This window comes from Bradyrhizobium sp. UFLA05-153 (assembly GCF_054185185.1).
In genome coordinates this window covers 1-95,743 of record NZ_JBBIAM010000029.1, presented here as the reverse complement: position 1 = coordinate 95,743, position 95,743 = coordinate 1, and the positions used below count along the sequence as shown (strand labels likewise).

The 95,743-nt window shown below is 63.8% G+C and carries 96 protein-coding genes, 1 tRNA gene and 1 pseudogene; 54 read left to right on the top strand and 44 right to left on the bottom strand.

All coding sequences use genetic code 11. The features are described 5' to 3' along the window. The first annotated feature begins 793 nt into the window (after positions 1 to 793). The 4 genes from Q2941_RS19405 to Q2941_RS19390 all read left to right on the top strand — a co-directional run bounded on the left by Q2941_RS19405 (position 794) and on the right by Q2941_RS19390 (position 6,149). Positions 794 to 4,171 carry a helicase-related protein gene (locus Q2941_RS19405; RefSeq protein WP_458193453.1) on the top strand — a complete coding sequence of 1,126 codons (3,378 nt, stop codon included), beginning with the start codon at positions 794 to 796 and terminating at the stop codon, positions 4,169 to 4,171. 84 nt (positions 4,172 to 4,255) lie between these two features. Continuing rightward, complete coding sequence (locus Q2941_RS19400; RefSeq protein WP_458193455.1) at positions 4,256 to 4,510, top strand: RNA-binding S4 domain-containing protein; 255 nt, start codon at positions 4,256 to 4,258, stop codon at positions 4,508 to 4,510. Between the two features lie 135 nt (positions 4,511 to 4,645). Continuing rightward, complete coding sequence (gene fdxA, locus Q2941_RS19395; protein ID WP_027526516.1) at positions 4,646 to 4,984, top strand: ferredoxin FdxA; 339 nt, start codon at positions 4,646 to 4,648, stop codon at positions 4,982 to 4,984. A gap of 340 nt (positions 4,985 to 5,324) precedes the next feature. Beyond that, on the top strand, positions 5,325 to 6,149 hold the full coding sequence (locus Q2941_RS19390; RefSeq protein WP_458193452.1) for a CarD family transcriptional regulator: 825 nt from the start codon (positions 5,325 to 5,327) through the stop codon (positions 6,147 to 6,149). A gap of 114 nt (positions 6,150 to 6,263) precedes the next feature. On the opposite strand, the gene Q2941_RS19385 is transcribed toward Q2941_RS19390, so the two are convergent. Continuing rightward, a complete protein-coding gene (locus Q2941_RS19385; protein ID WP_458193451.1) occupies positions 6,264 to 6,467 on the bottom strand; it encodes a hypothetical protein in 204 nt (67 codons plus the stop codon). Next, positions 6,458 to 6,715 (bottom strand): hypothetical protein, encoded by a 258-nt coding sequence (locus tag Q2941_RS19380; RefSeq protein ID WP_458193450.1) that lies wholly within the window; start codon positions 6,713 to 6,715, stop codon positions 6,458 to 6,460. The genes Q2941_RS19385 and Q2941_RS19380 overlap by 10 nt, the downstream gene beginning before the upstream one ends. Positions 6,716 to 7,082: 367 nt before the next feature. On the opposite strand from Q2941_RS19380, the gene Q2941_RS19375 reads away from it, so the two are divergent. The 4 genes from Q2941_RS19375 to Q2941_RS19360 all read left to right on the top strand — a co-directional run bounded on the left by Q2941_RS19375 (position 7,083) and on the right by Q2941_RS19360 (position 10,954). Continuing rightward, on the top strand, positions 7,083 to 8,339 hold the full coding sequence (locus Q2941_RS19375; protein WP_458193449.1) for a GTP cyclohydrolase II: 1,257 nt from the start codon (positions 7,083 to 7,085) through the stop codon (positions 8,337 to 8,339). Positions 8,340 to 8,347: 8 nt separating this feature from the next. Continuing rightward, on the top strand, positions 8,348 to 9,586 hold the full coding sequence (locus Q2941_RS19370; RefSeq protein ID WP_458193448.1) for a URC4/urg3 family protein: 1,239 nt from the start codon (positions 8,348 to 8,350) through the stop codon (positions 9,584 to 9,586). A 128-nt stretch (positions 9,587 to 9,714) separates the two neighbouring features. After that, entirely contained in the window at positions 9,715 to 10,344 is a 630-nt protein-coding gene (gene upp / locus Q2941_RS19365) for a uracil phosphoribosyltransferase (protein WP_027526512.1), read from the top strand. 127 nt (positions 10,345 to 10,471) lie between these two features. After that, positions 10,472 to 10,954, top strand: a complete 483-nt coding sequence (locus Q2941_RS19360; RefSeq protein WP_458193447.1) for a c-type cytochrome — start codon at positions 10,472 to 10,474, stop codon at positions 10,952 to 10,954. A 42-nt stretch (positions 10,955 to 10,996) separates the two neighbouring features. On the opposite strand, the gene Q2941_RS19355 is transcribed toward Q2941_RS19360, so the two are convergent. Together Q2941_RS19355 and Q2941_RS19350 are read right to left on the bottom strand one after the other, a co-directional pair. Beyond that, positions 10,997 to 11,836 carry a DUF1194 domain-containing protein gene (locus Q2941_RS19355; RefSeq protein WP_027526510.1) on the bottom strand — a complete coding sequence of 280 codons (840 nt, stop codon included), beginning with the start codon at positions 11,834 to 11,836 and terminating at the stop codon, positions 10,997 to 10,999. Between the two features lie 234 nt (positions 11,837 to 12,070). After that, a complete protein-coding gene (locus tag Q2941_RS19350; RefSeq protein ID WP_035664194.1) occupies positions 12,071 to 12,358 on the bottom strand; it encodes a hypothetical protein in 288 nt (95 codons plus the stop codon). A 423-nt stretch (positions 12,359 to 12,781) separates the two neighbouring features. On the opposite strand from Q2941_RS19350, the gene Q2941_RS19345 reads away from it, so the two are divergent. Beyond that, entirely contained in the window at positions 12,782 to 13,744 is a 963-nt protein-coding gene (locus tag Q2941_RS19345; protein ID WP_027526508.1) for a helix-turn-helix transcriptional regulator, read from the top strand. A gap of 23 nt (positions 13,745 to 13,767) precedes the next feature. On the opposite strand, the gene Q2941_RS19340 is transcribed toward Q2941_RS19345, so the two are convergent. Next, a complete protein-coding gene (locus Q2941_RS19340) occupies positions 13,768 to 15,168 on the bottom strand; it encodes an adenylate/guanylate cyclase domain-containing protein (protein WP_458193446.1) in 1,401 nt (466 codons plus the stop codon). Between the two features lie 325 nt (positions 15,169 to 15,493). Here Q2941_RS19340 and Q2941_RS19335 point away from each other — a divergent pair, with 325 nt between their 5' ends. Beyond that, entirely contained in the window at positions 15,494 to 16,315 is an 822-nt protein-coding gene (locus Q2941_RS19335; protein WP_254109897.1) for an outer membrane protein, read from the top strand. A gap of 121 nt (positions 16,316 to 16,436) precedes the next feature. On the opposite strand, the gene Q2941_RS19330 is transcribed toward Q2941_RS19335, so the two are convergent. Genes Q2941_RS19330 through cyoA form a run of 7 tightly spaced genes read right to left on the bottom strand, consistent with a single transcriptional unit; the run spans position 16,437 to position 23,346 of the window. Beyond that, on the bottom strand, positions 16,437 to 16,970 hold the full coding sequence (locus tag Q2941_RS19330) for a response regulator transcription factor (protein WP_027526506.1): 534 nt from the start codon (positions 16,968 to 16,970) through the stop codon (positions 16,437 to 16,439). Then, positions 16,960 to 18,357 (bottom strand): ATP-binding protein, encoded by a 1,398-nt coding sequence (locus Q2941_RS19325; protein WP_458193445.1) that lies wholly within the window; start codon positions 18,355 to 18,357, stop codon positions 16,960 to 16,962. Before Q2941_RS19325 ends, Q2941_RS19330 begins: the two co-directional genes overlap by 11 nt. After that, positions 18,329 to 19,162, bottom strand: a complete 834-nt coding sequence (locus Q2941_RS19320; protein WP_458193444.1) for an SURF1 family protein — start codon at positions 19,160 to 19,162, stop codon at positions 18,329 to 18,331. The genes Q2941_RS19325 and Q2941_RS19320 overlap by 29 nt, the downstream gene beginning before the upstream one ends. Positions 19,163 to 19,170: 8 nt before the next feature. Next, a complete protein-coding gene (gene cyoD, locus Q2941_RS19315; protein WP_027526503.1) occupies positions 19,171 to 19,548 on the bottom strand; it encodes a cytochrome o ubiquinol oxidase subunit IV in 378 nt (125 codons plus the stop codon). Beyond that, a complete protein-coding gene (gene cyoC / locus Q2941_RS19310; protein ID WP_027526502.1) occupies positions 19,545 to 20,174 on the bottom strand; it encodes a cytochrome o ubiquinol oxidase subunit III in 630 nt (209 codons plus the stop codon). The genes cyoD and cyoC overlap by 4 nt, the downstream gene beginning before the upstream one ends. Continuing rightward, entirely contained in the window at positions 20,175 to 22,178 is a 2,004-nt protein-coding gene (cyoB, locus tag Q2941_RS19305) for a cytochrome o ubiquinol oxidase subunit I (RefSeq protein WP_027526501.1), read from the bottom strand. 7 nt (positions 22,179 to 22,185) lie between these two features. Continuing rightward, the gene (gene cyoA / locus Q2941_RS19300) at positions 22,186 to 23,346 is read right to left on the bottom strand and encodes a ubiquinol oxidase subunit II (RefSeq protein WP_458193443.1); all 1,161 of its coding nucleotides are present in this window, start codon (positions 23,344 to 23,346) and stop codon (positions 22,186 to 22,188) included. 179 nt (positions 23,347 to 23,525) lie between these two features. On the opposite strand from cyoA, the gene Q2941_RS19295 reads away from it, so the two are divergent. After that, positions 23,526 to 24,854, top strand: coding sequence for an MFS transporter (locus tag Q2941_RS19295; RefSeq protein WP_027526499.1), 1,329 nt, complete (start codon positions 23,526 to 23,528; stop codon positions 24,852 to 24,854). Positions 24,855 to 24,991: 137 nt separating this feature from the next. On the opposite strand, the gene Q2941_RS19290 is transcribed toward Q2941_RS19295, so the two are convergent. Next, positions 24,992 to 26,467, bottom strand: a complete 1,476-nt coding sequence (locus Q2941_RS19290) for a M48 family metalloprotease (protein ID WP_156944671.1) — start codon at positions 26,465 to 26,467, stop codon at positions 24,992 to 24,994. Between the two features lie 69 nt (positions 26,468 to 26,536). Beyond that, positions 26,537 to 27,346: a thermonuclease family protein gene (locus tag Q2941_RS19285; protein WP_027526497.1), complete on the bottom strand. Its 810-nt coding sequence runs from the start codon at positions 27,344 to 27,346 to the stop codon at positions 26,537 to 26,539. 296 nt (positions 27,347 to 27,642) lie between these two features. Here Q2941_RS19285 and Q2941_RS19280 point away from each other — a divergent pair, with 296 nt between their 5' ends. The 5 genes and pseudogenes from Q2941_RS19280 (at position 27,643) to Q2941_RS19260 (ending at position 32,895) form a co-directional block, all read left to right on the top strand. Further along, positions 27,643 to 28,842, top strand: coding sequence for an ABC transporter substrate-binding protein (locus Q2941_RS19280; RefSeq protein ID WP_027526496.1), 1,200 nt, complete (start codon positions 27,643 to 27,645; stop codon positions 28,840 to 28,842). Positions 28,843 to 29,016: 174 nt separating this feature from the next. After that, positions 29,017 to 29,808 carry an enoyl-CoA hydratase gene (locus Q2941_RS19275; protein ID WP_458193442.1) on the top strand — a complete coding sequence of 264 codons (792 nt, stop codon included), beginning with the start codon at positions 29,017 to 29,019 and terminating at the stop codon, positions 29,806 to 29,808. Between the two features lie 2 nt (positions 29,809 to 29,810). Then, positions 29,811 to 30,575: a VOC family protein gene (locus Q2941_RS19270; protein WP_458193441.1), complete on the top strand. Its 765-nt coding sequence runs from the start codon at positions 29,811 to 29,813 to the stop codon at positions 30,573 to 30,575. A gap of 210 nt (positions 30,576 to 30,785) precedes the next feature. Beyond that, positions 30,786 to 31,043: pseudogene (locus Q2941_RS19265) on the top strand (CoA-binding protein); the annotation flags it as partial. A 73-nt stretch (positions 31,044 to 31,116) separates the two neighbouring features. Further along, entirely contained in the window at positions 31,117 to 32,895 is a 1,779-nt protein-coding gene (locus Q2941_RS19260; RefSeq protein WP_458193440.1) for an acetate--CoA ligase family protein, read from the top strand. 222 nt (positions 32,896 to 33,117) lie between these two features. Here the strand turns inward: Q2941_RS19260 and Q2941_RS19255 are convergent, their stop codons facing one another. Genes Q2941_RS19255 through Q2941_RS19245 form a run of 3 tightly spaced genes read right to left on the bottom strand, consistent with a single transcriptional unit; the run spans position 33,118 to position 36,179 of the window. Next, positions 33,118 to 33,924, bottom strand: coding sequence for an enoyl-CoA hydratase/isomerase family protein (locus Q2941_RS19255; protein WP_458193439.1), 807 nt, complete (start codon positions 33,922 to 33,924; stop codon positions 33,118 to 33,120). Positions 33,925 to 33,935: 11 nt separating this feature from the next. After that, positions 33,936 to 35,096 carry an acyl-CoA dehydrogenase family protein gene (locus Q2941_RS19250; protein ID WP_027526491.1) on the bottom strand — a complete coding sequence of 387 codons (1,161 nt, stop codon included), beginning with the start codon at positions 35,094 to 35,096 and terminating at the stop codon, positions 33,936 to 33,938. An 18-nt stretch (positions 35,097 to 35,114) separates the two neighbouring features. Beyond that, the gene (locus tag Q2941_RS19245) at positions 35,115 to 36,179 is read right to left on the bottom strand and encodes an acyl-CoA dehydrogenase family protein (protein WP_458193438.1); all 1,065 of its coding nucleotides are present in this window, start codon (positions 36,177 to 36,179) and stop codon (positions 35,115 to 35,117) included. Between the two features lie 238 nt (positions 36,180 to 36,417). On the opposite strand from Q2941_RS19245, the gene Q2941_RS19240 reads away from it, so the two are divergent. Further along, positions 36,418 to 37,203 (top strand): SDR family NAD(P)-dependent oxidoreductase, encoded by a 786-nt coding sequence (locus Q2941_RS19240; protein WP_458193437.1) that lies wholly within the window; start codon positions 36,418 to 36,420, stop codon positions 37,201 to 37,203. A 96-nt stretch (positions 37,204 to 37,299) separates the two neighbouring features. On the opposite strand, the gene Q2941_RS19235 is transcribed toward Q2941_RS19240, so the two are convergent. Continuing rightward, on the bottom strand, positions 37,300 to 37,566 hold the full coding sequence (locus Q2941_RS19235; RefSeq protein WP_027526488.1) for a GlsB/YeaQ/YmgE family stress response membrane protein: 267 nt from the start codon (positions 37,564 to 37,566) through the stop codon (positions 37,300 to 37,302). Positions 37,567 to 37,614: 48 nt separating this feature from the next. After that, the gene (locus Q2941_RS19230) at positions 37,615 to 38,217 is read right to left on the bottom strand and encodes a YidB family protein (RefSeq protein ID WP_458193436.1); all 603 of its coding nucleotides are present in this window, start codon (positions 38,215 to 38,217) and stop codon (positions 37,615 to 37,617) included. A 188-nt stretch (positions 38,218 to 38,405) separates the two neighbouring features. Here Q2941_RS19230 and Q2941_RS19225 point away from each other — a divergent pair, with 188 nt between their 5' ends. Together Q2941_RS19225 and Q2941_RS19220 are read left to right on the top strand one after the other, a co-directional pair. Further along, positions 38,406 to 39,413: a 2-dehydropantoate 2-reductase gene (locus Q2941_RS19225; RefSeq protein ID WP_458193435.1), complete on the top strand. Its 1,008-nt coding sequence runs from the start codon at positions 38,406 to 38,408 to the stop codon at positions 39,411 to 39,413. A 26-nt stretch (positions 39,414 to 39,439) separates the two neighbouring features. Continuing rightward, entirely contained in the window at positions 39,440 to 39,652 is a 213-nt protein-coding gene (locus Q2941_RS19220) for a hypothetical protein (protein ID WP_458193434.1), read from the top strand. 221 nt (positions 39,653 to 39,873) lie between these two features. On the opposite strand, the gene Q2941_RS19215 is transcribed toward Q2941_RS19220, so the two are convergent. Further along, positions 39,874 to 40,470 (bottom strand): hypothetical protein, encoded by a 597-nt coding sequence (locus tag Q2941_RS19215; RefSeq protein WP_458193433.1) that lies wholly within the window; start codon positions 40,468 to 40,470, stop codon positions 39,874 to 39,876. Positions 40,471 to 40,701: 231 nt separating this feature from the next. Between Q2941_RS19215 and Q2941_RS19210 the strand changes: the two genes are divergently transcribed. Both Q2941_RS19210 and Q2941_RS19205 read left to right on the top strand, forming a co-directional pair. Beyond that, a complete protein-coding gene (locus Q2941_RS19210; protein WP_458193432.1) occupies positions 40,702 to 41,730 on the top strand; it encodes an alpha/beta hydrolase in 1,029 nt (342 codons plus the stop codon). A gap of 605 nt (positions 41,731 to 42,335) precedes the next feature. Next, a complete protein-coding gene (locus tag Q2941_RS19205) occupies positions 42,336 to 42,848 on the top strand; it encodes a hypothetical protein (protein WP_458193431.1) in 513 nt (170 codons plus the stop codon). A 120-nt stretch (positions 42,849 to 42,968) separates the two neighbouring features. Here the strand turns inward: Q2941_RS19205 and Q2941_RS19200 are convergent, their stop codons facing one another. Both Q2941_RS19200 and Q2941_RS19195 read right to left on the bottom strand, forming a co-directional pair. Continuing rightward, positions 42,969 to 43,262 carry a GYD domain-containing protein gene (locus Q2941_RS19200; RefSeq protein WP_027526481.1) on the bottom strand — a complete coding sequence of 98 codons (294 nt, stop codon included), beginning with the start codon at positions 43,260 to 43,262 and terminating at the stop codon, positions 42,969 to 42,971. Positions 43,263 to 43,384: 122 nt separating this feature from the next. Continuing rightward, positions 43,385 to 43,738 carry a VOC family protein gene (locus Q2941_RS19195; protein WP_027526480.1) on the bottom strand — a complete coding sequence of 118 codons (354 nt, stop codon included), beginning with the start codon at positions 43,736 to 43,738 and terminating at the stop codon, positions 43,385 to 43,387. Between the two features lie 111 nt (positions 43,739 to 43,849). On the opposite strand from Q2941_RS19195, the gene Q2941_RS19190 reads away from it, so the two are divergent. The 4 genes from Q2941_RS19190 to Q2941_RS19175 all read left to right on the top strand — a co-directional run bounded on the left by Q2941_RS19190 (position 43,850) and on the right by Q2941_RS19175 (position 47,697). Then, positions 43,850 to 44,044 (top strand): hypothetical protein, encoded by a 195-nt coding sequence (locus Q2941_RS19190; RefSeq protein ID WP_156944667.1) that lies wholly within the window; start codon positions 43,850 to 43,852, stop codon positions 44,042 to 44,044. Between the two features lie 101 nt (positions 44,045 to 44,145). Continuing rightward, positions 44,146 to 44,222 (top strand) — tRNA-Arg (locus Q2941_RS19185). Between the two features lie 200 nt (positions 44,223 to 44,422). Then, on the top strand, positions 44,423 to 46,429 hold the full coding sequence (locus Q2941_RS19180; RefSeq protein WP_458193430.1) for an SPFH domain-containing protein: 2,007 nt from the start codon (positions 44,423 to 44,425) through the stop codon (positions 46,427 to 46,429). Between the two features lie 128 nt (positions 46,430 to 46,557). Continuing rightward, a complete protein-coding gene (locus tag Q2941_RS19175; RefSeq protein WP_458193429.1) occupies positions 46,558 to 47,697 on the top strand; it encodes an amidohydrolase/deacetylase family metallohydrolase in 1,140 nt (379 codons plus the stop codon). A 237-nt stretch (positions 47,698 to 47,934) separates the two neighbouring features. On the opposite strand, the gene Q2941_RS19170 is transcribed toward Q2941_RS19175, so the two are convergent. Together Q2941_RS19170 and Q2941_RS19165 are read right to left on the bottom strand one after the other, a co-directional pair. Further along, positions 47,935 to 49,545, bottom strand: a complete 1,611-nt coding sequence (locus Q2941_RS19170; RefSeq protein ID WP_027526476.1) for an ABC transporter substrate-binding protein — start codon at positions 49,543 to 49,545, stop codon at positions 47,935 to 47,937. Positions 49,546 to 49,920: 375 nt separating this feature from the next. Continuing rightward, on the bottom strand, positions 49,921 to 50,646 hold the full coding sequence (locus tag Q2941_RS19165) for an alpha/beta hydrolase (RefSeq protein WP_458193428.1): 726 nt from the start codon (positions 50,644 to 50,646) through the stop codon (positions 49,921 to 49,923). Between the two features lie 161 nt (positions 50,647 to 50,807). On the opposite strand from Q2941_RS19165, the gene Q2941_RS19160 reads away from it, so the two are divergent. Next, positions 50,808 to 51,788, top strand: a complete 981-nt coding sequence (locus Q2941_RS19160; RefSeq protein ID WP_027526474.1) for a helix-turn-helix domain-containing protein — start codon at positions 50,808 to 50,810, stop codon at positions 51,786 to 51,788. Positions 51,789 to 51,884: 96 nt separating this feature from the next. Here Q2941_RS19160 and Q2941_RS19155 read toward each other — a convergent pair whose 3' ends face one another. From Q2941_RS19155 to Q2941_RS19140, 4 genes are all read right to left on the bottom strand, one after another. After that, entirely contained in the window at positions 51,885 to 52,412 is a 528-nt protein-coding gene (locus tag Q2941_RS19155; RefSeq protein ID WP_458193427.1) for a hypothetical protein, read from the bottom strand. 259 nt (positions 52,413 to 52,671) lie between these two features. Continuing rightward, on the bottom strand, positions 52,672 to 53,265 hold the full coding sequence (locus Q2941_RS19150) for a TlpA disulfide reductase family protein (RefSeq protein ID WP_027526472.1): 594 nt from the start codon (positions 53,263 to 53,265) through the stop codon (positions 52,672 to 52,674). A 13-nt stretch (positions 53,266 to 53,278) separates the two neighbouring features. Further along, positions 53,279 to 53,743 (bottom strand): DsrE family protein, encoded by a 465-nt coding sequence (locus Q2941_RS19145; protein ID WP_027526471.1) that lies wholly within the window; start codon positions 53,741 to 53,743, stop codon positions 53,279 to 53,281. A 22-nt stretch (positions 53,744 to 53,765) separates the two neighbouring features. Then, positions 53,766 to 54,194: a DoxX family protein gene (locus tag Q2941_RS19140; protein WP_458193426.1), complete on the bottom strand. Its 429-nt coding sequence runs from the start codon at positions 54,192 to 54,194 to the stop codon at positions 53,766 to 53,768. Between the two features lie 101 nt (positions 54,195 to 54,295). On the opposite strand from Q2941_RS19140, the gene Q2941_RS19135 reads away from it, so the two are divergent. Further along, a complete protein-coding gene (locus Q2941_RS19135; protein WP_458193425.1) occupies positions 54,296 to 55,180 on the top strand; it encodes a LysR family transcriptional regulator in 885 nt (294 codons plus the stop codon). 4 nt (positions 55,181 to 55,184) lie between these two features. Here the strand turns inward: Q2941_RS19135 and Q2941_RS19130 are convergent, their stop codons facing one another. Beyond that, entirely contained in the window at positions 55,185 to 56,330 is a 1,146-nt protein-coding gene (locus tag Q2941_RS19130) for an acyl-CoA dehydrogenase family protein (protein WP_458193424.1), read from the bottom strand. A 125-nt stretch (positions 56,331 to 56,455) separates the two neighbouring features. Between Q2941_RS19130 and Q2941_RS19125 the strand changes: the two genes are divergently transcribed. Further along, positions 56,456 to 57,133, top strand: coding sequence for an alpha/beta hydrolase family protein (locus Q2941_RS19125; RefSeq protein ID WP_254109924.1), 678 nt, complete (start codon positions 56,456 to 56,458; stop codon positions 57,131 to 57,133). A gap of 12 nt (positions 57,134 to 57,145) precedes the next feature. Here the strand turns inward: Q2941_RS19125 and Q2941_RS19120 are convergent, their stop codons facing one another. Then, positions 57,146 to 58,120 carry a ketopantoate reductase family protein gene (locus Q2941_RS19120; RefSeq protein WP_458193423.1) on the bottom strand — a complete coding sequence of 325 codons (975 nt, stop codon included), beginning with the start codon at positions 58,118 to 58,120 and terminating at the stop codon, positions 57,146 to 57,148. Between the two features lie 171 nt (positions 58,121 to 58,291). Between Q2941_RS19120 and Q2941_RS19115 the strand changes: the two genes are divergently transcribed. Further along, positions 58,292 to 59,092: an enoyl-CoA hydratase-related protein gene (locus tag Q2941_RS19115; protein ID WP_458193422.1), complete on the top strand. Its 801-nt coding sequence runs from the start codon at positions 58,292 to 58,294 to the stop codon at positions 59,090 to 59,092. Positions 59,093 to 59,108: 16 nt separating this feature from the next. Here Q2941_RS19115 and Q2941_RS19110 read toward each other — a convergent pair whose 3' ends face one another. Next, positions 59,109 to 59,369 carry a hypothetical protein gene (locus Q2941_RS19110; protein ID WP_035664182.1) on the bottom strand — a complete coding sequence of 87 codons (261 nt, stop codon included), beginning with the start codon at positions 59,367 to 59,369 and terminating at the stop codon, positions 59,109 to 59,111. A gap of 244 nt (positions 59,370 to 59,613) precedes the next feature. Between Q2941_RS19110 and Q2941_RS19105 the strand changes: the two genes are divergently transcribed. The 4 genes from Q2941_RS19105 to Q2941_RS19090 all read left to right on the top strand — a co-directional run bounded on the left by Q2941_RS19105 (position 59,614) and on the right by Q2941_RS19090 (position 63,710). Next, positions 59,614 to 60,978 carry an FAD-dependent oxidoreductase gene (locus tag Q2941_RS19105; RefSeq protein ID WP_458193421.1) on the top strand — a complete coding sequence of 455 codons (1,365 nt, stop codon included), beginning with the start codon at positions 59,614 to 59,616 and terminating at the stop codon, positions 60,976 to 60,978. Positions 60,979 to 60,999: 21 nt separating this feature from the next. Next, positions 61,000 to 62,004 (top strand): ABC transporter substrate-binding protein, encoded by a 1,005-nt coding sequence (locus tag Q2941_RS19100; RefSeq protein WP_458193420.1) that lies wholly within the window; start codon positions 61,000 to 61,002, stop codon positions 62,002 to 62,004. A gap of 112 nt (positions 62,005 to 62,116) precedes the next feature. Continuing rightward, positions 62,117 to 62,890, top strand: a complete 774-nt coding sequence (locus tag Q2941_RS19095; RefSeq protein ID WP_458193419.1) for an ABC transporter ATP-binding protein — start codon at positions 62,117 to 62,119, stop codon at positions 62,888 to 62,890. After that, positions 62,883 to 63,710 (top strand): ABC transporter permease, encoded by an 828-nt coding sequence (locus Q2941_RS19090; protein WP_458193418.1) that lies wholly within the window; start codon positions 62,883 to 62,885, stop codon positions 63,708 to 63,710. The genes Q2941_RS19095 and Q2941_RS19090 overlap by 8 nt, the downstream gene beginning before the upstream one ends. A gap of 280 nt (positions 63,711 to 63,990) precedes the next feature. Here the strand turns inward: Q2941_RS19090 and gtdA are convergent, their stop codons facing one another. Beyond that, complete coding sequence (gtdA, locus tag Q2941_RS19085; RefSeq protein ID WP_027520918.1) at positions 63,991 to 65,031, bottom strand: gentisate 1,2-dioxygenase; 1,041 nt, start codon at positions 65,029 to 65,031, stop codon at positions 63,991 to 63,993. 196 nt (positions 65,032 to 65,227) lie between these two features. Here gtdA and maiA point away from each other — a divergent pair, with 196 nt between their 5' ends. Together maiA and Q2941_RS19075 are read left to right on the top strand one after the other, a co-directional pair. Beyond that, on the top strand, positions 65,228 to 65,860 hold the full coding sequence (maiA, locus tag Q2941_RS19080) for a maleylacetoacetate isomerase (RefSeq protein WP_027520917.1): 633 nt from the start codon (positions 65,228 to 65,230) through the stop codon (positions 65,858 to 65,860). Beyond that, entirely contained in the window at positions 65,850 to 66,362 is a 513-nt protein-coding gene (locus Q2941_RS19075) for a MarR family winged helix-turn-helix transcriptional regulator (RefSeq protein WP_027520916.1), read from the top strand. Before maiA ends, Q2941_RS19075 begins: the two co-directional genes overlap by 11 nt. Before the next feature lie 33 nt (positions 66,363 to 66,395). Here the strand turns inward: Q2941_RS19075 and Q2941_RS19070 are convergent, their stop codons facing one another. From Q2941_RS19070 to Q2941_RS19055, 4 genes are all read right to left on the bottom strand, one after another. Then, positions 66,396 to 67,553 carry an FAD-dependent monooxygenase gene (locus Q2941_RS19070; RefSeq protein ID WP_027520915.1) on the bottom strand — a complete coding sequence of 386 codons (1,158 nt, stop codon included), beginning with the start codon at positions 67,551 to 67,553 and terminating at the stop codon, positions 66,396 to 66,398. Positions 67,554 to 67,644: 91 nt separating this feature from the next. After that, positions 67,645 to 67,860, bottom strand: a complete 216-nt coding sequence (locus Q2941_RS19065) for a hypothetical protein (RefSeq protein ID WP_458193417.1) — start codon at positions 67,858 to 67,860, stop codon at positions 67,645 to 67,647. 134 nt (positions 67,861 to 67,994) lie between these two features. Then, positions 67,995 to 68,816, bottom strand: a complete 822-nt coding sequence (locus tag Q2941_RS19060; protein WP_458193416.1) for a cysteine rich repeat-containing protein — start codon at positions 68,814 to 68,816, stop codon at positions 67,995 to 67,997. Positions 68,817 to 68,981: 165 nt separating this feature from the next. Then, a complete protein-coding gene (locus tag Q2941_RS19055; RefSeq protein WP_458193415.1) occupies positions 68,982 to 69,983 on the bottom strand; it encodes an NADP-dependent oxidoreductase in 1,002 nt (333 codons plus the stop codon). Between the two features lie 213 nt (positions 69,984 to 70,196). Between Q2941_RS19055 and Q2941_RS19050 the strand changes: the two genes are divergently transcribed. Both Q2941_RS19050 and Q2941_RS19045 read left to right on the top strand, forming a co-directional pair. After that, complete coding sequence (locus Q2941_RS19050; RefSeq protein WP_027520911.1) at positions 70,197 to 71,492, top strand: dicarboxylate/amino acid:cation symporter; 1,296 nt, start codon at positions 70,197 to 70,199, stop codon at positions 71,490 to 71,492. Between the two features lie 12 nt (positions 71,493 to 71,504). Then, the gene (locus tag Q2941_RS19045) at positions 71,505 to 72,422 is read left to right on the top strand and encodes an amino acid ABC transporter substrate-binding protein (RefSeq protein WP_027520910.1); all 918 of its coding nucleotides are present in this window, start codon (positions 71,505 to 71,507) and stop codon (positions 72,420 to 72,422) included. Between the two features lie 270 nt (positions 72,423 to 72,692). On the opposite strand, the gene Q2941_RS19040 is transcribed toward Q2941_RS19045, so the two are convergent. Beyond that, positions 72,693 to 72,962 carry a hypothetical protein gene (locus Q2941_RS19040; RefSeq protein ID WP_084801316.1) on the bottom strand — a complete coding sequence of 90 codons (270 nt, stop codon included), beginning with the start codon at positions 72,960 to 72,962 and terminating at the stop codon, positions 72,693 to 72,695. Positions 72,963 to 73,123: 161 nt separating this feature from the next. Beyond that, complete coding sequence (locus Q2941_RS19035; protein WP_027520909.1) at positions 73,124 to 74,041, bottom strand: ATP-grasp domain-containing protein; 918 nt, start codon at positions 74,039 to 74,041, stop codon at positions 73,124 to 73,126. 369 nt (positions 74,042 to 74,410) lie between these two features. Between Q2941_RS19035 and Q2941_RS19030 the strand changes: the two genes are divergently transcribed. The 4 genes from Q2941_RS19030 to Q2941_RS19015 all read left to right on the top strand — a co-directional run bounded on the left by Q2941_RS19030 (position 74,411) and on the right by Q2941_RS19015 (position 77,839). Next, positions 74,411 to 75,184, top strand: a complete 774-nt coding sequence (locus Q2941_RS19030; RefSeq protein WP_027520908.1) for a ferredoxin--NADP reductase — start codon at positions 74,411 to 74,413, stop codon at positions 75,182 to 75,184. A gap of 406 nt (positions 75,185 to 75,590) precedes the next feature. Continuing rightward, complete coding sequence (locus Q2941_RS19025) at positions 75,591 to 77,216, top strand: FMN-binding glutamate synthase family protein (protein ID WP_458193454.1); 1,626 nt, start codon at positions 75,591 to 75,593, stop codon at positions 77,214 to 77,216. Between the two features lie 16 nt (positions 77,217 to 77,232). Continuing rightward, the gene (locus Q2941_RS19020) at positions 77,233 to 77,472 is read left to right on the top strand and encodes a PilZ domain-containing protein (RefSeq protein WP_254109929.1); all 240 of its coding nucleotides are present in this window, start codon (positions 77,233 to 77,235) and stop codon (positions 77,470 to 77,472) included. A 94-nt stretch (positions 77,473 to 77,566) separates the two neighbouring features. Continuing rightward, positions 77,567 to 77,839, top strand: coding sequence for a hypothetical protein (locus Q2941_RS19015; protein WP_156944047.1), 273 nt, complete (start codon positions 77,567 to 77,569; stop codon positions 77,837 to 77,839). A 90-nt stretch (positions 77,840 to 77,929) separates the two neighbouring features. Here the strand turns inward: Q2941_RS19015 and Q2941_RS19010 are convergent, their stop codons facing one another. Then, positions 77,930 to 79,228 carry a hemolysin family protein gene (locus Q2941_RS19010; protein WP_254109930.1) on the bottom strand — a complete coding sequence of 433 codons (1,299 nt, stop codon included), beginning with the start codon at positions 79,226 to 79,228 and terminating at the stop codon, positions 77,930 to 77,932. 431 nt (positions 79,229 to 79,659) lie between these two features. On the opposite strand from Q2941_RS19010, the gene Q2941_RS19005 reads away from it, so the two are divergent. The 3 genes from Q2941_RS19005 to Q2941_RS18995 are packed head-to-tail and all read left to right on the top strand — an operon-like array spanning position 79,660 to position 82,330. Then, positions 79,660 to 81,093, top strand: coding sequence for a TadE/TadG family type IV pilus assembly protein (locus Q2941_RS19005; RefSeq protein WP_458193414.1), 1,434 nt, complete (start codon positions 79,660 to 79,662; stop codon positions 81,091 to 81,093). 10 nt (positions 81,094 to 81,103) lie between these two features. Then, positions 81,104 to 81,658: a TadE/TadG family type IV pilus assembly protein gene (locus Q2941_RS19000; RefSeq protein WP_027520901.1), complete on the top strand. Its 555-nt coding sequence runs from the start codon at positions 81,104 to 81,106 to the stop codon at positions 81,656 to 81,658. 9 nt (positions 81,659 to 81,667) lie between these two features. Continuing rightward, positions 81,668 to 82,330 carry a TadE/TadG family type IV pilus assembly protein gene (locus Q2941_RS18995; RefSeq protein WP_027520900.1) on the top strand — a complete coding sequence of 221 codons (663 nt, stop codon included), beginning with the start codon at positions 81,668 to 81,670 and terminating at the stop codon, positions 82,328 to 82,330. A gap of 64 nt (positions 82,331 to 82,394) precedes the next feature. Here the strand turns inward: Q2941_RS18995 and Q2941_RS18990 are convergent, their stop codons facing one another. The 3 genes from Q2941_RS18990 to Q2941_RS18980 all read right to left on the bottom strand — a co-directional run bounded on the left by Q2941_RS18990 (position 82,395) and on the right by Q2941_RS18980 (position 85,967). Then, entirely contained in the window at positions 82,395 to 84,329 is a 1,935-nt protein-coding gene (locus Q2941_RS18990; RefSeq protein ID WP_458193413.1) for a carbohydrate porin, read from the bottom strand. Positions 84,330 to 84,757: 428 nt separating this feature from the next. Continuing rightward, positions 84,758 to 85,021 carry a hypothetical protein gene (locus tag Q2941_RS18985; protein ID WP_027520898.1) on the bottom strand — a complete coding sequence of 88 codons (264 nt, stop codon included), beginning with the start codon at positions 85,019 to 85,021 and terminating at the stop codon, positions 84,758 to 84,760. A gap of 139 nt (positions 85,022 to 85,160) precedes the next feature. Beyond that, the gene (locus Q2941_RS18980) at positions 85,161 to 85,967 is read right to left on the bottom strand and encodes a creatininase family protein (protein ID WP_027520897.1); all 807 of its coding nucleotides are present in this window, start codon (positions 85,965 to 85,967) and stop codon (positions 85,161 to 85,163) included. A gap of 123 nt (positions 85,968 to 86,090) precedes the next feature. Here Q2941_RS18980 and Q2941_RS18975 point away from each other — a divergent pair, with 123 nt between their 5' ends. The 9 genes from Q2941_RS18975 (at position 86,091) to Q2941_RS18935 (ending at position 94,191) form a co-directional block, all read left to right on the top strand. Beyond that, a complete protein-coding gene (locus Q2941_RS18975; protein ID WP_027520896.1) occupies positions 86,091 to 87,113 on the top strand; it encodes an ABC transporter substrate-binding protein in 1,023 nt (340 codons plus the stop codon). 209 nt (positions 87,114 to 87,322) lie between these two features. After that, positions 87,323 to 88,138 carry an ABC transporter ATP-binding protein gene (locus tag Q2941_RS18970; RefSeq protein WP_027520895.1) on the top strand — a complete coding sequence of 272 codons (816 nt, stop codon included), beginning with the start codon at positions 87,323 to 87,325 and terminating at the stop codon, positions 88,136 to 88,138. Then, complete coding sequence (locus Q2941_RS18965) at positions 88,135 to 88,950, top strand: ABC transporter permease (protein WP_027520894.1); 816 nt, start codon at positions 88,135 to 88,137, stop codon at positions 88,948 to 88,950. Before Q2941_RS18970 ends, Q2941_RS18965 begins: the two co-directional genes overlap by 4 nt. Next, positions 88,950 to 89,942 (top strand): 2-hydroxyacid dehydrogenase, encoded by a 993-nt coding sequence (locus Q2941_RS18960; RefSeq protein WP_254109931.1) that lies wholly within the window; start codon positions 88,950 to 88,952, stop codon positions 89,940 to 89,942. The genes Q2941_RS18965 and Q2941_RS18960 overlap by 1 nt, the downstream gene beginning before the upstream one ends. Next, complete coding sequence (locus Q2941_RS18955; protein WP_254109932.1) at positions 89,939 to 90,634, top strand: AprI/Inh family metalloprotease inhibitor; 696 nt, start codon at positions 89,939 to 89,941, stop codon at positions 90,632 to 90,634. The genes Q2941_RS18960 and Q2941_RS18955 overlap by 4 nt, the downstream gene beginning before the upstream one ends. Positions 90,635 to 90,747: 113 nt before the next feature. After that, a complete protein-coding gene (locus tag Q2941_RS18950) occupies positions 90,748 to 91,146 on the top strand; it encodes a YciI family protein (protein WP_254109933.1) in 399 nt (132 codons plus the stop codon). 31 nt (positions 91,147 to 91,177) lie between these two features. Further along, a complete protein-coding gene (locus Q2941_RS18945; RefSeq protein WP_458193412.1) occupies positions 91,178 to 92,464 on the top strand; it encodes an RNA polymerase sigma factor in 1,287 nt (428 codons plus the stop codon). 121 nt (positions 92,465 to 92,585) lie between these two features. Beyond that, positions 92,586 to 92,960: a hypothetical protein gene (locus Q2941_RS18940; RefSeq protein WP_027520889.1), complete on the top strand. Its 375-nt coding sequence runs from the start codon at positions 92,586 to 92,588 to the stop codon at positions 92,958 to 92,960. Positions 92,961 to 93,228: 268 nt separating this feature from the next. Further along, entirely contained in the window at positions 93,229 to 94,191 is a 963-nt protein-coding gene (locus Q2941_RS18935; RefSeq protein ID WP_027520888.1) for a hypothetical protein, read from the top strand. A gap of 45 nt (positions 94,192 to 94,236) precedes the next feature. Here the strand turns inward: Q2941_RS18935 and Q2941_RS18930 are convergent, their stop codons facing one another. Then, a complete protein-coding gene (locus Q2941_RS18930) occupies positions 94,237 to 94,662 on the bottom strand; it encodes an SgcJ/EcaC family oxidoreductase (RefSeq protein WP_458193411.1) in 426 nt (141 codons plus the stop codon). A 215-nt stretch (positions 94,663 to 94,877) separates the two neighbouring features. On the opposite strand from Q2941_RS18930, the gene Q2941_RS18925 reads away from it, so the two are divergent. Then, entirely contained in the window at positions 94,878 to 95,183 is a 306-nt protein-coding gene (locus Q2941_RS18925) for a glycine zipper domain-containing protein (protein ID WP_027520886.1), read from the top strand. Positions 95,184 to 95,396: 213 nt separating this feature from the next. On the opposite strand, the gene Q2941_RS18920 is transcribed toward Q2941_RS18925, so the two are convergent. Further along, a complete protein-coding gene (locus Q2941_RS18920; protein ID WP_156944043.1) occupies positions 95,397 to 95,567 on the bottom strand; it encodes a hypothetical protein in 171 nt (56 codons plus the stop codon). Positions 95,568 to 95,743: the final 176 nt, after the last annotated feature.

Here is a 95,743-nt window from a genome sequence, read left to right as displayed (position 1 = left end):
GATCCCGTACAGAAGCAGGTTCCTGGCGAGTGGATGACGCAAAAAGGGATTGACTAACCAGGGCCCGTTACAGAAGCCCGGATGGAGCGAAGCGTAATCCGGGATTCGTGCCCGGGGCTCCCGTATTCCGCTTCGCTCCATACGGGCTACGCGTTGGTGGCCTACTACAAATGGTGGAGAGCGTGTCCCCGCTTGTCTATCCCTACTGTGCATGGGGTTGTTTTCGACAAAATGGGGCGAGGCGCGTGACGAGCCCCGTAGCCCGATGTAGCAAAGCGAAATCCGGGATGCGCGTACCGCAAGGCCCCCCGTATTCCGCTTCGCACGGCTGATGAATCCATTTGACTCTCAGTCGATTTTGATTCGACTCCGGCCCGTCCCCAACGTTAAGGAACCCGCCCCGAAAACGCCGCTTGTGCGAGAGGCCAAAACTCCATCTAGTGCGCCTGAAAACGACCTGGCACGAGATGCTGCGTGAACGAATCCGGAAGCAAGGGGAGTCAGCGATTCGGCCGCGATTCGTTCCGGAGTCGTTCTGAAGTTTAAGTGCGGGCGAGAAAGCGTTGCAAAATGAGACAGTTGCGGGGGAGGTGGGCGATGCACCCACATATTCTGCTGTCATGCCCCGGCTTGACCGGGGCATCCAGTACGCCGCGGCTTCTCGGCTCAAGCACCGCCTCTGGAATACTGGATCGCCCGGTCAAGCCGGGCGATGACAGCGGTGTGTGTGGCAAACCCTCCGCCCCCAAACGCCACTGACAAACGGCCCAATCACGACTAGCTAATCCCCAGAATGGCCTTTCCTCCCTCCTCCTTTGCCTCCGAGCGCGCGCCTGGCGCGGGCGTCACTGCGGTGCTCGGGCCGACCAATACCGGCAAGACGCATCTCGCCATCGAGCGGATGCTCTCGCATTCGTCCGGCATGATCGGACTGCCGCTGCGGCTGCTGGCGCGCGAGGTCTATAACAAGATCGCCGATCGCGCCGGCGCCGAGAGCGTCGCGCTGGTCACCGGCGAGGAGAAGATCAAGCCGAGGAATCCGCGCTACTGGGTCTCCACCGTCGAGGCCATGCCGCGCGATCTCGATGTCTCCTTCCTCGCCGTCGACGAAGTGCAGATCGCCGCCGATCTCGAGCGCGGCCATGTCTTCACAGATCGCATCCTCAACCGTCGCGGCCGCGACGAGACGCTGCTGCTCGGTGCGGCGACGATGCGCCCGATCATCGAGCGTCTGCTGCCCGGCGCTTCCATGATCACGCGTCCCAGGCTCTCGAGCCTCGAATTTGCCGGTGACCGCAAGATCACGCGGCAGCCGCGGCGCACCGCGATCGTCGCGTTTTCCGCCGATGAGGTCTACGCGATCGCCGAGTTGATCCGCCGCCAGCATGGCGGCGCCGCCGTCGTGCTCGGCTCGCTCTCGCCGCGCACGCGCAATGCTCAAGTTGCGATGTACCAGAACGGCGACGTCGATTATCTCGTCGCCACCGATGCGATCGGCATGGGCCTCAATCTCGATGTCGACCACGTCGCATTCGCCTCCGACCGCAAGTTCGACGGCTACCAGTTCCGCCGCCTGACACCTGCCGAGTTCGCGCAGATCGCAGGCCGCGCGGGACGGGCCACGCGCAACGGCACGTTCGGCACAACCGGCCGCTGCGCGCCGTTCGAGCCCGAACTCGTCAATGCGCTGCAGAACCACACCTTCGATGCGGTGAAGGTATTGCAGTGGCGCAATTCGAAGCTCGATTTCTCCTCGCTCGGCGCGCTCCAGGTCTCGCTGAACCTGCCGCCCGGCCATGAGGCGCTGACGCGCGCGCCGATCGCCGAGGACATGCGCGTGCTCGATCACGCCGCCCGCGACGGCGAGGTCCGCGACAAGGCGCACGGCAAGGCGGCGGTGGAACGGCTGTGGGAGGCCTGCCAGGTCCCCGATTACCGGAAACTCTCGCCGGCGGCCCATGCCGAGCTCGTCACCACGCTCTATGGCTTCCTGATCGACAAGGGCTGCATCCCGGATAACTGGTTCGCCGCCCAGGTCGACCAGGCCGACCGCATCGACGGCGACATCGACACGCTGTCGGGCCGGATCGCGCATATCCGCACCTGGACCTTCGTCGCCAACCGCCCGGACTGGCTGAAAGACCCCGAACGCTGGCAGGGGGTCACGCGGGAGGTCGAAAATAAATTGTCAGATGCGCTCCATGAACGGCTTACAGAGCGTTTCGTTGATCGTCGTACCAGTGTATTGATGCGCCGCCTGCGGGAGAACACGAGCTTGAATACTGAAATCGGCAAGACCGGCGAAGTCATCGTCGAAGGCCACGTCATCGGCCGTCTTGATGGGTTCACCTTTGCACCGGATGCTGCGGAAGCAGGCTCCGATGCGAAAGCCTTGCAGGCTGCTGCGCAGGCGGTGCTCGCCGGCGAGATCAATGCGCGTGCCGAGAAACTGGGCGCTGCGCCCGACGAGCAGTTCGTGCTGACCTCGGAAGGCACCATCCGCTGGACCGGCGATGCCGTGGCGCGTCTCGTTGCCGCAGAGGAAGCGCTGCATCCGCGCTTGCGCATCATCTCCGACGAGCGCCTGACCGGGGCCCCGCGTGAAAAGGTGCAGGCGCGGCTCGAGCTCTGGCTCAAGACGCATGTCGAAAAGCTGCTCGGGCCGCTGTTCGAGCTGTCGAAGGCCGAGGACGTCACCGGCATCGCCCGCGGCATCGCCTATCAGCTCGTCGAGGCGCTCGGCGTTCTGGAGCGGCCGAAGATCGCCAATGAGCTGAAGGATCTCGACCAGCCCTCGCGCGCGACGCTGCGCAAGTATGGCGTGCGGTTCGGCGCCTATCACCTCTATTTCCCGCAGCTGCTCAAGCCCGCCGGGCGTGCGCTGGCCGCGCTGCTCTGGGCGCTGAAGCACGACAATGTCGATCTGTCAGCACTGTCGGGCGCGCAGCATCTGGCGAGCTCGGGCCGCACCTCGTTCCCCGCCGACAAGGCGTTGCCGCGCGATGCCTATCGCGTGCTCGGCTACAAGCAGTGCGGCGAGCGCGCCGTGCGCGTCGACATCCTGGAGCGTCTGGCCGATCTGATCCGTCCCGCGCTGGCCTGGCGCGAGACCTCGCCCGGCGCGAAGCCGCTAGGGGCGTTCGACGGCCGCGGCTTTGTCGTGACGCAGGGGATGACCTCGCTGACCGGCTCGGCCGGCGAAGATTTTGCCTCGGTGCTGCGCGCGCTCGGCTATCGCATGGAGAAGCGCGCGCCGCTGCCGCCGAAACCCGTCGTGGCAGAGACGGTCGCGGTCGAGACGCCGCCCGCTGAAGGCACCGCGGAAACGTCGAGCGAGACGGTCGCTGAGGCCGTTGCCCAAGTGCCGGCGGATGACGCAGCGCCTGCCGTTGAGGGCGCAGTCGAGCCGGTTACCGTCGAGGATGCGCCGGGCATGGAGCAGCATGAGGAAGAGCCTCACGCCGAGCCCGCGCTCGAGGCCACGCCCGAGGCGCCGGTAACGCCCGAGGATGCGCCCGGCATCGCACCGCCAGCGGAAGAAGCTGCAACCGTTCAAGCCGTCACCGAGGCCGCGCCGGCTGACGCTGCTGCCGCCGTGGAAGCTGCCGCATCGACTGACGCCGCCGCGCCTGCGGAAGCTGCCCACGCCGAGCCGCAGCTCGTCGAGGTCTGGCGTCCCGGCGGCCGTCACGAGGACCGCAAGCCGCGCCACGAGCGGCACCGCCCCCGCCATCATCAGCCGCGTCCGCAGGAAGGCGCGCAGGCCGCGCCCGCAGAGGGCGAAGCTGCAGCCGATGATGCCGCAAAGCCCGGCGAACGCCATCGTCACGGTGGCGGTCGCAAGGATTTTCGCAAGGGACGCGAGCAGGGCGAGGGCGGCGAGCGCCGCGAGCCGCGTGACGACAAGGGCCGCCGCTTCGAGGGCCAGGAACGTAACAAGGACCGCGACAAGGATCGCGATCGGGGCAAGGGCAAGTTCGGCGATCGCGACGGCGGCCGTGGCCGCGACCGCGACAAGGGCCGCGATCGTCGCGACCGCGAATCCGGTCCGTCACATCGCCCCTATGCCTCCAGCGCTTCCCCGCGCGAACGCGATCGCCCGATCGATCCGAACTCGCCCTTCGCAAAGCTCGCCGCGCTGAAAGAGCAGCTTGCCGGCCGCAAGGAGTAGCGTAGCGTTTTCGAGCGAAGTGCGGAGCGGTTCGCGTGAAGAAAACGCGTCAAAGGGAATAACGCCACGACCGAGCGCCAGCGGATCGACAAATGGCTGTGGCACGCTCGCGTGGTGAAGGCGCGCACGTCCGCAGCCGAGCTCGTCGAAAGCGGCCATGTCCGCGTCAACGGCGTGCGCGAGACCTCGCCCGGGCATGCGATCAAGGTCGGCGACGTCCTGACGATCGCGCTCGATCGCACCGTACGGGTGATGAAGGTGGTCGCCTTCACCGAGCGGCGCGGCGACGCAAACTCGGCGCGCGTGCTGTATGAGGAGTTGAATGAGCGCAAAGCGTAATTAATTGCGCTTAGCGTTCACTTCTTGGCCGAAGACGTGCGAAAACCCGTCATGATCGGCCGTTCCCGATCTTGCGGCGTCGGTATTTACGCGCTACGCAAGCCGCGAATTTGAGAGAGCTTTTCGGAGCGTTGGATGACTTACGTCGTCACTGAAAACTGCATCAAGTGCAAGTACACCGACTGCGTCGAGGTGTGCCCGGTAGATTGCTTCTACGAGGGCGAGAACATGCTGGTCATCCACCCCGACGAATGCATCGATTGTGGCGTGTGCGAGCCGGAATGCCCGGCTGACGCCATCAAGCCGGACACGGAACCCGGCCTCGAAAAGTGGCTGGAAGTGAACGCCGAATACGCCAAGAGCTGGCCGAACATCACCCAGAAGAAAGATTCGCCGGAGGACGCGAAGGAATTCGACGGCAAGGAAGGCAAGTTTGAGAAATATTTTTCTCAAAACCCCGGTTCTGGAGACTAACTCGGGTCAAACTTAACCCTAATACCTTAGTCAGCGCCGTAAACAGGCCAAAAAACCCCTAAATCATTGATTTTTGCGGGAAATGTGCTATATTGGGCACATTGAGCCGAACCCCGTCAGCCCCGTTGGCCCCTCTGGGTTCCCGTGAAACCTCATGTCGAACAGGGGCGTGGCAGTTTTCCGCGCGCAGGCTGTGTCACAGAAAACGCGTAAAAAGAGTACTTCTGCTAAGGCGTCCCATAAGGATGCCAAAAAAGTCGCCGCGGCCAGCCGTAGCGCATCCAAGGGTCGTGCGGCGACTAAGCACACGGCTGCAAAGTCCTCGAAGAAAAGAAGCGCAATGCCTCACAAGACTGCCAAGCCGGCCGCGAAAGCGACCGTTTCCAAGCCCGCGGCTGCCAAGGCTGCGGTCAAGCCTGCCGTGAAAGCGCCTGTTGCCGCTGCGCCCAAGACGCCTGTCGCCGCCAAGGCTCCCGTCAAAGCCCCCGTCGCTGCTGCCAAGCCCGCCGTGAAGCCGGCTGCCGCTGCGCCGAAGGTCGAGGAAAAGAAGGTCGTGACCCAGCGTCAGGGCTTCAAGGCCAATGAATTCGTCGTTTATCCCGCTCACGGCGTCGGCCAGATCCTGGCCATCGAGGAGCAGGAGATCGCCGGGGCCAAGCTCGAGCTGTTCGTCATCAACTTCATCAAGGACAAGATGACGCTGCGCGTTCCGACCGCCAAGGTCGCCAATGTCGGCATGCGCAAGCTGTCCGAGCCGGCGCTGGTCAAGAAGGCGCTGGAGACCCTCAAGGGCCGCGCCCGCGTCAAGCGCACCATGTGGTCGCGCCGCGCCCAGGAATACGAAGCGAAGATCAATTCGGGCGACATCGTCGCGATCGCGGAAGTCGTGCGCGACCTCTACCGCTCCGAATCGCAGCCCGAGCAGTCCTACTCCGAACGCCAGCTCTATGAAGCGGCGCTCGATCGTCTCTCCCGCGAGATTGCGGTGGTGCAGCACTCGACCGAGACCGAAGCGGTCAAGGAGATCGAGGCGCAGCTCGCCAAGAGCCCGCGCCGCACCAATGCCAAGGCCGAAGCCGCCGAGGGCGAGGCCGATGCGGACACCGAGGGCGATATCGACGATTCCGATGGCGACGATACGGCGGTCGCCGACGAGGCGGCGTAAGCAGCTTCGGCTCACGCTAGCATTCAAAAGCCCGGCCGTTCGGCCGGGCTTTGTGTTTTGGCGGCGGACACCTGGTCCGGCAGCTGGTCCTCGAATTGTGTTTCGGGCGTTGCGTCAACGCCGATTGCTTGCTTCCGCAAGATGCGGGAGCCGACGTCGAAGCCGAGGCCAGCCCCGGATCAGCAATGCGGATTTCCGAACCGGCTTGACCGGCTTGCAGTCGGGAAAGCGCGCAAGCAGCTCGGCCTTCAGAAACTCGAGGTGGCCGATCTGGGCGACGAGCTCCTTCAGGTCGCGTTCGCCGTCGATCAGCTCCACCTCGAGGCTCCGCAGTCGCCGTTTGTCGCCATCGTCGCGATCGACGAATTCATCTGCGTCATTGCCGGCCGCCACGCAAGCACGTCCTCCATCCGCTCCTTCAGGTTGGCCCGTCGGGCTTTCGCGGCCTTCAGCGTCGCGTCAAGCGCCTGGACGATCGCGTCCATGCGCAGCGGATCGGTCTCGGTAGCAGGTGTCAGCTCAAGTGCAGCCCTGCCTAGGGCGACAGCGAAAAAGCGCGACTTCATCAGTAATGTCAACATCATGCGCGTTGGTCGCGTAGTTCGGCCGGCGGGTTCGATTCCTTCTGCGTGCCCTTGGCGACGGCGCTTGGCTCTCTGCGCCAAATCCGAACCGGTATCACGAAGCCCTTGAGATCAGGCGGGCATTACGCATCTCCCGTCCACGCAGGAACTGCGGATTCAGCTGTTCGACCTCCTTTCGGTCCGGCCCGCGCTGCCGCGCGCCCCGGAATGAGGGAACAACTGTTGGATACAACACTGGCGATTAAGAGATGAACTGCTATGTTATTGAGATCGGTCATGAATGGCTTTGCCCCGTGACCGCGCTAGGCCCGTCCGACAGGCGGGCCGTTGGCTTTATAGGAGCCTGGTTATGAGCCGCTCAAACCGTACCGAACATATTCGCCTCACCTCCCATCCGGAGCCGGGCGGAAAGGCGGCCTTTCCGATTCAATGGGGCGCCGCGGACGCGCGCGCGCGCGGGCCGATCGTCGGCACGGTGTCGCGCGCCCAGGACCGCAACGTCATCGGCAGCCATGGCGGTTCCTATGCCGTCTATCGTGCGCTCGCGGTCTCCGCCGGCGCGCTCGATCCGATCCGGCGTCCCGATCTGACCAACACGTTTCCGGCCGCGACCATCGGGCCGTTCCGGCAATGGAGCGATCCGGAAAAGATCGTCGCGCTCGACCCCTGGGGGCATCTCGTCGCCGAGAATTTCCGTAAAGAAATCGCCGAAGGCGCCGACATCCGGCCGAGCATCGCGGTGACGCGCGCGCGGCTGGACCTGCCGGAAATCCGCGGCGCGCTGGTCGCCAAGCGGCTGAAGCCGGACGGCGAGGTCGTGCACGCCAATGGCAGCGTGTCGGTGGTGAAGATCGCGATCGATCCGGTCTGGTATCTGCCCGGCCTTGCCAAGCGCTTCGGCGCCAGTGAGACCGAGCTGCGGCGCACCTTGTTCGAGCAGACCGCGGGAATGTTCCCCGAGCTCGTGACGCGGCCCGACATGAAGGTATTCCTGCCACCGATCGGCGGCACCACGGTCTATCTGTTCGGCGACGTGGCGAAGCTGCCCGATCATCGTACCAGGATCACCTGCCGCGTGCACGACGAATGCAACGGCTCGGACGTGTTCGGCTCCGACATCTGCACCTGCCGCCCCTACCTCATTCACGGCATCGAGGAATCCGCGCGCGGCGCGCAGGAGGGTGGGCTTGGGCTCGTCGTCTACAACCGCAAGGAAGGACGGGCGCTCGGCGAGGTCACGAAATTCCTGGTCTACAATGCCCGCAAGCGCCAGGAGGACGGCGACGCAGCCGCCGCCTATTTCGAGCGGACCGAATGCGTTGCCGGCGTGCAAGATGCACGCTTCCAGCAACTGATGCCGGACACGATCCACTGGCTCGGCCTGAAGCGCATCGATCGCTTCCTGTCGATGAGCGACATGAAATATGACGCGCTTACGGGGCAGGGCATCGATATCGTCGAGCGCGTGCCGATCCCGCTGGAGCTCATTCCGGCCGATGCGCATGTCGAGATCGCCGCCAAGAAGGCGGCCGGATACTACGCCGAAGAGATTCCGACAGCGAAGGACTTGACCGACACGGTCGGACGCTCGCTGGAGAAATATTGAGTCACGTGATGGCGGCGGCCACAGAACGAGAGGCCCGATCGCTGCTCTCGGCGGAAGCGGTCCGCGCGCGCGCCGCGCAGATGCTCGACATCGGCCTCGACGGCGGACTGACGCATTTCACGGTTCATCTCGATCGCATGGACGCTGTCGTGGATGCCGTGCTCGCGGTCACGCGGCGGTCCTATCCTGCGCTGGATATTCCCTTTCACGCACGTTGGCGGCACTTCGTCCTCGGCGGCGCCGACCGTTGGTCGCGCCTCGCGGACACCGTGTCCTGGCCGGATCGCGCCGCGCGGGCGCGCGCCGAGTTCGATCTCGCCATCGTCAGCGTGCTGCTGGATGCAGGCGCCGGCGCTGCCTGGCGCTACCGCGATGCCATGACGGGGCAGGACATCGGCCGCTCCGAGGGGCTTGCCCTGGCAAGCCTCGACATGTTCGCAAGGGGCGCGTTTTCCGGTGACCCGCGCTCTCCCTTCCGCGTCGATGCGGATGTGATCGCACAACTCCCGCTCGCGCGGCTCGAGTCCGGCCTTCAGGTCACGGACAGCAATCCGCTGCTGGGCCTTGAGGGACGCACGGATTTGTTGCGGCGCCTGGGGCAGCTGGTGGCGTCTCGTCTGCAGGTCTTCGGTACGCATGATCGGCCGCGTCCGGGTGGGTTGTTCGATCACCTCGCGGCAAGAGCCGTGAGCGGCGCGATCGCCGCACCAGTCATTCTCGCCGAAGTGCTGAGCCAGCTCGGACCGATCTGGCCGTCGCGACTCGAGCTTGCCGGCATTGCGCTCGGCGATTGCTGGCGCCACCCCGCGATCAAGACCGATGACGCGACCACAGGCCTCGTGCCCCTGCACAAGCTGTCGCAATGGCTGAGCTATTCGCTGATCGAGCCCTTGCAGCGCGCCGGCTTTGACGTGACCGACATCGACGGCCTCACCGGGCTCGCCGAATACCGCAACGGCGGCTTGTTCGTCGATCTCGATGTGCTTGTTCTGCGCGATGCTCTGGATTCGGAGCGCTCTCACGGAGTGGATTCCCTCCTCGTCGTGGAGTGGCGGGCACTGACGGTCGCCTTGTTGGACCGGCTCGCCGAGCATGTCCGCGCGCGGCTCGGTCGCGATCGCACCTCGTTGCCGCTTGCAAGCATTTTGGAAGGCGGCACCTGGGCTGCGGGCCGCGCCGCTGCCTTTGCGCGGCGCCCCGACGGCGCGCCGCCGATCAAGGTCATCAGCGATGGGACGGTTTTCTAAGCCATGAGATTTGGTTCGACCGATTGCGGACCCGCGTGCACGCTGTGCCCCTCTCCGACAAGGGGAGAAGGAAAAGATCTCGGCTGATCGCGATTCAATCAAAGCTCATTTTTTGGGAGCATCACGTCATGGAAGGCGTCACGATCGTCGATCATCCCCTGGTCCAGCACAAGCTGACGCTGGTGCGGGACAAGTCCATCTCGACAAAATCCTTCCGTGAGCTCGTCAAGGAGATCGGCATGCTCCTGTGCTACGAAGTCACGCGCGATCTTCCGCTCGCCGAGGTCGTCGTCGACACGCCGCTTGCGCGCATGCAGTCGGCCAAGATCGCCGGCAAGAAGCTGGTGTTCGTTCCGGTGCTGCGTGCCGGCACGACGTTCGTCGACGGCATGATGGATCTGGTCCCCACCGCGCGCGTCGCCCATATCGGGCTCTATCGCGAACCGCACAGCTTCGCGGCCGTCGAATATTTCTTCAAGTCGCCGTCCGACCTCGGCGAACGGCTCGCGATCGTGGTGACGCCGGTGCTTGCAACGGCCAACACGGCAGTGGCTGCGGTCGACCGGCTGAAGGAGCGCGGCGCGAAGGATATCCGGCTCGCCTGCCTGATCGCCGCGCCCGAAGGCCTCGAGCGGATCCGCGGCCTGCATCCGGACGTCCCGATCTGGACGGCAGCCATCGATGAAGGGCTCGACGAGCACGGCTACATCCTGCCGGGCCTCGGCGATGCCGGCGACCGCGCGTACGGAACGCGGTAGCGCAGCGCCCTGGCAGACAATTTCATTTGAATTCCAGCGCCGATCCGCCAATTGCAAGATGCTGGTGAGATACGGGACTTCGACACCGCCTTGAGTCGCATAGTCGCTGCGCCAGCGAGGTGATCAAATGAAGCAGCCGCAGTTCCTGGCGCGCCTTGCCTTGCCGAAGTTCGGCCGGTTGCGAGACGCGCATGTGCAGCACATCGGTTGGGTGAGCGCACTCGTGGCCCTCGGCGGGGTGGCGTGCATGCTGTATTCGCCTTCCCATGGACAGCAGCCGGGGCCACAAAGTCTCGATGCCGCCTCAGGACAACGAGCGTTCAACAATGCATGTCGGACCTGCCACACGATCAAGGACGGCGACAATCGCTTGGGCCCGCATCTGTACAGGATCGTCGGAAGGAAGGCCGGCTCGCTGCCGGATTATAACTACTCGAGCGCGATGAAGGGGGCGGACCTCGTCTGGGACGAAGATAAGCTCGAGCGCTTCATCGCCAATCCGGACGAGTTGATACCGGGCAACAGCATGAAACCATACAGCGGACTGGCATCTGCCGACGACAGAGCAAGAATAGTTTCCTTCCTGCGATCGGACGCGTCGAGCCAATAGCTCGCCTTTTCACTCGCCCGTTCGCCAGCCGCTTGCCGATGCTCACCACCGGCTTCGTCTCTCCCATATTTCCTCGCCGATGCCACAGGACACCCTCGGCCCGCTTTCGGCCGCCGGGACGATCCGGTACGCCGGTGTTCGGCCGGCGACCTCCAGCGTGAGCTTGGTCTTGATTGCCTCCTTGAACTTCTCGCGCTCCCTGATTGCCAGCATAAACGAGCCCGGGCCTCCGATCACGCAATCCTCGTAGTAAAAATCAAGGTCATCGATATCCATCATCGAAACGGTCGCGCCTTTCACCATGATCGGCAGGCCGTTAATCGTGATGCCCTTCTCCAGCGCCGCATTCCGCGCCTTGGTAACCGGGGGCCCTTCGTTGTTCGCACCATCGCCGGAAATATCGATCACGCGTCGCAGCCCGTGGTACGGGTTTTGGTCGAACAGCGGAATTGCAAAATGGATCGCGCCGGAAATCGACGTGCGGGAGCCCCGGCGAACCGGCGTTTTCATGATCTCGGCGGCCAGCGCATCTGCGGACTCCGGACCGTCGATGAGCCTCCAGGGCACGATGATCCTCTGATCATCCGATGCAGACCATTCGAAATAGGTCACGGCCAGCCTCTTGCTTGGCCCGGCCTTGAGCGCCTGGAGAAATTCATCGGAGATGACGGCCTGCGCGTAGCCTTCGCGCTGGACGACAAGCTCGTCCTCGTCCATCGAATAGGAGACATCGACGGCAATGACGAGTTCGGCATCGACGGAGGGCAGGGCGTCCTTGTCGACCAATTGATGCCCGAAATTGCCGACGGCGGTGCTGGCGAAGTTGCCTCCAGCGATAGTGCCCGCGATCAGCAATCTCAGGAGCCAGACATACTTGCGCATGCAGGTCCTCGTTCGGGTTGTACTCACATGCACGCGCTCAGACGACGTGCGCGTGTCCAACTTGATCGTGCAGACGGAGGTAACCAGTCACTGTGTGGCGAAACGGCGCACCGGACCCGGTTGCCGCCGCCCCGGATAAGGAATGTCCGAGGCGGCTCCTGAAATCATGCTTGCGTCAAAATGGCATCTGCAAAGCTGTTAGCGGGATGCATGGTAATATCACAGGCCGCTCTACTACCGCGAAGAGAACCCGACGGTCGTCAGTTTCGGCGCCTTCTGCTGCGCGATCATGCTCTGACGCGGAGTCAGGACGGCGATCTGGTGGGGAGAAGCAGGCATACCAGCAGCCTCCAGCATCGGGGTGGGCGACTGCTCCTGAACTCCGGATGCCCCCATCACCGCAACCTGGTGCCACGTGATCGGAAAGCCCGTCAGTTCAAAGCTTGGAAGTTCTGCTGCCCCTGCGGAGAAGCCGACTACCATCGCCGGCCCAATTACAACCATCAAGAACATCTTCTTCATGGCAATCTCCTTCCGTCGGATATGCGCGAAAAGTGAACCAGCTCACATCCCGCCACGACAAATTGAAATATGCTATTTTCCTGCGCACCTTAACTTGCCAGACTAGCAAACGAACGGCAGTTCTTCTTGGTCAATTGCGAACGGCAGCACCGAACCTGGGTACGCGAATTGTCAACACGCTCGGATTGTGGTTCGGCTGAATAAGTTGCCGGCAAGATGCTGATCGAAGGAGTCAACCACGTGACTCTGCGAATCGAGTCAAGCAGCAGATGCCCCCATGCTCCACCGGAGTGGTGTACCACCCGGTGCGCGCGACAACAGAGCATCTCACGCCTCGATTCCGCTCCTGCTTAGCGGGGTTTTGAGGCGCGTCTGAGGTCGAAGCTCATGAGTGAAACAGGAAAGCGCCAGACGTCGGAATGCTTGCCTGAACTCGCAACATTTCGACTTTCGACCGACAAGTTTCCCCAGCGAAAGCGCCTGTCCATGTGGCGCGAGGAATTCGGCGACAAGATCCTTCGCGTCGATATCGAGCCGTTGTCGGATATTCCATTCCACGCCAGGTCGACGTTGCGTATCCTGCCGGGGCTGAATGCGTTCTCTTCCACCTCATCGCCGCTTCGATTTCGCCGCACGAGCGATGGGCCCGATGCTGATGGATCAATTGCGCTCATCATCAACATGACGAAGGACTGTGTCGTATCTCAGCGGGGCCGGGAGGTGACGCTCCGCGCGGGCGATGCAGTCGCAGTGCATCACAGGAGCAGGGGGAGCGCGAGCTTTGCGGAAGGAAGCTACTTCGCTCTGGTGATCCCGCGCGCTGAGCTTGCGTCGCGCCTGAGCAATCTCGATGAGCCGACGATGCAGCCTATCCCGCGCGAGCAGACCACCCTGCGGCTCATTAGAAGCTATATGCGTCCGCTATGGGACGAGCTTCGCCTGGCCACGTCCGATCTACGTAGCCTGGTGGCGACGCACGTTCATGATCTTGCGGCAATGATGCTGAGCCGTGAGCATTTGTCAGGTGAGAGCAACGCCAGCGCGGTGGTGGCGACCCGATTGGCCGCCGTATTGGACTATATCGGTGCCCACTTCGACGATCCGGAACTCAATCTGGATACGGTCGCGCATAGCCAAGGCGTTTCTCCTCGCTACCTGCAGCGGCTGCTCGAAACCTCGGGATCATCCTTTACCGCCCAGGTGAACGAGCTGCGCCTGCAACGGGCGTTCGCGCTTCTGACGGAGCCGGCCGCGAGCCCGAGACTGATTTCCGACATTGCATTGGAGGTCGGCTTTTCCGACATCTCCTATTTCAATCGATCGTTTCACTCGCGCTTTGGCGAGTCGCCGAGTGGCATACGAACCCAGTCAAGAAGATCGCATTGACGACGCCGGCGGAGCTGTCCGATCTACGGCTCTCCAGCGCGCGCCTGCGTCCAGATCGCGATCGGCTGCTCGAGGCCGCGGACGACCTGCGGGGCCTGGGCCATCAGCGGACGAAACGCCGCGTCGGCCTCGCCGAGCTCGATCCTGGCGCGCCTGACGAGATCGTCGCTGGCCACCAGCGCACAGCCGAGCGTGCGCGTCAGGGATTCGAGCCGGCTTGCCGCGTTCACTGTCGAGCCGATCACCGCAAATTCGAGACAGGTCACCCCGATATCGCCGAGCACGACGGGTCCGTAATGCAGGCCAAAGCTGACGCGGATCGGAGACTCGCCGGCCGCTTTGCGCTGCTCGTTCCAGCGATCCGCGGCCGCCATCATCGCCTGGGCACAGCGTAACGCGTGGATGGCATCAAGCTTGCCGACGAAGGGCGTGCCGAAGGTCGCCATCAACCCGTCGCCGAGATATTTGTCGAGCGTCCCGCTGTGGCGGAACACCTCCTGTTCCATCAGCGCGTGGAATTCGCGCAATGTGCGCACGACGTCTTCCGGTGTTCGCGCGTCGGCAAAGGCCGTGAAGCCGACGATGTCGACGAACAGAACCGCGACGTTTTGCGTGCGTACCTGCTTCAGCGGCTCGTCATGCCGCGACAATTCCTCGACCACGTTCGGCGAGAAGTAGCGCGCGAGATTGCCGCGTTCGCGCTCCACTGCGGCATGGCGGATCAGGAGATCGTTGCTGCGGCGCACCGCCAGGGCGAGCGTCGCCGCGACGATCATGAACACGACGATTTCCTGGATGCGCGTGCCGAGCGCGATCGAACTTGGCGAGATCAACTGAAACAGCCTGTGATCGCTGCCGAGCGCTGCGGCGATGCGGGCGGTCAGTTCAGGGGCGCGATCCGGTTGCCACCACACCCAGGCAACGCCGATGCTCCAAAGAGCCGCAGTCCACGTTCCGACTGCGATGACGGTCCGCCAGGAGTAGGCCAGCGTCGCACCCGACAGCAGCACGAAGAAATAGATGAAGTTGCCGAAATGGAGTTGCATCGCCACGGGCAAGCGCGCGGAAACGAACGGATTCGGCATGACGAGGATCAAAGTCAGCAGTGCGAGGTCGCAGAACAACAGCGCCAGCTCCGGCCTCGACACGCCGACCCGCCCAACCCTGACCTGGGCCCAGCCAATCAGTGCGAACAGACCGAGCAACGCCACATAATAAAGCTGGTCCCATACCGGATTGATGTAGATGAGCAGGCAGGCGATCACCGTGAGCGCGACATAGCGCGCCCGCACCGCCAGCTGCAGGCCCTCCTGCTTGGCCGCTGCGAGCGCGGCCTGTGCAAACTCGACGGTTTCGGTCTCGCGCCGATCGCGCGCACGCGGCAATACGGCGGACAGGTCAAGACGCTCGACAAGCGTGGTCACGGGGCGGTCTCCTCGTGTGGGCTTTTGCAGCACATTGACGAACGTCAGCGTCCGCAACAAACGAATAGTGCGGAGAAGGTTGTCGCGCCAGCCTTGCGATGGCGCCACAGGCGAAGTTCCGGTCGCGCGGCCGACCGGTGTGTCGCGGCCGCGCAACACATGGTGACAGAACCGCTGTCGATTTCGTGCGAGTCCATATGGTAGTCGCCTCCGTCCAAGAAGGCGGGCGCGGTCGTTGCTAGCTTGCCGGTGACACTAAGGTGTGACCATCGAGGTCGGGCACCGCCACGGCGCGAGCCGATCTGACTGACTTGAGGTTCTCTAGATGAAGCGAGTTCTGTTCGCCGCGGCGTTTGCCGCCGTTGCCGGGATGGGCGCCGCCCACGCCGCCGACCTTGCCGCCCGTCCCTATACCAAGGCGCCCGCGGCGGCCGCAGTCGAGAGCTGGACCGGGTTTTATCTCGGCGCAGATGTGGGGGCCCGCTGGTCCGATACGACCTGGACCTCGACAGCCTTGGAGGATCCTGTCTGGGCAGGTGGGTCGTCCCTGCTTCTCCAGGGCAACCCCGCCAGCTTCAACAGCACGTCGTTTCGTGGCGGTGGCTATGCTGGCTACAACTGGCAGGTCGCGCCGTCCTGGGTGATCGGCATCGAGGGCGATGTTGCCTGGGCGGACAACAACAAGACGCTTGCCGGCGTCCCCGGCACCTGGGGGAGTAGCACCCCCGCCTCTCTCATTGCGATCGATAGCACCACCGTAAAGCTCGGTTGGGATGCGAGCATTCGCGGCCGCGTCGGCTGGCTGGTTGCTCCGAGCGTGATGCTGTTCGGCACCGGTGGTATTGCCTGGCAGGACGTCTCGCTGACTGCGAACTGCATGCGCACCGGGCCGTGGTGCATCCTCGATCGCACCGAAACGTTCCACAAGGTGGCAACCGGGTGGACCGTGGGCGGCGGCATCGAAGCCAAGGTTTGGAGCAACTGGCTTGCGCGGGCCGAATATCGCTACGCCGATTTCGGGCACGTCGACCACGAATTCTTCCCGCAGACAGTCGATTCCGTCTTCATGAACCAGAGCTTGAAGACCCATGCCGTGTCGGTCGGTTTGGCGTACCAGTTCGGCGGACCGGTGGTTGCGAAATATTGATCGCGCCGCGCCGAATTAGCCGCGGCGTTCATCGTTCCCGTAACTTAAGCCCGGCTTCAAGCCGGGCTTTTTTTTTGGTGCGGTGCGTAGGGTGACTAGATCACGGCCAGGCAAGGCCCGCTCACTTCACCGGCCGCTTCTCGAGCTTCCGGGCCAGCGTGCGGCGGTGCATGCCGAGGCGACGTGCGGCTTCCGAGATATTGAAATCCGTCTCGATCAGCGTCTGGTGGATGCGTTCCCATTCCAGCGTCTTGATCGAGGTGGGACGCGCGTCTAGCGCCACCTCGGCATTGCCTTCGGCCTTCTGGAACGCGGCTTCGATGTCGTCGGTGTTGGAGGGCTTTGCGAGATAGTGGCAGGCCCCGAGCTTGATTGCCTCCACTGCGGTGGCGATGCTGGCAAAGCCCGTGAGCACCACGATCAGCATGTCGGGATCATGGGTGTGCAGCAGCTCGACACAGGCAAGACCGGAGGCGCCGCCGAGCTTGAGGTCGACGACGGCGTGGCCGAACGATTTGTCCTCGAGCTCCTTGCGGACCTCCTCGATCGAGGCGGCGATCACGACGGAATAGCCGCGGCGCTCGAATGAGCGCTTCAGCGTGCGCGCAAAGCTCGCGTCGTCCTCGACGATGATCAGGGACTGCTCAGGCGTCAAAACCGCCTCCGATGGCAAGCGTGGAGAGAGGCAGCACGAGCCGCACGGTGGCGCCGCGCTTCCTGTGGTTCTCCGCGGTCACCATGCCCCCAAGCTTGCGCACGACGTTGACCACCAGGAACAGGCCGAGCCCGCCGCCGGCGCGGCCCTTGCTCGACTGGTAGGGTTTTCCGAGCTGCGCCAGCATCTCCCGCGCAAAGCCCGGGCCGCGGTCGCTGATCGACAGCACGAGCTTGTCGTCCTCGCGCTCGGCCAACAGCTCGACCCAGTCGCGCGAGACCTCGTAAGCGTTGTCGAGCACGTTGAAGATCACCTGCTTCAGCGCGATGTCGGAGACGATCGCGACGTCCTCGCCAAAAGTGTTGGTGAAGTAGAGCGTGCGCGCCGAGCGCGCGTTGCGCCATTCCTCGACCAGCGCGGTCAGGAAGGCGGCCACCGTCGTCGGCGCCGAGCCCTCGCCGCGGGCTTCGCCAGCGGAGACCAGGATGCCGGTCACGATCGATTTGCAGCGTTGCAGCGAGGTCTCCATCTCGGCGAGATCCTCGGCGAGCTCGTCGCGGCCGCCAAGCTCCGGCATGCGGCGCCAGTCGTTGAGGATGACCGAGAGCGAGGCGAGTGGCGTGCCGAGCTCATGCGCCGCGCCCGAGGCGAGCAGGCCCATGCGGACGATGTGATCCTCCTCGGCGGCATGCTGGCGCAGCGCCGCCAGATGCGCGTCGCGGTCGCGAAGGTTCCTGTTGATGCGGGTCACGAACACCACCAGCAGCACGGCGTTGAGCGCGAAGCCGAAGAGCATGCCGACGACGGTCAGGCTGTAGGTGTCGCTCAGGGGGTTATGCGGCAGGTCCAGCGGCCGGTAGGCGAGCGTCAGCCAGACGAAGGCGGCGCAGGTCAGTGCCACCAGCGACCAGGTCGAGCGGGCATCGAGCAGCACTGCACCCAGCGTCACCTGCAACAGGAACAGCGAGGTGAAGGGATTGGTGGCGCCACCGCTGAGGTAAAGCTGGGCGGTAAGCGCGGCGACATCGAGCATCAGCGCGACCAGCAGCTCGTTGTTGGTGATCGCGGCACGGTGGCGCACCCAGACCAGGCTCGAAATGTTGAGCAGCACCAGCGCCGAGATCACCGCGCCCATCCGCGCGAGCGGCAGCTCGATGCCGAGCCCGAAATGCGCCGCCCCGATCGTGATGATCTGGCCGACCACCGCGGTCCAGCGCAGCTGGATCAGCAGCGCCATGTTCTTGCGGTTGGTCTCGTCGTCGGTCGGCGAGAGCAGGGATGTCGCGGTCAGCTCGGTGCGGCCGTCCACCTGCGCAGGAAGCGCAGCCGCGTCATGTCCGAGAGAGCGCTTTCCCTTCTCAGGTCGGCTCGACGATCGTTCCAGCATCTGATCCCGTCCCGCGGGCGGCGGTCTTGCCGGCCCTTTCGTGGACAAAGCGCCCGCGGCGGAACAGCCCGCCGCCGAATGTGACGAATAGTTTGCCGGCCAGCATAAAGGCCAGCGCAAACCATGTCAGCGCGTAAATCAGGTGGTTATTGGGAAAGCGGATCACGGTCAATCCGCCGATCGGATAGACGCCGGCGTTGGGGGCTGCGTCGGCATCGATGAAGAAGGGCGCGACCTCATCATTAAGTCCGCGCGCGGCGGCGATCGCTGCGACATCGCGCGAGTACCAGCGATCATGCGCGGGATCGTTGTCGCGCAGGAAGCCGCCCTTCGGCTCGGTCATGCGCAGGAGACCGTTGATCACGATCGTGCCGGATGCGTCACCATCCGGCCGCGTCGCGGGATCGCGCTTGTCGGCCGGCACGAAGCCGCGATTGATCAGGACCATCGTGCCGTCGTCGCGCAGAAGCGGCGTCAGCACCCAGAAGCCGGCGCCTTCCTCCGTCACGGCTTTGACCAGCGTCTCCCGGTCATTCAGCAGGCGGCCGGCGACGCTGACGTGGCGGTATTCGTCGCTCGCGGCCGTGACCGCGGGCCAGGCCGCGGGCGGCGGCAGCGCGATTGTCGTGGCGTGAACGCGCGCCTCGACGCGATCGATCAGCACGAGCTTCCAGGCGCGCCGCTGGACCTGCCAGACGCCGAGGCCGATCAGGATAGCGATAGCAAGGAGAGAGAGCGTCGTGAGCCACAGGGAAGGGCGCGCAGCCTTGGCGAGGCTGCGCGTTGTCCGTCCGTCGTGTCTCACGGATGCGCTCACTTCATCCCGCTCATCTGGTGGACCGGCATCATGTTGCTGTTGAGGTGATTCATCACCCACAGCGAGCCGGACAGCGCGATCACGACCATGACGATGGTGAAGATCATCGCCATCATGCTCCAGCCGTCCTCGGCCTTGGTGTTCATGTGCAGGAAGTAGATCATGTGCACGACGATCTGGACCACCGCGAAGGCCATGATCACGAGCGCCGTGATGTTCTTGTTTGGAATCGCCCCGCCCATGACGAGCCAGAACGGAATCGCGGTCAGCACCACCGAGAGCACGAAGCCCAACAGATAGGTCGAGAGCGAGCCGTGCGCATGCGCATCGTGATGATGATCGGCCGCGTGGGCGGCGTGAGTGTCGGTGCTCATCGCAGAACTCCCAGGAGATAGACGAAGGTGAAAACGCCGATCCAGACCACGTCGAGGAAGTGCCAGAACATCGACAGGCACATCAGCCGGCGGCGGTTGGCCTCGATCAGGCCGAAGCGCCAGACTTGCGTCATCAGGGTCACCAGCCAGATCAGGCCGCAGCTGACATGCAGGCCGTGGGTGCCGACCAGGGTGAAGAACGACGACAGGAAGGCGCTGCGCTGCGGGGTTGCGCCCTCATGGATCATGTGGGCGAACTCGGAGAGCTCGATGCCGATGAAGGCGAGGCCGAACAGGCCGGTGATCGCGAGCCAGGCCTGCGTCGCGCCGACCCGGTTCTGCTGCATCGTCAGCATCGCAAAACCGTAAGTGATCGACGACAGCAGCAGCATCGAGGTGTTGACCGCGACCAGCGACAGGTCGAACAGATCCTTCGGCGCGGGGCCGGCGGCGTAGTTGCCGCCAAGTACGCCGAAGGCCGCAAACAGGATCGCAAAGATGAGACAGTCGCTCATCAGATAGATCCAGAAGCCGAGCGAGGTGCTGTATCCTTCCGGATGCGGGTGTTCGTCGGCGAGGTAGAACAGCGGCTCGCCAGACTGGTCGGGTTTGACAGCGATCGTCATTTACTTGGCTCCGGCGAGCAGTTGGGTGCGCGCTTCCTCGGTCCGGACGACCTCATCGGCCGGGATGTCGAAATCGCGGTGATAGTTGAAGGTGTGGCCGATCGCGACGACGAGCAGCGCGATGAAGCTGACGGCAGCAAGCCACCAGATGTACCAGATCAGACCGAACGCCATCGCCGTCGACAGACCGGCGAGGATGATGCCGGTGCCGGTGTTGCTCGGCATATGGATCGGCTTGAAGCCGGCGAGCGGACGCTTGTAGCCGCGGCGCTTCATGTCCCACCACGCGTCGTTGTCGTGAACGACGGGGGTGAAGGCGAAGTTGTAGTCCGGCGGCGGCGAGGAGGTCGCCCATTCCAGCGTGCGCGCGTCCCAGGGATCGCCAGTGACGTCCTTCAGCGCTTCGCGCCGGAGGATGCTGACGGCGAACTGCATGAGCATGCAGAGGATGCCGAGGAAGACGAGGCCAGCGCCGATCGCAGCGATGACGAACCAGATCTGCAGCGACGGATCGTCGAACACGCGCAGGCGGCGGGTTACGCCCATCAGGCCGAGCACGTAGAGCGGCATGAAGGCGAGGTAGAAGCCGGTGACCCAGAACCAGAACGACAGCTTGCCCCAGAACGGATCGAGCTTGAAGCCGAACGCCTTCGGGAACCAGTAGCCGATGCCGGCGAACACGCCGAACACCACGCCGCCGATGATCACGTTGTGGAAGTGGGCGATCAGGAACAGGCTGTTGTGCAGCACGAAGTCGGCTGGCGGGACAGCGAGCAGCACGCCGGTCATGCCGCCGATCACGAAGGTCAGCATGAAGGCGATCGTCCACATCATCGGCAGTTCGAAGCGGATGCGGCCGCGATACATCGTGAACAGCCAGTTGAACATCTTCGCGCCCGTCGGGATCGAGATGATCATCGTGGTGATGCCGAAGAAGGAGTTGACGCTGGCGCCCGATCCCATCGTGAAGAAGTGGTGCAGCCAGACCAGGTACGACAGGATGGTGATGACGACAGTGGCGTAAACCATCGAGGTGTAGCCGAACAGCCGCTTGCCCGAGAAGGTCGATGTCACCTCGGAGAAGATACCGAACGCCGGCAGAACCAGGATGTAGACCTCGGGGTGACCCCAGATCCAGATCAGGTTCACATACATCATCGGGCTGCCGCCGAAGTCGCTGGTGAAGAAGTTGGTGCCGACGTAGCGGTCGAGCGAGAGCAGCGCGAGCACGACGGTAAGGACCGGGAAGGAGGCGACGATCAGCACGTTGGTGCAGAGCGAGGTCCAGGTGAAGACGGGCATCTTCATCATGCCCATGCCCGGCGCGCGCAGCTTGACGATGGTGCAGATCAGGTTGATGCCCGATAAGGTCGTGCCGACGCCGGCGACCTGCAGCGCCCAAATGTAATAGTCGACGCCGACGTCAGGACTGTAGCCGATGTTCGACAGCGGCGGGTAAGCGAGCCAGCCGGTGCGGGCGAATTCGCCGATGAACAGCGACATCATCACCAGCACCGCGCCGCCGACCGTCATCCAGAAGCTGAAATTGTTCAGGAACGGGAACGACACGTCGCGGGCGCCGATCTGGAGCGGCACGACGTAGTTCATCAGGCCCGTGACGAACGGCATCGCCACGAAGAAGATCATGATCACGCCGTGGGCGGTGAAGACCTGGTCGTAGTGATGGGCGTTGAGATACCCGTCCGAGCCGCCGAAGGCAATTGCCTGCTGGAGGCGCATCATGAGGGCGTCGGCAAAGCCGCGCAGCAGCATGACGATGCCGAGGATCATGTACATGATGCCGATGCGCTTGTGGTCGACGGTGGTGAACCACTCGCGCCACAGATAGCCCCACAGGCGGAAATAGGTCAGGCCGGCGAGCAGCGTGAGGCCGCCGAGCGCGACCACGCCGAAAGTGCCGACGACGATCGGCTCGTGCAGCGGCAGCGATTCGAGACTGAGCCGCCCGAAGACGAGCTTGATGAGATCAGGATTGGTAGACATGCGTGCCTCAGGAGTCTGATTTCGGACGCTGGCCGAGGAAGAAGGACGTTGACTTGAGCGGCGTGAAGGTCGGCCGCTTCAACCCGGCGCCGAGCAGCGGCGTGGTGTCGGCGGGGGCCTTGACCGCGGCACTCGTCTGTCCCTGCGGTGCGTCAGGCGTGCAGGTGCTGGCCACGAAGCTCGGCTCGGGTCCGAGCGCGGTGCCGCGGCGGGCGTACTTGTCGTAGGTGAGCGGCAGGGTGTTGTTCAGCCCTTCATGGCCGGCGCCGCCCTTGGCGTCGATTGCCATCATCTCGCTCATGCACATCTTGCCGGGCTCGACGCACATGTTGAGGATGAGGCGGTAGAGATTGGCATCGACGCTGGCGTAGCGGCGCACCGGCTCGTTCTGGCTGGGCTTCTCGAGTTGCAGATATTCGCTGCGGCCGAGCGATCCGCCGGTGGCTTTGGCCTTCGCGATCCACTCGCCAAAGCCCTTGTCGTCGAGGCCGTGGAAGGCGAAGTGCATGCCTGAGAAGCCGGCGCCGGAGTAGTTCGCCGAAAAGCCCTTGTAGGTGCCGGGGTGGTTGACCACCGCGTGCAGCTTGGTCTCCATGCCCGGCATCGCATAGATCTGGCCAGCGAGCGCGGGGATGTAGAACGAGTTCATCACCGTCGAAGCGGTGATGCGGAAGTCGATCGGGCGATCGACGGGAGCGGCGAGCTCGTTGACGGTCGCGATCCCGTAGTCGCGATAGATGAAGAGCCACTTCCAGTCGAGGGCGACGACATCGACCTCGAGTGGCACCGTCGCCTCATCGACCCGCTGATTGGCGGCGATGCGGTCGAGCGAGCGGTAGGGATCGAGCAGATGCGTGCCCATCCAGGTCAGCGCGCCCAGGCAGATGATGATCAGCAGCGGCGCCGACCAGATCACGAGCTCGAGCTTGGTCGAGTGGTCCCATTCCGGCTCGTAGCGGGCTGACTTGTTGGACTGGCGGTAGCGCCAGGCGAACAGCGCCGTCAGCGCCATCACGGGCACGACGATCAGCAGCATGAGCACGGTGGAGATAATGACGAGGTCGCGCTGTTGCGCTGCGATATCACCGGCCGGCGCAAGCACGATGAAGTTGCAGCCGCTCAGAGCGACCGCCAAAGGTAGTAGCGCCAGGATCCGTAGACGGGACACAGGTAGGCCTTTTGGTTGGAAATTTCGTAGTCCAGCCAAGGCGTAGCTGCGGCGCACCAATTGTGACATTGGACAATTTGTCCAATGTTGCAGTGCGGGAGGTTGCGCCAGAGAGGGGCAGGCTGCCCTGCGACCGCCGGGTGGTCGGCTTTGGTTTTAAGGACGTTAAGAGCGCAGGAATGGCGACCGCACAGACCCCCGTAGTGGCAGGCATCCACCCCGGCGAGCATGGTCACGACCATGCCAATCCCGGCGAGATCGCCATCGGCGTCATCATCGGGCGCACGTCGGAGTTCTTCGACTTCTTCGTCTATGCGATCGCCTCGGTGATCGTATTTCCGCGCCTGGTCTTTCCGTTCGCCACCGAACTGACCGGCACGCTTTACTCCTTCGCCATCTTCGCGCTTGCCTTTATGACGCGGCCGCTCGGCACCGTCATCTTCATGACGATCGACCGCGAATACGGCAAGACCGCAAAGCTGGTCGCCGCGCTGTTCCTACTGGGCACCGCGACCGTGGCGATCGCGTTCCTGCCCGGCTACAGCGACATCGGCGCGGCCGCGATCTGGCTTCTGGCGCTCGCGCGAGCCGCCCAAGGTCTCGCCTGGGGCGGCGCGTGGGACGGGCTTGCCTCGCTGCTCGCGCTCAACGCGCCGCCGAACAAGCGCGGCTGGTACGCGATGGTGCCGCAGCTCGGCGCACCGCTCGGGCTGATCGTGGCGAGCGCGCTATTTGCGTATTTTGCCGGCAATCTCTCGGCCGACGATTTCTTCGACTGGGGCTGGCGCTATCCGTTCTTCGTCGCCTTCGCAATCAACGTCGTGGCGCTGTTCGCGCGCCTGCGCATGGTCGCGACGGAGGAATATGCCGCGCTGTTCGAGACCCGTGACCTGCAGCCCTCGCGCATCTCCGACACCGTCGCGCGCGAAGGCCACAACATCATGCTTGGCGCCTTCGCGCCGCTCGCGAGCTTCGCGCTGTTCCACATGGTCACGGTGTTTCCGCTGTCCTGGGTGTTTCTGTTCACCCATGAAAGCCCGGTAAGGTTCCTGATGATCGAGATCGTCGGCGCCGCCTTCGGTGTCGCGGCGATCGTGGCCTCAGGCATTATCGCCGACCGCGTCGGCCGCAAGTCGCTGCTGATGGGCTCGGCGATCGCGATCGCGGTTTATAGCGGCTTTGCCCCGCAGCTGCTCGATGCCGGCACGTTCGGCGAGACCATCTATATGGTGCTCGGTTTCATCCTGCTCGGGCTGTCCTTCGGCCAGTCCTCCGGCGCGATCGCCTCCAACTTCAAGCAGATGTACCGCTACACGGCCTCGGCGCTCACCTCCGACATGGCCTGGCTGTTCGGCGCCGGTTTTGCGCCACTCGCCGCGCTGCTGCTCGCCACCAATCTCGGCGTCATTGCCTCGGGTGCCTATCTGCTCTCGGGCGCATTGTGGACGCTGATGGCGCTCTGGCTGAGCGGCCAGCGCGAACGCGGCGATATGGATGCGGGTAACTAGCTAGGTACGTTGGCGGGCCCGCCAACTCGCGTGCGTAGTGCGTAGGGTGGGCAAAGGCGCTCTTGCGCCGTGCCCACCATCTATCCATGATCTGCGACAGAAGTGGTGGGCACGCTTCGCTTTGCCCACCCTACAACTCAATCCACCACGATTTTCACGCGGTCGCGCACTTTCACCTGCGCGTGGGCGTCGAGGCCGTTGAGCACGCGGAAGCGCTCGGCTGGGTGATCGACACCGGCCATGCGGTGGGCGAGCGATTCCACGGTGTCGCCGGGCTGCACGGTGATCACCTTGATGCGCAAGGGACGTGCGGCCTGGATCTCCTCGAGCGTCAGGCGGCGGAATGAGTTCACCGTCTCGCGCGCGTTGCGCTCGCTCTCGGTGGTCTTCTGCCGGCTCGCGAAGATGAAGCGGTAGACGTCGCTGCCGAAGCGCAGCGCGTAGACCTTGAACTGCCACTGATCGCCCTTGGCGGTCACGGCCGACGCCGGGAAGCCATTGATGGTGATGTCCTCGGTCGAGGATTTGTCGACGCCTTCCATCCAGCCGGAATTGAGATAGTCGCCGAGCGTCTGTTCGGCCGGCACCCGCACGACGTCGAAGCGCATCGCCTGCGAGCCGCCCTCGCGCACGCCGATCACCGCCTGCGCGGTGTTGTCGAGCGTGAAGTTGTCGGGCGCCTGGAAGGTGAAGCCGAGCTTGGGATGCAGGAAGCGGCGACCGCGGACAAAGCCTTCGCTGGGGTCCTCGCCATAGACGATGTTGTCGATCGCGCCGAGATAGGTCTCGCGGTCGCGCTCGGCGCCCTCCGGCGCTGCATATTGCCGCGCGATCGTCTGCGCGTTCTGCACGCGCTCGGGGGTAGCCGGATGCGAGGAGGTGAAGTCCTGCGCGCGCGGATCGAGCGCGTTCTTGCCGGCCTTCAGCTCGGCATTGCGCTCCATCGCGGAGAGGAAACGTGCGGCGCCATAGGGATCGAAATGCGCCCGCGCGGAGATGCCGACGCCGATGCCGTCGGCCTCGATCTCCTGGTTGCGCGAAAAGCTCGCCATGGTGAGCTTGGTCTTGGCGAGCGCGAGCGCGGTGAGCTCGGGATCGTTGCTCATGTCGGTGACGACGCGGGTGACGATCGCAGCCTGGCGCGCCTGGTCCTCGCGCATCGCGGCGTGCTTGGATAGTACATGCGCCATCTCGTGGCTGAGCACGGATGACAATTCGGAGGTATCGCTGGCGAGCGCGAGCAGGCCGCGCGTGACATAGAGCTGGCCGTTCGGCAGCGCGAAGGCATTCACCGCGCCGGAATTCAGGATCGTGACCTTGTAGCCCTGGTCGGGTCGATCGGAGGCCGCGACCAGCCGCTCGACCGTCTTGGTGACAAGCTGCTCGAGCCGGGGATCGTCATAGGCGCCGCCATAGCTGGTAAGGATGCGCTCGTGTTCCTTCTCCGTGGCCGGCGTCTGCGCGACCGCGGGCTTCGGCTTGGGTGGCGCGACGGCCGGCGGGGCTGCGGTCTGGAACCGACCCATGTCGCCGCAGCCCGAGAGCAGCGTCCCGAGGCCGAAAGATAGACCGAGGCAAAGCGCAACTGGCGCAGCCCGAAGGCGGCGGCTCACCTCTGTTCCGCGTCCCAAAACCCCATCCACGTCGCTTAACCCGTGCCTGGCCTTAAGGCCTTTCCGCGGCTAGTTCGCGCCCAGCAACTCGATCTGTCCCACCCGGAGCGCGTCAATCCGCGGCCCCACATTCCCCTCGACCCAACCCCGGACCCGAATCTTCCGATTCTCCAGGGACTTGAGAGCGATCCCGGCGCTCTCGAAGGCCGGAACCATGCGCCTTGAAATAGTCACAGCGAAGCCGCGTGTCCAGTTCCGGCCGAAGTTGAGGTAAGTCGTTGCCCCAGCTTGCCGGACGGACAGGACTTTACCCTCGACCACTACGAAGCGCCCGATCCCGGCCAAAATATCGTCCGGACTTTCCGCGTTTTTTATGGCCAACGGGTCAGCCCAGCTGCCCTTTTTTCCGCGCCGCGCCTCGGCTTCCGCCGCCATGAGGGCGGCTGCGCACTCCTTGTCCGCGATCTCGGCGGAGACAATTGCATCACCTTGGGACAGCAAGAGGGCCTGCACCGAGGCATCGCTCTCGCTGAGGAAAACCAGCGCGGGCTGGCGGCCGTAGCGGTCCGGCGTGTCGTCAGCGCCGCGCAGGCGAACGTCGCGGCCGCCGAGCATTGCGGCCAGCGCCTGCTTCGTCGTCGCAGTCGGCTCGATGCCGGAGAGGCGCACCTCACGGCCGTCGTCGAGACGCAAGCTCCGCGCATCGACGATTGTCGTGACGCGGCCTTCGCCTTGGGACTCGAACTGGCAACCGGTCGCACTTGCGGCGCCGTGCGACACGACGAGAAGTGAGACGACAGCAAGGAAGATGAGTGATTGGTTCACGCGGCCCGGCGAGGTTGTTGTGCGCTGTACTCTTAACTCAAACGTGGTTCCCATCGAAGGGGCTTTGGCCGGATTAGCGACGGGGCTGCCACATCCTCCGTCATTGCGAGTGCCGCGAAGCAATCCAGAGTCTTTCCGCGGCGGGATTCTGGATTGTTTCGCTGCGTTCGCAATGACGATGTGGAGGCAAATGCGGCTCAGGCGCCATTCCGCTTTGCGGAAAACAATCACGCGATTCTGCACGGCCGAACCGCGCTTGCTGCCCCCTTTCGCATGCGGCATGATCGCGGCAATACCAACAGCAATAAGCAAGCCGCCATCAGAGCACGGCGCGATAAGGGAGGTTTTCCATGAACAGGATATTGTCCGGCATTTTTGTTGCCGCGCTGGTTGCGAGCGCGGCGCAGGCTCAGGACAAGCCGCCGCTCAAGCTCGGCGGTATTCTCGACATGTCGAGCCTCTACGCCGACATCACCGGTCCGGGCAGCGAGACGGCGGCCAAGATGGCGGCGGAGGATTTTGGCGGCGAGGTGCTGGGCCGCAAGATCGAGATCCTCGCGGCCGATCATCTCAACAAGGCGGACCTTGCCGCCAACATCGCCCGCGACATGATCGACAATCAGGGCGTCGAGATGATCTACGACGTCGCGGCCTCCGCGACCGCGCTCGCCGCCGGAGAGATCGCGAAAGCGCGCAACAAGATCGTAATATTCAACGGCCCGGGCTCGATCCGGCTGACCAACGAGGCCTGCGGCCCCTATACCGTACACTACGTCTTCGACACCTTTGCGCAGGCCAACACGACCGGCCTTGCCGCGGTGAAGTCCGGTCTCGACACCTGGTTCTTCCTCACCGCCGACTACGCCTTCGGCCAGGACCTCGAGAAGGACACCAGCAATGTCGTGGTGAAGACCGGCGGCAAGGTCTTGGGCAATGTCCGCCATCCGCTCAACACCTCGGACTTTTCGTCCTTCCTGCTCCAGGCACAGGCCTCCAAGGCCAAAGTGATCGGACTTGCCAACGCCGGCGGCGATACCGTCAACGCCATCAAGCAGTCGGCCGAGTTTGGCATCATGAAGGGCGGCCAGAAGATCTCGCCGCTGCTCGCCTTCGTCACCGACATCGACTCGATCGGTCTGGAGACCGCGCAGGGCCTGTTGCTGGCGGAAGCCTTCTACTGGGACGCGAACGACGAAACGCGCGCCTTCGCAAAGCGCTTCATGGAGCGCGTGAAGCGGCCGCCGACCTCGGCGCAGGCCGGCGTCTATTCTTCCGTCACGCATTATCTGAAAGCCGTGAAGGCGGCCGGCACCACCGATGCCGCCGCCGTCATGAAGGTGATGAAGGAGACGCCGATCAACGACTTCTTCGCGCATAATGGCAATATCCGCGAGGACGGCCGCATGGTGCACGACATGTACCTGTTCGAGGTCAAGAAGCCGTCGGAGTCCAAGGGACGCTGGGACGACTACAAGCTGCTCGCCACCGTGCCCGGCAACGAGGCGTTCCAGTCGCTGGAACAGTCGCGCTGCCCGCTGGTGAAGAAGTGACGGCGTGAACCTTCGTGGCGAAGGGCGAGCCGAACAACAAGTCGTCATCCCGGGGCGCGACGAAGTCGCGAGCCCGGGATCCATAACCACCATCGTGAGTATGGATTCCGGGCTCGCGCCCAGGGGGGCGCGCCCCGGAATGACCAAGTGAGATGCAAAACAAAGGAAACACCCATGAGCAACGACATGGTCCTGCAAAAGCTCGAAGGCGGGCTGCTCACCATCACCATGAACCGCCCCGAGCGCAAGAATGCGCTGAACCCCGACATGGTGCGTGGGCTGGTCGAGGCGGCGCGCCGCGCTGCCGATGATCCCGAGGTCCGCGCGGTGTTGTTCAAGGGCGCCGGTGGCAGCTTCTGCGTCGGCGGCGACGTCAAGTCGATGGCCGAGGGACGCGCGCCGCTGCCGTTCGAGACCAAGCTCGCGAACCTGCGCCGTGGCATGGAGGTGTCGCGCATCCTGCACCAGATACCCAAACCCGTGGTGGCGCAGCTCGACGGCGCGGCCGCCGGCGCCGGCCTCTCAATGGCGCTGTCCTGCGACCTGCGCATCGCCTCCGAGTCCTGCAAGATCACGACGGCGTTTGCCAAGGTCGGCTTCTCCGGCGATTACGGCGGCACCTATTTCCTCACCCAGCTCATCGGCAGCGCGCGGGCACGCGAGCTTTATCTGATGACGCCGGTGCTGAGCGCGAAGGAGGCGCAGGCGATCGGAATGGTAACGAAAGTGGTGCCTGATGCCGAGATCGATGCCGCCGCGCACGAGCTTGCGCTGTCGCTGGCGCAGGGGCCGTCGATCGCGCTCGGCTACATCAAGCGCAACATCAACAATGCCGAGCACCTGCCGCTGGAAGATTGTTTTGACGGCGAAGCCATTCATCACACCCGCTGCGGCGACACCGAGGACCACAGGGAAGCCGCAAAGGCTTTTGTCGAGAAGCGGAAACCCACCTTCAAGGGCGCCTGACCATGGCCGGCTATATGCGCTTGCGGCAGATCTGCCTGGTCGCGCCGCAGCTCGAGCCCTTGATCTCCGATATCGCAGGCATCATGGGCCTTTCCGTCTGCTATCGCGACGGCAATGTCGCGAAATATGGGCTGGAGAACGCGCTGTTGCCGGTGGATACGATCCTGCTGGAGGTGGTGGCGCCGCTTAGGGACGGCACCGCGGCGGGTCGCTTCATCGCCAAGACGGGCGGCCGCGGCGGCTACATGGCGATCTTCTGCTGCGACGATCCGGACGCGCGCGCCCGCAATGCGAACGCAATGGGCGTGCGCACCGCGAACACGATTGACCACCCGCCCTACCACGGTGTGCAGCTCCATCCGCGCGACTGCCGCGCCGCCTTTATCGAGTTCAATCACACCAAGGGCAGCGATGACATCTTGGGCACCTATCCGCCGGCGGGGCCGAACTGGCAAGAATTCATCCGCAAGGACGTGACGCAGGTGCTGACGGCGGTCGAGATACAGAGCCCGGATCCGCAAGGCCTGGCCGAGCATTGGGGCAAGCTGATCGGCGTCGAGTCGGACAAGGCGGATAGCGGCGAGACTGAGCTGAAGCTGCCCAACGCCAGCTTCCGCTTCGTCAAGGGCGGAGCTGAGATCATGAGCGCGCTGGAGTTCCGCGTGGCGGATGTAGCGAGCGTGATTCATGCGGCAAGGGAGAAGGGGCTCGCGGTGGCGGGGAATGAGTTTTTGCTGGGCGGCGTGACGTTTCGACTCGCTGCGTGAGCTCTTGCATCCGCTTATTTCAAACTGTCATCCCCGCGCAACGGCGAAGCCGTTGTCGTTGGGGGTGCGAGTCGCGCGGCGCAGCGCGCCGTGCGGCGAGCCTCGAAGGATGAACGGCAGGGATGCAGCTGGGCCGTCGCCCTTCGAGGCCTCCGCTACGCTCCGGCGCCTCAGGGTGACGGATTGTTATGAGAACAAGGAACCCGCCACATGCCGCATCCGCTCGACAGCTTCTTCGCGCCGGCAAGCATCGCGCTAATCGGCGCCTCGCGCGATCATGAGAAGATCCCGGGGCGGCTGCTGTCGATGCTGCGTAGGAACGAGTATCCCGGCAAGATCTATCCGGTGAACCCGAACTACACCGGGATCGACGGGCTTCCCTGCCACAAGTCGATCGCGGACATCGGCGCGCCGATCGATCTTGCCGTCATCATCATCCCGGCGCGTGCGGTGCTGCCGGCGCTCGAGCAATGCGCCGCCGCCGGGGTGAAGAATGCCGTCATCATCTCGTCCGGTTTTGCCGAGGAGCGACAGCACCGCGATGCAGGAGGCAATCGCCGATCTGGCACGGCGCACGGGCATGCGCATCTCCGGCCCGAATGCCGAAGGCTTTCTCAGCCAGGTGCAGCGCGTAGCGGCGACCTTCAGCCCGGCGGTCGACGTCAAGCCGGGCCAGGCGCCGCTGGTTGCGACCGCGCGGCGGATCGGCATCGTCGCGCAGAGTGGCGGCATCGGCTTTGCCTATTATAACCGTGCGAAGGCGCTCGGGGTTGCCGTGAGCTACGTCGTCTCTACCGGCAACGAGTCCGATCTCGGCGCCGGCGAGTTTCTGGACTACCTGGTGCAGGACGCCTCGACCGACGTGATCCTGCTGTTCATCGAGGGCATCCGGGACGTCGAGAAATTCCTGGTGGCCGCCCAGCGTGCCGCCGAAATCAAGAAGCCAGTCATCGTCACCAAGGTTGGTCGCTCCGGTGCCGGCGAACGCGCGGCCGCTTCGCACACTGCCAGCATGGCCGGCTGGTCAGCAGCTTATGACGCAGTGTTTGCAAAGTACGGCTTCATCGTCTCCAACGATCTCGACGAGGCGCTGACGATCGCCGCGGTGTTTGCCGGCAACCCGCTGCCGAAAGGTGATCGCGTTGCTGTCGTCACCGTGTCCGGCGGCGCGGGCATCTGGGGCACGGATGCGGTGGCGCTCAGGGGCTTGCAGGTCCCGGAGCTCTCCAGGTCCATTCAGGCGGAGATCAGGACATTGATGCCGTCATACGGCACGGCGCGCAACCCGATCGATGTCACCGCCCAGGGCGTAACCTCGGGCGGCCTGCAACGAAGCGTCGATCTGCTCACCGCATCCAACGAGGTCGATGCGATCCTCGTCATGCTGTCGCTGTCGAGCGAGGTGCGGATGCCCTTCAAGGAGGAGGAGCTGAAGCCGGTGCTGGCGGCACAGAAAAAGTCGGTCGTGTTCTATTCCTACACGCTGCCGTCTGATTTTGCGCGGCGAGAGCTCGCCAAGTCGGGCGTCGTGGTGCTGTCGGGCCTCGCCCATGTCGGCGTCGCGCTGCGGCAGCTTGTTGACTTCGCGACGTTTGACCTGCCCAAGCCTGCGGAAGAGTTGCGGCGACCGGCGCACGATCTCTCGGCATTTCTGCAATCGCCGGTCCTGTCCGAAGCCGACAGCAAGGCCTTGCTCCGTGCGGCCGGCATCGCGCTGCCGGAAGAGGTGCTGGTTGCGGAGAAGAGCGGACTTGACGACGCGATCGCGCGTGTCGGCTTTCCGCTGGTGATGAAGATCCAGTCACCCGACATCCCGCACAAGAGCGAGGTCGGCGGCGTGCGGGTGAACGTCACCACCAAGGGCGAGGTGTTCCTGGCGTTCGAGCAGCTCCTGAACAATGCGCGCAGGCATCGGCCGGATGCCGCGGTTCAGGGCGTGTTGCTCGCACCCATGACGAAGAAGGGCGTCGAGATCATCGTTGGCACGATGACGGACAAGACGTTCGGCCCGATGGTGATGGTGGGGCTTGGCGGCATTACGACCGAGTTGTTCCGCGACGTTGTCTACCGCCCGGCGCCGGTGAGCGCGGCGGAGGCCGGCGCGATGCTGGCCGCGTTGAAAGCGGCGCCGCTGCTGAACGGATTCCGCGGTGCAGCCAAGGCGGATGTCGCGGCACTGGCGCAGTTGATCGCTGACATTTCCGTGCTTGCGGCACGGCATGCTGGGGAGATTGCGGAGATCGAGCTCAACCCGGTGCTGGTGCATCCGGAGGGACAGGGCGTGACGATTGTGGACGCGCTGGTGGTGGGGCGAAGGTGAAGCCACTCACTTGCGCAAGAGGGTAAAGCAGGTTGTGGCAAATGCGATGCGAATTGCTGTGCCCTCTCCCCTTGTGGGAGAGGGCAGCTCCGCCGTCCCGCAATGTCAGTCGGGTGAGGGGTTCTTTCCGCGTACAACTCTGTTGCAGCGAATGCGCGGATAGAACCTCTCATCCGGCGCTTCGCGCCACCTTCTCCCACAAGGGGAGAAGGAAGAATGCAATCACCGCCCTTTGAAGTTCGCGACCCTTCGCTCTTCCGTCGCCCTGACACCTTCCTTGAAATCTTCAGTCGCGCGCAGCCTCGACTGTTCGGCGAGCTCGTGGTTGGTTGCGGCCATCACGCGGTCGGCGAGGCCTGCGCGCATCGTGGCGCGGGTGGAGAGCAGGCCGAGCGGCGAGCACTCGGCGATCTCGCTCGCCAGCTTCATCGCAGCCGGCTTGACCTGGTCCTGCGGCACCAGCTCGTTGGCGAGGCCCCATTTGTAGGCCTCTTCACCGGTGACGCGGCGGCTGGTGTAGAACATCAGCTCGGCGTTGTTCTTGCCGATCAGCTCGGGCAGCGTGACCGTCAGGCCAAAGCCCGGATGGAAGCCGAGTTTTGTGAAGTTCGCGGAGAAACGCGCCTCCGGGCAGGTGACGCGGAAATCCGCTGAGACCGCGAGCCCGAGCCCGCCGCCGATGGCAGCGCCCTGCACGGCGGCGACGATCGGCTTCTTGGCGCGGAAGATGCGTACGGCCTGGATGTAGAGATGGTTGATCGGCCCGAGGCTATCGGCCGGATCGCCTTTTGCCGCGCGCGCCTCCTGCTCCTGCCGCGCCGGGTCGTTGAAATTGGCGCCGGCGCAGAACGCCTTCCCCTGTGCGGAGAGCACGGAGGCGCGGATCTCGATGTCGCGATCGAACTCGTCGAGCGCGTCCGCTATCTGGTTGATCAGGGAGATGTCGAAGAAGTTGAGCGGCGGGCGGCGGATCTCGATGGTGCCGACGTGCCCGACCTTCTCGACGCCGATATCCTTGTAGCTGCTCATGATGATCCTCGTTAGCGCAAACCAAGTCCGCGGGCGATGATGCCGCGGAGCACTTCGGTGGTGCCGCCCTGGATGGTGAGTTTCGGCGCGGTCTTGATGGCGAAATCGAGCTGCCGCTCCAGCGTCTCGCGATTGCTGGCGGTCTCCTCGACGAAGGCGGCGAGATCGCGCACGCGATGCGGCAGTTGCTGCTCCCACACCGTACCGATGTCCTTGACGATGGAGGCTTCGACCACGGGCTCCTTGCCGGCCTGCAACATGCCGGCAACGGAGACCGACATGCGCCGCATGGTGTGGAGCTGCGCGACGAGGCGGCCGATGCCTTCGGCGCTGCGAGTATCCGGATCGTTGCCGACCGCGCGTACCAGCTCGGTCAGCACGTAATAGGTTTCGAGGAAGCGCTCGGGACCCGAGCGCTCGTAAGCGAGCTCGGATGTCGCCTGCTTCCAGGCGCCGTCGACTTCGCCCAGCACGTGATCATCCGGAATGAAGTAATCGGTGAAGACGACCTCGTTGAACTCGTACTGGCCGGTGATCTGGCCGATCGGGTTCACCTTGATGCCGGGCTGCTTCATCTTGACCAGGAACTGCGTCAGGCCGTGGCGGCGGTTTTCCTTGGTCGGCTGCGAGGTGCGGAAGATCGCGATCATGTAGTCGGCGATGTGCGCCGACGAGGTCCAGATCTTGGTGCCGTTGATGAGATAGCCGCCGTCGGTCTTGGTCGCGCGTGTCTTCGCGGCGAACAGGTCGGAGCCGGAATTCGGCTCGCTCATGCCGATGGCAAAGCACAATTCGCCGCGGCAGATGCGCGGCAGGATGTCCATCTTGATGTGCTCCGGCGCGTATTTCAGCAGGATCGGTCCGCTCTGCCGGTCGGCGACGAAGAAGCGACGCGTCGGCGCATTCGCAACGCGCATCTCTTCGGTCACCACGTAGCGCTCGAGGAAGGAGCGCTCATGGCCGCCATATTTCTTCGGCCAGGTGATCCCGATCCAGCCGCGCTCGCCGACGCGGCGGGAGAATTCCGGCACGTCGGTGTCTTCGCGATTGGGCTTGAACGGGTTGAAGGTGCCGCGGGCCATTTCTTCGGCGAGGAAGGCGCGCACTTCCTTGCGCAGCTCCTCGCATTTGGGCGGCAGGCGGATCGGATCGAAACGGAGGGCAGCAGTCATGTGTCTCGTTCCCTGAACTCAGCGTGACGCCACCAGCGGCCACAATTCATCGGCGCCTCTGGCAGCAACGAGCTTGCCGAGCTCGACGGCCCAGTAGCTCTCCGAGCCGAAATCGTCGCGCCAGGCCAGCGCCCGCAGCGAATAGCGATGCAATATGTGCTCGATGGTGAACCCGATCGCACCGTGCACCTGATGCGCGATGGCGCCGCCCTTCTCGGCGGCTTCCGCGCAGCGGATTTTTGCGGAGGCGGCTTCGAGATAGACCTCGTCGTTGAAGGCAGTCGCGTTCGCGATTGCATCGGCGGCGGAGGTCGCAGCGGCCAGCGCCGCGGCGGATTCGCCTGCGAGCTTTGCGAGGTTGTGCTGCACCGCCTGGAATTTCGAGATCTTTTTTTCGAACGCGACGCGCTCGTTGGAATAGCGCACGGAAATGTCGAGCATGGATTCCAGCGCGCCCGCAATCTGGAGGCTGCGCGCGACGCCTCCCATCAACATCACCGTGGTCTGGTCAAGATGGTTTGGCGCGGGCTTGATTGCGATGGGCGCGACCTTGTCGAGCGTTACGACATCGCTGTCGTCGTAGCCGACATTGAGCCCGGCCTCGACCTTAGCCTTGCCGGCATCGACCAGCGCGATGGATACGCCGCTTGCGTCATGCGTCAGCACAGCAAAATGCTTGGCCGCTTTCGCAAAGGGCACGCCGCGGACGCGGCCGGAGAGCGAGCCGTCGGGATCGAGGGTGATGCGGTCCTTCGGGCTCGCCGGCAGCACCGTCATCTCGCCCTCGGGGGAGGCGATCTTCGCCTGCGCGAGCAGCCAGCCGGCGAGCATGGTTTCGGCGAGGGGAACCGCGATCGCAAAACGTCCGGCCGCATTCAGCAGCGCAAATCCATCGGCAAGGCTCGCGCCGGAGCCGCCAAGATCGTCCGGCACCCACGCCAGGGGCAGTCCGGCCTCGCTCAGCGCCTGCCAGAGCGGCGCTTTCCACGCGTCCTTCTTGTCGTTGTTGATGGTTTGCGGATCGGCGAGATCGGCGAAGATCTTCTCCGCAGTCTCGACGACGATATTGTCACTCTCCGCCACAGCGTTCCCCGTGTCTTGTCCTTGGCGCATCCGTCTTTTTGAGCGGGTGCGCAGCTCTCTTCTTGCGCCCGATGATCGGAAAAAGCCACGGCCCTGACAAGCGTTGATCGCAGGTCCGCCTGCGGCGCGGGCATGGGCCAAAAGACTAATTCCGCTTAGCGGAGTTTGATCGATTTGCAGCCGTCCGCAAACTCGCTAAACAGGACCGCTGGCATTGAAGACAAGAGAGGATAACCGGATGGCAAAGGACGGCTTGTGCGCAATCGTGACGGGGTCCGCATCCGGTCTTGGAGCTGCGACCGCGCAAATTCTCGCGCGCGGCGGCGCGCGGCTCGTCATCAACTATTCGTCGAGCCAGAAAGAAGCCGAGGCCACCGCGGAGGTCTGCCGCAAGGCAGGCGCAGCCGAGGTCGTGATCGCACAGGGCGATGTCTCGCGCGACGAGGATTGCCGCAGGATCGTCGCGGCGGCGGAGGCCTGGGGCCGGCTCGACGCGCTCGTCAACAATGCCGGCACGACCAAGCACGTCGCTCACGCCAATCTTGACGGTTTGTCGGCCGAAGATTTTCAGCGGCTCTATGGCGTCAACACTATCGGTCCGTTCCAGATGGTGCGTGCGGCGCGCAAGCTGCTCGAGGCCGGCGCGAACGCCTCGGGGCGGGCGTCGGCGGTGGTGAACGTCTCCTCGGTTGCCGGCATCAGCGGCGTCGGGTCATCGATCGCCTATGCCGCAAGCAAGGGCGCGCTCAACACCATCACGCTCTCGCTGGCGCGCGCGCTTGCGCCGCTGATCCGCGTCAACACCGTTTGCCCCGGCTATATCGACACGCCCTGGTTCACCAAAGGCCGGGGCGAGGATGCCGCCAAGCAGGTCCGCGACAACGTGGTCGCGAAGGTGCCGCTCAACGTCGCCTCAAGCGCCGACGACATCGCACAGCTCGTCTGCTTCCTGGCGACGCCGGCCTCCAGCAACATGACCGGCGAGATCGTGCGCATGGATGCCGGTCTGCATTTGATTACGTGATTGATGTCATTCCGGGACACGCGAAGCGTGAACCCGGAATCTCGAGATTCCGGGTTCGATGCTGACGCATCGCCCCGGAATGACGGAGTATAGGCGTCAACCCTTGATCACGCCGCTTGCCACCAGGCGGTGCCAGATGAACAGCACCACCACCGCGCCGATCGTGGCGGTGATGAAGCCGGCACCCTGGTCCAGGCTGTAATGGCCGATGGCCTGGCCGATAAACGTCGCCAGAAACGCGCCGACGATGCCGAGGACGGTGGTGAGGATGAAGCCCTGCGGATTTTTCGGTCCCGGCATCAGCCAGCGCGCGATGAGGCCGGCGACGAAACCGACGATGATGACCCAGATAATCCCGCCCATGTTCGCAACTCCCCTTGCAGCAACGATACGACTGACGTCAGAGCTCGGTCAGATTCGGCCAGACAGCTCGTTCTCGGTCGGCAGCCGTCCATCCGGCGTCAGGTGATCGATCACCTTCGGCAGATACTGGCTGAGACCGGACAGAAGCTCGTCACGCGACAGGCCGCTCTGGGCTGACAGGCTCTGGATCTGGTCGGCGCCGAGCGCATTGGCGAGATCGCCCGGTGCGATCGGCTTGTTCTCGCCCTTGCCGACCCAGGAATTCGCGGTTTCGCCATGACCGCCTTGCTGGAGCTGGTTGAGGAGATCGCCGAGCCCGCCACTGAGCACGCTGCCGGCCGCGCCGCCCGCGAGCAGGCCGCCGAGGCCGCCCTTCAGCACATCACTAAGCCCGCCGCCGCCGGGCGCGCCGCCCGGAAGCGCTTGCCCGCCCGCATTCGCCGGCGTGGGCGGCGGCAGTGGCGACGATTGCGGCGCCGCGCCACCCTGGCCTGCCGTCAAATGCTTGAACGCTTTCCACGCCAACAGACCAAGGATTGCCATGCTCATCGGCGACATGCCGCCGGAGGATTCTTGCGAGCTTTGCGAGCTCGGCGTGCTTGACCCGCGCGGGCCGTTCTGCATGCCGTTGAGGACGTCGAGTAGACCCATGGTGCTCTCCTGCCGCTGAACCTGCCCCCCGGGGCGAAAACATATGGGGCTCTCATGACGGTTACAAGGCGGTCGCACCGCAACCGCAGCGGCCGATGGGCAAGCGGCGCGGCCTTTGCTATCGAAGGTCAAATCATGAAGGTCTGGTCAACGCCGCTGTCGAAAGCGGCAAGCGGTTTCAGGAGCAAATGGTGACGGATCGACCGATCGCCGTGGCGGGCGCGGGGGCCATCGGCTGCTTCGTCGGCGGCATGCTCGCGGCTGCCGGCCGCCACGTGGCACTCCTGGTGCGGCCGCGGGTGAAGACCGAGATCGAGCGGTTCGGCCTGCGCCTGACCGATTTCGACGGATCCGAGCGGCGGCTCTCCGCGGGCCAGCTCGCGCTGTCGGAAGATGCCTCGATTTTTCACGGTGTTGGCGTGGTCCTGGTGACGGTGAAGAGCGCCGACACGACTGAGGTCGCCGAGCTGATCACCCGGAACGCGCCGGACGATGCCGTCATCGTCTCCTTGCAGAACGGCGTCGGCAATGTGGAAATCCTGCGCGACAAGCTGCCGGGGCGGCGCGTGCTCGCGGGCATGGTGCCGTTCAACGTGATCGCGATGGGCGAGGGGCGCTTCCACCGTTCGACCTCCGGCGACATTCATGTCGAGAAGGATCAGGCCGATACCGCTGCGACGCTGTCCGTGCCGGGGCTCGCGATGCGCGCGAGCGCGGACATCACCGGCGTGCAATGGGGCAAGCTGGTCATCAATCTGAACAATGCGCTCAGCGCGTTGTCCGACATGCCGCTTGCCGCGCAGCTTGCGAACCGGGACTGGCGAAGATTGTTCGCGGACCAGATGGCCGAGGGGCTTGCGGCGATGACGGCGGCTGGCATCAACCCGGTGTCGGCGACGCCGATACCGCCGCGCTGGACGCCGACCCTGCTGCGACTGCCCGACATGATCTTCAACGTGATCCTGGGGCGGACCATGAAGATCGATCCCGAGGCACGCTCCTCGATGTGGCAGGATCTGAAGCAGCGACGCAAGACCGAGATCGACTATCTGCAAGGGGCGATCATCGCGCTGGCGGACCAGCACGGCGTGGACGTGCCGCTGTGCCGCCGCATTGCTGCGCTGATCAGGCAGGCTGAGAGCGCGGGCAACGGCCCGCCGCGCCTGACGCCGCAGCAGATCCGGGGCGGTGGGTGAGAGCCGGTCCGACCGGAGGCATGCCGATGAAACCCGTTCCGATGATGGCGATTGCGGTTGCGATGCTCTGCGGTGCATCCACCCTCGCGCAGGCCCGTCCGCCGACCGTCACACCGTCGCCCGGCTACGACAGGCGGTTGCAGGAGAGCCGATCGGCGCCAAGCGGCACGACGACGGTTGCACCGACCAATCCGCCGGCGACCACGCAGAAGCGGACCAGGAAGAAGCATACGAACTGATGCGCCGCAGGATGTTGTGGCTTATCAAGGCCAGTTGGACGAGGCTCGAGGCTACACGCTCCGCTGTCATTCCCCGAGAAAGCGGGGAATCCAGTACGCGGCGGCCTATCGATTCAATCAAAGTCGTCTCTGGAATACCGGATCGCCTGATCAAGTCGGGCGATGACGGCGGAGGGTAAGGAGAGTGCCCGACCCCGGCTCGCAGGGACGGCGCGAGGGCTTCACCCCTTCTTCGCCTTGCTCGGCGTGGGGCTGAACAGCTTCTTCAGTTCGTTCAAGCTCTCCGACAGCCGCGGCCATTCGCAGGAGAACGAGCCCTTGGTGCATGCCTTCGGCCGCGGCTGTTTGGGCCGCTCGACCGGAACCGGCACGCGCTCGGCCTCGGTGCGGAGTGCAACCTGCTGGACTTGCTGTTGCCGTTGCTCCTGCTGTTGCTGCTGTTTGGTGGCGGCTTCGGCAGCCAGGTTGGCACGGCGCTGATTGGCGAGATAGGCGGCGTAGGATTCGTCGATCTTCTTCTGTTCCTCCGGCGTCGGATTGGGACCGGCGATATCGAAGCTGCGATCCTGGAGGAAGTCGTAGTAGGTGTACCCGCCACCCGCCTTGCGGCGGCCGGCGAATTTGGCGTTGCACTCGGCGAGCGCCGCCGTCTTCTCCTGCCTGGTTGCGTATTTCTCGGCCCGGTCGGCGCATTCCTCGAAATCGCCCGGCGCGCGTTTCCACCATTGCGCATGGGCATGCGCGGGCATCAGCAGGGCGAGCCCTGCAGTCAAGCCAAGCAACAATCTCGCGCTACGCGAAGCGATCACGAACGACATTCAACAGATGCAATCTTTGTGGAACTCAACTGATTCAGTCGAATTTTCGCCTGTTTCCAGCCACTTGTCACCCATGGAACCCGACATTTTCATGGCTGCATTGCTGACATTTTTTGCTTGACGTGGCCGGCCAGTCACAGCGGCATGGCACGCGATGCGCAAAGAGTTGCAAGAAGGCTTCAAGTCAAGAGGGCTTCAAGTCAAGCCTTCGCGCGGAGAGGATTTTTGGCAATGAAATGGCGGACATTTGTCGCAACGATCGCGTTGGCGCTGCTGTCGTGTCACGCGAATGCCGCCGATGAGGCCACGCCCAACCTTGCGCCGGTGAAGGCGGTCGCCGATGCGCGCCTTGCGGTCGGCGATCACGCCGTCCTGCCACTTTATCTCTCCAGCGATTGGGCGCTGCCGCTACCATCGATCACCCGCGCCGTCATCGTGCTGCACGGGCGCCTGCGCAATGCGGATGTCTATTACAAGTCGGCGCGGACGGCGCAAGCGGCGGCCGGCGACGAGGGCCGGGCCACCATCATGATCGTTCCGCAGTTTCTGGCGCAGGTCGATATCGATGCGTACAAGTTGCCTGACGAGACGCTGCGCTGGTCGCTGGAGGGGTGGGAGGGCGGCGAGGCCGCGCTCGCACCGAGCCCGGCCTCCTCGTTCGAGGCGCTCGATGCGATCCTCGCCAGGTTTGGCGACCGGCGCATCTTCCCGAATCTCAAGCAGGTCGTGGTCGCCGGTCATTCCGGCGGCGGCCAGGTCGCGCAGCGCTATGCCATCGCAGGCAGGGGCGAAGCGAAACTGTCGCGCCAACACATCGAGGTGCGCTACGTCGTCGCCAATCCATCGTCCTACGCATATTTCAGCGCGGAGCGGCCGGAGCCGTCGATCGCCGCTTCCTGTCCCGGCTACGACAACTGGAAATACGGTATGAACGATCGCCCGCCTTATCTGAGCGATGCAACGTCCGCCGCGCTCGAGCAGCGCTATGTCGAGCGCGAGGTGATCTATCTGCTCGGCACGCTCGACACCAATCCAGAGCATCCAGCGCTCGACAACAGCTGCATGGCGAAAGCGCAAGGACCCTATCGCTACGCCCGCGGCCACGCCTATGCGGACGCAATGGCCGGACGCGACCACGGCACGCCCAATCACAAGCTGTTCGACGTCGCCGGCATCGGTCACGACGGCGACAAGATGCTGACTTCGAAATGCGGGCTCACGGCGCTGTTCGATCTGCCCGGCTGCACCGCGGACCGCTGAGCTGAGGATGCCTTGAAGGCCCGGCTCGGGCTGTTACACTTCGTCCCGTGAGCGCACGATTACGGTGCCACCAAGAAGACGAGATGGATTGCAAAAACGAAGTCGGCCGTTGCTGCTTTCGAAAGCGATTTCACACCCTTTGTTTCAGCCAAAGCTCTCTCATATTCTTTATGCCGGGGTTACTTCAAGTGATGAGGAATTGCGCGTTCATCCTGCCTTGCGTTCTCCTTCTTGTTTCTGGAAACAACGAGGTTGGTTCATTGGAGATGCGGCGACTTGGTACCGACCGCGTGTCAGCGTCCTTCTACAACGGCCATGAAACTATCAACGATCATCCCATGCAGCCGATAGTCACTGTTGCCTTGGCGGATAGAAACCGGCGAATGACGGAAGAGGGGTACGCAGAAGCAAACAGTCTCTCTGCAGATGAGGTTGGAAGCCGCTTTGCGGCAAGTGGAATCTTACGGTGTCCCGGTGGAGCTAGTAGCGCTCAAGTGACCGGAGCGCGCGACGTGATCACGACGGTAGCTCATGCGTTTCGGGACACTTGCAAGCCTCGGACGTCGCCTGACAAGTGTACATTCGAGTACTATTTGGGAGCGCAGATGCGGACCGTTCCCTTGTCAGCGACCCTATGGATGGGCCCATGCATCGACAGTGCACCGAGACAGGGTAGCGCCGATTGGGCAGTCGCAAAACTCGCATTTCCCGCAGACGTGACGCCATACGAAATCTATGAACAGCCCGAAATTTTGGTGGAGCTGGAGCGTGTCCTGGCGGTTGTCGGTTATGATATCGAAGCCACAGGAAAGACGGACAAGGACGGGCCGTTCAACAAGACGATACAGGAGTGCCAAATACGCGACGTAAGGGATTGGCAGACATTTGAAACGAACTGCGAGTTCGAAGTCGGGGCATCGGGTAGCGCCCTGTTTCGTCTGTGGGGTCGTCGAATGACCCTACTTGGCGTCGTTTTCGGAGACTATCGAGATAAAGAATATTGTCCACGGGGCGGCTGCGAGTTCAAGAGCCGGAAATGGTCGAGCTTGTTTGTTACCTTGAAGGGCGAGTTTAAGGACAGCCTCGTGGCGGCCGTGCGTCTGTCTGTAGCAAAATAGAACGTCGGGCTGCCCCTCGGATCGGTAAGCTGCGGATGCATGCCGACTGACGACAATGAGGCCGCGGCTCCGGGATCGCCATCCCGGTCCGCTGCAGTCGCGCCCACGCGAACTCAAATCTCAGAGCATTTTGCCGACGATCTTCGTCATATCCGCCGCCGAATACGCGCGCAGTGTCTCGGTACGGACATTGCCGAGTGCGCCGAGACTGAGACTGAGTGACATCACGGCCGGCTCATCTGGAGCCTCCAGAAGGGTCACAAAGTCATATCGCCCTTGCGTCCAGACGAGCTCCTTCACGGTCACGCCGAACGTCTTGGCCATTTCCTTGAAAGCGTCGGCCCGCTTCGGCGAGTCCTTGACGTTGCGGATTCCCTGATCAGTGAAGTTTCCCAGCACGACATAGGCCACCATGGTCGTCCTCCCTGGTTAGAGCCTGATACAATTCTCGCATGAGGAAACCGCACGACCTTGCCACAGCGGCTGAGACGGCGCACCTGCCCATTGGGGAACGTCAGCGGGCGTGACTTATCGGGTCAGGACAACGGCCTTGCAAAACTGAGCTCGTGGCCGTCAGGGTCGGTGAGATGGAAGTAGCGCTCGCCCCATTCGGCATCGCGCGGCGCGGTCGATGGCTGCCATCCTGCCGTGAGCGCGCGCTGATGGATGGCATCGACGTCGGCGACGTAGAAGATGACGCGGCCCCACCAGGACCAGCGCTTGTCCGCCGGCTGGGCGATCAGGTTGAGATAGCCTGGACCGGCGCGGAAGCTCGTGAACGCCTGGGCTTCGCCGCCGTGCAGAATCTCAAAGCCCAGCGAACGGTAAAAGCCGACGGCGCGCGCCATGTCATGGGTGGCAAGCGTGATGGCGCTGATGCTCTCGATCATGGTGGCGCTCCCCGTGGATTGGGAGATATTAGAGCGCTGATGAAACGATTGACGATGGCCAATGTTTCGCATTGCGGGGAGATGCGGACGTCCAACAGGCGGGAGGTCCTGATGCGAGTACCTGCAACGCCGGACGGCGCGCTACCAAAACCTGGAACGGCAGAGGCGATCGAGCTCGGCTGCACCTGCCAGGTGTTCTCGCACGACTCCAAGACGGATGAGCTGGAGCCGTCCGGGATGCTGGTCGCGCCTGACGCGAATTGCCCGGTTCACGGCACGGCGGCCCAACTCGAGGAGCATGATTGAGACCGCCGGATTGCCGCCGTTTGGATGCATCGCAGCGCTGGCGATTTGCGAGCTGCTCTGCTATGGAGACCCCAAGTGCCTGCACCCGTTGCAGGTTCCGCGGTCCCGTAGCTCAGCCGGATAGAGCGGCGGTTTCCTAAACCGTAGGTCGGATGTTCGAGTCATCCCGGGATCGCCATTCTCAAATGCGGTTTTTCAGAACCGGCCGCCTTTCTCACTCTGCGCCGCCCGTCAAGTAGCCAATAAAAAAAGTTTGGCACGGCTTTACGCGACATTCGTCTTGCAGACCGGGCTCCGTATTCACATCTCGCCTCCCGCAATTCTGGGGTGTGGCTTTGGTTAACAAAGTCGCCCAGTTGCGAATTGTGGAGATGAACTATGGACTTCAATGGTTTCAATGGCGCCTGGCTGATCCAGCCCGCGCTTTGGGCCGCGGCAGCGGTCGCGTTTTTGATCCTGCTGCGCGTTGCCAATATCTTTCGTTATATCCCGAACAACCAGGTCGGCATCGTCGAGAAGCTGTGGACGACGAAGGGCTCGATCGAAGGCGGCTTCATCGCGCTGAACGGCGAAGCCGGCTACGAGCCGGAAGTGCTGCGCGGCGGCCTGCACGTGTTCTTTCCGTTCATGTACCGGATCCATAAATCGGACCTCGTCACGGTCGGACAGGGCAAGATCGCCTATGTGTTCGCGCGCGACGGCGCGCCGCTCGGCGCTTCGCAAGTGCTCGGCGCCAACGACACCGAGGACAAGTCGGACTTCGAGGACGCGCGTCGATTCCTGCTCGGTGGCGGGCAGAAGGGACCGCAGCGCAAGATCCTGCGCGAAGGCACCTATGCGATCAACACGACGCAGTTCGCGATCATCACCGACGATCGCGTCTACGGTCATGCCCTGAGCGAACAGGAGCGCGGCGTGCTCGACGCGATGCAGCTTACGATCGCCGAGCGATGGGGCTTTGCGCCCGTCGTGCTCGCGGCCGATCACGACCTCGTCGGTATCGTCACCGTGCATGACGGCCCGTCGCTGCCGCCTGGCGAGATCATCGCGCCCGAGGTCGGCGTCGACTTGCGCGACTGGGAGACCTTTCACAACAATTTCCAGGAGCCCGAGCAATTCCTGAGGGCCGGCGGCTATCGCGGCCGGCAGCTCCAGATCATCGTCGAGGGCACCTGGTACATCAACCGCCTGTTCGCGACCGTCGAGGCGGTGCCGAAGACTGTGATCCCGGTCGGCAATGTCGGTGTCGTCATCTTCTACACCGGACCGCAGTCCGACGACGTGTCGGGCGAGCAGTATCGCCATGGCGAGCTCGTCCTCAACGGTGGCCGCGGCGTCTGGCGGGATCCGCTGCTGCCCGGCAAATACGCGTTCAACACCTATGCGGGCAAGATCGAGATCATCCCGACCGTCAACTTCATCCTGAAATGGGTGCGCGGCGAGGTCGGTGCGATGAAGCTCGATGAGAACCTGTCGGAGATCTCGCTGATCACCAAGGACGCGTTCGAGCCGACGCTGCCGCTCTCGGTGGTGATGCATATCGACTACAAGAAGGCGCCGATGATCATCCAGCGCTTGGGCGACGTGAAGAAGCTCGTCGAGCAGACGCTCGATCCGATGGTCAGCGCGTTCTTCAAGAACATCGCGCAGAAGATGACGCTGATCGAGCTGCTCCAGAACCGGGCGTCGGTCCAGGAGGAATCTGCGGCCGAGATGAAGGCGAAGTTCGCAAGCTATTCGCTCGACCTTCAGGAGGTCCTGATCGGTACGCCGCGCGCCGCCTGCGGCGATCACACCATCGAGAACATCCTGATCCAGCTCCGCTCGCGCCAGATCGCACGCGAGCAGATCGAGACTTACCAGGAGCAGGAGAAGGCCGCGGTGCAGGAGCGCGCTCTCAACGAGGCCAAGGCGACGGCGGCCGCGCAGTCGGCGCTGACGCAATCGCTGATCCAGATCAAGGTGAACGAGAACGAGGGCGCCGCCGCGCTCGCCCGTGCGCAGAAGGACGCCGAGACCCGAAAGGTGACGGCAGCCGCGGTCGGCGAGCAGTCGCGGCTCGAGGGCCAGGGCGAGGCCGACCGGGTGCTCGCGATCGGCGCCGCCAACGCGCAGGCGACCAAGCTCTCGGTCGAGGCCTATGGCGGTCCGGAGTTCCGGCTGGCCGAGCAGAACTTCACGAAGTTCGCGGAAGCCCTGACCCGGATCAACCAGCCGCTGGTGCCGCAATTCCTGATGTCCGGCGGACCGGGCCAGGAGACCGGCAATGCGGGCCTGATCCCGACCGCGATGCTGAGCTCGATGTTCGGCCGCATGATGCCGGATGCGCTGGAGCGGCTGAAGGACGAGGCGCCGAAGGCGGCCCGCAAGGCCAACGGCCAGTGATCACAGGCCGCCTCCGATTTGCTTAGCCGGCGCGAAGATTGCTAACAGGAAACGGCCAGGCTGGAAGTAAACCTTCCGGCCTGGCCGATGCCTGTTCCTTGCAAGCCTTGTGACCCCCGGAGATGACGATGCCTTTTGACTTGATCCTGCGTGGCGGACGGGTCGTTGACCCCTCGCAGAAGCTTGACGCGGTAACGGATGTCGCGTTTGCGGGCGGCAAGGTCGCGGCGATCGGCAGCGGGCTCAAGGCGGATCCGGGGACCGATGTGCGCGACGTTTCTCGCTACATCGTGACGCCTGGCCTGATCGATTTGCACACCCATGTCTATTGGGGCGGCACCTCGCTCGGCATCGATGCAGAAGAATTCTGCCGTCTCTCCGGTGTCACCACGGCGGTGGACACCGGCAGCGCCGGCCCCGGCAATTTCGCCGGCTTCCGCAAGCATGTGATCGAGCCGAGCCAGGTTCGCATCCTCGCCTATTTGCACGTCTCGCATGCCGGCATCTTCGGCTTCTCGCACAAGGTGATGGTCGGCGAGAGCGAGGAGCTGCGGCTGATGAACCCCATCGATGCCGCCAAGGTGGCGGATGCAAACCGCGACCTCATCGTCGGGATCAAGGTGCGCGTCGGCCTGCACGCCTCGGGTACCTCGGGGATCGTGCCGCTCGATATCGCGCTCGAAGTGGCCGAAGAGGTCGGCATGCCCCTGATGGCGCATATCGACCATCCGCCGCCGAGCTATGAAGAGGTGCTCGCGCGGCTGCGCCCGGGTGACGTGCTCACCCACGCCTTCCGGCCGTTCCCCAATACGCCTGCGACCGCGCAAGGCACGGTGAAGAAGGTGGTGCTGGAGGCGCGCGAGCGCGGTGTGATCTTCGACATCGGCCACGGCAAGGGCTCGTTCGCCTTCAAGACCGCGCGCGCGATGCTGGCGAACGGTTTCTATCCGGACACGATTTCATCCGACATCCATCTGCTCTGCATCGACGGGCCGGCCTTCGATCAGGTGACGACCATGTCGAAATTCCTGTGCATGGGGATGTCGCTGTCCGACGTGGTCGCGGCTTCGACCGTCAACGCCGCGATGGCGCTTCGGCGCCCGGAGCTCGGCAGCCTCAAGGTGGGCAGCGTCGGCGACGCCACGCTGATCACGGTTCGCGAAGGGCAGTTCGACTATGTCGACGTCGTCGGCGAGCACCTGACGGGTAGCCAGAAAATCGCCTCCGAAGGCGTCGTCATCGGTGGCCGCTGGTGGCATCCGAAATAAGGAGCGCGACTTCGGCTGTATTTCGCCTCGCCCCGCTTTCGGGGAGAGGCCGACGCGCGGAACGCGCGGCGGGTGAGGGGGACTCTCCGCGCGTCCGACTGTCACCGCATTTGCGGAAGCAGCCCCTCACCCCAACCCTCACAGAGCGAGCGAAGCTCGTCTCGTCCCCGCAAGAGCGGGGCGAGGGAGCACAGCTCGATCGCGGACGCTGCGTCCTCGTATCAGTTGCGCCGGCGCCTACTCATTCTTGTCCACATTCCAGAACAACGGCGTCGCCGGGCCGTCGATCACGCCGGTGAGCGATTTGCGCCATGCGCTCGGCGCCTGGAACTGGCCGAGCGGGACGTAGATCACCTGCTCGTAGGCTTCCTTCTGCACGTCGAGCGCGATCTTCTTCTGCTCTTCGGGTGAGGTGGCGCGGGCAAAGGCGTCGCGCAGCTGCTCGAGCTTGGGATCCTCGGACCAGCCGAACCAGCCGCCCTCCTTGCCCTTGCCTACCATCGCGCCATTGACGAGCGGATTCATCGAGTCGGCGGCGCCCTGATAGGTGAAGAACATGTTCCAGCCGCCTTCCTTCGGCGGCTTCTGGTTGGCCCTGCGGGTGACCACAGTCTGCCAGTCCATTGCCTGGAGATCGACCTTGAAACCGGCCTCGCGCAGCAGCTGCGCGACCACGATCGGCTGCGCTTTCAGCAGGATCTGGTCGCCCGGCGCCAGGATCACGACGGGCGTGCCGTCATAGCCGGACTCTGCCAAGGCCTTCTTGGCTTCCGCCATGCCGTTGCCCTTGATCAGGGTCTCGCCGCCCTCGTCGCTGGCGAACGGCGTGTCGCAGATGAAGAATGCGCCGCAGAGCTTGTAGTATTTGGGATTGCCGATCTGCGCGTCAAGCACGTCCTTCTGGTTGATCGCGAGCATCGCGGCGCGGCGGATCTTCACATTGTCGAACGGCGGATGCAGGAAGTTCATCCGGCCGAACGATTGGAAGCCGAACTTGTTCAGGATTGCGATGTTGATGTCCGGGTTGGACTCGAGCACAGGCAGCAGGTCGAACGGCGGCGTTTCGACGAAATCGACGTCGCCGGATTGCAGCGCGTTGAGCGCGGTCTGCGCGTCCGGCATCGTCAGCCACTCGACACGGTCGACCTTGACCACCTTGCCGCCCGATGTCCATTCGGCCGGCTCCTTGCGCGGCACGTAGTCGGTGTTCTTTTCGTAAACGGCTTTCACACCGGGCTGGAATTCGGCAGCCACGAACTTGAACGGGCCGGAGCCGATCTGCTCCGGAATCTGCTTGCTGATCGGGGTTTCGGCCAGCCGCTTGGGCATCATGAAGGCGCAGATCGACGATGGCTTGGCGATCGTCTCCAGCACGAGGCCATAGGGCTCCTTCAGCTTGAGGACGATCGTTTTGGCATCGGGGGCTTCGATGCCTGCCGTGAAATCCATCAGCTTGCGCGCCATGCCGTCGACGCTCGTGCCCCAGCGCTTCAGCGAGGCGACGCAATCCTCCGCCGTCACCGGCGGGCCGTCATGCCACTTCAAGCCGTCGCGCAAGGTGAAGGTGTAGGTCAGCTTGTCGTCGGAGACCTTCCAGTCGGCCATCTGCGGCCGCACCTTGAAGCTGGAATCGATGCCCAGCAGCGTATCGTAGACCATGTAGCCATGGTCGCGGGTGATGATGGCGGTCGTGAAGCCGGGATCGGTGACGCGAAGGTCTGATTGCATCACCGCAGTCAGGATCTTCTTTCCGCTCGCGGCAGATGCAACCGACGTCCATGCAACGGGAAGTGCCGATGGCGCAACAGCAGCAAGCTGAAGCAGTTTCCGGCGCGAGACGTGAACCATTCTCTATTCTCCTGACCTGACGCAAACGAAACCAGATGGCGGCTGTCGATGAAGGGCAGCGTATGGCGGGGAGCCGCACGTGACAAGGAGAGCTTGCCTCCGCCGATCTGAATTCGTTTGCGACCAAGCAAGGGCCGTGCCGCCGAAGCCGGCGGCGCAGGAAATCGCGAAGGTCGTCTCGCTTTTGACGGACGCGCGTTAACTTTACTGCGTCACAAGCACACGTCCTCATCCTGAGGAGCCCGCGACGAGCGGCATTTCGAAGGATGGCCGCGGGTGAGAACCGGGCCTTATGGTTCGCTCGGCGATGCGGAGCGTCGTCCGAAGACGGGCGTTCCGCGCTCCTCACCATGATGGTCTTGTGACGCAGCAGGTTTAGTCCCGTCCGGCCTCCATGATCGCGCGTGCCAGCCGGGCGGGATCGGAGAAGCACAATTCGTGGCTCCCAGCTACCTGCACCAGGCGGAACAGCCCGAGCTTCTCCGACAGCCGCGGATGCCAGGGATAGCCGTGCGGCAGCGCGGTATCCTCGGTGCAATTGATGTAGGACTTCGCCAGCTGCATCTCGGCCGGGTTGGTTTTCAACTCGATCTTGTCGCTGAAGGTCTTGAGGGGATGCGGATTGAGGATGTCGTAGGCACGCTGGGCCAGTTCGAGATCGGCATCGTTGATGAACGCCTCGCGCCAGATCGGGAATGGCAGCACCACCGAGCCGTCGCCGCGCTCGGCGGCGATCGCCTCGAACAGGCCGAGATAGTGTGACGGCACCAGGTCGTTGAGCGACTCGCCGTTGTTGGGGACGAAGGCATTCCAATAGATCAGCCGGTGGATCCGCTCCGGCACGAGGTCGGCGACCCCCGTGATGACCATCCCGCCATAGGAGTGGCCGAGCAGGATCACGTCCTTCAGATTGTTCTCGGCGAGATAATCGGCGATGGACTGGATCGCCTCCTTGAGCCCTGTGGTCTTGGCATCGCCGGGCCGGTTACCCTTGATTGTGGGCGTATGAACGGTGTGGCCCGCGGCCCGAATGGGGGCGGCGACGGGCTCGAGCTCGGACCCGGTGTGCCAGGCGCCGTGGACGAGGACGTAGGTCGACATATTGTGGCTCCTCCGCAAGGATGGTTAGATCGGCGCGGCAATCACCGGCCGAAACCCTTGCCGACTGAACGTCGGTCGTTGTCTTTGTTGCAGCCATATTGAGCCGGCGGCGATCGGTCCGCTTGGCTGGCGCTGAACCGGATTGGTCTCGGAGCGAACTGATGGAGCAGGTCAATCCAGCAAGCCGGCCGCGGCACTTCGTCTGGAATACGGCCGAGACGCGTCCGGCCGAGCAGTTTTCCTTCTACCGCGAGGCAATTTGCCAGGCGTTCATGAACCTGACGCCGGAATCGGCGACGACGTCATGTTTTCCGGCGAAGGTGGAGACGATCAGGTTTGGCGCCGGTGCGGTCAACCGCGTGGTGTTTCCCGAGCATACGGTGCATCGCTCGCGCAGCGATATCGCGGCCTCGAACGAGAGCTGCTTCTATCTCAACTTCAAGCTCGCCGGCCGCTGCCGCATCGTGCAGGGGAATCGCGACGTCAGCCTGTCGCGCGGCCAGGTCGGCATCTGCGACAGCGACCGCGAGGTAAGGCTGCTGCATGACCGCGGCCCGACGCTGGAGGTCGCTTCGTTCTGGGTGCCCTCGCGCGCGCTGCGCGACCGGCTGCCGCCGGGCTTCGATTTCGAGGCCGAGCGCGTCTCCGATGATCCCCATGTCGGTCATCTCATCATCGAGACGGCGCGCTCGCTCAACGCCGGCGCTTTGCGGATGACGGAGGAGGACAGCGTGCGCCTGTTCGGCGTGCTGCTCGATCTCGTCGCGCTGAGCCTGTCGCGCCGCTCGCGCGCGCAAGTCGCGGAGGCGGCGAGCTTTGCCGATGCCACGGTGCTCGCGCTGCGCCGTGCGATCCACGAACGGCTGCGCGAGCCAGGGCTGACGGTCGCGGCGGTCGCAGGCGCCGTCGGCATCAGCGAGCGCTACGTGCACAAGCTGTTCGAGCGGTCCAGCACGACGTTTTCCGACTACATCATGGAACGCCGCCTCGACGGCGCCGCGGCGGATTTGCGGGATCGGGCCATCGCGGGGCGCGAGATCGGCACGATCGCGTTCGACTGGGGCTTTTCGGACCTCTCCCACTTCACGCGCCGCTTCAAGCAGCGTTTTGGCTGCCGGCCGCGCGATTGGCGCAACCGATAAGGCTATCCGCTAAGGGGTACTTACAAACGTCCGCTTCCCACGGCAAAGACCGTGATCGGCGTTAGGATTGCAGGATCGCAACACAAACGACGTGCTTCACGTCATCGTTCCCGGCATGAAGCAGCGAACGCTCACACCCATCGGGCCGTATAGCGGCCAGACCATCGTCATGTTAGCCCTGTTCGGCTCATCGATGAGAGCCTCGTCGGGCACGTACACCCACTCGGTTTCCACGTTGGTGGCGCCGGCCATCGCGCGCTCGAAGCCCCAAGGCGTTGTCGGCACGCGGACGCGGTAATGGTTGCCATTAGTCGCCCAATCTACTTCGGACAAATGCATCGCTTCGCTACCATCGCAGCACAGATCGCCCTTTCGGTCATGAAGGTTCTCAAACCACTTCGACAGATCGGCCCGGTTGTGATCGTGCGCGAGCACGGCGTCGGGCATACCAGCCGTACTCTCCTCCACCTGGGTCGCGCCCAGCAATGCTGGTTGATGCGGCCGGGAGATCTGGAAGCCCGTAAGTTTTAACGTTGGAAGATGCAACGCGCACGCATCGGCGTGATTGGTAGTCACGAGTCCGATGGCGGCAACGGCTGTCGCAATCAAGAACTGGCTTTTCATGGGGTTCTCCCTCTTCGATTAGAGATATTCCCACCACGAATTCCACACAGCCCCAGCCACAGAGGCAGCATTTGAACTGTTCACTATAAGTCTCCGGAAATCCCGCATGGGTTCAGGTCCGGTGCTGGCTTCTTCCATCTCGAGCTTACTTCAGAGCGTCGCATCGAGTGTAAGTATGGCTGCCCAAAGGCGACCTTCATCAATGTTGGCGTGATAGTCGTCTTTGAAGCAGACCTGACTAAGTTCATGAGTGCATGCCCTAGGCCTGCTCGCGATAGAATTGCAGCAGCTCTGTGCCTGCCGGCGACAGCCAGTCGGCGGCACCGGTGATGTAACCCTCGATGCGATTGCTTCGCCCGACGAGATAGGTGATGGGCATGCCGATCAACCTGAAGGTCGCCTCAGCCGGATCGCTCGCCGCGACGGCGACGCCATGGGCATCGACGTAGAAGAGGAGATTCTGTGTGTTGAGGCCGCCGAGGAAGCGCGTGATCTTCCCGAGATCCCTTGTGTCGGTGCAGATCGCATGGACGTCGAGGCCATTGACCCTTGATCGCGCGAGGCTTGCCATGACCGGCAGGTCGAGGCGGCAGGCCGCGCACCAGGTCGCCCAGAAATTGATGAGGGTCACGCGCCCCGGCTTCGCCGACAGCACGATGTCCTTGCCGCGCAAATCCTGTAACCGAAGTGGTGGCATCGGCGCGCGAGGCCGCACCACGGTGAACTGGCTGCGTCCGGTCTCGAACACCGGCGGCCACGGGCCATTTTCCGCACGAGCAGGATGCAGGCGTGCCAATCCCAGCGCTGGTGCTGCCAAAAGCATCGCGCGCCGCGTCAGTTCGGCTCGGTTCACACGAGGCGGCGCATCACGCATGGACATAGGCCCAGCCCCGGAGCTGGAGATCGACGACGCGTCCGATGCCAAACGGCACGAGCGTCGCGCCCGATATCAGCGGGATCGTGATCTGCTCCTTCGCCTCCGCGATCGCCTTGGAGGATGCGCACATGCTGTAGCTGAGGTTCGGCAGCGATTGCCGTAAGCCGGCCAGCGGCTCGGCGAGCGCTGTCTTGTCCGCGCGAAACACCTCGATGCCCTTGCCGTTGGCGACGACCTCGATCATGAGCTTGGTGCCCCGCTCGGCAAAATGCTTTGCGAGATTGGCCGAGTAGCTGATCGCATGCCCCATGACATAGGGCTCGTTGCTGTCGATGAGGATCACCACGCCGTCGACGAGGCGATCCTCCTTGGCCGCAGCACGTGAGCCGGCCGCGGTCAAGATCGAGGCGCCCGCGATCAGTCCGCGGCGTGACAAGGGGTTGGAAAGGACCATCGTTGGCGCCGCAAGGTCCGTGTCAGAACTGACGCGCAGCAATCGGCGCCTTGCGGCCGCGTCCCCACAGCACGAAGACGGCGAGCGCCAGCAGGATGAAATTGAGCGGGGTGACCGCGGCTTCGCCGCGTGAGATGTGGAAGACGAGCGCGAACACCTGCAACACGGTGCAGCCGAGCGCGGCCAGCACCGTCAGTCGCGGCAGGATGCGCGTCAGCGCCGGCAGGAGAATGCCGATGCCGCCGGCGAGATCGATCAGCCCGATGACGCGAACGAAGCCCTCCGAATATTCGCCGGCCCAGGGCATCATGGCGGCAAGCTGCGGGATCGGCGTGAGCAGCTTGACCAGCCCGGCTGAGGTGAAGGCGAAGCAGATCAGGGCCTGGGCGATCCAGAGGCCGATGCGAAGGGCGCGGCCCGGCGAGGCGGTTTCGAGAGCGGTGGTCGACATGGTGGTTCTCCGATCAGTGGGTTACCACCATTTGATAGTTTCACCATCTTTGATCATTATGCATTCCGGTATGGGTTGCTTTCCCGGATGTTGATGATCTCATGGATTCTCTGGTCAGCATGAGGGTGTTTTGCCTGGTCGCCGAGCTGAAGAGCTTTGCGACTGCGGCCCAGCGCCTGCGCATCTCGCCCGCTATGGCGAGCAAGCACGTAATGCAGCTCGAGAGGCGGCTGGGCACGCGGCTGCTCAACCGGACCAGTCGGCGCGTGAGTCTGAGCGAGAGCGGCACGCTCTATTTCGAGCAAGCGCGCCAGATGCTCGATTCGCTTGACGAGGTCGAAGCCGCCGTCAGCAAGGCGACCGTCGTCCCGCGCGGCGTGCTGCGGCTGACCGCGCCGGTGTGGATGGCCAATGCGACGTTCGCGGGCGTGCTGGCGGAATACCAGGCCCGCTATCCCGAGGTGCGCCTCGACGTCGATCTCAGCGGGCGGCTGGTCAACCTGGTCGAGGAGGGCTTTGATCTCGCCCTGCGCGCGACGGGCGCGCCCGACGAGGCGCTGATCGCGCGTCCGATCTCCAGTGTCCCGTTCTACATGGTTGCAGCTCCCGCCTTTCTCAAGCGCGCTGGTCGGCCGACCAAGCTGGCCGATCTCTCCGGCCAGGCGCTGCTGCACTACGCGCTATATCCGGGCGAGAGCTTCACCTTTACAGGCGAGCGCGGCACCGAGACCGTCAAGCTGAACCCGGTGCTGCGCAGCGGCAACGAAACGCTGCTTCACATGGCAGCGCTCGAAGGCATGGGCTTCGCCTTCCTGCCGAAATGGCTGGTCACTGACGACATCGCGGCCGGACGTCTCGAGCACGTCATGCCCGACCAGATCATCTTCGTCGGAAAACTGTTCGCGGTCTATCCGAGCCGCAAATATCTCTCTGCGAAAGTGAGGACCTTCATCGATTTCATCGCCGCCGACAAGCGGATGAAATAGCAGCCTACAACGACCTTGCGATCAACAGCTTCATGATCTCGTTGGTGCCGCCATAGATCTTCTGGATGCGGGAATCGACGAAGATGCGCGAGATCGGGTATTCCTGCATGTAGCCGTAGCCGCCGAACAGCTGGAGGCATTCATCGGCGGTCTCGGCCTGCTTTTCCGAGCACCAGTATTTCGCCATCGAGGCGGTGACGGTGTCGAGATCCCCGGCGACCAGGCGCTCGATGCACCAGTCGACGAAGACGCGCGCGATCATCGCCTCGGTCTTGCGCTCGGCGAGCTTGAACGCGGTGTTCTGGAATTCGAGCAGTGGCTTGCCGAAGGCGGTGCGCTCCTTGGTGTAGTCTGTGGTGAGCTTGACGGCGCGCTCCATCGAGGCGACGGCGCCGACCGCCAGCGCCAGCCGCTCCTGCGGCAGTTGCTGCATCAGCTGCACGAAGCCTTGCCCTTCCTCCTTGCCGAGCAGGTTTTCGGGCGGGACCGTGACGTTGTCGAAGAACAATTCCGACGTATCGGAAGCGTGCAGGCCGATCTTGTCGAGGTTGCGCCCGCGGCGGTAGCCGTCAGCGCCCGCGGTCTCGACCACGATCAGCGAGATGCCCTTGGCGCCGATATCGCCGGTGCGCGCGACGACGATGACGAGATCGGCGGCCTGGCCGTTGGTGATGAACGTCTTCTGGCCGTTGATGACGTAGGAGTTGCCCTGCTTCTTCGCCGTGGTCTTGACGCTTTGCAGGTCCGAGCCGGTGCCGGGCTCGGTCATGGCGATGGCGCCGACCATCTCGCCCGACGCCATCTTCGGCAGCCAGCGTGTCTTCTGCTCCTCCGAGCCGTAGTTGAGGATGTAGTGGGCGACGATGGCGCTGTGCACGGAGACGCCGGTCGTCACCTCCGGTACTGTGCTCTCGATATCCTCCAGCACCGCGGCGTCATAGGCGAAGGTCGCGCCGAGGCCGCCATAGGCTTCGGGCACGCTCGGCAGCAGCGCGCCCATCTCGCCAAGCCCGCGCCAGGCGGAGCGGTCGACCATCTTCTGCGCGCGCCACTTTTCCGCGTGCGGCGTCAGATCCTTCGCCAGAAATTTCCGGAACTGGTCGCGGAAGATTTCGAGCTCTTCGGTCATCCAGGAGGAGCGGTAGGACATGAAAACTCCGGTCGGTGGTGCGACTGTCTTGGTACGCCAGTAGAAGTCGGCAATTATTGTGTTTTCAGGCTGCGCCGGGGACGCTACCAAGGCAAGCGGATTCGAGCCTTTCAGGATCTGCGATTTTGAACGCCAAAACGACCGAGCTCAAGATCGACATCGCGCGCGTGGGCGCCGTCTCCGCGCTGCTGACGATGCCGGACAAGCCGCGCGCCTGCTACGTCTTTGCCCACGGCGCGGGCGCCGACATGCGGCACGCTTTCATGGACAAGGTCGCGGCTGGACTGGCCGAGCGCGGCATCGCGACGCTGCGCTACAATTTTCCCTACATGGAGAAGAAGCAAGGCCGACCCGACACGCCAATGATCGCGCACGCTGCCGTGCGGGCAGCGGTCGAGGAGGCGGCACGGCTCTGCGCCGGTCTTCCGCTGTTCGCCGGCGGAAAGTCGTTCGGCGGGCGCATGACCTCGCAGGCGCAGTCCAAGGCGCCGCTGCCCGGCGTGCGCGGGCTCGCTTTCCTCGGCTTTCCCCTGCATGCCGATAACAAGCCCTCGATCGAGCGCGCAGCTCATCTCGCCGGGATCGAGATCCCGATGCTGTTCCTGCAAGGCACGCGCGACCGGCTCGCCGACCTCCGTTACCTCGAACCCGTGATTGCGGAGCTCGGCCCCAAGGCCAGGCTGCATGAGGTCGCCGGGGGCGATCACTCCTTCCTGGTCTTGCGCAAATCCGGTCGCAGCAATGAAGAGGCGATGGAAGAGGTGCTCGATACGCTCGCGGCGTGGATCAACGAGCTGGTCTGAGCCTTTGCGCAATCATCCCGCATAAAGCCCCTTTTCGCGCGCCTTCTGGATCGCGAGCGCGGCGATCAGGTCGAGCGACGGCGTCGAGAGGCCCGCGGCGTGGGCAAAGGCACTCGGCGCCTTCACCAGCACGTCGATCTCCATGGCGCGGCCGAGTTCGTAGTCCTGGAGCAGCGACGGCTTGTGGTTGGGCGCCGGGCCGCTCCGTGTCACCCGCTTGACCTCGGGGATGTAATGCTGCGCGATCTCGTTGGCCTCGTTGAGCAGGCGCGGAATGACGTCCGTGAAGGCGGCGTCGTTGCGCACCCCGCGCGCGGTGAGGCCGGTAAGCAGGCACAGCACCGAGAGCGACATGTTGGTCAGGAGCTTTGACCAGATCGCCTCGCGAATGTCGGAGATGGGCGGCGAGTCGAGCTTTGCCTCGTTCAGGGCCGCGCGGAGCTGCGCGATGCGCTCGCTGTTGCGGTCGTCGCATTCGCCGACCAGGAGCCGGTTGCGGTCCGGCGAGAGGTTTTCGACGATGCCGGGCTCGACCACCTCGTTGGAGGAAAACACGACGCCGCCGACGATGCGCTCCTTGCCGATCGCCTTCTTCAGCCGTACGCCCGGATCGAGGAAGGAGAGATCAGGCGGAGTGGGATGCCGTGGCGGTAGTCCAATATTGTACCACCAGGGGATACCGTTCTGCGCGAACACGATTGCGGTGTTCTCGCCGAGCAGCGGCGCAATGCCGGTGACGAGGCCCGGCAGGCCGGTTGCCTTCAGCGTAGAGATCACGACGTCCTGCGGCCCGAGCTGGGCCGGATCGCCGGAGGCGCGCACCTTGGCACAAACTTCCGCCTCGCCGACGCGCAGCTTCAGGCCATTGGCGCGCACCGCCTCCAGATGTGGTCCGCGCATCACGCAGGAGACCTCATGGCCGGCGCGTGCGAGCCGCACCGCAAGGTGGCTGCCGACGGCACCAGCGCCGAAAATGCAAATCCGCATGATATGACCGCCCCGTCCCGAGGATTGATCTTTGGCTCGCGCCGGCGGCCAGCATGGCACAAGCCGCCATGCGATGGACGCGACCGCCTCCCCGCGGAAAGTGATGGATCAAGGGGCGCGGCCACGGTCATAGTGCGCGGCCTGACAGGAATAATGCCGAGAGGATCGCCGATGCCGGCCAGCCCAGTTTTGTGGACCCTTGACGACCGCGGGGTCGCGACCGTCACGCTCAATCGACCCGAGGTCAACAATGCCTATGACGGTGCGCTGATCTCAGGCGTGCTCGCCGCGATGGATGAGCTGGGCGGGAAACCCGACTTGCGCGTCGTAGTGCTCAAGGGCAACGGTAACCATTTCCAGGCCGGCGCCGACCTCAAATGGATCAACTCGGTGCGCCCGCAGTCGCCGGAGGCCAACGAGGCGGCTTCGCGGGCGACCTTCGAGGCGGTGCAGCGGCTGAACACGCTGCCGATCCCGACGGTGGCTCTCGTGCAGGGCGGCTGCTTCGGCGGCGGCACCGGCGTGATCGCGGCCTGCGACGTGGTGATCGCGGCCGACAATGCGCTGTTCTCGATCACCGAGGTTCGTTGGGGCCTGACCGCCGCAATCATCATCCCGCAGCTCTGCGATGCCATCGGCGTCCGTCAGGTCCGCCGCTACGCGCTGACCGGCGAACGGTTTGGCGCCGATGAGGCGCGCCGCATCGGCCTCGTGCATGATGTTGTGCCGCTCGCCGAGCTGGAGGTCGCCGGCGCGAAGGTCGTCGAACAGTTGCTCGCCAACGGGCCGCAGGCTATGGCCGAGACCAAGCGACTCGCGCTGGAAAGCTCGTTCGGCGGCATGAGCGTCGATGACGCCGCCTATGCGCGCCTCGTTCATCTGCATTCGCTCAAGCGCCAGAGTGCAGAAGCGGCGGAAGGGCTGGCGTCCTTCGCCGAGAAACGCGCAGCGAAGTGGGGCAGTAAGACTTAAATCGCCTGCTTGCCGCTCAGCAGCCGCGGCAGATGCCGCTCATGCTGCGATAGACCGCGTCGTCGTCCTGCCGCATCTGCTTGAGCGATTCGAGTGTGGTGCTCTCGCGTGGCGGCTCGGGTTTGCGCTTCGCCGCGAGTTCCTCCTCCTGTCGCTTGTAGCAGGCCTCGCGGTCGGCCTTGGCCTGGATGAAGCGGCAGTTCTGCTCCAGCGCCGAAGCGGGAGCGGCGGAGATCGCGAGGCAGATCAGCGATATTAGAGTGCGTTTCAAAGACATCGATCCTAAAGCATGATCCGGAAAAGTGCGAAGCGGTTTTCCGGAAAGATCATGCGCAAACAACAACCTAAAGCGCGATGATGATTCATCCTGATCTCATCGCGCTTTAGGAAGACGCCTGTTCTGTCAGTTCCGCCGTACGGGATCAATCGTCTTGTGGCGCCACAGGGCTTTACATCGTCGATCCCTTTGTCGAGATAGCAAGAAGGGCCCGCCTTGGGCCTCAAACGATTGGGTTATCGTCTTGCAGCAAAGATCCATTCAGGAACCTGCGCGTCAGGTGCCGCTCTACGGTGAATATGAAGTCGTCGTGCTCGGCGGCGGGCCGGCCGGCATCATCGCGGCGGCATCGGCGGCACGGGCGGGGCGGCGAACGCTGCTGATCGAGCGCTATGGTTTCTTGGGCGGCATGGGCACGGCCGCCGGCGTCACCAATTTCTGCGGCCTGCATGGCAATGTCCATGGCAGGCACCACCGGCTGGTGCAGGGCATGGCCTCCGAGCTGCTTGCGCGGATCGCCCGGCTCGACGGCCTCAACGAGCCGCATCTGATCCTCGGAAAGGTTTTTGCGCAGGCCTATGACACCGCGGCCTACAAGATCGCGGCGGATGATCTGCTCGCGAGCCACAAGGTCGATATCCGCTTCCACGCGCTCGGCGCCGGCGTCGTGATGGGTGACGCGCGTCGGATCGATACGCTGATGGTCGAGACCAAGGCGGGACGGCAGGCGGTGCGGGCCGAGATCTTCATCGATTGCTCCGGCGACGGCGATCTCGCGGTCTGGGCCGGTGCGCCCTACGAGGTCGGCGATGAGCACGGCCATCCGCTCTATCCGTCCATGATGTTCCGCCTCAACGGCATCGATCCCGAGAAGGCGGGAGAAGCCTGGCGCACCATCCCGCAATTGATGGAAAAGGCGCTCGCCGCCGGCACGCACAGCTTTCCGCGCAAAAGCGCGATCGTGCGGCCGCTGCGCCACGGCATCGAATGGCGGGTGAATTTCACGCAAATTGCGCGTGAGGACGGCCATGCCGTCAACGGCATCGAGCCTGATGACCTCACCCGCGGCGAGATCGAGGGTCGTCGCCAGGCGCTCGCCGCCTTCGAATTCCTGCGCACCGTGCCGGGCTTTGAAAAATCCTACATCGTCGACCTGCCGCCGCAGCTCGGCATCCGCGAGACCCGCCGTATTATTGGCGGCTATCAGCTCAGCGGCGAGGACGTGCTCGCTTGTGCCTCGTTCGAGGATTCCATCGGCGTCAATGGCTGGCCGATCGAGGCACATGTGCCCGGTGACGTCGTCTTCACCTTCCCGCCGATTCCGGAATCGCGCGGCTACAACGAATTGCCGTATCGCATGCTGGTGCCGGAGGGCGTAGACAATCTCCTGGTCGCCGGCCGCTGCGCCTCCATGACCCATGAGGGCCAGTCGGCGGCGCGCGTCTCCGGGGCCTGCTTCGTGATGGGGGAGGCGGCGGGTTCCGCTGCTGCGCTGGCGCTGTCGGGCAACCAGATCCCGCGCGACATCCCGGTTGCAAAATTGCAGGAAACATTGAAACAACAGGGCGCCTTCATCGGGCGGGACCAGACCGTGCCAGAGGGCCTGTAAAGAAACGACGGAGGAAGCCGGATGGGTTGGGTTGCGCGGTTCGCTGTAGCTGGTTTGTTGGCGCTGACGACGATTGCAGCAGCGCAGGCCGAGGAGCCGCTGAAGGCCAGGATTGGTGTGCTCAGGCTGTCGTCCTCGGCGCCGGTCTTCATCGCGCAGGACAAGGGTTATTTCCGCGACGCCGGCCTCGATATCGAGCTGAAGTTCTTCGATGCGGCACAGCCGATCGCGGTCGCCACCACCTCGGGCGACGTCGATTTCGGCATCACCGCCTTCACCGCCGGTCTCTACAATCTCGCCGGCAAGGGTACGCTGAAGGTGATCGGCGGCATGAGCCGCGAGAAGGCCGGCTATCCCCTGATCGGCTATTTTGCCAGCAACAACGCTTACGCGGCGGGGCTGAAGACGCCGAAGGACCTTGCCGGCAAGCGCGTGGCGATGACGCAGGTCGGATCATCCTTTCACTATTCGCTCGGCCTGCTCGCGGACAAATATGGCTTCAAGCTATCAGACGTGAAGATCGTGCCGCTGCAGTCGCTGTCGAATGCGGCGGCTGCGCTGAAGGGCGAGACCGTCGACGCCGCGCTGCTTCCCATCTCCACCGCGCGAAAGCTGATGGACGAAGGCGGCGCGAAATTCCTGGGCTGGGTCGGCGACGAGACGCCCTGGCAGCTCGGCGCCGTCTTCGCCTCGCCCAAGACGCTCGCCAACAAGGTGCTGGTGACGAAGCTGCTCGGTGCGTTGGCAAAAGCCGATCGCGAATATCACGACGTCATTTTGACCGCGATGAAGGACGGCACCGTGCCGATTAACGAGCAGACAAAACCGCTGCTCGAGATCATCGCAAAGTACACCAACCTGCCGGTCGAGCAGGTGGTCGGCAATTGCGCTTATATCGATCCGGACGGCAAGCTGGACGTGAAGAACGTCGACAACCAGATCAAATGGCTGCAAGCGCAGGGTTTTGCCGACAAGGGCTTTGACGCGGACGCGATCATCGCGAAGGAATATGTGAAGGCGGATTGATTGTTTTGTTCGTCATTCCGGGGCGCCCGGAGGGCGAGCCCGGAATCTCGAGATTCCGGGTCTGGTCCTTCGGACCATCCCGGAACGACGGACGGGAGATGGACGAGACGGCATGGACCTGATCGCCAACCACATCACTCATCGCTTCGGCGAGCTCGCTGTGCTCGATGACGTCTCCTTTACCGTCAGCGCGGGCGAGGTGGTGGCGATTGTCGGGCCGTCGGGCTGCGGCAAGAGCACGCTCTTGTCGATCCTCGGCGGGCTGCTGCTGCCGTCATCGGGCGCTGCGGAACTGCGCGGCGCGCCGCCTGCGGACAGCCGCAATCCGCTGACCTTCGTGTTCCAGGATTTTGCGCTGCTGCCCTGGGCCACGGTGGAGGAGAACGTCGAATTCGCACTGCTGCACACCCAGCTCTCGCCCGCGCAGCGCCGCGCGCAGGTTGGCGATGCCCTGCGCCGTACCGGCCTCACTGATTTTCGCACGGCCTATCCAAAGCAGCTCTCCGGCGGCATGCGCCAGCGCGTCGGCATTTCGCGCGCGCTTGCGGTGAGACCCGCAATTCTCTTGATGGACGAGCCACTCTCGGCGCTGGATTCGCAGACCCGCGAGCTCCTGATGGAAGACTTCGTCGGCCTGCTCGCCGATGGCGGCATGGGCGCGGTCTATGTCACCCACAATCTCGAAGAGGCCGCTCGCCTTGCCGACCGCATCGTGGTGCTGTCGCGGCGGCCGGGCCGCATTCGCGAGGTCGTCACGATACCGATGACGCGCGCCGAACGCGGCGAGCCTGCTGCGCGTGAAAAGCTGCTCACGCTCCAGAACCAGATCTGGTCGCTGATCCGCAACGAGGCGATCGATGCCGAGCGCGAGGTCCAGCATGCTTGATCGCGCAACCCGGGCCGAGACGCCAGCAAAGGACGCGGCGACGCGGCCGGTCCGCTTCCGCGGCGCGGGCTTCGTGCCGGCGAGCAGCCGCTTTGGCGGGTGGGTCGCGCTCGCGCTCGTCATCGCGGTGTGGCAGATCGCCGGCAGCGCGCGCCTCGTCAATCCGCTGTTCCTGCCGGCGCCATCGGCGATCGCGCGTGCGATCTACGAACTCGCGATCTCCGGCGCGCTCTGGGAGCATCTCTCGGCCTCGCTGCTGCGCATCGGCATCGGTTGGCTGGTCGGCACCGCGGCGGGCGTCGCCGTCGGCTTTGCCATTGGTCTGTCGCGGCTGGCGCGCAGCGTCGGCATCACCTTCATCTCGGCGCTGTTCCCGATCCCGAAGATCGCGCTGTTGCCGCTGCTCATCCTCTGGCTCGGCATCGGCGAAGAACCAAAGATCGCGACCATTGCACTCGGGGTGTTCTTCTCGACCGCGATCTCGGTCTACAGCGGTGTCGATGCGGTGCCGCGCAACCTCATCCGCATGGCGCAGAGCTTCAACGTCCCGTTCGCGACCATCGTGCGCAAGGTGATCTGGCCGGGCGCGCTACCCTCGATCCTCGCCGGCTTCCGCATCACCGCGTCGGTGGCGCTCCTGCTCGTCGTCAGCGCCGAGATGATCGGCGCCCAGTTCGGCATCGGCGCCTTCGTGCTCCAGGCCGGCAATCTCATGCAGACGGATCAGCTGCTTGCGGGCGTAGTGATCCTGTCGGTATTCGGGCTTGCGGTCGGGAAGGTGATCAACTGGCTGGAAACGCGGCTGTTGCACTGGCGCTAGCCAGGTTCGTCATTGCGAGGAGCGAAGCGACGAAGCAATCCAGACTGTCTCCGCGGAAAGATTCTGGATTGCTTCGCTGCGCTCGCAATGACGATGTGGATGGAGATGCGCGCCACAACTTCCACCGTCGTCCCGGCGAAGGCCGGGACCCATTACCCCAGGGAGAAGTTTGGCGAAGATTCGTCGTTCGGGATGAGCACCGCGCGCCAAGGATAAATCACGCGGTATGGGTCCCGGCCTTCGCCGGGACGACACGGAACGTTTGGCGAGCAGCTCGTGGTCACACGTTCCCGCGATCCTCGCGGAAGAGGTCGAGCTTCTGCTGCACCGGGCGATCGGAGAAGCTGAACAACACGGCGTCGGTCTCAGCCTCGTGCGTTACCCAGTGCCAGCTCGGCGCCACGAACAGGTCGCGCGGGCCCCATTCGAAGGTCGCATCGCCGATGCGGGTGCGACCCTTGCCTTCGATGGCGCAGAACACGGTGGCATCGGTGGAGCGATAGCGCGCGGTTTTGAAACCCCTTGGCAGGAGCTGGATGAACGTGCCGATGGTCGGCATCGCGTAGTCGCCGGTCTCGGGGTTGCTGAACTTCAGCTTCAAGCCGTGGCAGGCGTCCCATTCCTCGCGCGCTTTGGCTTTTTCCAGGGCCTCGCGGGTGTAGGCATAGGGGTAGCTGAAGATCGGCGAGGTCTTCGACGATCGCTTCACGTCGACCGGCAGCAGATTGTGGCCGTAGCGCGCAAAGCTGTCGCCAGCGGGTTTGGTGATCCTCTGCTGATCCTCCTTGGCGCCTTCCGCGAATGAGCAGTCGAAGAATTGTACGAGGGGGATGTCGAGACCGTCGAGCCAGAACATCGGCTCATCCGTCTCGTTGGAATGATCGTGCCAGGTCATCGATGGCGTGATGATGAAGTCGCCGGGCTCCATCGCGGTGCGCTCGCCGTCAACGGCGGTGTGCGCGCCCTTGCCCTCGAGCACAAAGCGCAAGGCCGACTGGCTGTGACGATGCGCAGGCGCGACGTCGCCGGGCACCACCATCTGCACGCCGGCATAGAGCGAGGTCGTGATCTTCGACTGCCCGCGGAGGCCGGGATTTTCCAGGATCAGCACCCGCCGCTCGGCTTCCTTGGCGGTGATCAGCCTGCCCGCTTCGGTCATGTAGTCGCGGATGATGTCGAACTTCCACAAATGCGGCCGGCAGGCGCTTTTCGGCTCCGGCGTGATCAAATCGCTCATCACGGTCCAGAGCGCGGTGAGGTTTTCGCCGTCGATTTTCCTGTAGAACGCTTCGCGTTCCGGCGTCTTCGCTACGGCTTCCATGGCGAGCCTCCCGTTCGTTTTGTAGATTGACAGTATACTGCCAATCTAGGTAGCGTCAACTTGACACGCCGTCATTCCGGGGCTCGCGAAGCGAGAACCGTGGTGCGCAATTGCGCACCTGAGAATCTCGAGATTCCGGGTTCGATGCTGGCGCATCGCCCCGGAATGACGGGAAAGATAATGAGGGAGGATTCCGATGAAGCTGCACGGCTATTTCCGCTCAAGCGCGGCCTACCGGGTGCGGATCGCTCTGAACCTGAAGGGCCTGACCGCCGCTCACCTGCCGCATCATTTGCGCAAGGGCGAGCAATGTGCGCCGGCCTATCTCGCCATCAACCCGCAAGGGCTGGTGCCGGCGCTGGAGGACGATGCGGGCACAATCCTCACCCAGTCGCTCGCCATCATCGAATGGCTGGATGAGAACCACCCCAACCCGCCGCTGCTGCCCAAGGATAGCTTGCGCCGCGCCAAGGTGCGCGCGTTTGCGCTGGCGATCGCCTGCGACACCCATCCGGTGCAGAACCTGAAAGTGCTGGCGCGCCTGCGCGAGCTTGGGCTGGCGGAAGAGAAGGTTCAGGAATGGGCCGCCTGGGTCAATCGCGAGGGGCTTTCGGCCTGCGAGACGCTGGTGAAAGACGAAGTGGGGCCGTTCTGCTTCGGCGACGCGCCGACGCTCGCCGATCTCTGCCTGGTGCCGCAGCTCGGCAATGCCCGCCGCTTCGGCGTCGACGTCTCGGCCTATCCGCGCCTGCTCCAGGCGGAGGCCGCGGCTAAGGCGCTGCCGGCCTTCGCGAATGCTGCCCCAGAGAAGCAGCCCGATGCCGAGTAAGCCTGCTCCTCCGATCACGATGGACGCGGTCTATGCCGCGCCGGGCTATCTGTTCCGGCGCATGCAGCAGATCGCGGTCTCGATCTTCATGGAGGAGTGCAAGGCGTTCGACCTGACGCCGGTGCAATATGCGGCGCTGGTTGCGATCCACACCCATCCCGGCATCGATGCGACGCGGCTGTCGGCGGTGATCGCCTTCGACCGTTCGACCCTCGGCAGCGTCATCGAGCGGCTCCAGGCCAAGGACTATATCGAGCGCAAGCCGGCGACCGAGGACAAGCGGATCAAGCTGCTCTATCTGACCAGGCAAGGTGCTGGGATCCTCAAGGACATCATCCCCGCAGTCGAGCGCGCGCAGGCGCGCATGCTGGAGCCGCTCAAGCCCGCCGACCGCAAGACGCTGATGACGCTGCTCGTGCAGCTCGTCGATCTCAACAACGAAGCCTCCCGCGTCCCCCTGCGCGCCGAAGACGCGCTGGAGCATCTGGGGAAGGCGGGGTGAGGGTGGCGATGTGAGTGAGGCTGCACGCGCGCCTCACCCACCGCCGTCTTCCTGGCGTGCGCTCCCACCGTTCTTTTCCGCCTCGTAGCGCGCCATGAAGGCCGGCGACATATGGCGCAGGCGCGCATCGTCGATCCGCCCGGAGCGGGTGATGTAGCTGTAGGCAAAATCCATCAGGTCGAGCTTCATGTGCTCGGCAAAGTGCTCGTACCAGCCGGCCGAGGTGCGCGCGGCGCTGACGAGCTTTTGCACGATCGGCTTGCGCTCGGCCTGGTAGCGGTGGAGCGCGGTGGCAAGATGCGCGTCGGATTCCAGCGCCTTCACCAGCGAAATCGCGTCCTCGATCGCGAGTCGCGTGCCCGAGCCGATCGAGAAATGTGCCGAGTGCAGGGCATCCCCGATCAGCACCATGTTCTTGAACGACCAGTGCTCGTTCCAGACCCAGGGGAAATTGCGCCAGACCGATTTGTTCGAGACCAGGCAGTGGCCGCCGAGCGTGTCCACAAAGACCTCCTCGCACACGCCCTTGGACTGCTCGACGTCCTTGTAGGCAAAGCCATAGGCCTGCCAGGTGGCATGGTCGCACTCGACCAGGAAGGTGCTCATGGTCGGCGAGTAGCGGTAGTGATGGGCGTTGAAGGCGCCGCGGTCGGTCTTCACGAAGGTCTGGGACAGCGTGTCGAAGCGTTTCGAGGTGCCGTACCAGACGAATTTGTTGGAGCAGTAGGACAGCGAGGTTCCGAAATCGCCCTCGAACGCGCGGCGCACCAGCGAGTTGAGCCCGTCGGCGGCGACGATCAGATCATGGCCGTTGAGCTGATCGATCGAATGGATCTGCGTGTCGAAGCGCGGCGTGACGCCGGCATCGATCGCGCGCTGCTGGAGGAATTTCAGGAGATCGAGCCGCCCGATCGAGGAGAAGCCGACGCCGTCGATGGCAACGCTGTCCCCGTTCAGGTTCAGCGTGATGTTTTCCCAGCTCTCCATGTGCGGCGTGATCGCGTCGACGGTCTCGGGATCGTCGGCGCGGAGGAACTCCAGCGCCTCATCCGAGAACACCACGCCAAAGCCCCAGGTCGCGTCGGCCGGGTTCTGCTCGAACAGGTCGACCTGGTCGTCGGGGTGACGCTTTTTCCAGAGATAGGCGAAGTAAAGCCCGCCAGGCCCTCCGCCAATCACGGCGATCCGCAACGTCGTCCTCCCTGATTGACAGTGTGCTTGTTATCTCGAGCTGAACTGGTCTGGCCCGGCCCGCGGCGCCAGAGCCATGATCGTCGGGTCCTCAGACGCAGCGCTTCACCCAGGCGCCGTTCACCAGCACCGTGGAGCACCTCACCGCCGGAACCGGCTCCCTGACCACCACCGCGGCATTAGGCCCGGCGCATCCGGCGCGATAGACGCCGCGCGCGCACACCACGGCATTGGCGTCGGGCGCTTCGACGACCATCGTCGCCGCGAAGGCGAGGATCGCGGACGCAATAAGCAGGAATGAACGCATGGTCTCCTCCCGGTCTTATCGTGATCAAAATCGAAGAGTCAGCAACCTCTCTGTGGCGGTATCGTCTGCGCACGCCGCTAGACATCGCCGCGCGGAACTGGCCATGCGCGGCGTTGTACGATCCTAGCGCGATCCTAGCGCGCGGCGAAGGGGGCCAGGACCTCCTTGCAGGCGGGCGACAGCGAGGCCGCGTTGGTTGCGAGGCACTGCGCGATGCGGCCGCCGCCCGGTGCCACGCCGGCGCATAATGTCCGGACATCGCCGCCGCATGCCGAACGCACGATGAGCAGTTCTTCGCGTGGCCGCAAGGGCCGCAGCACGATCACCGTCGGCGCTGCTGCAGGTGCAGCCGCCGTTGGGGCCGCGCCCGCAGTCGCTGCGGCGGCGGGAGCGCCGCCACCGCCGGTCGCGGCGCTCACCGCCTTCGCGCAGGCGGGCGAGACTTTCGCCTTGTTCTTTTCCAGGCATTCCAGCGCGGGCGCGCCGCCGGGCGGCACGCCGGCGCAGACTTTTGGATAGTCGGAGCGGCAGGCGCTCTTGATTACGGACACCTGTGCGCTGCCCGGCTGCTTCGCCGCGGCGGCTTTGGGTGTCTCGGCCTTGGGTGCTTCGGTCGTGGCGGCCGGCTTGCCGGGTTCGGCGGCAGGCGCCGATTCTGCTTTCGGTGCGGCCGGGGCGGCTTCTGTCTTTGGCGCAGCCGCCGGTTCGATCGCGCGCACCGCGCTCTGGCAGGCCGACGACAGGCTCGACATGTTCTTGTTCAGGCATTGCAGCGCCTCGGCGCCGCCCGGCGTCACGCTCGTGCAATGCGCCTGATAGTCGGCGCGGCACGCGGACCGGATCGCACTCTTCTGAGCGTCGGTCGGAGCCTGCGCGAAGATCGGTGCTGCAGTTGCGAAGAGAGCCGCCGCCAGCAACGCGTTGCGCGTTGCGACAATTCTCGAGCTGTCGAACATTTGCGTCAATTCCTGCCCTTGGAAGCTCATGCCTTGAAAATCGGAGCTTCGAAAAAGTCATATGATCGCAATCGGCGCGAGGGTCATCTCGCGCGCGGCATCATTGGCCGCTTTGGCCTCTACCGCAAGTAGATTATGCCCGCCGAATGTGGCGGGACAACATCGTCAGAGCTTGACCATGCGCTTGCCGCGGTTCTCGCCCGCAAGCAACCCGATCAGCGCCCGCGGCGTGTTCTCGAGGCCGCCAATGATGTCCTCCTGCACCTTCAACCGTCCCGACTTGACCCAGGCTTGCAGGTCGGTGAGCGCACGCTGGCTCTGGTTCATGTAGTCCATCACGATGAAGCCCTGCATCACGAGCCGCTTCACCACGATCAAGCCGGGCACGCCGCGCGGGCCATGCGCGGACGGCGCGCCGTCATATTGCGAGATCGCACCGCAGCAGGCGATACGGCCGTAATTGTTCATCTGTGGCAGGCAGGCTTCCAGAATGTCGCCGCCGACATTGTCGAAATAGACGTCGATGCCATCAGGTGCAGCCGCGCGCAGCGCCTTGAATACCGCGCCGTCCTTGTAATCGACCGCGGCATCGAAGCCGAGTTCCGAGGTGAGCCAGTTGCATTTGTCCGCGCCGCCGGCGATGCCGATCACGCGACATCCCTTGATCTTGGCGATCTGTCCGACGATCGATCCGACCGAGCCGGCAGCCGCCGAGACAACGACCGTCTCGCCCTCCTTGGGCTTGCCGATCTCCAGCAGGCCGAAATAGGCGGTGAGGCCGGCGATGCCGAATACGCTGAGCAGATGCGTCAGTGGCTCGAGCTTCGGCATCTTTGTAAGATGCTTTGCGGGCACCGCGGCGTAATCCTGCCAGCCGGTATCGCCGAACACGATATCGCCGGCAGCGATCCCCGCTGCCTTGGAGCTGACGACCTCGGCGATGGCGCCGCCGGCCATCACGCTGTTGGCCTCGACCGCCGAGCGATAGGTTGCGCCATGCATCCAGGCTCGGTTGGCAGCATCGAGCGAGATGTAGCGCACGCGCAACAGCGCCTCGCCGTCGTTCGGCTCCGGCACGGTGCCTTCGACCATCTTGAAATGCTCCGGTCCAAGCTTGCCGCTCGGCTTCTCCACCAGGAGAATCTGGCGATTGACGGTCCCGCTCATGGGTCATCCCCTCTCTAATTGTTTGACTTTTATTGATGCAGATGTCGCGCAGAAAACATGCAAGCCGCATCCGTTGTGCGCTGCGTGAAAGCTAGATCGCTCCACCCATTTTCACAACGGGAACATCCGGCCAACGCGGGCGCCCGCCAAGCGTGTTGCGTCGCTGTCAAAATCTGCGACACTATGAAACGCCGGTGTACGTGGGGGTAAGAAATGTCGAACAGGTTCACGCAATACATTCTGGCCGCGATGGTGCTGGGCATCATTGTGGGGTCGGCGATCTACAATTTCATGCCCGACACCCGTGCCGAATGGGCGGCCTCGATCAACCTGATCGCCATGATGTTCCTGCGCCTGATCAAGATGATCATCGCGCCGCTGGTGTTCGCAACCCTGGTCGGCGGAATCGCGCATATGGGCTCGGGCGCAAGGCTCGGGCGGATCTTCGCCAAGACCATGGGCTGGTTCGTCAGCGCCTCCTTCGTGTCGCTGATGCTCGGCCTCGTGATGGTCAATCTGCTCCAGCCCGGCGCGAATTTCCCCGGCACGCTGCCGGAGAAGGGGCAGTCGACGGGATTGCCCGTTTCGGCCTTCTCGATCGAGAAGTTCCTGACCCATCTGATCCCGACCTCGATCGCGGATGCGATGGCGCAGAACGAGATCTTGCAGATCGTGATCTTCGCCGTGTTCTTCTCGGTCGCGATGGGCGCCATGCCTGAGCGCTCGAAGCCAATCCTGCAACTGATCGACGACGTCGCCCACATCATGCTGAAGGTGACGAGCTATGTGATGCTGTTCGCGCCGCTCGCGGTCTGGGCCGCCATCACCGCAACCGTCGCCAAGAACGGCCTCCTGGTGCTGTGGAAGCTCGTCGTGTTCATGGGCGGCTTCTACCTGTCGCTCATGATCCTCTGGGCCATCCTGGTCATCGTCGGCTTCATCGCGATCGGGCCGCGCTACAGCCATCTGTTGCGGCTGATCCGCGAGCCGCTGATGATCGCGTTCTCGACCGCGAGTTCGGAGGCCGCCTATCCGAAGACGCTGGAGGGGTTGACCAAGTTCGGCGCCTCCTCGCGGATCTCCAGCTTCGTGCTGCCGCTCGGCTATTCCTTCAATCTCGACGGCACGATGATGTACTGCACCTTCGCGAGCATCTTCATCGCGCAGACCTATCACATCGAGATGCCGCTCGCGACGCAGCTTGCGATGCTCGCCACGCTGATGATCACCTCCAAGGGCGTTGCCGGCGTGCCGCGTGCCTCGCTCGTGGTGATCGCCTCGACGCTCTCCCAGTTCGGCATCCCCGAGGCGGGCCTGCTGATGATCATGGGCATCGACACTTTCCTCGACATGGGGCGGAGCGCCACCAACGTGATCGGCAACTCGCTCGCCACCGCCGTGGTCGCGAAGTGGGAAGGCGAACTCGGGCCCGAGCATGCGCTCGGACCGGGTGAGGCTCCCACGCCGGACATGGTGCCGGGCGAAGTGCCCGCGATGGCCGGCCACTGACGGGAGCGCGTCATGCGCCTGATATCGGCGATATCGGCAGGCCTGTTGCTGGCATGCGTGCTGGCAACGGGAGCCTCGGGGCAGACCGGCGGCAGCGAAGGGTTGAGCCCGACGCTGTCAGCGATCAAGAGCGCCCATGTGGTGCGGCTCGGCTATCGCGAAAGCTCGCTGCCGTTCTCCTTCCTCGATCAGGCGGGCCGGCCGATCGGCTACAGCCTCGAGCTCTGCGAGGCCATCGTGGAGGAGATTGGCATCGAGGTTGACGATCCAAACCTGCGGATCGATTACGTCAAGGTCACCTCGGACGACCGCATCGACGCGGTCCTCCAGAACAAGATCGACCTAGAATGCGGCTCGACCACGGCCAATGCCGAGCGCGCCAAGCGCGTCGCGTTCTCACCTCTGATGTTCGTGGCCGGCACCAAGCTGATGGTGCCGAAGGCGTCCACCGTGTCCGGGGTCACCGACCTCAAGGGCAAGACGGTGGTGGTGACCAAGGGCACCACCAACGAGCAGGCGATGCATGCGGTCGACAAGAAGTTTTCGCTCGGCCTCAACATCATCACCTCGCCCGATCACGAGCAGTCGTTCCAGATGCTGGCCGACGGCAAGGCTGACGCGTTCGCGACCGACGACATCCTGCTCTACGGCCTGATCGTGCGCCACAAGGCGCAGGACAAGTTCCGCGTCACCGGCGATTACCTGTCCTACGACCCCTACGGCATCATGTTCCGCAAGAACGAGCCGCAACTATCGGCCGTCGTCGAGCGCACCTTCCGCAAGCTCGGCTCCAACCACGATCTCGTCCCGCTCTACAACAAGTGGTTCGTGGCGCGGCTGCCGACCGGCGAACGGCTCAACGTGCCGATCTCGCTGCAGCTCGAGGAAGCCTTCAAGGCAATGGACGATTCGCCGGGCGCGAATAATTAGCGCCTACGATTGAGCAGCACTCGAGCCTCACGCTCGCTGCTGTCCCTTCTCCCCATGTGGGAGAAGGTGGCGCGAAGCGCCGGATGAGGGGTTGCATCCACATACTCAACTTCGCGAGGTCACTCGCGGAGAGAGACCCCTCACCCGTCTCGCCGCTTGCGCGGCGAGCCACCCTCTCCCACAAGGGGAGAGGGTGCAGCGGTCGCGTGGCGGACCAAGAACCTGGCGCACCGGCTGCCGCCAAGGGCTCGTGACCCGCAAAAGAAGCCCTTACCGCCGAACCCCGACGCGATTGACGCCCCCATTCCAATTGCCTGGACCGGCCGTGCCAGCGCGGACCGCGGCACGTGCCACCGGCCGGGGCCTGAGCACGACGCCTGCTCTTGCGACGCAACTGGGCGGATAATCAATGTACTGGCAGTACACGACCGCTTTGGCTGGTGCTGGATTGAGAGTGACGCCTGCAAATCCTAACAGGACGCTGGCAGCGATCCCCGTAACTGTGACGGACTTGATCGAAAGATGCTTCCTCCGATGCATGGTGATCCTCCTCCTCGCGCGTGCGAAACTACGGCAGCCCATGTGCGGCCGAACCTAACGTGAGGACCAGGGATCAGCCGACCTTGACGTAGATCAACGGTGCGCCGGCCTGCAGCCGCCGCTTCGGTTCAACGGCAGGCCAGCGTTCGCCTAATGGCCCGCTATCCGAACACCCGGTCCAGCGCCGCGTCATACGTTGCCTGAACGAGTTCCGGATACAGCTTCCCCAGCGCCTCCATCATCACGCCGGAGTTGATCTCGAGCACTTTCCACACGCCATCGACACGGACGAGGTCGATGGATGCGAAGGTGATGCCGATGGCGCGGGCGGCATCGATCGCGAGTTTTGCGCAGGCCGCGCGCGTCTCGCCGCCCTCAATGAGAACGGGCTTCGCGCCGGCATCGAGATTGTGGCGCCAGGTGAGGACGCGCCGCTCGCCCTTTGGAACGACGGCGTCGAGCGCGTGCGCGTCGAGATCATCCAGCTTCACCTTGGGCACCGCGCGCGCCAGTTCGCGCAGCGTCTGCACGCCGTCGCCGGTGACCGACGGCCGCTCCTTGCCATAGACCGCCATCGGCGTCTCATCGAGGAGAATGACCCGGACCTCGTCCTCGATATCGACATAGGGCGCGATCACGAGGCCCAGGCTCATCGCAAAGACCTCGCTCACGGCGCGTTCGAGCTCGGCGCTGCCTGTCACCTTGACGACTGACCGGCCGGCCGTACCCTCGTTTGGCTTCACCACGAGCCCTTGCGGATTCTGGATCAAGAGCCGGAGCATTGCCTCCCACCACCGCGGTCCGGCGACGTGCTCGCCCAACTTCGGATTGAGGAAGAGGTGATGGGCGATAGAGGGCACGCCCGCCAGCGCGAGCACCTCTGATGTGGCCGATTTGTCGTTCGCGAGGCGATGCGCAATCGCGCTGTTGAGACCGATGTCGTAGCCGAAGGCGAAGCGGCGGGTCTCGCCCCGGTCCATCGCGATCAGCCAGCCGTCTGCGCGCACGTCGATGGCGACGCCATGCCGCGCGCAATAGCTCCGTATCGCCTGGACGAATATCCGTTCATTGTTTGGCATCATGCTTGTCCCGCCAAAAGATCGCTTCATGCCGGAATCGGCGGTCTGCCATGGCCAAAAGCAGAGCTATTCTTAATGAATTTCTCGCGAGCGAAATGGAAATTAAGTGCTGCCAGCTGCGCCGTTTAGGCAAAGAAATTGCTGCAATGCGGCCCGAAAAGAGAAAATCGTTAATTATCCTTACAAATCAACGGGAAATGCCGGTTTGATCGGCATCAATTGCTGCACGAACGAGGTTGATTATTGACCTCAATGGCGTACATCAACGACGCGAAATCATCCGCCATGACAGTGGTGTTCGCCCCCAACGTCGAAGGGGCCGGGCAACCCTTTTGTTCAAAACCGCATAGATTCGGAATATCGAAACACATGAGCGCGTTTTATCGAGAGAAGGTCCTTTCCGTCCAGCACTGGACCGATACCCTGTTCAGCTTCCGCGCGACCCGCGACACCGGCTTCCGGTTCCAGAATGGCCAGTTCGCGATGATCGGCCTCGAAGTGGACGGCCGTCCGTTGCTGCGCGCCTACAGCATGGCGAGCGCCAATCACGAGGAAGAGCTCGAGTTCTTCTCGATCAAGGTCCAGGACGGCCCGCTCACCTCGCGCCTCCAGAAGATCAAGGAAGGCGACACCATCCTGGTCGGCCGCAAGGCGACCGGCACGCTCGTGGCCGACAACCTCATTCCCGGCAAGCGGCTTCTCCTGCTGTCGACCGGCACCGGCCTCGCGCCGTTCGCGAGCCTGATCAAGGACCCCGACGTCTATGACCGGTTCGAGACCATCGTGCTGGTTCACGGCTGTCGCCAGGTCTCCGAGCTCGCCTATGGCGAGCAGCTCGTCGCGACCTTGCGCGATGACGAACTGTTCGGGCCGATGCTGTCCGAGAAGCTGGTCTATTATCCGACCGTGACCCGCGAGCCGTTCAAGAACCGCGGCCGCATCACCGACCTCATCAACTCCGCGCAGCTCTTCAACGACATCGGCCAGGCTCCGCTCGACATCGCAACCGACCGCATCATGATGTGCGGCAGCCCGGCGATGCTCGAAGAACTCCGCGGCATGTTCGAAGGCCGCGGCTTCACTGAGGGCTCCGGCAGCGAGCCCGGCCATTTCGTGATCGAAAAGGCCTTCGTGGAGCGCTGATCTCCGCGCGGAGAGTGGCGCCCCCACTCTCGCCAAACTTTCCCATCGTCATCCCGGGGGCGCGAAAGGCGCGAGCCCGGGACTCCGCGCGAGCGCTTGCGCTCGTCGCGAGAGCCCCGGCTGGAGTTGTGGCGCGAGACGGTGGCTACAAGTCTTCGCGTATCGTTGAGCCGATCCGGGCACCGTCCGTGCCTCATTCCAATCCAGTCTATTGCACTGCAGCAGCCCGCCCGTCCGGCGGATTGATTTGCGCTGGCCGAATTCGGTAGCCTGAAACCGGAAGCCGCGTCATATCCGTATGAAGGCGCAGCCGTATAGTAGCCCGTCAGCCCGACGAGAGGATGTGATCGTGTCCAACGTCAATAAAGCGCACAACCAGCCCAGGGGACCTCTCGAACAGGGCGTCATGGAGACCCTGCTGCTCCCGTTCTCGCCGCGTTTCATCGTGCTGACGATCTGCGCGGTCGTTACCGCCCTCCTGATCGGCTTCGGCATCGCCGACCGCAAGATTTTCGACATCCTGATCATTCCCATCGTGATCTTCGGCGGGCTCACGCTGCTCGGCGTCCGCGATCTCCTGCAAAAGGGCCACGCGGTCCTGCGCAACTACCCGATCTCGGCGCATATGCGCTTCCTGCTCGAGGAAATCCGCCCGGAGATGCGGCAGTATTTCTTCGAGAGCGAGAAGGACGGGATGCCGTTCTCGCGCGACACCCGCGCGGTGGTCTACCAGCGCGCCAAGATGCAGCTCGACAAGCGGCCCTTCGGCACACAGGAGGACGTCTATCGCGAGGGCTATGAATGGATGCATCACTCGGTCTCGCCGAAGACGCGGTCCGATGAGAAATTCCGTATCACCATCGGCGGGCCGGACTGCACGAAGCCCTATTCCGCATCGGTGTTCAACGTCTCGGCCATGAGCTTTGGCGCGCTCAGCCCCAACGCCGTGCGCGCGCTGAATGCCGGCGCGAAGAGAGGCGGCTTCGCCCACGACACCGGCGAGGGTGGCGTCAGCCCCTATCACCGCGAGATGGGCGGCGACATCATCTGGGAGATCGGCTCGGGCTATTTCGGCTGCCGGCATCTCGATGGCACCTTCGATCCGGACGCCTTCGCCAAAGTTGCAACCGAAGACCAGATCAAGATGGTCGAGCTCAAGATCAGCCAGGGGGCCAAGCCCGGCCATGGCGGCGTGCTGCCGGCGGCCAAGGTCTCTGAAGAGATTTCAAAGATCCGCGGCGTCAAGATGGGTGAGGACTGCATCTCGCCGGCCTCGCACCGCGCCTTCTCCACCCCGATCGGGATGATGCAGTTCATCGCCGAGATGCGAAAACTCTCCGGCGGCAAGCCGGCCGGCTTCAAGCTGTGCATCGGCCATACCTGGGAGTTCCTGGCGATCTGCAAGGCCATGCTGGAGACCGGCATCTACCCGGACTTCATCGTCGTCGACGGCAATGAAGGCGGTACCGGTGCTGCGCCGCTCGAGTTCATGGATCATCTGGGCATGCCGATGCGTGAGGGCGTCAACTTCGTGCACAATGCGCTGGTCGGCATCAACGCGCGCGACCGCATCAAGATCGGCGCGTCGGGCAAGGTCGCGACCGCCTTCGACATGGCGCGCGCCATGGCGATCGGCGCCGACTGGTGCAATTCGGCGCGCGGCTTCATGTTCTCGCTCGGCTGCATCCAATCCTTGAGCTGTCATACAGACCGCTGCCCGACCGGTGTCGCCACGCAGGACCCGACGCGCGCCCGCGCGCTTTACGTGCCACTCAAGATCGACCGCGTGCACAACTATCACCATGCGACGTTGCACTCGCTCTCCGAGCTGATCGCCGCGGCCGGCCTCGAGCATCCGCAGGAGCTGCGCCCGATCCACTTCGCCCAGCGGACCTCGACCACCGAGGTGAAGTCGTTCGCGCAGCTCTATCCGGCGCTGCGGCCTGGGGAGCTGCTCGGGGGCACCGAAGACCCGCGCTTCCGCGATGCCTGGCGGATGGCGCGGGCGGATACGTTCCAGCCGGTTCTATGAGGGCCCGGCCCGATCCATGGACGAACGGCGAATCCAGTCGCGGCACCGCGTGCTCAAGGCCGGAACCATCGAGTTCGGCGGCGGCGCGATCGACTGCGCCGTCCGCAACTTCTCGGACACAGGCGCCGCGCTCGACGTCACCAGCCCGGTCGGCATCCCCGAGCATTTCACGCTTTTCGTCCAGGCTGATGGAAGGCATCTGTCCTGTACCGTGGTGTGGCGCAAGGAAAAGCGCATCGGCGTGAAATTCGGCTGAGCCGCGGCCTCGCGCGTTGAAACCCTCAACACTCGATCTGCATTGTCCTGCAACGCGCGCGTTGAGCCGAGAGGCGATCATGAGGACAGCGAGCATGGCCGCTTTACTCTGGCTTGCACTATCGCCCACGGCCATGGCGCAAGGCGGAGGATATCCCGCAAGTCCGTCGCACGCCGTCGTCGGCACGACGGCGGACGGCACTCCACGCTACGGCCGCGAGCCGCGGAAGGAACAGGGGGCGTCGGATACCGTGGGCCGTGGCGGCGCGTTCGATAGCAGCGGCAAGCAGGATCGAACGCCCGATGCGAGCAACCGCGCCGACGACAGGCAGAGAACTACCGACGATTCTCAAAAGCGCGAGAAGTGAATCTCGAGTGACGCGCGGTAGCGCCCCAAACTCAACCGTCGTCCCGGGCTCGCGCTGCGTGCGCCCTCGGACGACGAGTGAAGAGGTAGCTCACGCCGCCGCCTGCTCACTTTTCCGGCTCGCAAGGATCTTGTCGATCCTCCGGCCGTCGAGATCGACGACTTCGAGATGCCAGCTGCCGAGGTCGAACGCGTCGCCGACGTTCGGTAGCACGTTGAAGTGTTGCAGCACGAGGCCGGCCACGGTGTTGTAGCGGGGATGCGGCGGCAGCTCGAAGCCGAGCAGCTCGCCGAATTCATCGACCGGCATCCAGCCCGAGACCAGCAGCGAGCCGTCGGCGCGCGTGACGTAGGCCGGCTCCGGCGGGCCTTCCTCGGAATGGAACGCGCCGACGATGGATTCCAGAATATCGGCCGCGGTGACCACGCCTTCGAAGGCGCCGTATTCGTCGTAGACGAGGCCAATATGCACCGGCGCCGCCTTCAGGATCGCCAGCACGTCGCGCGCATCGGCGGAGGCCGGAATCACCGGCGCGTCGCGCACGAGCGCGCGCAGATCGGGCGTGCGCGCGTTCATGTATGCGACGAGCAGATCCTTGGCCTGGAGCACGCCGATCGGCTTGTCGCGGTCGCCGTCGGACACGGGAAAGCGCGAATGGGGGCTTTTCGACATGATCTCGCGGATCGTCTCCGGCGCGTCGTTGAGGTCGATCTCGTCGACATCGGTCCGCGGCGTCATGACGGCGCCGACCGGACGGTCGCCGAGCCGCATCACGCCGGCGATCATCTCCCTCTCACCCGGCTCCAGCACGCCGGCGCTCTCGGCCTCGCTGACGAGGTGATGGATCTCGTCCTCCGAGACCGTCTCCTCCGCCTTGCCGCCGCGGCCGAGCAGCGTCAGGATCAGCTTGCCGGAGAGATCCAGCAGCACCACCAGCGGAAGCGAGATCCTCGCGAGCCAGTCCATCACCGGCGCGACCTTGACCGCGATGCTTTCAGGATCGCGCAGCGCCACCTGCTTGGGCACCAGCTCGCCGACGATCAGCGTCGTATAGGTGATGAGGGTTACGACGATGCCGACGCCGACGATGTCGGCGATACCCGCCGACAGGCCGAGCTCGACCAGCCATTGCGACAGCCGCTGCCCGAGCGTTGCGCCCGAGAACGCGCCGGAGAGCACGCCGACCAGCGTGATGCCGATCTGCACCGTCGAGAGAAACTTTCCGGGATCGGACGCCAGCGCCAGCGCGCGCTCGGCGCCGCGCACCCCCTTGGCCGCCAGCATCGAGAGCCGGGCCGGGCGCGAGGAGACGACCGCCAGCTCCGACATGGACAACAGGCCGTTAATGACAATCAGCAGGACGACGATGAGGAGTTCGAGCGAGAGCATTGTGCAAGATGGTTGGAAAGGCTTCGGCCGGAGACCTGCCGGCAACTCACCCTATATATGAATGCCTCGACCGATTTCGTCGGCCTTTGGTAAAATTGTCGCATCTTTCCGCGCCGTCCCGGCAGGCTGTGCCGGTTGGATGCGCGCCTCCAGGCGGCTCAGGCGAGAGCGCTTTCCTGCGCCGGCGCGGATTTTCGAGGCCAGGTTTCTGGGAACCTGTTTAGCCGACATTAATGATGCCTTCTCAATGTGGCACATCCGGTTCGGTTTCAGGCCATGTCTATGTATTGCCTGTAAACGTTGATTAACGAGGCCGTTCCCATATTTCCGCGTGTCGAGCGTGCGATCGATGGAGAAGTCTAACGGCTCCTGCGACCGCAACATTTCAGGAAAGCGTTTTCGCCGCAGCGACGGCAATCAGGGTAAAGATCATGCTCCGCCGCTCAGTGCTTCGTTTCGCGAGAGATCATAAGGCCAACGTTGCCGTCATCTTCGCGCTCGTGATGATCCCGACGATCTATCTGTTGGGCATGGCGCTCGACTACACGCAAGCCTTGCGCAAGCGCGAGCAGCTTGATGCAGCCGCGGACGCAGCTGCAATCGCGGCCGTGAGGCCGGCGATGCTGACGCAGACCGACTCCACCGTTGTCGAGGCGACCGCGAAGGCCGTGTTTGCGGCGAAGGCTAGTCTTGCCGGTCTGTCGTCAACGCCGGTCCCGACGGTCACAGTCACCGATTCCGGGCTGCAGCGGACCATCAAGGTTACATACAGCGCGCAGTCCATCAATAATTTTCCGCTCTTTCTCGGCAGCCAGACGTGGCCAGTCAATGGCTCGTCGACAGCGCGGGCCTCGAGCGCGCCCAACATGAATTTCTATCTGCTGCTGGACGACTCGCCGTCCATGGCGATTGCAGCGACCAGCAGCGCCATTACCGCCATGATCGCCGCCACAAGTAGCCAGCCTTCAGCCTCAAAGAGCTGCGCATTCGCCTGCCATGAAACAAATCCCAGCAAAGACAGCGGTGCGACCGCATCAACTGTAGACAACCTGAGCATCGCGCGTACGAACAACATTACGTTGCGTATCGATTTCGTGAAGGCTGCGGTCACGCAATTGCTGGCTGGGCCATGGACGTGCCCGCAGGCGGGTGTTTCAGGCGGCGTCATGCAGTGCATGGCGGCGCTCAACAACACGACCTACCAGGCGGCCCTCTACACCTTCGACACCGGCCTCAATGAGATCCAAAAGCTCACCACCCCGACCACCGCCGCCGGTCAGATTTCCAATATTCAGCTCATGACGGTTGATCACCAGAACTGCGTCACCACCACGAGCTGCAACACCGACTACGGAACGGACATCTCGGGCGCGCTCACGACGCTCGGAAAGGACGCCAGTTCCATCATGCCCAACCCCGGCGGTGGCACTAATCAATCGAATGACACCCCGCAGGAGGTGGTCTTCCTCATCACGGACGGGGTCGACGACAAGCTCGTCACGACCAGCACGAGCTGCGACGCGAACGCCACCTATCCGCTTCCGAAGGTCACCGTGAACAAAACTTCGTACTGGCGATGCCAGCAGCCACTCGATGCAACGATATGCACGACCATCAAGAACCGCGGCATTCGCATCGCGGTCCTCTACACCGAGTATTTGCAGCTGACGACGGATGGCTGGTACAACACCAGGATTTCACAGTTCAACAACCCATCCTCGTCGACGGGCACGATCGCACAACGGCTGAAATCCTGCGCATCGCCCGGTCTGTTCGCGGATGTTGACAGCAGCGACAAGATTCCGGATGCGCTGACGAAGCTGTTCCTCAATGTCGTGTCCGCCACGGCCAGCCTCGTGCAGTAGGGAAAGCACCATGAGCGAGCCGGAAGTCGCATCAACGAAGAGACGCAAGGGCTGCGTCGCCTTCCTCGCGGACAACAAGGGGGCCACGGCCGTCGAGTTCGCGCTCGTCGCTGCGCCGTTCCTCGCGCTCATCATCGCGCTCATTCAGACGTTTCTGGTGTTTTTCGCCCAGCAGTCTCTCGAAGCGGTCGTGCGCCAGTCGGCCCGTCTCATCGCGACCGGGCAGGTACAGAGTGCACAGATGACCCAGGCTGCATTCGCGCAGCAAGTGTGCAACCAGGTCGTCATATTCTTCGATTGCCAGGGCTTGATGGTCGACGTGCAGGTTGCCAATTCGTGGACGGCAGCAAACACGAGCACTCCCGCGCTGACGTTCGACAGCCAGGGCAAGGTCACGAATGTCTGGCAATTCAATCCCGGAACCGCCGGCGATATCGTCGTTCTCCGGGTCATTTACGTATGGCCGGTCGTCCTGGGGCCGCTTGGTTTCAATCTGTCGAATCTTGCCAGCGGCGGTCGGGAGATCATGGGGTCTGCCGCTTTCCAGAACGAGCCGTCCTCTTAGGAGTTACTCATGATCGCCAGCCTGTCATCTCGCGCGCGGGACCTGTGCACCGACGTCAAAGCCGTGGCGGCGACGGAGTTCGCCATCGTGCTGCCGTTCATGCTGGTGCTCTACGTCGGCGGCGTCGAGCTCGGGAACGGGTTGGCGATGAACGTCAAGGTCAGCGAGACCGCGCACAGCCTCGCCGACATGGTGTCGCAGAATACGCAGGTCACGGACGCCCGGATGCAAGCCATCCTTGGGGCTGCGACGGCCATCATGGCGCCCTATCCGATCAAGAATGCCAGTGGCGCTTCGCTCATTACGATCACGGTATCCGAAGTTTCTACCGACAAAGACGGCAATGCGACGGTTCAATGGAGCGTGTCAAACAGCTCGTCGGCAGCAAGGACCGTCGGTCAGCAGATGACCTTGTCCTCATTCACCGCAGCCGACCCAAAAAATCCGACCAATGCCAACCTCTCGCTCATTCTGAGTGAGGTCTCCTATGACTACACGCCGAATCTGGGCTATTCGATCGCCGGGACCGTAAAGCTTTCCGACAGCTACTACCTGTTTCCACGCTGCTCGACGAATAGCCCCACCACGTCGACCTTTCCCTATTACGACGTCAAATATCCGGCCACGACCATTTGCACCTGCATCCAGCATGTGCAGGAAAAGAGCTGTTAGGTTCGCGCAGTGTCGTCGCCCGATATGGCGGTAACGTCGCTCCGGCCCCGGCGTTCGCGGCCGCTCAGAACTCGCCGTGCAGCCGTCCTGAAAACACCGACACCGGCCCGCGGTCGGCGTTGTAGGCGGGGTTGACGATGAGCTGGTAGTCGGCGGTGAAGGTCAGCGACTTGTTCAGTGCGAGCGCGTAGTAGGTCTCCAGCACGCGCTCGGTGCGGTAGTTGAGCTGGCCGTCGCCGATCAGGGGTCCCAATCCGCCGGCGGCGATGAAGTCGCGGTGATCCTGCGACAGGCCGTTGATGGCGCCGCCGATCGCGACGACGTCGTCGGGCCGGCCCCATTTGGTGCCCTTGACCGACACGCCACCGGACAGGCTGCGATCGATGTCGGTGAACGCCATGATCTCGTTGTGGCCGTCGTTCCAGCTCCAGCGGCCGAACACGCCGATATCGTCGGTGATCGCCTGCTCGAGATTGAAGGCGTAGCCGTATTTGATGCGGCCGCGGCGGGTCTGGGCGATGTCGAGATTGAGCGCGGGATTGTCCAGCGTCTCGCGATAGCTGCCGGAGAAGACACTGTTGACGAAGCCGAGCGTACGCAGCTTGCCGGGCTGGCCGAACAGCGAGTAACGCGTCTCCAGCTCGGCGACGTATTCGCCGCGCTTGGGGATGTTCATGTCGAAATTGTTCGAGTTCGACTCGGCATCCATCAGGAAGTAGCCGGCACGAAGCGCCCATTGTTTCTGGTTCAGTTCGGCGGTCGCGCCATAGCCGAGGCCAAGCTTGTCGGCCGCATAGTCGAAGGCGCCCGAGGCCCAGATCGACCAGTTCATGAAATCCTTGCGCGGGTCGTGCGCGTAGGCATTGCCGTCGAACACGTCGACGACCGAGAATTTGCCGACCTGCACCGTCAGGCGCGAGATGTCGACCTTGTCGGCCAGCTGAAGCTGGCCGCTGGCGAGTTCTTCCTGTTCGCCGCCGAAGCCAAAGGTCTGGCGTAAAAACAACCGCGAGGCGTTGAAATGCGGGTAGGGGAAGCCGGATTTCTGCGCCTCGCCATTCGTGAAGCCCGCGATGCCCGTCGTGTTGTTGAAGCCAAAACCTTGCAGCAGTTCGGGATTGAAATAGACTTCGCCGCCGTCCCAGAGACGCGCGTTGAGATAGAGCGAGTTGCTCCAGGTCTCCTGGTATTGCGGCGCCGGCGTCAGGCTGTTCGGCCCGCTATAGGGCGCTTGAAACGCCGGGTAGCCTTGCGCCACGAAGGTCGACTGGCCGTGGATTTCCCAGCGATCGGATTCGGTGTCCGTGATGCCTGATTTCGGATTGTAGGTCGGCATGCCCGGCCAATCGATCTTGCGATTGAGGCCGAGCCGGATGGTGTGCAGATCCATGGTCGAGGCGTAGTTCACCCCCGACGGGAAGCTGACACTGGCGTCGTCGAACTTGCGATAGAGATATTCGAGTCGCGCGGTCCAGTGCGGCGCGAAGGCATATTCGACGCCGGCGCCTGCAGCCCAGCCGAGCCGCGTATGCAGCCGACGGTCCTCGACATCGTTGATTGGCGTCGAGAGGAAGCGCTCACCCGCAAAGGCAAAACCGCCGGTCGCATAGAACAACCAGGCGCCGGTGGCGTAGCCGAGCCGCGCGCGCAGGCTCGCGAAATAGTCCCAGCGCTCCTCCGCGATCGACAGCGCGGTCGCCGCCGATGACACGACGTGGTTGGACGGCAGATAGTTCGGAAATGAAATGTCGCCTTCGACGCCGAGGAGCAGGCCCGAATTGAGCCGCCAGTTGTAGCCAGCCTGCACGCCGCCGGTCATGCCGTTGAAGACATTGTGGTCGGTGGCGACGGCGGGGTCGGTCAGCGTCGCGCTCGAAGTGCCATAGGTGTAGCCGACATGCGCGCCGATATAGAGCCCCGTCCAGTCATAGACGGCCTTGAGCGCAGGCGCCTTGAGCGGCAGATCGGCCGCCTGGCTTACCGTGGGAAGTATCAGCATGCCCGAGGCGATCGCAGCGGCCGTGCGCAATAACCGATATCGGTGATCTCTCAACGTCAAAACGCACGCCCCCAAACGCCAATTGCCCCACCCGCCGCGATATCCCTGCCGATTCGTGGCGATTCTGTCATCAGGTGCTTCTCGTCCACTCGATCGAACGAGATGATCGCGGTGCGACGCGATTTCTTCCCAAGTCCCTGTGCCTGTTGTGAACCTTATTGCGAATAATTCTCAATAGCAACAAGTGCAGAATGTCGCAGCGGATGGTTCGCATCCTTGTGTGACGGGACTGCAACAAACTCACGCGCCAAAAAAGGTGACCCCGCCCGGGGGGACAACCGGACGGGGTCGGGGCACGACACGGGGTGGATGAGGCGCCCGTGTCGGACGCAGGATCCACTCAGGGATTGGGCCTCAAGGACGTACGATCAGTAGCAAGTGCGGACGCGGCCGAGGTAATGGCCGAAGGCGTCATACTGGGCGACCCAGCCGCAGCGGTGATAGCCGTAGTAATAGGGGTCGTTGCTGGCGGCGATCGCAGTGCCGACGACGGCGGCGGTGGCGATGCCGGCGCCGACGCCCCAGCCCCAGCCGAGCGGCTTGGCCTGGGCGGTCGAGGTGGTGGACGCAACGCTGGCGGTAATAGTCAGGGCCGCAAGAGTAATGGCGGCAATCTTGGTCTTGATCGACATTTCAAACTCCATCCGGGGCGAGGCGGTCCGTTGTGGCCCGCGTGCTCAGTTGGACGGAGGCTTGTGCGTTCGGGTTCGAAGGCCGCCAAGCTGGCCCCGAAATCGGAAAGATAATCCAGTAATCTCAAAGGGATATGGGCTAGGCGAGGGGGCCTGATGCGAGCCTCTTCACGTCGAAGTTATCGACCTCAGTCAGCAGCTCGCAGAAGGCCCGTGCGCCCTGGTCGACGAGCTGCTCGCCTTTCTCAGCAGAGGCCAGCGTTGCGTTGCCGACGGCGCCGCTCGCGTGCAGGTCCTGCGCCTGCCAGGCGAACGGCGCAGGCCGCTGCGTCGACAGCCAGCGATATTGCTGCTCCATCGCGATGCTGCTCGAAGCAAAATCCGCGATCGCATCCTTGCGCACCTCCGACGGATAGCGCGCCAGCATGATCGAGGTCTCGACCGCGCCGCCATGGATGCCGTGCCGCACTTCGTCGGCGGGAAACAATTGCTCCGCGCCGGAGAGGCGCGACCACGACGTCGTCACCACGAACAATTTCTGATGTGCGCGCAGATCCTGCGCCACCAGCATCATCGCCGCGCTGTTGCCGCCATGGCTGGTGACGATGACGAGCTTTTTCAGGCCCGCGCGCGCGACGTCCTCGCCGATTCCCGTCCACCGCTTCAGTGCGGCCTCGGTCGGCAGCGTCTGCGTGCCCGGATAGTCGATATGCTCGGTGGAGATTCCGATCCGCTCGACCCCTAGAAACGTGACAGGAAGATTTTCGGGCGCGAGTTCGCGCACCCGCGCAAGATACGCTTCCGCGATCAGCACATCCGTCTCGAGCGGCAGATGCGGCCCGTGCTGCTCAGTCGCCGCGAGCGGCAAGACCGCAATCCAGCGCGCCGGTTCCGTTGGCGCCACTTCGCTCCAGCGGATGTCGGTCCAGTCACGGGAAGGTCTCATCGTGGTTTCTTTGCGCGAATTTGTAACGTAGTTTGGCGGTCTCGAGGGGACGTGGCCCGGCCGGCCGCGTCCCCGAAATTCTTGTGTTTTATCATGGTCCAGAACGATCGACGGAGTCCAATCATGCGCCCCATCCATCTGCGGCGAGCGTTAACGGCAGGCTTGATGGCCGCATGCATGTCGATCCTGCCGGCGCGGGCGGAGACCCTGGACAAGGTCTCCTTCGGCACCAACTGGGTCGCCGAGGCCGAGCATGGCGGCTTCTTCCAGGCAGTCGCCGACGGCACCTACAAGCGCTATGGGCTCGACGTCACCATCGTGCCCGGCGGGCCCAACGAGAACAACCGGATGCTGCTGATCGCGGGCAAGATCGATTTCTTCATGGCCGCCAACACGCTGATGTCGTTCGACGCCGTCACCAACAACGTGCCCGTCGTGACGATCGCCGCGATCTTCCAGAAGGATCCGCAGGTGATGCTGACGCAGCCGGATGCCAAGGTCGGCAAGATCGAGGATCTGAAGCCGCTGACGCTGTTCGTCTCCAAGGAGGGCATGACCAGCTATTTTCAATGGCTGAAGTCCGAATACGGCTTCAGCGAGAAGAACGTCCGGCCCTACAACTTCAATCCGCAGCCCTTCATCGCCAATCCCAAGAGCGCGATGCAGGGCTATGTGACGTCGGAACCCTTTGCGGTGGAGAAGGCTGCGGGCTTCAAGCCCAACGTGCTGCTGCTCGCCGATTCCGGCTTCAACACCTACTCCACCCTGATCGAGACCCGCCGCGAAATCGTCGAGAAGAAGCCGGACCTCGTGCAGCGCTTCGTCGATGCCTCGATCGTCGGCTGGTACAACTACATCTATGGCGACAATTCCGCCGGCAACGCGATGATCAAGAAGCTCAACCCGGAAATGACCGACGAGCTGCTCGCCTATTCCGTGGCCAAGATGAAGGAGTACGGCATCGTCGATTCCGGAGAATCGCTGAAGAACGGCATCGGCGCCATGAGCGATGAGCGCTACACCTCTTTCTTCGACAAGATGGTCAAGGCCGGCGTAGTGCGCTCCGACATCGACTATCGCAAGTCCTACACGCTGCGTTTCGTCAACAAGGGCGTCGGCGTCGAGTTGCGTCCGGGCAAGCCGTAGCCGATGCGGCGATATGGTCAAGGTGTGCCCGCATGGTCCACCTCTCCCATAGGGAGAGGTCGGATCGCATCGCAAGATGCGATCCGGGTGAGGGATTACGCTCTCTCGTGGGACCTGAACCCCCTCACCCGCGCCTTCGGCGCGACCTCTCCCCGTTGGGGAGAGGTGGAAATCGCGGCGCCGCCAGACCAAACAACAGCCACCTGCCAATGATAGAGCGCACAGCCTCGTCCGGGAGCGATGTCGGGCTGACGGCGCTGGCCGTCAGTCTGCGCGGCGTGACGAAGGCCTATGACAACGATCTGATGGCGCTGGGGCCGTTCGACCTCGCCGTGCGCAAGGGTGAGTTCATCTCCTTGCTCGGGCCGTCCGGTTGCGGCAAGTCGACGGCGCTGCGGCTGATCGCGGGCCTGAGTCCGCCGAGCACGGGAACGGTGCGGGTCTCGCGCCATGAGGGTGTGGCGCGGCCCGGGCATGCGATCGGCTTCGTGTTCCAGGAGCCGACGCTGATGCCGTGGACCAGCGTGCGCGAGAACGTGCGGCTGCCGCTGAAGCTTGCAGGCGTCGCCAGGGCCGAGGCGAACGCGCGCGTGGATGAGGCTCTTGCCAGCGTGGGCCTTGCCGATTTCGCCGATGCATTCCCGCGCGAGCTTTCCGGCGGCATGAAGATGCGGGTCTCGCTGGCACGCGCGCTCGTCACTGATCCCGACATCCTCTTGATGGACGAACCGTTCGCGGCGCTCGACGAGATCACGCGCTTTCGCCTCAACAACGATCTGCTCGCGCTGTGGCGGCGCTTGCGCAAGACCGTCATCTTCGTCACCCATTCGGTATTCGAATCCGTCTATCTCTCCCAGCGCGTCGTGGTGATGACGGCGCGGCCAGGCCGGATCGGCGCCGACATCCGGATCGAGACCGTCGAGCCGCGCGGAGAAGAGTTTCGCACCTCCACCGGCTATGCCGATTATTGCCGCAAGGTGTCGAGCGCGCTCGCGCCGTCCTATTCCGGGCAGTCGGTGCTATGAGCGCAGAGCCCGTCGTCCCGGCAAAGAATGGCGCCTTGCGCGCCGCGCGTTTCGCGCTTCCCCTCGTTGTCTTCGCGGCAGGTCTCATCGCCTGGGAGCTCGTGGTCCGTATCAAGCAGATCCCGCCTTATGTGCTGCCGGCGCCTTCGGCCGTGCTCCTGACGCTCATCAAGGACTGGGCCGTGCTGTCAGGGTCGCTTGTCACCACCTTGCTCACCACGCTCGAGGGATTTATCGCAGCCAGCCTCGGCGGCATCGCGCTGGCGCTGCTGTTCAACCAGTCGAAATGGGTGGAATATTCGCTGTTTCCCTATGCCGTCATCCTCCAGGTGACGCCGGTGATCGCGATCGCGCCGCTGTTGCTGATCTATCTCGACCAGGAAACCGCCGTCGTGGTCTGCGCCTTCATCGTCGCGTTCTTCCCGGTCCTCGCCAACACCACGCTCGGGCTGAATTCGGTCGACCGCAACCTCGCGGGCCTGTTCCAGCTCTATGGCGCCTCGAAGCCGCAAACCCTGCGTTTTCTTAAATTGCCCTCGGCCTTGCCCTATATTCTCGGCGGCCTGCGCATTGCCGGCGGTCTGTCGCTGATCGGCGCCGTTGTTGCCGAGATCGCGGCGGGAACGGCCGGGGCCGGATCGGGCCTTGCCTACCGGATCGCCGAATCCGGCTATCGTCTCAACATACCTCGCATGTTCGCGGCGCTGCTTCTGCTGTCGCTTGCCGGGATTGTCATCTATGGGGTGCTGGCGCTAATTTCCCACCTCGTTTTACGGCGCTGGCATGAAAGCGCTCTTGGAAAGGAAAACTGATGACGGCCGCTCCGATTTCGTCCGAGAAGATCGATCTTCTGATCTATGGGCCGGTGCGGCCGATCCTCGAAAACGGCTTCTCCGACCATTTCGTCGTGCACAAGGCCGAGACCCGCGCCGACCTCGAGCGCCTGACGCCTGCCGTCCGCGAAAAAATCCGCGGCATGGCCGTGACTTATCACACCGTGCGGGCCGACAAGGATTCGCTGTCGCATTTCCCGAAGCTGGAGATCGTGGCGAATTTTGGCGTCGGCTACGATCACGTCGACACGGCTTATGCGCGCGAGCACAATATTGTCGTCACCAACACGCCGGACGTTCTGACGGAAGAGGTCGCCGACGTTGCGATGGGCCTTCTGCTTGCCACCTTGCGCGAATTCATCCAGGCCGACCGCTATGTACGCTCCGGCCTCTGGACGACCCAGAACTATCCGTTGAGCGTCGGCTCGTTGCGCGATCGCAAGGTCGGCATCGTCGGCATGGGCCGGATCGGACAAGCGATCGCGCGTCGGATCGAAGCCTCGCTGGTGCCGGTCGTTTACCACTCGCGCAATCCGTCCAAGGAAGTTTCCTACAAGCACTATCCCGACCTGATCGAGATGGCGAAGGCCGTGGACACGCTCATGGTAATCGTGCCAGGCGGCGCCAGCACCAACAAGATGATCAACGCCGAGGTCTTGAAGGCGCTCGGCCCGCGCGGCGTGCTGGTCAACGTCGCGCGCGGCTCCGTGGTGGACGAGGCGGCGCTGGTCCAGGCGTTGAAATCGGGGACGATTCTTGCCGCCGGTCTCGACGTGTTCGCTGCCGAGCCGAACGTGCCGGATGAGCTCAAGACAATGCAGAATGTCATTCTGCTGCCACATATCGGGTCGGCATCCGTGGTAACGCGGAACGCAATGGACCAGCTCGTGGTCGACAATCTCAAGACCTGGTTTGCCGGCAAGCCGCCGATCACGCCGGTCGCGGAAACCCCGGTGAAGAGTCGCGGATGACATATCTTCGGGTCGTTGCGTGGGCAATCGTTGCGGCGCTCGTCGCCGTGACCGGTGTTGCGCAGGCGCAGGATACGACGACCCTGAAGAAGGACATGGTCGGGCAGTGGGAGCTGTCCACCACCGAGCGCAGCAAGACCTGCGTGGTGACGCTGAAGGGCGACGCGGCTGGGCAGGCCTCTAAGCTCGAGCTGGAGCCGGCCTGCAAGACCGCGCTGCCCTTCACCAAGGACATCACGGCCTGGAGCGTCAAGGGGCTCGACATCGTGCGGCTCCAGGATGCGACCGGCGAATCCGTGATCGACTTTACCGAGGTCGAGGCCGGCATCTTCGAAGGCTTGCGGCAAGGCGAGGGCGTCTACATCCTGCAAAATCTCGCCGCCGCCCGCTCGATGGCCAAGTCGATGGACCAGATGATCGGCGACTGGGCCATGGTGCGCGGCAACGGCCAGCCGGTCTGCACGCTCGTGCTGACCAACACCGAAGCGGGTGCGGACAATTTCCAGGTCTTCCTCAAGTCGAAATGCGACGCCGAGATCGCACAGTTCAACCCGACGCAATGGCGGCTCGAGCGCGGCCAGATCATCCTGATGTCGAAGGCCGGCGAAGCCTGGCAGTTCGAGGCCGACGACAACGCGCAATGGCGCCGCGTGCCCGACACGGCCGATCCCCTGATCCTGTTGCGGCAATAATTTTTTGTTCACGCATGTCGATCCGGCGTGAGCTGGATCGTCACTCCTATAGCGAGCCGGTTTGCGGCCAAAACGGCTGCTCCTCGCTCCAACGGGAGTTTTGTATGCGTTTCATGTACATCGTCACCTCCAGCCGGCCGATGTCCGCCCCGACCCCGGCGCTGATGGAGGCAATGCAGAAGATATCCGAGCGGGAGATCAAGGCCGGGCGGATGATCGACAATGGCGGTCTGATGCCGCTCGCGACAGGCGCGCGGGTGCGGATCGCCGACGGCGAACTCAGCGTCATCGACGGCCCCTTCGTCGAGGCCAAGGAGGTGATCGGCGGTTACGCCATCTTCGAGCTGCGTGACAAGGAGGAAGCGCTGGCCATGGCCAGGGAATTCATGCAGCTGCACCTCGATCACATGCCGGGCTGGGAAGGCACCTGCGAATTGCGGGCCTTCGCCACGCCCGACATGGAGGGGGCGTGCCAGGTCGACGCGCATTCCAAGGTGGCCGCTCACGCCTGATGGACACCACCGCTCATCCCGGTCGGCGGCGATGACGGCCGCCGACATCGATCGTGCGATCCACGCCACGATTCGCGCTGCCTGGCGCATCGTGCAGCCGCGGCTGATCGCCACGTTGTCACGGATGCTGCGCGACGTGCCGCTGGCGGAGGAATTGACCCAGGACGCACTGGTCGCCGCGCTGGAAGCCTGGCCGCTGAGCGGCGTGCCGGACAACCCCGGCGCCTGGCTGGTTGCGACCGCCAAACGCCGTGCGCTCGACCATCTGCGTCGGGCCAGAATGCTCGCCCACAAGCACGAGATGCTGGCGCGCGATCTGATGCAGGAGCAGGAGGCCGTGCCCGATTTCGACACCGACCTCGACGACGACATCGGTGACGAATGGCTGCGGCTGATCTTCACGGCGTGTCATCCGCTGCTGCCGCGGCAGGCTCGCGCGGCGCTAGCGTTGCGCATGATTTGCGGCCTGACCACGGATGAGATCGCACGCGCCTTCCTGGTCACGGAGGCAACCATTTCCCAGCGCATCGTGCGTGCGAAGCGGATGCTCTCGCGGTCGGGCCTTGCTTACGAGACGCCGAGCGGCGAGGACCTGTCCGCGCGACTCGCTTCGGTGCTCGAGGTTGTCTATCTCATCTTCAACGAGGGCTATGCGGCCTCACGCGGCGAGGAATGGCTGCGGCCTCAGCTTTGTGACGAGGCGCTGCGCATGGGGCGCGTGCTGGTCGGGCTGGCGCCGCTGGAACCGGAGGCGCACGGGCTCATGGCGCTGATGGAGCTGAACGCCGCGCGAATGCGCGCCCGCGTCGGCGCCGATGGCGAGCCTATCCTGCTCATGGACCAGGACCGCGCGCTCTGGGATCGGCTCCAGATCCACCGCGGTCTTTCGGCGCTCGGTCGTGCGCGCGAACTCGGCGGTGGCGGGAAATTCTACACGCTGCAGGCCGCGATCGTCGCCTGTCACGCCACGGCGGAGACGGCCTCGGCGACCGACTGGCGGCGCATCGCGGAGCTCTATGGACAGCTCGCGGCGCTGGTGCGCTCGCCCGTGATCGAACTCAACCGGGCGGTCGCGCTCGGAATGGCCGAGGGGCCGCAGGCTGGTCTCGATCTCGTGGACCTGATCGCGGACGAGCCGGTGCTTAAGTCGTATCACCATCTGCAGGCCGTCCGCGGCGACCTCCTGCAAAAGCTCGGCCGCATCGCCGAGGCGCGCCTGTCCTTCGAGGCGGCCGCGCGTCTCGCCACCAACGCGCGCGAGCGGGCGATGATGGAGCGACGCGCAGCAGCCATGGCCGATCTCGACGGCGCGGCCTGAGGCGTACCGGAGCCGGCGCGGCGCCGTTGTCGTTGGCGCGCGACATGACCGCGTGCGTCGGAACCAGCCGGGTGGATTGGCCGTTGGCATCACGGCGAAAGACCGTGGTGGGAATTTTGCGATGGCCAAGCGCGTGCTCGCGATCGGCATCGAGCCCGGCAGTGCGGATTACAGCGCATTCCCGCAGCTCACGCCCGAGCTCGTGCGCAAGTATATCGACGCGCAGTTCCTGCGCCTCACCGATCTCGGCTACGACGTCACGAGTTGCCTGATCGATCTCGACGAGACTGCGGAGGCGGCGGTCACGTCAGCCCTGCGCGAGGCGAGCTTTGACTGCGTGGTGATCGGCGCAGGACTGCGCGAGCCGAAGGAGCGCCTGCTCTTGTTCGAGAGGGTGCTCAACCTCGTGCACCAGCTCGCGCCGAACGCTGCGATCTGCTTCAACACCAACCCGGGCGACACGGCCGAAGCCGTGCAGCGCTGGATCGCGTTATGAAGGCGGGCTGCTTCACTTCGGCACGGGCGAACCGTGGACCGCGATCGCCTGCTGATCGCCATCTTGGCCAACCGCGTCGCGGGCATGTGCAGAGCGCGTCGCTTCGGAGATGAAACCGAAGCAGGCCGAAATCCCCTGCACTCATCTCCTGCTAGAATCGCTCAAAAGTTCAACCGCTTTACCATTCGTTAGGACATGCTCGCATAGATGGCAGCTAAAATTATCTGCAACCAGAAAGTTCCAGCGCGATACGCTGGGAGCATGCCCTGTGAATGTACCCGCACTTCTGATCGCCACCAGCATTGGTGCAGCATTTCTCGCCGCCGAATATGTCTGGTACTACCAGCCTCAACTGATTAATCCGGACCTCGTCCTCAATCTCTTCTCCATCGATCACATGAAAGCCCGCGCCGCGGTTCGGCGCGTGCTGATCGATCCGGCTTCGGCGCAATTCGGCACATTGCGCTCGGTCGAGGCAGGCGCGTCGCGATATGTCTGCGGCGCCGTCAAGGCAAGGGACAAGTCCGGCCAGCCTGCCGAAGCGGCCTTCGTCTATGCCGTGGCCGTCGATTTTGCGCGCATCGACGACAATGATGGCCGGATCACGCAGCAGCGCACTAAGTTCCAGTCCTGCCCGCTGGCGAACGAGGAAACGATCGCGCAGCAAGACACGGCGATACCCGCCGGCGCCTTGTCGATGGCAAAGACCGTGCAGAAGATCGTTCCCAATGTGGGGTCGCCGTCGGTGTCGACGCCGACAAAGCTTGCGCCTTCGGCAGCACAGGGATCGGCCGGCGGCACAATGGAGCAGCAGCTCCGCCAGTTCGTGGGACAGACGACAAATGGCGTGTCCGTCCAGGAGGACGAACAACGTGGCGGACAGCAGGGCGCGCTGCACGCAAGTCCGGCGGGCGAGGGAGCCCGGCACGATGAGTCCGCGTGGCGGGTCGATCAGCCGCCGGACGCATGGCCGATATTTCCCCCGGATCATCCGCTCGCCAGGCCGACGCGGAAACGAGCGCCGGTCGAGGTCCTTGCCTTGGCGAGAGATGTCGAGGAGCGTTGGGAGAAATCGCGGTCGTCGGGAAATGCGAGGATGCGTCCATCATCGGAGGACATCCAGGAGGCATGCCGTGCGCTGCTCACGATCGATCCCAAGGATAAGAAATATCCGAAGGCTTGGGCGGCCTTCGTGCGGCTGCGAAAGGTCGACCGGGACATGGTCGGTTGATGGGCGTGCGACCGCGCCGGACCAGCGCCGTGACAACGGGCTGCCTCACTTCGGCAGGGGCGAACCGTGGTGCTGGGCCACCAGCCATTTGCCGTCGACCTTGACGAAAGCGAGCGTCAGGCGGAACGGCAGCACGGTGCCGTTGGGAAGCGTGAAGTCGGCAAAGCCCGAGCTGAGCACGACGTCGGGGCCGGCCGCGATCGCCTGCTGATCCCCCATCTTGACCTTGATGCCTGCGGGCAGCTTGCTGAAATAGGTGCGCGCGCCGTCGGTGCCAGTGAAGAGCTGCGCGGTCGAGCCGAACAGCATCGCGTCTTTGGTATAGAGCGCGGCAAACTTGTCGGCATCTCCGGCATTGTAGACCTGCTCCCAGCTCGCCCGCGCCGCCACCGCGTCGTCGTTCGGTCCGGCCTTTGTGGCGGAGATCGTCAGCAGCACCAGGCCGATCAGCACCAGAAATTGACGCATCATGTCGTTATCCCTCACGAATGAAACATTTGGAAATTCTCGGTCGCCCGTTCGGCCAGCACAACCTACGTTCTGTAGCACGCGCGTTCCCTAGCCGGTATGAAATCTGAGACCAGGGCGACATCGAAATGGCGCCTCAAGCCTGACGGTGGGCGATTTGGTCTGGCCCGAATCCGCCGCCGGCGATATGAAGTGCAGCGTCACACTGGAGGATCGAGATGCTTCGAGGACTTGGAATGGCGGCCTGCCTGGCGGTTGCGATGATGGTGCCGGTGCATGAGGCTGCGGCGCAGGACGCCATCGGCGGCGCGATCGTCGGCGGCGTCGGCGGTGCCATTCTCGGTGGCGCCATTGGCGGCAGCCGCGGTGCCGCGGTCGGTGCGATCGTCGGCGCCGGCACGGGCGCTGCCATCGCCTCTGAAGGCGAGCGCCGCCGTTCCGGCTACTACGCCTATCAGCGCGGCTGCTACATGCAGCGCCCCGACGGCGCCTATGTGCGCGTCGATCCGCGCTATTGCTACTAGCTTTGCTCTGACTTGAAACCGGCGTCACGCGGATGGCGCCGGTGCGAGAGGTCCTCGCGCCAAACTAGAGCATGATCCGGACCCGAAGGGCCGCGTTAGCGCAAAGTGTGGAGGGGTTTTCCCTCGCGACAAACGCGGAGCGCGTTTGCGCGGAGATCATGCTCAAACAACAACCCAAAGCGCGATGACGATTCATCCTGATCTCATCGCGCTTTAGTCGAGGCGCGCTTCGACTTGCCTCTCCTGGCACGACATCATGTCGATCCGAGCCGGCATCATCATTGGGCTCATTTTCTCGATCTGGTCGAGAAGCCAGTCGACCAGATGACCCGGGCTCAGCAATGATAGGCCCGTGCTCCAGATGCGCTCTACTGTCTGATTCATCATCGATCCCCTTTGCTTCGATGATGAATAATTGTGACACACATTCCCGCAGCACAAAGCGAAGAGTTAGTCGCCCGTGAAGAATTCGGAAGCGATTGATCTGTCGCTGTGATTTGACGTGAGCAAGTATTCGATTGTGCAAGAAAGCCGTGGGTAGGTGTTGGTTTTCTTGCGTT

Coding starts and splice junctions, on each gene's coding strand:
- Q2941_RS19090 (WP_458193418.1), top strand. CDS start 62,883: ATGCTTGATCGCGCAACCCGGGCCGAGACGCCAGCAAAGGACGCGGCG.
- Q2941_RS18940 (WP_027520889.1), top strand. CDS start 92,586: ATGGCCAAGCGCGTGCTCGCGATCGGCATCGAGCCCGGCAGTGCGGAT.
- Q2941_RS18930 (WP_458193411.1), bottom strand. CDS start 94,662: ATGATGCGTCAATTTCTGGTGCTGATCGGCCTGGTGCTGCTGACGATC.
- Q2941_RS19235 (WP_027526488.1), bottom strand. CDS start 37,566: ATGGGCGGGATTATCTGGGTCATCATCGTCGGTTTCGTCGCCGGCCTC.
- Q2941_RS19015 (WP_156944047.1), top strand. CDS start 77,567: ATGGCCGCTTTACTCTGGCTTGCACTATCGCCCACGGCCATGGCGCAA.
- Q2941_RS19075 (WP_027520916.1), top strand. CDS start 65,850: ATGCCGAGTAAGCCTGCTCCTCCGATCACGATGGACGCGGTCTATGCC.
- Q2941_RS18975 (WP_027520896.1), top strand. CDS start 86,091: ATGCGCCCCATCCATCTGCGGCGAGCGTTAACGGCAGGCTTGATGGCC.
- Q2941_RS19380 (WP_458193450.1), bottom strand. CDS start 6,715: ATGAAGTCGCGCTTTTTCGCTGTCGCCCTAGGCAGGGCTGCACTTGAG.
- Q2941_RS18985 (WP_027520898.1), bottom strand. CDS start 85,021: ATGTCGATCAAGACCAAGATTGCCGCCATTACTCTTGCGGCCCTGACT.
- Q2941_RS19155 (WP_458193427.1), bottom strand. CDS start 52,412: ATGAAAAGCCAGTTCTTGATTGCGACAGCCGTTGCCGCCATCGGACTC.
- Q2941_RS19005 (WP_458193414.1), top strand. CDS start 79,660: ATGCTCCGCCGCTCAGTGCTTCGTTTCGCGAGAGATCATAAGGCCAAC.
- Q2941_RS18965 (WP_027520894.1), top strand. CDS start 88,135: ATGAGCGCAGAGCCCGTCGTCCCGGCAAAGAATGGCGCCTTGCGCGCC.
- Q2941_RS19025 (WP_458193454.1), top strand. CDS start 75,591: ATGGAGACCCTGCTGCTCCCGTTCTCGCCGCGTTTCATCGTGCTGACG.
- Q2941_RS19360 (WP_458193447.1), top strand. CDS start 10,472: ATGAAGCAGCCGCAGTTCCTGGCGCGCCTTGCCTTGCCGAAGTTCGGC.
- Q2941_RS19145 (WP_027526471.1), bottom strand. CDS start 53,743: ATGGTCCTTTCCAACCCCTTGTCACGCCGCGGACTGATCGCGGGCGCC.
- Q2941_RS19170 (WP_027526476.1), bottom strand. CDS start 49,545: ATGGTTCACGTCTCGCGCCGGAAACTGCTTCAGCTTGCTGCTGTTGCG.
- Q2941_RS19325 (WP_458193445.1), bottom strand. CDS start 18,357: ATGCTGGAACGATCGTCGAGCCGACCTGAGAAGGGAAAGCGCTCTCTC.
- Q2941_RS19045 (WP_027520910.1), top strand. CDS start 71,505: ATGCGCCTGATATCGGCGATATCGGCAGGCCTGTTGCTGGCATGCGTG.
- cyoB (WP_027526501.1), bottom strand. CDS start 22,178: ATGTCTACCAATCCTGATCTCATCAAGCTCGTCTTCGGGCGGCTCAGT.
- Q2941_RS18990 (WP_458193413.1), bottom strand. CDS start 84,329: ATGCTGATACTTCCCACGGTAAGCCAGGCGGCCGATCTGCCGCTCAAG.
- Q2941_RS19280 (WP_027526496.1), top strand. CDS start 27,643: ATGAACAGGATATTGTCCGGCATTTTTGTTGCCGCGCTGGTTGCGAGC.
- Q2941_RS18955 (WP_254109932.1), top strand. CDS start 89,939: ATGACATATCTTCGGGTCGTTGCGTGGGCAATCGTTGCGGCGCTCGTC.
- Q2941_RS19195 (WP_027526480.1), bottom strand. CDS start 43,738: ATGATCGAGAGCATCAGCGCCATCACGCTTGCCACCCATGACATGGCG.
- Q2941_RS19035 (WP_027520909.1), bottom strand. CDS start 74,041: ATGCCAAACAATGAACGGATATTCGTCCAGGCGATACGGAGCTATTGC.
- Q2941_RS19115 (WP_458193422.1), top strand. CDS start 58,292: ATGCCGGCCAGCCCAGTTTTGTGGACCCTTGACGACCGCGGGGTCGCG.
- Q2941_RS19050 (WP_027520911.1), top strand. CDS start 70,197: ATGTCGAACAGGTTCACGCAATACATTCTGGCCGCGATGGTGCTGGGC.
- Q2941_RS19390 (WP_458193452.1), top strand. CDS start 5,325: ATGCCTCACAAGACTGCCAAGCCGGCCGCGAAAGCGACCGTTTCCAAG.
- Q2941_RS19375 (WP_458193449.1), top strand. CDS start 7,083: ATGAGCCGCTCAAACCGTACCGAACATATTCGCCTCACCTCCCATCCG.
- Q2941_RS19010 (WP_254109930.1), bottom strand. CDS start 79,228: ATGCTCTCGCTCGAACTCCTCATCGTCGTCCTGCTGATTGTCATTAAC.
- Q2941_RS19000 (WP_027520901.1), top strand. CDS start 81,104: ATGAGCGAGCCGGAAGTCGCATCAACGAAGAGACGCAAGGGCTGCGTC.
- Q2941_RS19160 (WP_027526474.1), top strand. CDS start 50,808: ATGGAGCAGGTCAATCCAGCAAGCCGGCCGCGGCACTTCGTCTGGAAT.
- Q2941_RS18970 (WP_027520895.1), top strand. CDS start 87,323: ATGATAGAGCGCACAGCCTCGTCCGGGAGCGATGTCGGGCTGACGGCG.
- cyoD (WP_027526503.1), bottom strand. CDS start 19,548: ATGAGCACCGACACTCACGCCGCCCACGCGGCCGATCATCATCACGAT.
- Q2941_RS19250 (WP_027526491.1), bottom strand. CDS start 35,096: ATGACTGCTGCCCTCCGTTTCGATCCGATCCGCCTGCCGCCCAAATGC.
- Q2941_RS19230 (WP_458193436.1), bottom strand. CDS start 38,217: ATGGGTCTACTCGACGTCCTCAACGGCATGCAGAACGGCCCGCGCGGG.
- Q2941_RS19175 (WP_458193429.1), top strand. CDS start 46,558: ATGCCTTTTGACTTGATCCTGCGTGGCGGACGGGTCGTTGACCCCTCG.
- Q2941_RS19130 (WP_458193424.1), bottom strand. CDS start 56,330: ATGTCCTACCGCTCCTCCTGGATGACCGAAGAGCTCGAAATCTTCCGC.
- Q2941_RS19065 (WP_458193417.1), bottom strand. CDS start 67,860: ATGCGTTCATTCCTGCTTATTGCGTCCGCGATCCTCGCCTTCGCGGCG.
- cyoC (WP_027526502.1), bottom strand. CDS start 20,174: ATGACGATCGCTGTCAAACCCGACCAGTCTGGCGAGCCGCTGTTCTAC.
- Q2941_RS19335 (WP_254109897.1), top strand. CDS start 15,494: ATGAAGCGAGTTCTGTTCGCCGCGGCGTTTGCCGCCGTTGCCGGGATG.
- Q2941_RS19350 (WP_035664194.1), bottom strand. CDS start 12,358: ATGAAGAAGATGTTCTTGATGGTTGTAATTGGGCCGGCGATGGTAGTC.
- Q2941_RS19295 (WP_027526499.1), top strand. CDS start 23,526: ATGGCGACCGCACAGACCCCCGTAGTGGCAGGCATCCACCCCGGCGAG.
- Q2941_RS19055 (WP_458193415.1), bottom strand. CDS start 69,983: ATGAGCGGGACCGTCAATCGCCAGATTCTCCTGGTGGAGAAGCCGAGC.
- Q2941_RS18995 (WP_027520900.1), top strand. CDS start 81,668: ATGATCGCCAGCCTGTCATCTCGCGCGCGGGACCTGTGCACCGACGTC.
- Q2941_RS19165 (WP_458193428.1), bottom strand. CDS start 50,646: ATGTCGACCTACGTCCTCGTCCACGGCGCCTGGCACACCGGGTCCGAG.
- Q2941_RS19180 (WP_458193430.1), top strand. CDS start 44,423: ATGGACTTCAATGGTTTCAATGGCGCCTGGCTGATCCAGCCCGCGCTT.
- Q2941_RS19285 (WP_027526497.1), bottom strand. CDS start 27,346: ATGGGAACCACGTTTGAGTTAAGAGTACAGCGCACAACAACCTCGCCG.
- Q2941_RS19215 (WP_458193433.1), bottom strand. CDS start 40,470: ATGTCGTTCGTGATCGCTTCGCGTAGCGCGAGATTGTTGCTTGGCTTG.
- Q2941_RS19210 (WP_458193432.1), top strand. CDS start 40,702: ATGAAATGGCGGACATTTGTCGCAACGATCGCGTTGGCGCTGCTGTCG.
- maiA (WP_027520917.1), top strand. CDS start 65,228: ATGAAGCTGCACGGCTATTTCCGCTCAAGCGCGGCCTACCGGGTGCGG.
- Q2941_RS19060 (WP_458193416.1), bottom strand. CDS start 68,816: ATGTTCGACAGCTCGAGAATTGTCGCAACGCGCAACGCGTTGCTGGCG.
- Q2941_RS18980 (WP_027520897.1), bottom strand. CDS start 85,967: ATGAGACCTTCCCGTGACTGGACCGACATCCGCTGGAGCGAAGTGGCG.
- Q2941_RS19110 (WP_035664182.1), bottom strand. CDS start 59,369: ATGTCTTTGAAACGCACTCTAATATCGCTGATCTGCCTCGCGATCTCC.
- Q2941_RS19120 (WP_458193423.1), bottom strand. CDS start 58,120: ATGCGGATTTGCATTTTCGGCGCTGGTGCCGTCGGCAGCCACCTTGCG.
- Q2941_RS19220 (WP_458193434.1), top strand. CDS start 39,440: ATGAAACCCGTTCCGATGATGGCGATTGCGGTTGCGATGCTCTGCGGT.
- Q2941_RS18925 (WP_027520886.1), top strand. CDS start 94,878: ATGCTTCGAGGACTTGGAATGGCGGCCTGCCTGGCGGTTGCGATGATG.
- Q2941_RS19040 (WP_084801316.1), bottom strand. CDS start 72,962: ATGCATCGGAGGAAGCATCTTTCGATCAAGTCCGTCACAGTTACGGGG.
- Q2941_RS19095 (WP_458193419.1), top strand. CDS start 62,117: ATGGACCTGATCGCCAACCACATCACTCATCGCTTCGGCGAGCTCGCT.
- Q2941_RS19020 (WP_254109929.1), top strand. CDS start 77,233: ATGGACGAACGGCGAATCCAGTCGCGGCACCGCGTGCTCAAGGCCGGA.
- Q2941_RS19190 (WP_156944667.1), top strand. CDS start 43,850: ATGCGAGTACCTGCAACGCCGGACGGCGCGCTACCAAAACCTGGAACG.
- Q2941_RS18920 (WP_156944043.1), bottom strand. CDS start 95,567: ATGAATCAGACAGTAGAGCGCATCTGGAGCACGGGCCTATCATTGCTG.
- Q2941_RS18960 (WP_254109931.1), top strand. CDS start 88,950: ATGACGGCCGCTCCGATTTCGTCCGAGAAGATCGATCTTCTGATCTAT.
- Q2941_RS19200 (WP_027526481.1), bottom strand. CDS start 43,262: ATGGTGGCCTATGTCGTGCTGGGAAACTTCACTGATCAGGGAATCCGC.
- Q2941_RS19225 (WP_458193435.1), top strand. CDS start 38,406: ATGGTGACGGATCGACCGATCGCCGTGGCGGGCGCGGGGGCCATCGGC.
- Q2941_RS19240 (WP_458193437.1), top strand. CDS start 36,418: ATGGCAAAGGACGGCTTGTGCGCAATCGTGACGGGGTCCGCATCCGGT.
- Q2941_RS19260 (WP_458193440.1), top strand. CDS start 31,117: ATGCAGGAGGCAATCGCCGATCTGGCACGGCGCACGGGCATGCGCATC.
- Q2941_RS19030 (WP_027520908.1), top strand. CDS start 74,411: ATGAGCGCGTTTTATCGAGAGAAGGTCCTTTCCGTCCAGCACTGGACC.
- Q2941_RS19355 (WP_027526510.1), bottom strand. CDS start 11,836: ATGCGCAAGTATGTCTGGCTCCTGAGATTGCTGATCGCGGGCACTATC.
- Q2941_RS19100 (WP_458193420.1), top strand. CDS start 61,000: ATGGGTTGGGTTGCGCGGTTCGCTGTAGCTGGTTTGTTGGCGCTGACG.
- Q2941_RS19205 (WP_458193431.1), top strand. CDS start 42,336: ATGCGGACCGTTCCCTTGTCAGCGACCCTATGGATGGGCCCATGCATC.
- upp (WP_027526512.1), top strand. CDS start 9,715: ATGGAAGGCGTCACGATCGTCGATCATCCCCTGGTCCAGCACAAGCTG.
- Q2941_RS19140 (WP_458193426.1), bottom strand. CDS start 54,194: ATGTCGACCACCGCTCTCGAAACCGCCTCGCCGGGCCGCGCCCTTCGC.
- fdxA (WP_027526516.1), top strand. CDS start 4,646: ATGACTTACGTCGTCACTGAAAACTGCATCAAGTGCAAGTACACCGAC.
- Q2941_RS19255 (WP_458193439.1), bottom strand. CDS start 33,924: ATGAGCAGCTACAAGGATATCGGCGTCGAGAAGGTCGGGCACGTCGGC.
- Q2941_RS18945 (WP_458193412.1), top strand. CDS start 91,178: ATGACGGCCGCCGACATCGATCGTGCGATCCACGCCACGATTCGCGCT.
- Q2941_RS19370 (WP_458193448.1), top strand. CDS start 8,348: ATGGCGGCGGCCACAGAACGAGAGGCCCGATCGCTGCTCTCGGCGGAA.
- Q2941_RS19135 (WP_458193425.1), top strand. CDS start 54,296: ATGGATTCTCTGGTCAGCATGAGGGTGTTTTGCCTGGTCGCCGAGCTG.
- Q2941_RS18950 (WP_254109933.1), top strand. CDS start 90,748: ATGTACATCGTCACCTCCAGCCGGCCGATGTCCGCCCCGACCCCGGCG.
- Q2941_RS19275 (WP_458193442.1), top strand. CDS start 29,017: ATGAGCAACGACATGGTCCTGCAAAAGCTCGAAGGCGGGCTGCTCACC.
- Q2941_RS19405 (WP_458193453.1), top strand. CDS start 794: ATGGCCTTTCCTCCCTCCTCCTTTGCCTCCGAGCGCGCGCCTGGCGCG.
- gtdA (WP_027520918.1), bottom strand. CDS start 65,031: ATGGAAGCCGTAGCGAAGACGCCGGAACGCGAAGCGTTCTACAGGAAA.
- Q2941_RS19270 (WP_458193441.1), top strand. CDS start 29,811: ATGGCCGGCTATATGCGCTTGCGGCAGATCTGCCTGGTCGCGCCGCAG.